General features: G+C 43.2%; 73 protein-coding genes, 2 tRNA genes and 1 pseudogene. 48 read left to right on the top strand and 28 right to left on the bottom strand.

The genetic code is table 11. The annotated features are described in order from the left end of the window. The 8 genes from AB5542_RS04985 to AB5542_RS04950 all read left to right on the top strand — a co-directional run. On the top strand, window positions 1-780 hold a 780-nt coding region (locus tag AB5542_RS04985; protein ID WP_368243006.1), incomplete at its 5' end, for a toxin C-terminal domain-containing protein. Window positions 781-784: 4 nt separating this feature from the next. Further along, entirely contained in the window at window positions 785-1,279 is a 495-nt protein-coding gene (locus AB5542_RS04980; RefSeq protein ID WP_288215303.1) for a hypothetical protein, read from the top strand. Window positions 1,280-1,427: 148 nt separating this feature from the next. Further along, complete coding sequence (locus AB5542_RS04975; RefSeq protein ID WP_340279891.1) at window positions 1,428-2,795, top strand: RHS repeat domain-containing protein; 1,368 nt, start codon at window positions 1,428-1,430, stop codon at window positions 2,793-2,795. Window positions 2,796-2,801: 6 nt separating this feature from the next. Then, complete coding sequence (locus AB5542_RS04970; RefSeq protein WP_288215305.1) at window positions 2,802-3,092, top strand: hypothetical protein; 291 nt, start codon at window positions 2,802-2,804, stop codon at window positions 3,090-3,092. An 807-nt stretch (window positions 3,093-3,899) separates the two neighbouring features. Further along, on the top strand, window positions 3,900-4,082 hold the full coding sequence (locus tag AB5542_RS04965; RefSeq protein ID WP_288215306.1) for a prepilin-type N-terminal cleavage/methylation domain-containing protein: 183 nt from the start codon (window positions 3,900-3,902) through the stop codon (window positions 4,080-4,082). A gap of 338 nt (window positions 4,083-4,420) precedes the next feature. Further along, window positions 4,421-7,321 carry a hypothetical protein gene (locus tag AB5542_RS04960; RefSeq protein ID WP_288215307.1) on the top strand — a complete coding sequence of 967 codons (2,901 nt, stop codon included), beginning with the start codon at window positions 4,421-4,423 and terminating at the stop codon, window positions 7,319-7,321. A 50-nt stretch (window positions 7,322-7,371) separates the two neighbouring features. Then, window positions 7,372-10,875 carry a DUF6443 domain-containing protein gene (locus tag AB5542_RS04955; protein ID WP_368243005.1) on the top strand — a complete coding sequence of 1,168 codons (3,504 nt, stop codon included), beginning with the start codon at window positions 7,372-7,374 and terminating at the stop codon, window positions 10,873-10,875. A gap of 39 nt (window positions 10,876-10,914) precedes the next feature. Beyond that, window positions 10,915-11,295: a hypothetical protein gene (locus AB5542_RS04950; protein WP_279039446.1), complete on the top strand. Its 381-nt coding sequence runs from the start codon at window positions 10,915-10,917 to the stop codon at window positions 11,293-11,295. Between the two features lie 382 nt (window positions 11,296-11,677). Here AB5542_RS04950 and AB5542_RS04945 read toward each other — a convergent pair whose 3' ends face one another. After that, window positions 11,678-12,652: an N-acetylmuramoyl-L-alanine amidase family protein gene (locus tag AB5542_RS04945; RefSeq protein ID WP_410518813.1), complete on the bottom strand. Its 975-nt coding sequence runs from the start codon at window positions 12,650-12,652 to the stop codon at window positions 11,678-11,680. Window positions 12,653-12,869: 217 nt separating this feature from the next. Here AB5542_RS04945 and AB5542_RS04940 point away from each other — a divergent pair, with 217 nt between their 5' ends. Continuing rightward, window positions 12,870-13,736, top strand: a complete 867-nt coding sequence (locus tag AB5542_RS04940) for a hypothetical protein (protein ID WP_279039442.1) — start codon at window positions 12,870-12,872, stop codon at window positions 13,734-13,736. A 336-nt stretch (window positions 13,737-14,072) separates the two neighbouring features. Here AB5542_RS04940 and AB5542_RS04935 read toward each other — a convergent pair. The 3 genes and pseudogenes from AB5542_RS04935 to AB5542_RS04925 all read right to left on the bottom strand — a co-directional run bounded on the left by AB5542_RS04935 (window position 14,073) and on the right by AB5542_RS04925 (window position 22,649). Beyond that, a pseudogene (locus tag AB5542_RS04935) lies at window positions 14,073-16,368 on the bottom strand (TonB-dependent receptor). Window positions 16,369-16,602: 234 nt separating this feature from the next. Continuing rightward, window positions 16,603-16,965 carry a hypothetical protein gene (locus tag AB5542_RS04930; protein ID WP_279039440.1) on the bottom strand — a complete coding sequence of 121 codons (363 nt, stop codon included), beginning with the start codon at window positions 16,963-16,965 and terminating at the stop codon, window positions 16,603-16,605. 221 nt (window positions 16,966-17,186) lie between these two features. After that, window positions 17,187-22,649: an alpha-2-macroglobulin family protein gene (locus AB5542_RS04925; protein ID WP_279039438.1), complete on the bottom strand. Its 5,463-nt coding sequence runs from the start codon at window positions 22,647-22,649 to the stop codon at window positions 17,187-17,189. 133 nt (window positions 22,650-22,782) lie between these two features. On the opposite strand from AB5542_RS04925, the gene AB5542_RS04920 reads away from it, so the two are divergent. Then, window positions 22,783-24,105: a UDP-glucose dehydrogenase family protein gene (locus tag AB5542_RS04920; protein ID WP_279039436.1), complete on the top strand. Its 1,323-nt coding sequence runs from the start codon at window positions 22,783-22,785 to the stop codon at window positions 24,103-24,105. A gap of 102 nt (window positions 24,106-24,207) precedes the next feature. Beyond that, the gene (locus tag AB5542_RS04915; protein WP_118304778.1) at window positions 24,208-25,116 is read left to right on the top strand and encodes a diacylglycerol/lipid kinase family protein; all 909 of its coding nucleotides are present in this window, start codon (window positions 24,208-24,210) and stop codon (window positions 25,114-25,116) included. A 15-nt stretch (window positions 25,117-25,131) separates the two neighbouring features. On the opposite strand, the gene AB5542_RS04910 is transcribed toward AB5542_RS04915, so the two are convergent. Together AB5542_RS04910 and AB5542_RS04905 are read right to left on the bottom strand one after the other, a co-directional pair. After that, entirely contained in the window at window positions 25,132-25,608 is a 477-nt protein-coding gene (locus AB5542_RS04910) for an Lrp/AsnC family transcriptional regulator (protein ID WP_087421230.1), read from the bottom strand. An 11-nt stretch (window positions 25,609-25,619) separates the two neighbouring features. Further along, window positions 25,620-26,243 carry a hypothetical protein gene (locus AB5542_RS04905; RefSeq protein WP_027202309.1) on the bottom strand — a complete coding sequence of 208 codons (624 nt, stop codon included), beginning with the start codon at window positions 26,241-26,243 and terminating at the stop codon, window positions 25,620-25,622. Window positions 26,244-26,404: 161 nt separating this feature from the next. Here AB5542_RS04905 and AB5542_RS04900 point away from each other — a divergent pair, with 161 nt between their 5' ends. Next, window positions 26,405-27,973: an alkaline phosphatase family protein gene (locus AB5542_RS04900; protein WP_279039434.1), complete on the top strand. Its 1,569-nt coding sequence runs from the start codon at window positions 26,405-26,407 to the stop codon at window positions 27,971-27,973. Between the two features lie 166 nt (window positions 27,974-28,139). On the opposite strand, the gene gldE is transcribed toward AB5542_RS04900, so the two are convergent. Together gldE and AB5542_RS04890 are read right to left on the bottom strand one after the other, a co-directional pair. After that, entirely contained in the window at window positions 28,140-29,477 is a 1,338-nt protein-coding gene (gene gldE / locus AB5542_RS04895) for a gliding motility-associated protein GldE (protein WP_270543181.1), read from the bottom strand. A gap of 158 nt (window positions 29,478-29,635) precedes the next feature. Further along, window positions 29,636-30,049, bottom strand: a complete 414-nt coding sequence (locus AB5542_RS04890; protein ID WP_279039433.1) for a single-stranded DNA-binding protein — start codon at window positions 30,047-30,049, stop codon at window positions 29,636-29,638. Between the two features lie 340 nt (window positions 30,050-30,389). Here AB5542_RS04890 and AB5542_RS04885 point away from each other — a divergent pair, with 340 nt between their 5' ends. The 3 genes from AB5542_RS04885 (at window position 30,390) to AB5542_RS04875 (ending at window position 34,598) form a co-directional block, all read left to right on the top strand. After that, on the top strand, window positions 30,390-30,674 hold the full coding sequence (locus tag AB5542_RS04885; RefSeq protein ID WP_027201488.1) for an HU family DNA-binding protein: 285 nt from the start codon (window positions 30,390-30,392) through the stop codon (window positions 30,672-30,674). A gap of 187 nt (window positions 30,675-30,861) precedes the next feature. Next, window positions 30,862-32,409: an Rne/Rng family ribonuclease gene (locus AB5542_RS04880; RefSeq protein ID WP_087421328.1), complete on the top strand. Its 1,548-nt coding sequence runs from the start codon at window positions 30,862-30,864 to the stop codon at window positions 32,407-32,409. Between the two features lie 161 nt (window positions 32,410-32,570). Next, window positions 32,571-34,598: a protein-disulfide reductase DsbD family protein gene (locus AB5542_RS04875; protein ID WP_087421232.1), complete on the top strand. Its 2,028-nt coding sequence runs from the start codon at window positions 32,571-32,573 to the stop codon at window positions 34,596-34,598. 63 nt (window positions 34,599-34,661) lie between these two features. Here the strand turns inward: AB5542_RS04875 and AB5542_RS04870 are convergent, their stop codons facing one another. Continuing rightward, window positions 34,662-35,897 (bottom strand): MFS transporter, encoded by a 1,236-nt coding sequence (locus AB5542_RS04870; RefSeq protein WP_279039431.1) that lies wholly within the window; start codon window positions 35,895-35,897, stop codon window positions 34,662-34,664. Window positions 35,898-36,245: 348 nt separating this feature from the next. On the opposite strand from AB5542_RS04870, the gene AB5542_RS04865 reads away from it, so the two are divergent. The 16 genes from AB5542_RS04865 (at window position 36,246) to AB5542_RS04790 (ending at window position 60,732) form a co-directional block, all read left to right on the top strand. Then, window positions 36,246-38,372, top strand: coding sequence for an HRDC domain-containing protein (locus AB5542_RS04865; protein WP_087421234.1), 2,127 nt, complete (start codon window positions 36,246-36,248; stop codon window positions 38,370-38,372). A 166-nt stretch (window positions 38,373-38,538) separates the two neighbouring features. Beyond that, window positions 38,539-39,072, top strand: a complete 534-nt coding sequence (locus AB5542_RS04860) for an RNA polymerase sigma-70 factor (protein ID WP_270543185.1) — start codon at window positions 38,539-38,541, stop codon at window positions 39,070-39,072. Between the two features lie 135 nt (window positions 39,073-39,207). After that, complete coding sequence (locus tag AB5542_RS04855) at window positions 39,208-40,383, top strand: FecR family protein (protein WP_182002197.1); 1,176 nt, start codon at window positions 39,208-39,210, stop codon at window positions 40,381-40,383. A 78-nt stretch (window positions 40,384-40,461) separates the two neighbouring features. Further along, window positions 40,462-43,815: a SusC/RagA family TonB-linked outer membrane protein gene (locus AB5542_RS04850; RefSeq protein ID WP_368243004.1), complete on the top strand. Its 3,354-nt coding sequence runs from the start codon at window positions 40,462-40,464 to the stop codon at window positions 43,813-43,815. A 13-nt stretch (window positions 43,816-43,828) separates the two neighbouring features. Continuing rightward, the gene (locus tag AB5542_RS04845) at window positions 43,829-45,424 is read left to right on the top strand and encodes a RagB/SusD family nutrient uptake outer membrane protein (RefSeq protein WP_279039428.1); all 1,596 of its coding nucleotides are present in this window, start codon (window positions 43,829-43,831) and stop codon (window positions 45,422-45,424) included. A gap of 11 nt (window positions 45,425-45,435) precedes the next feature. Beyond that, window positions 45,436-46,365, top strand: coding sequence for a DUF4843 domain-containing protein (locus AB5542_RS04840; RefSeq protein WP_279039426.1), 930 nt, complete (start codon window positions 45,436-45,438; stop codon window positions 46,363-46,365). Between the two features lie 17 nt (window positions 46,366-46,382). After that, window positions 46,383-48,029 (top strand): PKD-like family lipoprotein, encoded by a 1,647-nt coding sequence (locus AB5542_RS04835; protein ID WP_368243003.1) that lies wholly within the window; start codon window positions 46,383-46,385, stop codon window positions 48,027-48,029. A 54-nt stretch (window positions 48,030-48,083) separates the two neighbouring features. Beyond that, on the top strand, window positions 48,084-49,172 hold the full coding sequence (locus tag AB5542_RS04830) for a thioredoxin family protein (RefSeq protein WP_279039422.1): 1,089 nt from the start codon (window positions 48,084-48,086) through the stop codon (window positions 49,170-49,172). Between the two features lie 388 nt (window positions 49,173-49,560). Then, complete coding sequence (locus AB5542_RS04825) at window positions 49,561-50,124, top strand: RNA polymerase sigma factor (RefSeq protein WP_279039420.1); 564 nt, start codon at window positions 49,561-49,563, stop codon at window positions 50,122-50,124. A gap of 64 nt (window positions 50,125-50,188) precedes the next feature. Further along, window positions 50,189-51,349 carry a FecR family protein gene (locus tag AB5542_RS04820; protein ID WP_279039419.1) on the top strand — a complete coding sequence of 387 codons (1,161 nt, stop codon included), beginning with the start codon at window positions 50,189-50,191 and terminating at the stop codon, window positions 51,347-51,349. Window positions 51,350-51,486: 137 nt separating this feature from the next. After that, window positions 51,487-54,837 (top strand): SusC/RagA family TonB-linked outer membrane protein, encoded by a 3,351-nt coding sequence (locus AB5542_RS04815; protein WP_279039417.1) that lies wholly within the window; start codon window positions 51,487-51,489, stop codon window positions 54,835-54,837. A 19-nt stretch (window positions 54,838-54,856) separates the two neighbouring features. Then, window positions 54,857-56,281: a RagB/SusD family nutrient uptake outer membrane protein gene (locus AB5542_RS04810; RefSeq protein ID WP_270543192.1), complete on the top strand. Its 1,425-nt coding sequence runs from the start codon at window positions 54,857-54,859 to the stop codon at window positions 56,279-56,281. A gap of 10 nt (window positions 56,282-56,291) precedes the next feature. Then, the gene (locus AB5542_RS04805) at window positions 56,292-57,020 is read left to right on the top strand and encodes a DUF4843 domain-containing protein (protein ID WP_270543193.1); all 729 of its coding nucleotides are present in this window, start codon (window positions 56,292-56,294) and stop codon (window positions 57,018-57,020) included. A 12-nt stretch (window positions 57,021-57,032) separates the two neighbouring features. Further along, a complete protein-coding gene (locus AB5542_RS04800) occupies window positions 57,033-58,529 on the top strand; it encodes a PKD-like family lipoprotein (RefSeq protein WP_279039414.1) in 1,497 nt (498 codons plus the stop codon). Continuing rightward, window positions 58,529-59,698, top strand: a complete 1,170-nt coding sequence (locus AB5542_RS04795) for a thioredoxin family protein (RefSeq protein ID WP_118261162.1) — start codon at window positions 58,529-58,531, stop codon at window positions 59,696-59,698. Before AB5542_RS04800 ends, AB5542_RS04795 begins: the two co-directional genes overlap by 1 nt. Before the next feature lie 155 nt (window positions 59,699-59,853). After that, window positions 59,854-60,732 carry a carbohydrate kinase family protein gene (locus AB5542_RS04790; RefSeq protein ID WP_279039454.1) on the top strand — a complete coding sequence of 293 codons (879 nt, stop codon included), beginning with the start codon at window positions 59,854-59,856 and terminating at the stop codon, window positions 60,730-60,732. Window positions 60,733-60,737: 5 nt separating this feature from the next. Here AB5542_RS04790 and AB5542_RS04785 read toward each other — a convergent pair whose 3' ends face one another. Further along, window positions 60,738-61,667 carry a DUF1848 domain-containing protein gene (locus tag AB5542_RS04785; RefSeq protein ID WP_279039413.1) on the bottom strand — a complete coding sequence of 310 codons (930 nt, stop codon included), beginning with the start codon at window positions 61,665-61,667 and terminating at the stop codon, window positions 60,738-60,740. Further along, complete coding sequence (locus AB5542_RS04780) at window positions 61,664-62,269, bottom strand: GNAT family N-acetyltransferase (RefSeq protein ID WP_118304759.1); 606 nt, start codon at window positions 62,267-62,269, stop codon at window positions 61,664-61,666. The genes AB5542_RS04785 and AB5542_RS04780 overlap by 4 nt, the downstream gene beginning before the upstream one ends. 128 nt (window positions 62,270-62,397) lie before the next feature. On the opposite strand from AB5542_RS04780, the gene AB5542_RS04775 reads away from it, so the two are divergent. Beyond that, window positions 62,398-63,480, top strand: coding sequence for a tyrosine-protein phosphatase (locus tag AB5542_RS04775; RefSeq protein WP_279039411.1), 1,083 nt, complete (start codon window positions 62,398-62,400; stop codon window positions 63,478-63,480). A gap of 59 nt (window positions 63,481-63,539) precedes the next feature. Here AB5542_RS04775 and AB5542_RS04770 read toward each other — a convergent pair whose 3' ends face one another. The 5 genes from AB5542_RS04770 to AB5542_RS04750 all read right to left on the bottom strand — a co-directional run bounded on the left by AB5542_RS04770 (window position 63,540) and on the right by AB5542_RS04750 (window position 67,000). Beyond that, entirely contained in the window at window positions 63,540-64,274 is a 735-nt protein-coding gene (locus tag AB5542_RS04770) for a class I SAM-dependent methyltransferase (RefSeq protein ID WP_279039409.1), read from the bottom strand. Between the two features lie 44 nt (window positions 64,275-64,318). Continuing rightward, window positions 64,319-64,888 (bottom strand): flavodoxin family protein, encoded by a 570-nt coding sequence (locus tag AB5542_RS04765; protein WP_279039453.1) that lies wholly within the window; start codon window positions 64,886-64,888, stop codon window positions 64,319-64,321. 124 nt (window positions 64,889-65,012) lie between these two features. Next, the gene (locus AB5542_RS04760; RefSeq protein WP_279039407.1) at window positions 65,013-65,906 is read right to left on the bottom strand and encodes a DUF4261 domain-containing protein; all 894 of its coding nucleotides are present in this window, start codon (window positions 65,904-65,906) and stop codon (window positions 65,013-65,015) included. A 149-nt stretch (window positions 65,907-66,055) separates the two neighbouring features. Then, window positions 66,056-66,631 carry an RNA polymerase sigma factor gene (locus AB5542_RS04755; RefSeq protein ID WP_118261155.1) on the bottom strand — a complete coding sequence of 192 codons (576 nt, stop codon included), beginning with the start codon at window positions 66,629-66,631 and terminating at the stop codon, window positions 66,056-66,058. 9 nt (window positions 66,632-66,640) lie between these two features. After that, window positions 66,641-67,000 (bottom strand): hypothetical protein, encoded by a 360-nt coding sequence (locus AB5542_RS04750; protein WP_182002193.1) that lies wholly within the window; start codon window positions 66,998-67,000, stop codon window positions 66,641-66,643. A 740-nt stretch (window positions 67,001-67,740) separates the two neighbouring features. Between AB5542_RS04750 and AB5542_RS04745 the strand changes: the two genes are divergently transcribed. From AB5542_RS04745 to AB5542_RS04730, 4 genes are read left to right on the top strand one after another with little or no spacing between them, the layout of a single operon-like run. Continuing rightward, window positions 67,741-69,006: a uracil-xanthine permease family protein gene (locus tag AB5542_RS04745; protein WP_279039404.1), complete on the top strand. Its 1,266-nt coding sequence runs from the start codon at window positions 67,741-67,743 to the stop codon at window positions 69,004-69,006. A gap of 46 nt (window positions 69,007-69,052) precedes the next feature. Beyond that, window positions 69,053-69,775 carry an MBL fold metallo-hydrolase gene (locus AB5542_RS04740; protein ID WP_279039402.1) on the top strand — a complete coding sequence of 241 codons (723 nt, stop codon included), beginning with the start codon at window positions 69,053-69,055 and terminating at the stop codon, window positions 69,773-69,775. A gap of 47 nt (window positions 69,776-69,822) precedes the next feature. Then, the gene (locus tag AB5542_RS04735; RefSeq protein ID WP_118450773.1) at window positions 69,823-70,197 is read left to right on the top strand and encodes a VOC family protein; all 375 of its coding nucleotides are present in this window, start codon (window positions 69,823-69,825) and stop codon (window positions 70,195-70,197) included. A gap of 54 nt (window positions 70,198-70,251) precedes the next feature. Continuing rightward, on the top strand, window positions 70,252-71,445 hold the full coding sequence (locus AB5542_RS04730; RefSeq protein ID WP_279039401.1) for a DUF4272 domain-containing protein: 1,194 nt from the start codon (window positions 70,252-70,254) through the stop codon (window positions 71,443-71,445). 105 nt (window positions 71,446-71,550) lie between these two features. Here AB5542_RS04730 and AB5542_RS04725 read toward each other — a convergent pair whose 3' ends face one another. The 4 genes from AB5542_RS04725 to AB5542_RS04710 all read right to left on the bottom strand — a co-directional run bounded on the left by AB5542_RS04725 (window position 71,551) and on the right by AB5542_RS04710 (window position 79,195). Continuing rightward, the gene (locus AB5542_RS04725; protein WP_158571899.1) at window positions 71,551-72,864 is read right to left on the bottom strand and encodes a TlpA family protein disulfide reductase; all 1,314 of its coding nucleotides are present in this window, start codon (window positions 72,862-72,864) and stop codon (window positions 71,551-71,553) included. Between the two features lie 37 nt (window positions 72,865-72,901). Continuing rightward, entirely contained in the window at window positions 72,902-74,452 is a 1,551-nt protein-coding gene (locus tag AB5542_RS04720; RefSeq protein WP_118304743.1) for a RagB/SusD family nutrient uptake outer membrane protein, read from the bottom strand. Window positions 74,453-74,469: 17 nt separating this feature from the next. Next, window positions 74,470-77,871: a SusC/RagA family TonB-linked outer membrane protein gene (locus tag AB5542_RS04715; protein WP_279039399.1), complete on the bottom strand. Its 3,402-nt coding sequence runs from the start codon at window positions 77,869-77,871 to the stop codon at window positions 74,470-74,472. Between the two features lie 142 nt (window positions 77,872-78,013). Continuing rightward, window positions 78,014-79,195 carry a FecR family protein gene (locus AB5542_RS04710; protein ID WP_279039398.1) on the bottom strand — a complete coding sequence of 394 codons (1,182 nt, stop codon included), beginning with the start codon at window positions 79,193-79,195 and terminating at the stop codon, window positions 78,014-78,016. Window positions 79,196-79,572: 377 nt separating this feature from the next. Here AB5542_RS04710 and AB5542_RS04705 point away from each other — a divergent pair, with 377 nt between their 5' ends. After that, window positions 79,573-80,181, top strand: a complete 609-nt coding sequence (locus AB5542_RS04705) for an RNA polymerase sigma factor (RefSeq protein WP_279039397.1) — start codon at window positions 79,573-79,575, stop codon at window positions 80,179-80,181. Window positions 80,182-80,209: 28 nt separating this feature from the next. Here the strand turns inward: AB5542_RS04705 and AB5542_RS04700 are convergent, their stop codons facing one another. The 3 genes from AB5542_RS04700 to AB5542_RS04690 form a co-directional block, all read right to left on the bottom strand. Then, a complete protein-coding gene (locus tag AB5542_RS04700; RefSeq protein WP_279039395.1) occupies window positions 80,210-80,977 on the bottom strand; it encodes a TIGR03915 family putative DNA repair protein in 768 nt (255 codons plus the stop codon). A 64-nt stretch (window positions 80,978-81,041) separates the two neighbouring features. Further along, window positions 81,042-82,301 carry a putative DNA modification/repair radical SAM protein gene (locus AB5542_RS04695; protein WP_279039393.1) on the bottom strand — a complete coding sequence of 420 codons (1,260 nt, stop codon included), beginning with the start codon at window positions 82,299-82,301 and terminating at the stop codon, window positions 81,042-81,044. Window positions 82,302-82,614: 313 nt separating this feature from the next. Beyond that, window positions 82,615-83,673, bottom strand: a complete 1,059-nt coding sequence (locus tag AB5542_RS04690; protein WP_118261147.1) for a class I fructose-bisphosphate aldolase — start codon at window positions 83,671-83,673, stop codon at window positions 82,615-82,617. Window positions 83,674-83,775: 102 nt separating this feature from the next. Here AB5542_RS04690 and AB5542_RS04685 point away from each other — a divergent pair, with 102 nt between their 5' ends. The 4 genes from AB5542_RS04685 (at window position 83,776) to eis (ending at window position 89,080) form a co-directional block, all read left to right on the top strand. Continuing rightward, the gene (locus tag AB5542_RS04685; protein WP_368243002.1) at window positions 83,776-85,230 is read left to right on the top strand and encodes an alpha-L-fucosidase; all 1,455 of its coding nucleotides are present in this window, start codon (window positions 83,776-83,778) and stop codon (window positions 85,228-85,230) included. Window positions 85,231-85,292: 62 nt separating this feature from the next. Beyond that, window positions 85,293-87,032 carry a thiamine pyrophosphate-dependent enzyme gene (locus tag AB5542_RS04680; protein ID WP_118304738.1) on the top strand — a complete coding sequence of 580 codons (1,740 nt, stop codon included), beginning with the start codon at window positions 85,293-85,295 and terminating at the stop codon, window positions 87,030-87,032. 44 nt (window positions 87,033-87,076) lie between these two features. After that, window positions 87,077-87,973 (top strand): DUF2156 domain-containing protein, encoded by an 897-nt coding sequence (locus AB5542_RS04675; protein ID WP_087421263.1) that lies wholly within the window; start codon window positions 87,077-87,079, stop codon window positions 87,971-87,973. A gap of 48 nt (window positions 87,974-88,021) precedes the next feature. Further along, window positions 88,022-89,080, top strand: coding sequence for an enhanced intracellular survival protein Eis (eis, locus tag AB5542_RS04670; RefSeq protein WP_118304737.1), 1,059 nt, complete (start codon window positions 88,022-88,024; stop codon window positions 89,078-89,080). Here eis and AB5542_RS04665 read toward each other — a convergent pair. Next, complete coding sequence (locus AB5542_RS04665; protein WP_087421265.1) at window positions 89,077-89,853, bottom strand: hypothetical protein; 777 nt, start codon at window positions 89,851-89,853, stop codon at window positions 89,077-89,079. The genes eis and AB5542_RS04665 overlap by 4 nt on opposite strands. 215 nt (window positions 89,854-90,068) lie before the next feature. Between AB5542_RS04665 and feoB the strand changes: the two genes are divergently transcribed. Beyond that, the gene (gene feoB, locus AB5542_RS04660) at window positions 90,069-92,546 is read left to right on the top strand and encodes a ferrous iron transport protein B (protein WP_279039388.1); all 2,478 of its coding nucleotides are present in this window, start codon (window positions 90,069-90,071) and stop codon (window positions 92,544-92,546) included. Between the two features lie 49 nt (window positions 92,547-92,595). After that, window positions 92,596-92,751, top strand: a complete 156-nt coding sequence (locus AB5542_RS04655; RefSeq protein WP_087421267.1) for a FeoB-associated Cys-rich membrane protein — start codon at window positions 92,596-92,598, stop codon at window positions 92,749-92,751. Window positions 92,752-92,768: 17 nt separating this feature from the next. On the opposite strand, the gene rpmH is transcribed toward AB5542_RS04655, so the two are convergent. Continuing rightward, on the bottom strand, window positions 92,769-92,927 hold the full coding sequence (rpmH, locus tag AB5542_RS04650; protein ID WP_071595963.1) for a 50S ribosomal protein L34: 159 nt from the start codon (window positions 92,925-92,927) through the stop codon (window positions 92,769-92,771). 287 nt (window positions 92,928-93,214) lie between these two features. Here rpmH and AB5542_RS04645 point away from each other — a divergent pair, with 287 nt between their 5' ends. The 3 genes from AB5542_RS04645 (at window position 93,215) to pdxT (ending at window position 96,019) form a co-directional block, all read left to right on the top strand. Further along, a complete protein-coding gene (locus AB5542_RS04645) occupies window positions 93,215-94,084 on the top strand; it encodes an RNA polymerase sigma factor RpoD/SigA (RefSeq protein ID WP_087421268.1) in 870 nt (289 codons plus the stop codon). 406 nt (window positions 94,085-94,490) lie between these two features. Further along, on the top strand, window positions 94,491-95,360 hold the full coding sequence (pdxS, locus tag AB5542_RS04640) for a pyridoxal 5'-phosphate synthase lyase subunit PdxS (protein WP_027201445.1): 870 nt from the start codon (window positions 94,491-94,493) through the stop codon (window positions 95,358-95,360). 92 nt (window positions 95,361-95,452) lie between these two features. Next, a complete protein-coding gene (gene pdxT / locus AB5542_RS04635; protein WP_164719626.1) occupies window positions 95,453-96,019 on the top strand; it encodes a pyridoxal 5'-phosphate synthase glutaminase subunit PdxT in 567 nt (188 codons plus the stop codon). 29 nt (window positions 96,020-96,048) lie between these two features. Here pdxT and rfaE1 read toward each other — a convergent pair whose 3' ends face one another. From rfaE1 to AB5542_RS04620, 3 genes are all read right to left on the bottom strand, one after another. Continuing rightward, a complete protein-coding gene (gene rfaE1 / locus AB5542_RS04630) occupies window positions 96,049-96,990 on the bottom strand; it encodes a D-glycero-beta-D-manno-heptose-7-phosphate kinase (RefSeq protein ID WP_279039385.1) in 942 nt (313 codons plus the stop codon). A gap of 103 nt (window positions 96,991-97,093) precedes the next feature. Next, window positions 97,094-98,186 (bottom strand): peptide chain release factor 2 gene (gene prfB / locus AB5542_RS04625; protein ID WP_118304733.1). Its coding sequence is split into 2 segments (ribosomal slippage): window positions 97,094-98,122 and window positions 98,124-98,186, totalling 1,092 coding nucleotides; the frame shifts between segments, so codons are not numbered across the junction. A 68-nt stretch (window positions 98,187-98,254) separates the two neighbouring features. Continuing rightward, a complete protein-coding gene (locus AB5542_RS04620; RefSeq protein ID WP_279039382.1) occupies window positions 98,255-101,443 on the bottom strand; it encodes a DUF2723 domain-containing protein in 3,189 nt (1,062 codons plus the stop codon). Window positions 101,444-101,631: 188 nt separating this feature from the next. On the opposite strand from AB5542_RS04620, the gene AB5542_RS04615 reads away from it, so the two are divergent. Both AB5542_RS04615 and AB5542_RS04610 read left to right on the top strand, forming a co-directional pair. Then, window positions 101,632-101,702 (top strand) — tRNA-Gln (locus AB5542_RS04615). Between the two features lie 67 nt (window positions 101,703-101,769). Further along, window positions 101,770-101,853 (top strand) — tRNA-Leu (locus AB5542_RS04610). The last annotated feature ends 180 nt before the right edge of the window (window positions 101,854-102,033 follow it).

The raw sequence follows: 102,033 nt of genomic DNA, 5'->3' as shown, positions 1-102,033 counted from the left end.
TTATCAGAAAATTACTTGTCCCAAAGTCCTTATCATTTTAGCGGTAATAACGCGGTGATAAACGTGGATGTGAACGGGATGGATTACTGGAGCACGGATAATCCCAATTTGATAGCGGCTTTCCTTTTTGGTTTACGGATGGGAGAAACCACGTTTGATTTTAGTGCCTGGACTCACGCGACAGACGCGGAGTTTACAGGTAACTTGACATATAACGACCAGACACACAAGTTTTACACGTACTATAGTGCTGAAATAGAAAATGAGGAGTGGGCGGTGATCGGTTGTTCGTTTGACGCTTGTTACGTGCCTGTCGTGTACGGCCTTCCTTGTGAAGGTGCTTTTGTTCGAGAACCGTTGTCGGGATTCTGGCAAAATGTAGGCTATTACACGGGTATTGGAGGATATGATACTTACGAGGGGATGGTTGGTAATTGGAAAGTCAATAGAGAAGGACGATTAACGGGGATAAAGCCAATAGAATTAGTTGTTCCTGATATTGGACTAGGAAAAGGTAGCTTATTAAAAGCTACTAAGGGAGCGGTAAAAGGAGCAAAATCAGTAAAAAGTTTTAGTAAAAATGTAATACCTGCAGGATTTAAGGAAACTAAAAAATTTGGATATCAACATGGACAAAAAGTTTATGAATACAAGGGTAAATATTATTCAAAAGATATTGATGGTCATAACGGTGGTATATGGAAAGTGTTTGAAGCAATTGGTGGAAAGTTAAAAAGAATAGGTACAGCAGATAAAACTCTGACTATTTTTAAAAATTAATGTTATGGAAACAAGAATCATAAATTCGAGTAATTTTAATCAAAATTTCAAGAAACTGCTTAAAATTAAAAAAGGTAGAGGTATAGCTAATGGAAGATTATGTATTGAATCAATTAAACTTAAAGATAAAGCAGAATTCGTAATTCTGTTAATATCATCTTTAAAGTCGATCATTGGTATAACTTATAAAATTCTTTTTTGGGAAGAAGATGTCAAGATCGAAAAATTTTTAGAATTGAATTTCCCAAATAAAAGATATGAAAAGGTATTATCTTATAAAAATGGAAAACAAGCTGGGGCTATTTTTATAGATGATGGAATCTTAGATATATCTTTTTTAAAATCAATATTAAATAATCATTTTAATTTTGAAATGGCAAAAGAACCGTCTCAAAATTTAAGGGTTCAGATTAGTGTTAATTTGGATAATATTATAATATTATTAGATATTTATGATGATAGAGGTTTTGATATTTACTACATACCTGTATTCCCCTAAAAAAAGTTTACTCTAAAGTTACTTTAAATATTAATGTGAAATATAAAAACCATCGAGGAGGAAAAATGAAGAACCTCCTCGATTTTTATTTTGTGACGGGTCTAGTGACGGGCTTGAAGATGAACACACTGGTAACCAGTTGACGGGCTTGACGGAGAACGTAGCCTCCACGCTGGCGGGTGATGTTTATTCCCGTGGAGGTTCCGCGTCGGGAACTTACGCTTATGACAAGAACGGGAACATGGTAAATGATAGCCGTCGCGCATTGGATTTCGGTTATAATGTCTTAAATTTGTTGAGTGAAGTCAAGACGACTGGCGGGGAGTTGAAGGCAAAGTATGTTTACCTTGCCGACGGGACGAGGTTGCGGGTGAGGGATAACGGTGACGTGAACGGTTTTGACTACCTGGGTTCTTTGACATACAGGAAGAGTGGTGCCGGGTTGCAACTTGAATCGGCAAACTTCGGGGATGGTGTTATTCGTCCGGGAGATACCAATGGAAGTCAAATGGAGGTTGATTACTTCTTGACGGATCACCCGGGTAGCGTTCGTGTGATCGTTGACGGCACGGGGAAAGTGCTGGAGCGGAACGATTACTATCCTTTCGGTGCGAGACAGGTGAGAAGTGATTACCCGCAACTGGCGGTTAATCGTTACAAGTACAACGGTAAGGAGGAACAGGTGACGGGGGATCTGGGGTTCCTTGATTACGGGGCTAGGATGTACGATAGCGGGTTGGGGAGATGGTTTGGTGTTGATCCTTTTCAGGAGAGTTTCATTTCATTATCACCATATAATTATTGTTCCGGAAACCCGATGGTATTTATAGATCCCAATGGAGCTTTTATGACTCATTACGTGGACAAGAATTATAATGTTCTTCTACAAACGGATGATGGTAGTGATGACGTGGTTGTCGTTCCTGATGGGTATATTGGTGATTTTAAAAAATTTGCAAGTTTTTATTCTGACCCAGAGTTGGCTCCAGTTTACGATAGCAAAGGTTGGAATTCTTACTGGAAAAATAAATTTGGTCTTGCTTCCCGGCAATTGAGCGAGCTAGAGTTGGCTGTCAGAGATCTTTACTCGGATAAAGATGGAAAGAACAAGGCTATTGCTTATTTTTTGAGCCACCAGGGAAGTGATTTACTAGCGGCAGCTTGGAGAGAGACTTCATATCACTTGAGAAGTGTTGAATCATGGGTGGATGGATTGTTCATGGCATCAATAACAAAAGGGTTATTTAAGAACTTGTTAAAAAGTGAAACAAGGGTGTATAAACATGGATACAAGTATGCAGAACGAGTTCGAGCTCGAGCGATGCAAGATCCGACTAGTCATAATTTCCCATATAGATTTGATGATGCAATATTGTTAACCAAGCCTATCATTAAAGGTGATGGATATAGAATATACCAAATGGAGGGGACAATGAATGGCATAAAGGGAGTTTATGAAATAGGCATTACCAAAAGTGGGATAATAGATCATAGATTTTTTAGACCTTTAAAATGAAATGAAATGAAATATATCATAATAGATGCTTTATTAAATGGTACTGGAATTAGAGATAAATATAAGGGAGGATATATAGATCCTCGTAGCCTAGGATTAAGTGGTGTGACCATTGTTAGACTTAATAATTGGTTATCTGAATATTGGGAAGAACATTATAATGGATACATTGATGGTGCTATTATAGATGCGCTTGATCAAGAAGGTCGAAGAATAGCCATGAGGATAAAAAAAGAATTGCCTGAAATGAATGTGGAATATTTTTCTGATGCTCGAATGACTAGTGAGATGATATGAATGTGTCTTATACTGAAAAAAGTTTACACTAAAGTTACTTTAAGATATTAACTTGAGATGTGAAAATAATCGAGGAGGAAAATGAAGAACCTCCTCGATTTTCATTTTATGACGTGCTTAGTGACGAGTATGGTGTATTCTCCTGAAAAAAGTTTACTAAATATTTAGAAAAGCTAGTCGTCCCTTAAAAAGTATATCCCACCGAGACATGCCCCTGGGGGAGTGGTTCGGTGAATTTCTTTATGAGCCAACAAAGAATTCTTGTGGTCCTTTTGAAGTTGTACGTGACAGTCATCAACATGACGTTAATGGCAGCATTCCGGTACGTTTGTAAGAATAGATCATGTTTCACCCAAATGCTCCTAAAATAAGGAACAAATAGGCTCCAAATAATACTCCTCATTCAGAGATCCCTCGAAGATCAGACGTTGCTCATCCATGCTCATTTGGATGAGCTCTGAATAATCTTCGAGGGAGCAACGAGAAAGAGGTAGTTTCTTGAGAATATCTCTATAGTTTCTCTTATGGTTTTCTATATTCTTTTATTAGGTATTGAATAAGAGATTGTATGAAAATTGTGATAACGGTGACACGGTTCAAGTTTTGGTTGATAGATGTAGTGGATTGTATCCTCGTTTTTGTATATTTTAACAAAAAATAGGTACAAATTTGCTACAAATACTCCTAAAATTATAGTATAAATTTAAACCCTGACTTTATAACGAGAAAGTGTGGGGTGCGTTTATAAAGATCAGCCGAGGAATATATTTTTTAGAATTGTATTTTTTTTTAACTTCTGATTGCAATATGAAAACAATTCAAAAATTATTGAAACGGAAAAGGCGTGATCTGGAAAGTAAATCTTTTACTGCTTTTTCTTTGCCGGAATTACTGGTGGTGTTGGTGATTATCGGCATTCTGGTGTTAATTGCGTTACCTAACCCGCTGGTCTTTATGATCCGTTCGGGTTATGAAGAGTGGGTGAGTTGATTCCTTCACCGGGAACAGGAACATAAATTGAAACAATTGGGAAATCTGTAGGAACCCGTTCTTTTCATGGGGATAGGCGAGCTTGTTATAGATGTACTTGCCGATGTGTAGGCTTGGAGGTGTCATCGGCTAACGGTAATTAGTGTTAAACTTTAAAATGAAATGCCTATGGGGAAGGATGTCGTCAGTGTCTCGTGATATAGTAATGATGAGTGAGTTTTTGTCTCGTGAAAATCAGTAATTGGGATTCACGGGAAGAAGTAAATACTTCAAGAGGAATTCCTTTTCTAAGGAAGACGCTTCAATTATTCAAGTACTAATGACAAATTGAAAAGAATATGAAAATTACAAGTCTTTTTATTCTGTTTGTAATGTTGACTACCATGAGTTTTGGTCAATCAGAACTAACACCACCTTCGTCGCCCGAATCACAGGGATTGTTACGGAGTTTAAATATAAAAGTAAACAAGGGGACGGGGACTGCTGGGGTTAGTATTCCCTTGTACACGATAGCTGCCGCGGAAAACGTGAATATCCCGATCGTGTTGTCATATACTTGTTCCGGGATTAAAGTACAGGACTTGGCTTCTTGGGTGGGCTTAGGCTGGAATCTCTCGGTCGGGGGAAAAATTACTCGTGTTATCGTGGATAATGATGATTTGGTCAATGGTTATTGTAGGGGATCCGGGATACTGGCGAATAATTTTTCCTCGTGGTGGGGTACCACGAATTTATTGAGAGAAAGAGTGGACCATTGTACCTCCAAGTCTAGTTGTACCGGATGCGTTACTTTTGATGGCGAACCCGATTTGTATTATTACGAGATTCCCGGTAGGACGGGTATGTTTACGATAGATCAGGATGGGAAAGCTTGGACGATACCTTATACCCCGGTTAACATCGTTTTGGATAATGATCTAAATTTCACGATTACGGATGAATTGGGTGTAAAGTACATTTTTAATTTGAAAGAATCGACAGAGGTGACCCGGTATAGCGAGGTAAAACATAATTCCGTGAATAGTGTTACGAGAAGTCATATTTCAACATGGCACTTGACAAAGATAAAACCTCTTTCGGGAAATGAAGTCTCTTTTGATTATCTTCGTGGCGGTGAAATTAGTTACTCCAATTATAATTATTATCGTAAGAACAATGACCCTATAATTGATAAATCAATGCAATACAGGTCATCTCCTTATTATTTGCAGTATATTACTTGGGGAAATGGAAAACTTAGTTTCACATCGCAAGTTGGAGGGCATGAACTTCCTAATGGCCGACAATTGAATGAAATAACAATTGTTTCAAATCAGGAATATCTGAAGTCGATCAAATTTCTGTATTCTTATTTTCAAGCGACTTCTGGGCATAAGCGTCTAAAATTGGATGAGGTGGATGAATTAAATTCAACAAGTAAATTGATGTTGGGTAAATTCGAGTACAACACGTCACGAAACTTACCTGCCAGGGACAGTAAAGATTTTGACCATTGGGGATATTATAATGGGAAATCGAATACCACGTTTTTCCCAACGGAAGGAGCGGATAGATCTCCATCTTTCGCTCACACGACAGCAAATATTTTAACCAGGGTCTATAATAATCTTGGTGGGTACGTGGATTACGAGTACGAGAATAATAAACTGATCAATGGCTCTATCGTGGGCGGGGTTCGGGTTAAAAATATCAAAAGATACGATGGCGCCGGTAATTGCCTTACCACGAATTATTCCTATGCTAATGGTTCCGGGGTGATAATCTATAGTAATAATGATTATGCAGATAACTGGAATACCGGGGGGAAATTTTGTTACCTCCATGATGATAAAAATACGAGTGTTTATTACTCTACGGTTACCGAAACTTTAAGTAATGGTTCAAAGATTGTCTCTAGTTACACGGATTTGATGGATGGACCTGACGAACCCTCTATACGTCATATTAATCGAGTAGAAAGCGAAGGAATAAGTAATGACGCTCCCACGGTGTTCCCGAACTCGTCGAGGTTTTGGAGGAGAGGGTTATTAAAAGAAGAAATACAATATAGTTCCACGAGGCAGGAAGTGAAGAGGGTGCAATATAAATATGAATTCAAGAAACATATTCGGAAAGAGATTAAAGGATACTATGTTCATGAATATAATATGCCAACCGGGGCGTTGTTGTCTAATTTGATTGTTTATAGTTGGTTGTCTGAACCGATATATGTTGACTCGGTGAGAATAACAGGGATTGATATTCCCACGACAGTCACGAAATACACGTATGATCCGACTTATTATTTGCCTGTAGAGGAGAAAGTGGTTTACGATAGGGGGGATACGTATCGTGTAAAGACGAGATACCCGTTTAGCTTTCAAGCTCAAGATAATCTTTCGGGAATCGTGGAAAGTAACACGTTAGATGCGTTACTTCAAGCCGGAGTGCTGGCAAAGCCTATTGAGAGAATAAAGATCAAGAATGATAAAGTTATCGAGGGGAAATTACTCTTGTATAAATTAGTCACGAACGATAAGAATGAAAGATTGCCGGTTTTGGCAAAGGGTAAAACTCTTGCATCCGTGCCGATTGATACAACTGATTTCTCCATGTCGGGAATCAACTCTTCCAAGAATTTTTATCACGATAATCGTTATACTCTTGTGGATTATTATGATCATTACGATGGAAGATTAAACCTGACATGTTTTCATAAAGATCAAGGTTTGGCAGAATCCATGATATACGGTTATAATTTTTCTTTACCCGTGGCTATGGTGAAAAATGCGGTGTATCATCCGAGAAGTACAACCCGGGAAAATCAGGTATTTTATACCAGTTTCGAAGATGAAATAGGTGCGACAATACTTAAAACGGCTAAAACGGGAAATAAGGTTTACTCTCAAAGTTACACGATTAATCTTTCGAACTTTAAACCGGGATCGTATATTCTATCTTACTGGAAAAGGTCCGGCGAGAAGTGGGAACTCGTGGAGCAGGAACTGACGGTAGCGTCTTCCACCACGAGCCACACGATTAATAGTTCATCGTACCCGATAGATGAGGTGCGGATAATGCCCCGAAATGCCATGATGACGACATACACGTATATTCCCGGAGTCGGCTTAACCTCGGAAATGGATACGAATGGTAATACGATATATTACGAGTATGATGTGTTCGGGCGTTTGTTGCGAGTTCTTGATGATGATCGGAAAGTGGTCAAGGAGTACGAGTATTTTATTAAACCATTTTAAATAGTGGTTACTGGAAATAATTATTGTACAAGTTGTAAATGAACAAAGGTATGGAATACTATAGATATATAATAAAACTTTTAAGGTGCATTTCTCTCGCATCAATATTGTGTTTTCTGGCAACTTTCACGGAGGCTCAAATTGTCGTGCCTGTTTCTGAATTTGGGAGCAATGTTTTTGAGGTAAACGATGATGGTGGATATTGTGAAGTTGATTTTAAAACATACGGGAGAGAGAACGGCGAGTTGATGCAGGTGCTGAAAGATTTCGTAAATTACCAATTGGAAGAAAGTGAAATAACATGGATTTTAGTGCTGAATTTAGTACTTGATGATTATAATGTAGAGGGTGATTATTACTCGGGAACACTTATTTTTGGGGTTAGGCCTAATTCGACTTATGAAGCACGACAAATTATATTAGATAACGGGAGTGAAGATGGTGCATTAATTATTCAATCTAAGAAAGTCGATCCGGTTACTATCTTTAACGTTACCTCGGATTGTGAACTTTTCAGTGCATTTCCCGGACGTAAAACACAAGTAACGTTGAGCGGTTCTCAAGTAGGAGTGTCTTATTATATCGATAATGACACGATACAAGGTACTGGATTTCCCATAACATTCGAGAAAGTATTTACGGAAGGGGTTTATTACGTGAGAGCCAAGAAGAAAGGTTATGGAGAGAGAACTATGAACGGGAATATAAATATATCTTATTTCCCATTTTTAAAAGCAGGTTTATGTACGAAACAAAATGATCTGGAGGGAATTCTCCCTCCGGTAGGGCCTCTAAGACCGGGATGTGGCTTTTATATGGAGAAAGTGTCTTTTATTGATTTGATGAGTGAGGATCAAAAAAGACAATTGGACAAGATGATACAAGAAATCAACATGGGTAAGTCTACTTGTTGTCCGGGATTCAAAATTCGAAGAGTCAACAATGCAATTCACTTGATGTCTGGCCCGAATATTAAAGGAGTGGAATGGGAGAGCGAAGTGTTTCTTTCCTTGGATAATGGAACAGGAGGAAAACAATATCGCATTTGGGTTCTAACGGAGCCTACCGTTTATCCTATTGAACGTTATCAGTTGTTGAAAGGTGACATGTATGGAGATCGTTATTCGTTAAAATTAGATGGAGCCCAGCTAAGTGTAGTATATAGACTTTTTCGGGATAGTGTTTTTGTAACGGAGCGAATTGGTACTCTTGAGCCAGTGGAATTTAAGGATCTTTCAGGAGGTGGGACATATCACGTGGAAGCTCATTATTGGGATACAATCATACCGATGAACGGGAGTCTTTATGTGGATAAGAACGTGGGGGGTGCTAATTACGTGAAAGAGAGCGTGTATGTTAATGAAGAAAACCCTGTTTCGACGTATGTTTATTATGATGGTTTAGGGCGGGAAATTCAGCTTAGGCAAGAAGATAATTCTGTAGGTGGTTATGATATCATACAATCTATTGTTTATGATAGTACCGGACGTGTATCCAAGAGTTATTTGCCTTTTAGCGTGCGGGAGAATCAAGGGTATCGGAAATTTGCCCTCTCGGAACAAAATGAATACTACACGAATAAGTTCGGGGTAAATCATTACGCTTATTCTGAGACGAAGTATAGTAACCGTCCCGAAGATCAAGTCGTGGAACAAAATTCTTACGGGGAAAAGCTTAAAATGGGTAGCGGACATACCGTGAAAACCAATGTACGACAATACACAACCGGGGATAATGTAAAAAAATACGTGCTTGATGGGTCTTCTGTTAAGCTGGAGGGAAATTACTCGTACCGGGAACTTATCGTGAAACAAGTAACTGATGCGGAGAGCGTGAAGTACTTGGAATATTACGATTTTCAAGGTAATTTGATTTGTAAATCTCAGGATGAGGTAAAAACATACTATATTTACGATGATTTAAATCGTCAACGTTATGTCATATCTCCCTTGCAAGATGCCGAGTTTACCTCCGGGACAAGAACATTGGAACAGTTATCGAAGTTATGTTATTACACGGAGTACAACGAGCTAAACAAACCGTATAAATTGTATGTACCGGGAGCGGGCTGTACCATTTATCTTTACGATAAGCGAGGACGGGCGGTTTTGGTGCAGGATGCAAGAATGCGTGTTGAGGGTAAATGGTTATTTACCAAGTATGACGAGATGGATCGCCCCGTGATCACTGGAACATGTACCGGCACGGAATCCGCTCACAAGACAGCCTTGGCGACACAGGTCGTTTTCGGTGAAATGCGGGGAACCGCCCTTCACGGTTACACGAATAACACTTACCCCGTCGTGGCGGACGAGAACGCTTGCCTGACAATTAACTATTATGATGATTACTCGTGGGCCGGAGCCAGTGATATGTCATTCTCCACGTCGGAATCCCTGGGAGCGGAGAAATCCGACCGGGTGAAAGGTTTGGTCACGGGAGTTAAAAACAAGGTGCTGGGAATCACCGGTAACACGTGGTTGAAAACGGTTACTTACTTTGACAAGAAATACAACGCTATCCAGACCGTTAAACAGCTCTACCCCTCGGGAGTGGAGATCACTTCTAACCTTCATAATTTCAGTGGTGACGTGACCCGGATCAAGGTGAAGCAGACGATCGGGAGCGTTGTCAACGAGTATAACCGGTATTTGGAGTATGACAATCTTGGACGCTTGCTTCGTGTAAAACAACAAGTCACGGGCGATAACGCTAACGGGCTCGTGACGCTATCGAGTTACGAGTATGACGACCTAGGCCGGGTTTCCCGTAAAATGATTCACAACGATCTGGACACGACAACATACACGTATGACATTGCCGGGCGGCAAGTCGCTGCCCGTTCAAGAAATTTCTCATACGAGGTGGGATTCGAGCATATCGAGACCGGGTTGTCGGGTAAGGTCACCCCCCGTTATAACGGTAACGTGAGTCACGTCAAGTGGGGAAACGGTAGTGACGTCACCGACTTGTATAGTTATAATTACGATTCTTCAAGCCAGTTAACCGGGGCACATCTTTACAAGAAATCGGGTACGACCTGGAATGCCCATTCGAGTTTTGCCGAGAAAGACATCACGTACGATCTGAACGGTAACCTGACTTCGCTCACCCGCACGAGTTCGAGTGGAGTCGCCTCGTCATTGTCTTACACGTATGACGGTAACCAGGTAAGCAAGATCAATAACGGGACATCTTACGCTTACGATGCCGGGGGTAACCTGACGGTTGACGGTCTTCGAGGAGCGAGTATCAGTTATAATATCTTGAACTTGCCGGAAGAAGTGCGTGTAGGTAATGAAAAAGTTTCTTATATTTACACGTCTTCCGGCGAGAAGCTGGCGACACAAGTCGGGAGTTCTTTGACTTATTATCGCGGCCCCCTGGTGTACTCGGGCGAGACGTTGCTTTACCTGGTGCATCCCGAGGGTTTAACTCGTAAATCGACGGGCGGTTACGTTTACTATTACATGAAATTGGATCACCCTGGATGTATGCGGGTATTGTGTCATGCGAGCGGTAACACGCTGATATCCTTACTCGAAAGTTTTTGAGGGGACAAAAAAGTATTAGAATTTTTAAATAGTAATGAAATGGATGCGAAAGATATTTATTATGTACTTGTTCAGAATCTGAAATTAATTGCTTTACCAGCAGAAAAGCAAATACAAGTGTTGCCTGATTTCGTTCTGGTTCCGGATGAAATAGCTTTGGGTTTTGATGATGTTTATTTAATGGTACCTCAAATAAAACAGAACTCAATGGTATCGGTTCGAGGATTTGAATTGTTAAGAGAATTAGATCTGTTATTTGAAAAAATGTCTGGAAAACCATTATTTTGGTCTTTAACGTATTTTGAGCATGGGGAATTGTGGAAACAGATAAGACAACTGGCATGTTCAATTTTAGACGAATTAAAAGAGCCTGTCGATATACCTGATTTAGGGTTTACTCGATGGATAAAAACAGAGTAGTCGTTTTATCTTGGAAAACTTTATGTTATAAAATTACTTAACCCTCAAAATACAGCTGCAGTAATTGAGGAGGAAACAATAAATGTCTTGTAGTTTCCTAAAACTGGTTTACTCCAGTTTACAATAAACTTTTCAGGATAAAACACGGTGTTTACTCGTTGCGTATTCGATGTACTTAGGGATTAAAGACGTATTAACTTCGAATCAAAGACGTTTCAAAGACGTTCACGAACGTATTTGCATTGCAGTTAATAAGTTTTTAGCCTGTGATTATTTGATGTTTACCCTAGGTGTTCATCCTTTTTTCATTTGATAACGAGTAGTAATACTTGGGGGTATTCCGGAATTCGCATTTCACGACAAAATGGTATATAATCACCAATTATTTATTCTTGTAGTTTTTATAATCTTCGATAAGTCCCTCGCACATCCAGTTTGCTAGAGCCTGTCGGTTATCGTCCAGTAGGAAACGTTGCTGGTCCCGGCTGTTCTGGATATTGCCAAGCTCGACGAAGACAGCAACGGGCAGGGATTGCTTGATTACGAACAAGTCACGTGGGGACACGGTGCCGGAAAAACCCCGGAGAGGTTGGTGCTTGTCGTATTTCCGGTTGAAAACATTTTGTAGCGTGTTTGCCAGATGTTTGCCCTTGGCACTTCCGTCGTAATGATAGAAAAACACGTCAATTTGCTTACTCTCGCTCCGGCTGTCGAGGTGAATAAAAAGAGCCCGGCGATAGTGTTCCTTGTCTTTCTTGAATAGTTCGTTGATCTTGTCGCAACGTTGTTGCAGACGTTTGACTTGGTTCAAGGGAATGACTTGTCCCATACAGGTTTCCCTGTCGCTGACGTCAAGGAATTTGTCGTTGCGTATGCCGTCCTTCGCGTCTTGGATAATGATGTGTACTTTGGCTCCTTTTGACATGAGGTTACGGGCCAGACGGAGCATGATGTCATAGGCGTACTCGTCCTCGTGTAACGGGTGGCCTCGTAATTCTCCGATGGCCCCGGGATCCGGTCCCCCGTGTCCGCTCACGAGATAAAAGCAGGCCCCGTTTAACTCGTCGGAATCAATGGTATATTTTGCCAATTTCTCTCCGAATAGAGGTTCGTTACCCTCGTTTTGCAAAGGGGGGAGGGTGTATGTGACACCGAGTTTTAGCCCGTTATTTTTGTCCAGCTTATCCCGGTTCAGTTCGATGAAACGGTCGAAATGAAATGATTTCGTGCGATTGAAACGTTTTAAAAATTGCAGAACTCCTTCTCCCTTGTTTGCCTTGGCCGTTTCCTGTGCCGTGGAGGAAAACGTGAAAATAATCAGAAATAAGAAAGAAAATATAACGAGCGAGTATTTCATAGGCATTATTTTGTTACAAAGATATAGATTTAGTTGTATGTTGCAAGTTACAAGTTGTCGGTTTTGGCCTTGTTCTGGGGTGTTTTAATATTTGGTAACTTGTTGCTTTTGAGGGTCTGAATATTTTGAAACGAATTTTAAAAAAAGCAATAATATAGCCTGTTGACGCAACTTTCTAAAAATGTAAGCATCTATTTAATGTATTAAAAAAACAGCTATGAAAAATAAAACATGGAAATTTGCACTTATTTGTTCGTTGATCGTGATGGGTTTTACGGCTTGTGACGATGATGACGAATATTACTACGTGGGCGGAGGTAGCTCATGGCTTAGTTATGGTAACCTCGAAAAAATTGATAATGGAAGCCGTTCCAAGTTTGCCATTCGTCGGGACGATGGTAACCGGCTGATCGTGACGGAAGGGATGCCTATTAATTTTGACGGGGTGGAAGAAGATCTTCGGGTGTACGTGAATTACTCGATCGTGGGTAGCGAACGTGACGAGACCGGGTTGGAAGGTAATATGAATTATTACATTCGTCTTTACGGGTTTGATGACGTGTTGACGAAGGTGCCGGTAAAACAGTCTTTTATTAATGAAGATGAGGAAGTACGGCAAGATAGTATTGGTAATGATCCGATCAACGTGCGGGAAGCGTGGTTCGGTGGAAGATACTTGAATGTCGAGTTCCGGATTCCGGTAAAAGACGGGTCTAAAGAGAAACACTTCATTAATTTGGTACAGGATGACGTGGTGGCTCATAATGACACGGTTTACGTGACCTTGCGTCATAATGCTTACGGTGAAAGGCCTGACACGGGTAACGATCGAGGGAATTATTCCTGGGGTCGGGGACGGGTTTCTTTCGACTTGACATCTATCGTGCCTGAGGGACAGACGTCTGTACCGGTAAAACTGCTCTGGACTGAATACGGGAAAAACACTTCAGAAACGGTTAACCGGGAAGATAGTGGAACCTATACCCTGAAAAATACTGGTGAAACGGGTGAAAACAAGGGTTTGAACCAGGATAAGAGTAAGATGGTGGCGACAGAAGAAGTTAGTGAATGTGTGGTTGAATAACGGGAAAGATCAGATAACCAACATTCTATATTCAATAAAAGCCATGCCGAAAAGGTATGGCTTTTTTCATGTACTTTCGTTGGTATTTTGCCGTGATTGAATAGGTGTTGTAGGTGTGTCTCGTTAGTAAGTCAATGGAAAGTCAACGGGAAGTTAACGGGAAGTGGATGGATGGCGGTGGTGTATTTTTATTTGATTTTATCTTGAAACGTGAAGGATATATTAACGAGTCACCAGTGAAATACCGAGGCAAGTACGCTTTAATACTAAGGAGGAAGAGCCGAACCTTGCGAGTTCGGCCCTTTGTCGATAAAGTGAAATCTTGATACTGTATTTTTAGAATATTCCGAATTTCAGGCCTGCAAAATAAGTTCTTGGCAAGCCCGGACCGTAAATGTAACCGGAATCTCGGAATTCCCCCTTGTCGAAATCGTTCTGGTAACTGTCGAACACGTTTTGCATCCCGATATTGAACTGAATTGTGTAACCTCTGCCAACCTTGATGTCGTATGCCAGTTTAATCGTGGCGTCGAAGAAGGAGTCCGTTTTTTCCAACACGTCTTTCTCGATGTACCCGGCCGAGTGCCCCACGTACATGGAACCCGTGTAAGTCCCGGAGAGGGCTGCCGAGAAGTTTTTGAACGGGAGCAGGTTTAGCGTGGCGTAGCCGTATTGATCGGGTGAGCGTAACAGTTTGCGACAGGCTTCCACGTCGGGGTCTTTACTCCATGCGACGGGTTCATCGTATTTACTACTTTGCAGGGTGGCCCCGAATTGTAGTTGTACGGATTTGTGCGGGGCGATCTTGCCTTCAAGGTTGAATCCTTTCACCACGGCGTCCGACCCGTTACGGCGTTCCAGTATTTTGTTCTCGTCATCCGATTCGATCTCTTCCAGCACGAAGGGGTTGTGGAGGCTGGTGTAGAATCCTTCCAGTAGGAGGTTGATCTGTACGGGGCCCCAGGTGGTGTAGTAATCCACGGATGCACTGTAACTGCGGGAACGTTCGGTCTTCAAGTCCTTTGCCACTTGTATTAGGGTCACTTCCCCGCCGACGGCTGCCACGTGAAGGTCTTCATCGTAGGTCTGGGGAGCCCGAAATCCCTCGGAATAGCTTGCTCGCAGGCTTAAATCGGGGATCGGGTTATAACGAATGTTTAAGCGGGGACTGAATATCGGATCGTCGATTTCCGAGTTTTTATCCAGACGTCCGCCTAATAGAAAACTGAATTGTCCGGTTTTCCACTCGTTCTGAAGGTATGCGCTGTACACGGAAACTTCTTGATTGATTTCCCTGTGGTAACCTAGCATGAGGTCGTTCAGTTTATTGTAGGAGTACTCTACTCCCGCGGTGAGGGAAGAGGGCATGAACAGGAAGTTGTCGAAGTCGTAGGAATACTGGGCTCCGCCCACAACCGTGAAGTCTTTGGTCTTCCCGTAAGCGTTCGTGTCTTGTCCGGCTCCATAGTAGGATTCACGTCCTATGTTCTGGATGGAAGAGTACACGTTCAAGCGGTGTTTGTAGTCCTTTGACGAGAGTGTGTAGTTCAAGCTCCCTGTTGTGATCGGCTTGCTCTGCCACGTCGGCCTCGTGAGGTGGTCTGTCTAAATTGTTTCCTCCTCGACGGAATTCCTTGATATGATGATATTCTAGGGTGAATTTACTGAAATGGGTCGGTTTGTAGTACGTCTTGAAACCGAGTGTCGTGCTGTTTATTTTTCCCAGTTCGGAAAAACCATCATCGTCGTGGTCGTAAGCTTGGCGGTCACGAACCATTCCGAACAGGTAGATTCCGGCATCCCGTTGATCGTTGACGATGGCCCCGTTGAAGGAGGTCACGTTGTCAAAACTTTCCCCGTCAATGGCGGAAAGAGTGTGCCCAACCTGAAAAAAATTGTACAAGGGTTCTTTCGTGATGATGTTGATTGTTCCGGCGATGGCGTTTGACCCGAAGAGGGCGGAGCCTCCACCCCGTAGTACTTCTACTCGTTCTACCATATTGGCGGGAATTTGTTCTAAGCCGTACACTCCGGCAAGCGAGCTGCACATAGGGCGACTGTCAATCAATATCTGGGAATAGGGACCGTCCAGCCCGTTGATGCGCACTTGCTGGAAACCGCAGTTTTGGCAGTTGTTTTCAACCCGTAGGCCCGGCTGGAAGTTTAATCCTTGGGACAAACATACGGAGTTCGTGTTCTCGAATACTTTGGGTGATAGTACATTGACGATAACGGGGGCTTCCCTTCTATCCGTTTCATTCCGGTTAGCGGTGACCACTGCTCCATCAAGCATAACGGCATCCTCGCTGATTTCGAAGTTAACTTCTTGGGTTTTCCCTCTCACGATCACGATTTCTTTCTCTGCACTTTTATAACCAACCCCTTGTACGCGGAGTGTGTATTTTCCTTCCGGCAGGTTTTTCAAGAAAAAATGCCCGGTTTCGTCCGTGGCCGTACCGATGTTGGTTCCCTTCAACAATATGGTCATGAAGGGGAGATGTTCACCGGTTTTTTTCAGGATAATGTGTCCGGTGATATGAGCATCCGTGGTTTTCTTCACGGTGTTTTCCTCATCAGCCCAACCGTAAAGGGCTGGGAAAAGTAATATAACGAGTGTAAGTAAGTTTTTCATTTGTACGTAATTATTTTATACCTCATTCCTGTCCGGGAAAGAGGGGTATTTTTTTCTAAGAAGAAAGCACGCAATTTTGTGCTTACTAGACTGATAACAAGAGGGATGTCCTAATATTTGGCCATAATTTTCCCTTCTTGGAAAAAGTATGGCTTGGCATGAGACCTACCCGCCTGGAGACAATTATAGTCCCTTGCATTTCTTTGAGAAATGCTTTTTAGTCTGGAGAAATAATTATGCAAGAATGGGAGGGGCCCTGAGTTGGCTTAAGGTGAAAATATGTTTGTCCGGTTCATCTGCCTGATTCCGGATATGGTAATGTCTCAGGGTTATCGAGAAAGAGATCTGTACGACCAAAGCGGCACTAATCAAGGTGATGAAAGTGGTTAAGTAGGCGATTAACGTCAGCTCCTTGGGGGAGTGCGTGTGATCGGCTTTCCCGTCAGCATCGGTGTGACCGCAAAAGAAATGGGAATGGACAATCGTGACTCCGTTAACCACGTGATAATGCGAGAAAAAGGTGATACTTCCGTAATAGCTCAAAAACAGAGCTAGCAGGAACAAGTGTATCAGTTTATTTACATTTTCTCGACGCATATCTAAATCGTTTGCTTGACAAATGTAGACTATTTCTAAATAATAAGCATGAATTTTTTCTTAAAAATGTATTAAATGTTGCCGAAGTCAAGTTAGAGGTTGGTAGGTTACAAGTTGCAGGTTATTAATTTAGATTTTAGATTGAAGAAACTGAAAACTGGTACACAAGGCCTTTGTTTATTCAGAAATCATTCAATCTAAAATCTAAAATTTAAAATTAATCACTCTCTGTTTATCGTGATCGTGTTCCCCGGTAGGGTGGCGGTAATCGAGTTATCGTACATCGCCGAGCAGGTGATGGCCGGAAGTAGGTAAGTTCCGGAGTACGCTGCATTAAAGCGAAGTTTGAAAGTTTTCGATTGGCCTTGTTTCAACGAGAAATAGAGGTATACCCGGTCATCCCGGATGTCCACGTTGTCGGTTCCTTGGAACGGGTTCACGCCTGTCGTGAGACGTTCATTGAGGAACTCGAAACCGGAGGGGAACATGAAAGTTAATGCCAATTCCTCGTATAAACCGATATTGCCGGTATTCTGGATCGTGATTTCGGCCACGACGTCTTCTCCTTGTTTATAATTGAGTTCGTTGTTCCGAGTGCCGTTGCGGTAGTAATTGACCGTCATTTTCAACCCGGACATTTCGCTTTGCGTGATCACTCCCAATGGCGTGGAGCTGTTGATGGTGCGCACGTGGAGTGTTCCCGAAGAGTTGTTTTTCACGGTCACTTCCGATTTGTTGTTCTTCACGGCCAACTCTTTTTGCAACACGGTTTTTGCCGTCTTGTAGTTGTCTTTCCCGATCTGGACATCAATGCCGTTACCATCCTTGAAGTAGCGTTCCACGTAGTTGCCGATGGCACACAGGCCAAAAGCACTTTCTTGGGTACTCAACCATTCGTTAGAGGCGAATTTGCGGGCCATTTTCTGCATGAGCTTGTATGCCTCGTCTTTCATGTCCATGTTGATCATACTTTGCATGATGATCGCGTTGTCACGAAGGTCAGAGCCGTAACATCTGCCAAGCTGACGATATAGTTCAGCTTCTGCCGGAAGATTGGCGATCAACGCTTTGGCAATCTTTTCGTGTTTGCCCAAGGCGTAGGCTCCTGCCAGTTGCCAGCGGGCGATCGGGTTTTTGTAGGTATCTTCCTTCATCCGGTTCATTGCTGCCATATTGGGTTTACCGGCAAGTGCAAGCACGTAGAGGCGGTAGGATTGTTCGATTTCCGAGTAGTAATCCCCCCGTCGCCAAGCATTTGCTTGTTTTGCCAGGTAGTCAAGAGCGGAGTTTTTCATGGAAGTCGGGATTCGATAACCGACTTTCTCGGCTTGAATCAGGAAGTCCGTGATGTAGGTGGAAACCCAGTCTGAAACGTAGCTGGAGTTCGACCAGTAGCTGAACCCACCGTTGCTTACTTGGTAGTTGCGCAAGCGGGTGATAACGTCTTTCACGTGCAATTCTGCGGTAACTTTTTGAGCCTCGCTGAGGTCCATAATTCGGTCGAGCATGAGCTGCGGGAACACGGCAGAGGTGATTTGCTCTCCGCATCCGTGCGGGTAACGAATCAAGTAGCCGAGACGTTGTTCCAAATTAAGTGCCGGGATAGAGGTGATTTCGAGGAATGAGGCGGGTTCCAAACCTTCCATCGTGTTGTTGAATGTGATGGATTCACCGCTTGCCACTTCCCGTGCGTCTACCCGGGTCACCTTGGGATTCGGTATGCGGATGTCAACATCACAGCTGAAATGGGCTTTCTCCGAACCGCTTTGTGCCGTGAAGGTCAACGTGGATTTTCCGATGTTTTCCTTGATTTTTACCTTGAAGAATATGATCTGTTCTCCCGTGCCGGAGAAGTGTGCTTCTTTGCTTGCGGGTTCAATGATTTCGATCTTATCGTCGGTTTTGATGTTCACGGTAACATTCTTGATGTTCTCTTTCATGGCGAACAGGGTTACCGGAATTTCGATCACGTCTCCCGGGGTGAACAAACGAGGCATCGTGACGTTGAGCATCAACGGTTTGTTGACTTTCGTGCTTTGCGAGGCGGAACCATAGCATCCGTTGTCTTCGGCAACGACCATTGTGCGTACTTCCCCGATGTATTCCGGCATCCGGAAGGTGTGCGTTTTCTTTTCCCCGCTCTTGATGGTGAACGGGCCTTTGAAGATTACCACGGGAGTAAAACGATCGCTTTTCCGGTTTTCTTCCGGTTCCAGGGATTCGTCACCTCCCACGGCAAATGCTTTCTCCAAACGTCCCCCGAAGGCTCCGATGACATCATCGTAGAAGTCCCACGTCTTTACTCCGAGAGCCTCTCTGGCATAGAATGCCGGGAAGGGGTTCGGGGTCTTGAAGGAGGTCAGGGATAACAATCCTTCATCAACAATGGCAATGGAATAAGTCATTGGTTTTCCGTCCTTTTCGCTCACGGAAACCGTGAAATCCTGTGACGGGCGAAGTTCCTGTGCCATATCGATCTTTGGGGTCAGGCGTAAGTTAGGATCGTCAATATTGATGTTCAGTACGCCATACAGACGAATCGGCTTGTCATTGTTCCGATTCTTGTGAGGTTGAATGAGGGAGACATTGACGTAGATATTGGGACACATTTCACTGGTCGCCTCGATCTCGAAAGAGGTGGAACCGGCAGATGTAGGTACACGGAATATGTCTTTCACGGTTTTCCCGTTTTCAACGCTCACGAGCGCCACGCTACCCTCAGAAGAAGGGAAGGTGATTTTTATTTTCTCTCCGGCACGGTATGCTTTCTTATCGCTGGTTAAGGTGAGTAGGGTGGCCATACCCGGGATGTTCATGTCGTTCCGCCAAGAACTCACGTAGAAGGTAGTTCCGGAGGAATGGCCGGAGAATTTATCTCTCGCGATCACGTAGTAGCGTCCCCACTGGTTGCAGGTAACGTCAATATTGAATTTGCCATTTTGGCTTTTCACGATTTTATTGAAGACCGGTTTACGGTAGGAGCGGTTCACGTACGATCCGATGTTGTCTCTTTCGGAATCCCACCACCAGCGCCATTCCAAGGTATAGACTTCAACTTCGATTTCTCTGTCAGATACCGGCTTCCCGTCGGCCGTAAGCACGGCTCCCGCGATGGGGATCGGTTTGCCGGCAGAGTACCAGTTGTCCTCGGAATCAGGAAGTTTCACGCCGACATATTCTTCATAAGGTGAATATTTGAATCCGGTTGTCGTGATGCTGAAGTCCCCACCGGGTTCGAATACCCGTAGCGTGAGGAGTGCATTCAACATTCCCGGTGCGTTCTCCGTGCTGATTTCATCAGCCGATAGGGTAAAATTACCCTCCGCATCAGTAGTTCCTTCAAAGAAGGTCGTTGTGGTCGCGTTAAAATAACGAGATCGATCATCAAAACTATATTCTTTGTATCCCGGGAACGTGGTGTTACTCTGGGATAACTTTAATTCGGTGTTGACCTTTAGCGAGCTGGTTTTGGCTCCATGCAACCAACGGGTTTGCACGGGAATGGAATTATCCGGGATACCATTTCCCAAAATGTCATTCGACAGGTTGGTCACGATACTGAGGCGATTCGGTTTGATACTTTCGATCCGGACGGTTTTCCAGAAGGAGACTCCCCCGATACGTACAACTGCCCGCCAGTAACCCGTGACGGCTTGCTCGTCTGTTTTGAAAGTGAAACAATAGAGACCGTGTTCGTTACGTCCTTCCCGTTTCGTTTGAACCACGTTACCATTCGGGTCGTAGAGTTCGGCAATGATGGGGTGTCCCACGGGAATCACCTTCTCTTTGTCTTCCAGCATGAAAGAGAGGTGTATTTCATTTCCCGGACGCCACACGCCCCGTTCTCCATAAATGAAACCTTTTATTCCCTGTTGCACGACTTCGCCACTGATGTCAAAGTTGCTGTATGATAGAGAAGTTGCATCGCTTACTTTTAAATAGGCCTTGTCGTTTCCCTTGATGGCAAGCACGATGAACGGTTTCCCTTGTACTCGTGCGGTTGCGATTCCCGAATTGTTGGTTACGGCAGAATCAATCTTCTGGTTCTGGTAATTGAAGAAGAGTATCTTGCAACTTTCCACGGGTGCAGCCGTGAGCAGGTCGTTCACGGCTACCACGTATTTACCGTCACTTCCGGTTTTGGCGGTGAGGCCGAGTGAGGTGACAATCAAGTTTCTTCTGGGGAAACGATCGGACACGTAGTAATAAGAGTTGGAACAGGGATCGTCCCGTTCTTCCCACGAGTAGTCGGACGGGTAATTATAGTAATAATCGTCGTCATCATAATAGTCATAATCAGACTGGGAATCCCAATCGTTTTCCGTGATTCCATCCCCCTCGTTAGCGCAGGCTAGGGTTGTGTAGGATTTTTGGAATTTCAGTTGAACCCGGTAGATAACTCCTTTTTCCAGTTGTATATGGTCTGCCAGGTTTATCGTGTAGTCCTGCCATTTGTTCGCATTTATTGGGTGTCCTTCTTTTTCAAGTGGGATTTTCTTATCCAGAATGATACATCCCACCCGGCGTAGTTGGTAATCGCTACTGTAATTATAATTACCGTCTTGCAAGTAGAAGTTCATGTTTTGGTTGAATACCTTCACGACCCGCAATTGCACGGCTTTCAACGCTACCGCGGAGAAGGGGATCAGCACGTTTCCCTCGGCCGGCGTAAATGTTCCCTCGCCGATAAAGGCAACAGCAGGTTTGGCGGAGGCGAAACTGACGTTGTAGGTGGCATCCGATTTCAATTTTTCACCGAATGAGTTTTTGATACCTTTGTAGATATTTACTTGAACGACACCTTGCATCTTATCCCGTTCGTTGGAATATACTCGGATAATGTTACCCTGCACGTTGAAGTTTAGGCGATTTACCCCGTCCACGGTGATTAATCCCTGTAAATCTTGAGAGGCATCCACGTTGTCCGAGAGGGTGACGTCTATGGTCTGGGAGTTTTCATCACTCGCTTTGACTTCCAGTACGGAAAATATTTTTGAACCGGGGATCTCCACGATCAAATCGTTCCCGTTTTTCACCTTTTTATTGAAACTTAACTCCAGTGATTGTGTTTCGTTTGTCCGACTGATGTCCGGAACCGTGAAGTAGTGGATGTAGGGCGTGTGTTCCCATTCTAGTTTGTGGGACAAACCATTGATCGTCGCTTTCACGAGTAGTTCTATTTCGGCGGGGGCCACGGCATCAGAATTCGTGATGGAGGCCCGGTAGGAAAATCTGTTGTTATCCGTGGGGTCGATGTTCAAGCTGCCTTCTTGGAACGCGAATACGAGAGGGAGGACTTTCACGCTGAAACGGAAGGTTGACAAGTCGGTAGGGACTTTGCAGAGTTTGTCCAGGTAGAGACTGATGTCGTATGTTTGCCCGTTTTTTAGAGGCTTGGTGGGGGTAAACTCGATAATGTTACCGTCCCGTAGAGATACGGTTCCCTCTGCTTTCGGGGAGATCTTTAGTAATTTTTCAACTTGCACGGGAAGGCTGTCCCCGGTTTGTAGAATGTTATTTTCCAACCGAACATAGATCGGGTCGGAAGATTTTATCATTCCCTGTGTAAAGCCGGAAATGTATTTGCTATACTCTAGCTTGCTTTGTTCCTTGGTTTTATCTTTGCACGAAAAGATCGTGATCATCAAGAATAGTAAAGGAAAAAGAAGAATTCTTTTTTTCATGCTGCTAATGTTTATTTTATCGTTAAGGCAAAATTAAATAAAAAAACGGTATGGGAACTTATTGTTCATTTTAAATTTATATTTTTGCGAGAGCGAAAAATCAGACCCTAATTAGGGAGATAAAATAGATAATATGAGAATAGCTGTTGTTGGAACCGGTTATGTCGGACTTGTATCCGGAACGTGTTTAGCCGAAACGGGAGTAACTGTAACGTGTGTCGATGTTAACAATGCCAAGATCGAGTTGTTGAATAATGGGGGAATGCCTATTTATGAACCAGGGTTGGCAGAGTTGGTTACCCGGAACCGGGAAGACGGACGCCTCTTTTTCACTACGTCGTTGAAAGAGGCATTGAAGGATGCAGATGCTGTTTTTATTGCCGTGGGAACCCCACCTGATGAGGATGGGAGTGCGGACCTGCACTACGTGCTGGATGTGGCTCGTGAAGTCGGGGAACTCATAAATGATTATATTGTCGTGGTGACGAAATCAACGGTGCCCGTGGGAACGAATTACAAGGTGAAAGGAGTAATTCAAGCAGCTTTGGAAAAACGAGGTGTCGAGGTGGCATTTGACGTGGCTTCTAATCCGGAATTCTTGAAGGAAGGGGATGCGGTGAACGATTTTATCTCTCCGGATCGCGTGGTGATCGGGGTGGAGAGCGATCGTGCCCGTCGGGTCATGGAACGTTTATACCATGCTTTTATATTGAATAACACACCGATTTATTTCATGGATATATTATCGGCGGAAATGACTAAATACGCGGCGAACTCGATGCTGGCTACCCGTATTTCGTTTATGAATGACATTGCTAATTTGTGCGAGATTGTCGGGGCTGACGTGGAGGCCGTGAAGAAAGGTATCGGTAGTGATTCTCGTATCGGGAAGAAGTTCCTGAATGCCGGATGCGGTTACGGGGGATCTTGTTTCCCGAAGGACGTGAAAGCGTTGATTCGTACGGGAGATGATCATGGACATAGCTTAGAGTTACTGAAAGCGGTGGAGCGGGTGAACGAGAAACAAAAGAGCGTGTTGTTTAGAAAGATCACTTCACACTTCGGGACGGATTTGACGGGAAAACGTTTTGCCATGTGGGGTTTATCGTTTAAACCGGGTACGGATGATTTGCGGGAAGCGCCTTCATTGGTGTTGATTGATAAATTAGTGGAGGCCGGAGCCGTGGTACGAGGATTTGATCCGGTGGCCATGGAAGAGTGTAAGAGACGGATTGGTGATCGTATCGAATACGCGGATAATATGTACGATGCGCTGACCGCTGCCGATGCCTTGATCGTGGTGACGGAATGGGCCGAATTCAAGATTCCCAAATTTACTTTTATCGAAAAAGCATTAAAGCATAAAATTATATTTGACGGAAGAAATATATACAGTCCGGAACAGATGAAAGAATTCGGTTATATGTATTACGGAATCGGACGGAAAGACAATTAGCAATTGAAAATTGACAATGAATAGATTTATGATTTGCGACAAAAAAGTGTCAGGTTTGTGCGTGGAAATCTAAAATCTAAAATCAATAAATCTAAAATTGAAATGGTTCATTATCGAATATTGTTTATCGTGAATCCTATATCGGGGTTCGGTTTGGGCTGGGAGATTCCTTACCGGATAAGGCATATTGCGGCGTACAAACACATCGAGTACAATATACGTTTCACGGAATATGCCGGGCATGCGAAAGAGATCGTGGAGCAGGCCAAGCATCAGAATTACACGCATATCATCGCGGCAGGTGGAGATGGTACGGTAAATGAAATCGGTACTGCCTTGATAAATACAGGAATTGCTTTTGGCGTGATTTCTTTGGGGAGTGGTAACGGCTTTGCCCGTCATTTAGGCTTTTCCCAGATGATGAATAAAGCGTTGAAACAGATTTTGAAAAGTGAAACCACGGATATTGATGTCGTGGAGATTAATGGCCACTACTCGTTGAACGTGAGTGGTTTCGGCTTTGATGCCGAAGTGGCTCACTTTTTTAGTAGGATGAAGATCCGGGGTATATTCTCCTACATCTATTCAATCATACATATGTGGTTTCGTTACCCCGGTAAGCGTTACGTGTTTCATATAGACGGGAAAACGTGGGAGGAAGATTGTTTCGTTTTGAGTGTTGCCAATAGTTCCCAGTATGGAAATAATGCCTCGATAGCCCCCAAAGCCTCGTTACGGGACGGGCTGGTTGATATTTGCATTTTGAAGAGGCCTAAATATTATCAAATACCTCGTTTCCTCTATTGCTTTATGAATTCCAAGATCGCCCGACTTCCTTATTTTAGCGAAATCCAATGCAAGGAGGCGATTTTGGAAGGAGACTTGAATAAAGCCCATATTGATGGAGACCCGTATATTTTGGAATCCCCGGTAAAGGTAAAAGTACTTCCTGGAGTATTGAAAGTAATTGCCCCAAAACTATCCAGGAAGAAGAAAAATATGACGGTTTGATTTAACTTAAAACGACTATTTGTCCTGTGGGGATAGGGCTATCTGTTTCTCGATAAGCTGATCCAAGGAGATGAATGTTTCGGTTTTAGCGATACCGGGGATGTTCTGTAACGTGTTGATCAGAATATCCATCAAGTGCTGGTGATCGTTACATCTTAATTTAATCAAGAAGGTAAAGCCGCCCGTGATAAAGTGACATTCTGTAACTTCCGGGATGCTTTCAATCTCTTTCACGACAGTCTTGTAGGTGTGAGCGTGGTCAAGGATAACCCCGATAAAAGCGCATACTCCAAAACCAAGTGCGTCGGGTTTCACGATAAAACGGGAACCTTCGATAATACCGGAGTCTTCCATCTTTTTCACGCGTTGGTGGATGGCGGCTCCGGATATGCCACATTCCCGGGCTATTTCCAAAAAGGGAATTCTTGCATTTTTTACAAGATGAGACAAGATCTTGCGATCAATGTCATCGATTTGATATTTTGCACTCATTGTTTTCTTTTTTACCTGTTAAAACTTAATACGCTATACAGTTGTTTACGCTGTTTGTAATATTGCCATCCATCCTCGTTCGTGATGGTTTTGATTACCCCGTCAATCAAATTGTTGAAAATGGTAGCGAAATCAAAGACTTCGGGAGGGTAGATCTCTTGATTGTGAATATCATTCAGTTTAGCAATATACATGCGGGCAACCATTTCACTTGATACGTCGTTTTTATACATACCTTGTTGCATCCCCTTTTCGATGTTAATTTTAATCTTTTCGTAGATAAAATTGGAACGTTCCAGCTTGTGCTGTTCGAATAGTTCTGGGAACGCCTCGGCTAATTTGTAGCTGACGGAAGGTGACACGTTAAAAAAGCGCTGGTGGATTTCGTTTCCAACCAGTAGTAGAATGTCAATCGCGTTCCATCCGTCGAAATCGTATTCTTTGAATATCTTTTCAAAAGCAATACGCTCTTGCTCGAAGATACTCTTCGCGATGTCTTCCATGTCTGAGAAATTCTCGTTAATCTCCTCAAGAGAAGTTCCCATTTTCTTCAATTTATCGTCCGATAATTCAGTTCCGTAGCGATAAACATAGTTCCTCAGTTTTTCTGTCAACTGGCACTTTTTCTCAGTCATAATGGATATGGTTATTTTAGATTCTTGCCGTAAAGATACGAAACAATTAAGAATTGAAAGAATTATAAGTTGTAAATTATCATATTCTGATTATTTTTGTGTCTATACTGAGGATTTGAAACTTGGGATCAGAAATACGAATTTATAAAATAGAAACGATCGTGAAAAAGTTATTGTTATTAGCGAGTGTATTGGCTTGGGTGTCTGGTGTTTTTGCGGAAGAAAAACCGAAATTGATAGTGGGAGTGGTGATCAGTCATTTTTATCCGGAATGGATGGATATGTATGCTAACGAATTGTCGGATAACGGTTTGAAACGGATCATGAAACAAGGAGCCAGGGTGAATATGAATTATAACTATTTTTACACGCAAACCGGGGTGGATCATGCGTCGATTTACACGGGTATGTTACCCACGGAACATGGGATCGTGTCGAGGGCGTGGTACGATCGTTTACGCCGGAAACGTCAGTATTCTACTCAATCCGATCGTTATACGGAAATCGGTGATCAACAGGCGGATAGTATAAAAAGTTTGTCTCCCGATTATTTACAGACGATGAGCTTGGGGAGCGCCATGAAATGGAATAATCCCATGTCCCGAGTGTTCAGTATTGCCATGAATGGTGACGAAGCTGTTCTAAGTGGGGGAAGTAGTGCCGATATGGCCATCTGGTTCAGCGAGAAAACGGGTAAATGGGTGTCCTCTTCTTATTATCGTTCGGAATTACCCGAATGGTTGAGAATGTATAATACATGGGTCGAGAGCGATCATTTTGTGAATAAAGGATGGATGATGTTGTCTGACGAGGATAAGTCGGCTGCCCGTATTCGCCTGACGAATCATTTCTATTATGATATAGCCCGGGCAAAGAAGGAATATAATACTTACCGGGTTTTGAAAGCTACACCTTACGCAAATACATTGGTACGGGTGTTGGCCGAAAAATTGATTGACGAGGAAAGGTTGGGAGTGGATAATGATCCGGATTTGCTGGCCCTGAACTTTTCTTGTTTAGACTATATGTCCCGGGATTTCACGATAGATTCGAGCGAGGAGAAGGATATGTTGATCCGTTTGGATATGGATCTTGCGGCATTGGTAAGTAAGTTGGATGCCCGGGTCGGGAAAGGAAACTACACGCTGTTCGTGACCTTTTCCGAGATGCGGGAATTGATGCCGGAGGATTTGCGGAAGATTAAAGTGAATTCTGATTATTTTAGTATATTTAAATCTGTGGCCTTGTTGAAGTCTTACTTGGGTTTGGTTTACGGGCCGGGTGACTGGATTTCCGATTATGATCAGGGACAAATTTATTTGAACCGGGATCTGATCGAGCAGAAGAAGATAAATCTGAAAGAAATGCAGGATAAGGTGGCTGATTTTATGATCGAGTTCGAGGGGGTAGCCAAAGTCATGACAGCCTATTCATTAACGCACACTTCCTTCCCGGAAGGGGTAAATCGGTTGGTTCAGAATTCGTTTTCTCACAAACGTAGTGGAGATGTCTTTTTCTGTATCCATCCGACTTGGGTTTCGGAACTGAAAGAGTTGGAGGATACTTATTTCCGGCATACCAAGCGTCCGATTGTTCCCCTGTATTTATACGGTGCGGGAGTGAAGGCCGATTTGAAAGGGAACTACACGATGTCGGATTTATTACCTACCTTGTGTAAGATATTGGGAATAAATGTTCCTTACACGGCACATGGAAAGGCAATGTTTTAGTGGGAATTAAAAGTGTTCGATGAACGTCACTTTGCCCGCCTTTGGGTATCCCTTCCCCTGCCGATAGTCTAGCTCATGAACATAGCATGAACATAGCATATACATAGCATGAACACGAACCGGTGTTCATGCTATGTAAGGGGTGTATATTTGTAGAGTACTTGTCCTAGCTTATCGGCGGGGCAGTTATAGGCGAGAGAGGGACTTGTCCGGTCTTTTTGTATTGAATTTTCTTGATTCGCCTATTATCAACTTCGAGTACTTTGAATTGATGTTCTTTGTATGTAATCACCTCGTCCTTGTGAGGAAGTTCCCCCTTGATTTCAAGGATCAGTCCGGCCAAGGTATCTGCATCTCCCTCCACTTCTTGGAATGAATCCTCCTCTATGTCCGTGATTTTGTAGAAATCGTTCAGCAGTGTGGAAGCCTCGAAAATATATGCCCCATTCTTGTCCCGCGTGTAAACAATTTCCTGTTCGTCGTATTCATCGTTGATGTCGCCCACGATCTCTTCGATAATATCTTCCATCGTGACGATTCCGGAGGTTCCCCCGTATTCATCAACAACAATCGCCAAGTGTACCTTTTTCGTTTGGAACTCTTCCAGTAGGTCGTTGATCTTTTTGGTTTCCGGGACAAAATAGGCCGGACGAATTAAGGTCTGCCAGTGAAAGTCCTCTTTCTCATCCAGATGTTGTAATAAATCCTTCACGTAGAGGATTCCCGTGATGTTATCCAGATTTTCCTCGTACACGGGCATACGTGAGTAACCGTGTTCCGTGATGATCTCTTTCACTTGTTGGTAGCTTGAACTCCCGTCAATGGCGATCACGTTGATGCGGGGACGGATGATGTCAACCGCATCAATATTACCAAAACGGACAATGCCTTCCAAAATGTCTTTTTCCTCGTTGATTGCCGTGTCCTTGGTTAATTCCAAGGCTTTGGATAATTGGTCGATGGATAAATTATCCTTTTTATCCATGCGCTTGCTGATAATAGAGGTGGAACCGATCAACAGGGCGGATAGCGGACGAAACAGGTGAGACAGGAAGGTCAGTGGACCTGCCATGAAAATCACCATGTTCAACTGGGAACGATTGGCGTATAATTTAGGAATGATTTCTCCGGCCAGTAAAATCACGAACGTTACCACGATCACTTGGATAATAAAACCTAACGTGGGATAAGCCGAGAAATCAAATAATGAATTTACCAGATAGGTGGATAACACGACAATGGCCACGTTCACGAAATTGTTGGATATTAAAATCGTGGCGAGTAGTCGGTTGGGTTTCTGTTGCAGGTTGCGGGCCTTCTCGTACCCGTTGTCTTCCAAGTATTTTAATTGCGAAGGAGAAAGTGAGAAATAGGCAACCTCCGAACCGGAAATTAATGCCGAGCATAATAATAAAAGCAATAGGATAATGACGAAAATTAAATCGATGAGGGTGAATGCACCTGTAAAAATCTGCCCGGCAAGGGGAATATAATCTGTGTCCAAAATTTATATAATTGGTTAAACTTAAATATCGCCGAAAGATACATAGAAAAACTAAAAGATAAAAGATAAAAACTAAAAACTAATCGTTTAAAGCCTGATTTCCTTGTTCGAAATCGTTTACTTCAAACTTTTAGTTTTTAATTTTTAGCTTTTATCTTTCAGAACGGGAGATCGTCACTGTCGTCACCACCGTTTAAATCGGGTGCTTGTGGCATGTGCGTGTCTTGAGGTTTATCCCCGTTATCTTGTTTGCGGGATAACATCTGGAAATTATCCCCGTAAATCTCGGTCGTGTATCTTTTCACCCCGTTTTGGTCGTCCCATGAACGGGTTCTGATACGTCCCTCGATGTAAAGCATCATCCCCTTGCGAACGTATTTTTCGGCTATTTGAGCCAGATTCCGCCAGAGAACGATATTGTGCCATTCGGTTTGAGTTACACGTTCTCCGTTTTTATTATTGTACACCTCCGACGTGGCAAGGCTGAATCTTGCCACGGCAACACCTCCTTCGAGATATTTTACGTCCGGGTCAGCCCCGACATTACCGATAAGAATAACTTTGTTTACCATGTATAATATGTATGGATTAAAATTTGTCACAAATTACGGAATAATTTCGGAGAAAAAAAATAATCCCGATGCCATCTTGTTATGATTCGTGATTTATTCCCGATTGCTGGATGTGATAACTTTGTTGTAACCAGTTTAAATGAGGTGCAGGCAAGGTAAAGGCTTGTTGGAAAAAGTGGTGCAGGGATGTGTCTGATGTTGACAATTAAAGATATAGAACACAAAAAATATTGACAAAAATGCGGTAGTTTGTTTCATTGTTTGTGGAAAAGATATATATTTGCAGTCTGAAATTAAGAAGAAATGAAATATAATATTGAATACTAAATACTTAAAGAAAATGACAAAGGCGGACATCGTGAATGAAATTTCAAGAACCACTGGTATCGAGAAAGCTGCGGTACAAACTACAGTTGAAGCTTTTATGGAAGCAATAAAAGGTTCTGTGATTGATGGAAAAAATGTATATTTAAGAGGTTTTGGAAGTTTTGTAGTGAAAAAGAGAGCTGAGAAAACCGCTCGTAATATTTCTAAAAATGTAACGATCAAGATTCCTGAACACTTTATTCCTTCGTTCAAGCCTTCGAAGAGTTTCGTCAATCAGGTGAAAGATCAAGTAAAATAAGAAAGGAGTGAAATTATGCCAAGCGGAAAGAAAAGAAAGAGACATAAGATGGCCACTCACAAACGGAAAAAGAGACTGAGAAAGAACAGACACAAAAAGAAGTAGTCATCGTTTGTGAGTTAGAGATTATAAACCTAAGGGCTATGCCTTTAGGTTTATTTTGATTAATACATTAATTGATCAGGTAGTGAATACTGAGTTAGTCATAGATGTAAAAGCGGAAGAAGTAGTAATCGCCTTGTTAAAAGACAAGCGGTTGGTAGAGTTGACAACGGAGAAGACTAGCGTTAAATTTGCGGTAGGTGACATCTATTACGGGAAAGTGAAGAAAATCATGCCCGGTTTGAATGCCGCTTTCGTTAATGTCGGCTATGAAAAGGATGCCTTCCTGCATTACCTTGATCTCAGTCCCCAGTTTTATTCTTTGGATAGCTATATAAAGCAATGTATAGCCCGGAAGGGGATGCCTGTAGCCAAGTTAAAACTGGAGCCGGAAATCAGTAAAAACGGGAAGATCGGGGACGTGCTTTCTGTCGGCCAATATGTTGCCGTGCAGGTTGCGAAAGAACCTATTTCCACCAAGGGCCCGCGCTTGACCTCCGAGTTGAGTATTGCCGGGCGCCACCTAGTTCTGATGCCTTTCTCGGAAAAGGTATCCGTGTCACAAAAGATAAAATCGGTCGAAGAACGGAAGCGTTTGAAAAGACTGATTGAAAGTATACGCCCCAAGAATTTCGGGGTGATCGTGAGAACTGTCGCTGAAGGCAAGAATGCCGAGCTATTTGACAGTGAATTAACAGAACTTGTTGAACGTTTCGAGACCGCGTTCAAACATCTTCGGGATATAGAGCCTCCCAAGCTGATTTTGGGAGAGATTGACCGAACCAGCGTTATTCTCCGGGATATATTGAATCCCTCGTTCGAGAACATTTATGTGAATGATTTAGCATTGAGTAAAGAAATTAAGCGTTATATCAGCACGATAGCTCCGGAGAAAGAAGGTATCGTTAAATTTGTGTCAACCGAGGTACCGATCTTCGATCATTTTGGGGTGGACAAGCAAATCAAGTCTTCGCTGGGACGTACCGTTTCGTTTAAAAACGGGGCATACCTTATTATAGAACATACGGAAGCTTTTCACGTGATAGACGTGAATAGCGGGAATCGTGTGAAATTGGGCGATGACCAAGAATCAAATGCCTTGGAAGTAAACTTGGCTGCTGCCGACGAGGTGGCTCGTCAGTTACAATTGCGAGACATGGGAGGTATTATCGTGATCGACTTTATTGACATGCAACAAGCGGAAAACCGCCAGAAGTTGTTCGATAAGATGCGTTCGGCAATGGAACTCGATCGTGCCAAGCATACCATACTCCCTCTGAGTAAATTCGGATTAATGCAAATCACGCGCCAGCGGGTACGTCCGGAAATGACCGTGACGACCACGGAGACTTGTCCCGTGTGTCATGGAACCGGTAAAGCCGATGCAGCTGTTTTAGTGATTGATAAGATTGAAGACCAGCTTGAGTTCTTGGTCGAGGAGAAGAAAATCAAGAATCTGGTATTGAAAGTACACCCCTTTGTGGAGGCGTATCTAAAAAAAGGTTTCTGGTCTTTGCGTAGGAAGTGGGCTTTCAAGCATCATATCCATTTAAAGGTGGTCGGAGTACCCTCTTTTTATATTTACGAATATAAGTTTTTTAATCGTTTTAATAGAGAAATAGAACCTGAGTAGGTGTTTTTACTTACAGTTTCGTCATTCCATCTTAAAACGATGTTAAAATAGTACCATGAATTTGTGTGAGAACAAATTATATGGTACTTTTGCGTCCACTGTGTGATAATGCATACGATTTCGAGAAGCATGCAAATTGATGTTTTATTAAATAATTTTTTATGAAAAAGAGACTATTGACGTTGATCTTTACGTTGTTCGTGGGAACCTTTTCGGTTTTCGCTCAAATGTCTGACCCGACAAGTTGGACGTTTTCACAGAAGAAAACCGGGGATAACGAATACGCTTTAACCTTTAAAGCAACCATTCAACCCGGGTGGACGGTTTACTCCATGTCAACCCCGGCAGGTGGTCCCATGCCTACATCAATTACCATTGAGAAAGTGGGAGAGGGAATCGAATTAGTGGGTACGGCCGAGGAGAGTGAACCAAGTAAAAAGCATGATGATGTTTTCGGAGTCGATGTGTGGTATTATTCAAATAATTACACCGTAACCCAAAAGATCAAAGTTACCGATCCTTCCATTACTACCGTGAAAGGAAGCGTTGAATTTCAGGCTTGTCAGGAAGGTGCTTGTGTGCCGGGAGAGAAGGATTTCGCGATCGAGTTGGGTAACAAAGGTGCCGATAAAGCTACTGTTGCTGCTGCCGATGAAACGAAGGATGCAACCGAGGATGATTCCTTGTGGCTGTTCTTCTGGGTGGCTTTTGGTAGTGGATTACTGGCAGTTGTGATGCCTTGCGTGTTCCCGATGATCCCGATGACGGTGTCATTCTTCATGCATGGGGATAGTAATAAAGCAAAAGCAAAGGCAAAAGCTATTTTCTTCGCCTTGTCTATCGTTGGTATCTATACCGCTTTAGGATTGATCATTTCGTTCTTGTTAGGACCGGGATTCATTAACTGGTTGAGTACGAACTGGCTGCCTAATATTTGTTTCTTCATTATATTCATGATCTTCGCTGCATCCTTCTTTGGTGCGTTCGAGATCGTGTTACCGTCTTGGTTGGTAAATAAATCGGATAAACAAGCTGATAAAGGTGGTTACATCGGAGCTTTCTTCATGGCATTCACGTTGGTATTGGTATCATTCTCTTGTACCGCCCCGATCGTGGGAACCGTGTTGGTAGAGGCTGCACGCGGATCTGTATTACGCCCGATCATCGGTATGTTAGGATTCTCTATCGCCGTGGCATTGCCTTTCGGATTCTTCTCTTTCTTCCCTTCAAAATTAAGCAATCTACCGAAATCAGGAGGTTGGTTAAATGCGGTGAAAGTTGTATTAGGATTCGTGGAGGTTGCCCTTGGATTCAAGTTCTTGATGGTAGCAGACCAGACTTACCACTGGGGATTGTTAGACCGTGAGGTTTACATCGCTATCTGGGTAGCCGTGTTCACGTTACAAGCATTGTACTTGATGGGTAAAATCAAATTCGCTCACGATAGCGATTTACCATATATCGGAGTACCTCGTTTGGTGATGATTATTATTACCATGTCATTCGTGATCTATTTGATCCCGGGTATGTTCGGGGCACCGTTGAAAGCTTTGGCCGGATATTTCCCGCCACAAGAAACGATTGACTTCGATATTAACCGTATCGTGCGTGACAATGCGAAAGAGATCATGAAGAGTGGCGTGCAGGTAGGTGGAACACAAGGAGCTGCTAGTGCCGCATCCAACGAACCTGTAAAATACTCTGATTTCTTGCACTTGCCCCACGGGTTGGATGGTTATTTCGATTATGATCAGGCATTGAAAGCCGCACAAGCTCAAGATAAACCCTTGTTCATTGATTTCACCGGTCACGGTTGTGTGAACTGTCGTGAGATGGAACAAAGCGTTTGGTCTGATCCTCGTGTGCTTGAAATGTTGAAGAATGATTATATTATCGTGGCTCTTTACGTGGACGATAAGACCAAATTACCAGCAGAAGAGGTTTACGTGTCAGAGTATGACGGAAAGAAGAAAAACACGCTTGGAAAGAAGAATACAGACTTCCAGATCAAGCAATTCGAGTCGAACGCTCAACCGAACTATATTTTGTTAGATAGCCGTAAAGGTAACGAGAAAGTATTGAAACCGCATGTATTACAACCCGCTAGAGGTTATAATAAAGATCGGGATGCTTTCGTGAAATTCTTGCAAGACGGTTTGAAAGAGTATAAAGCTCGTGCCGGAAAGTAATCTATCGAATTGATCAGATATTTAAAAGCCACCTTTTTCGAGGTGGCTTTTAATTTATATACTTTAGATATTGTGGGTTTTCCCGTTAACGGTCAATTTACCCACTTGCAACAAGGACGGGAGGCAGAATGATATAACCCCGATAGCTAATATCACGAGCCCACCAATGACGAACGTGTTTGTAATCCCCACGTGATCGGCAATAAACCCGGTACTCATTAATCCGAGCATGGAGGGGAGCATACTAAGGCTCATGTATATGGAAAATACTCGTCCGAGTATTGCCGGGTTGATTTTCGTCTGGATAACGGCTGTGAACGAGGCAAAGTATAATGACCCGATCACGCCTTCAAATGCGGTAAACACGACGAACCAGACAAAGGCATTGGGAGATAGTAGGCCAGATGCCGTGAATCCGGCTCCCAAGAGGATGTATGTCAGGTTGATCAGCGTGATTTTGTTGATCTTGTATTGTTTGATACTCAAGGCTACTCCCCCAAATAGGGCTCCGACTCCCCAGATGGCTTCAATCAGACTCATTTGGAAAGCATCTCCCGAAAAGTGATTGAGGGTCATTAAAGGGAAAAGCACGCTGACTGGCATGATAAAAAATGTGGCTATGATCGAGAGGATTAACAATAATGGCATCCCCCGGTGGCTGACAACCTCCCGTTGAGCCTCTTTTAAGTCTTGAAGGACATTGTTTTCTCCCGCGTGTTCACCGGGTGGAGGGTTCGGTATTTTGACGAAAGCCAGCGAGGTACAGGCGAGTATGGCTCCGATCACGTCGAGCATAAGCACGACAGGCATGGCCAGCGTGGTAATTGCCAAGGCTCCTAAAGCTGGTCCGGCTATATTACAGGCAGAATTGATCATCTGGTTGATCCCGGCGATCCGTAATAATTGAGATTCTGGAGCGAGTAATGGGATAGATGCTTGCATTGAAGGAGTATGGAAAGCTGAACCTATCGATCGTAGTGCTAACAATAGATAGATTTGCCAAACTTCCGCTTGTTCGAAATAAAATAAAAAGGCTAGAATAAGTGTGCAGAAAGCAATGAAACTGTCAGACAGGATCATGATTTTCTTCCTGCTCCACCGGTCGATAAATACTCCGGAAAACATACCTAAGATGCCTTGCGGTAACATGGCGGCAATCGTGGCGAAAGCCAAAGTTTCTGCCGATTTAGTTTCAAAGGTTAGCCATAAAATGATGGCAAAATTAACGAGCGAACTGGTCAGTATGGAGAAAAACTGTCCTGTCCATATAATTGCGAATACCTTTTTCCAGTTATTCATGGTAATTTTATATCAATATTAAAAGTGAGAAAACAATACCTTGATACTTCCCGGTTAGGAGGAAAGTTTTAAAAAAGTCCGGAGGAATTTTTCCGGGATTAAATTAGGCACGAACCCGATACGGAATGCCCATGATGAAGTTTTGAAATCTCATAAATGGTATTGTATGTAATTTCTACAAATATATGAATCTGTAAAGAATAATCCTAAAAAATAATCGAAAATATCAAGAGGTGTACGTGATTGTGTATAATTGCCGTGATACGAATAGATTATTTTTCTACCTTTGTACGAGTTGCGTGTCTGTGAAGGCCGAATAGAATGATAATTCGTGTAAAATCTTGATTCATGGAAAGTAATCCTCAACTGGAATTGGCGTATGACTTTTTGGAATATACGGGAGTGAACGTGTTTCTTACAGGAAAAGCGGGAACGGGAAAAACTACGTTTCTGCGGGAATTGAAACGGAGATCACCCAAAAGGATGATTGTGGTTGCTCCCACGGGAGTGGCGGCAATTAATGCGGGTGGGGTGACGATCCACTCTTTCTTCCAGTTGCCATTCGGGCCATACGTGCCGGGAAGTTCGGATACGGTGGAGCGAGGTGAAAAATTGCAATACACGCACAAGTTCAATCGGGAAAAGATCAATATTATCAAGACGATTGATTTGCTGGTGATTGACGAGATCAGTATGGTACGGGCAGATTTGCTGGATGCGGTGGATGATATGTTGCGTCGTTACCGCTCCAAGAACGAGCCTTTCGGTGGGGTGCAGTTGTTGTTGATCGGTGATTTACAGCAGTTGGCTCCCGTGGTGAAAGAGGACGAGTGGGCGTTGTTGAAACAGCATTACGCATCGGCGTTCTTTTTCCATAGTAAGGCTTTGGCAGCCACCCGTTACGTGGCAATCGAGTTGAAACACGTTTATAGGCAACAGGATCGGGAATTCGTGGACCTGTTGAACAGGGTACGGGAGAACCGGGTGGATGCCGCGGTGTTGGGGATGTTGAACCGGAGGTATGTACCGGGCTTCAAGCCTTCGGATGACGAGGGGTATATCACGTTGACAACACATAACCACCAAGCACAAAGGATTAACGACGTGAAAATGGCAGAATTATCGACTAGGGCTTATTCGTTTAAGGCAGAAGTGAAGGATAATTTCCCCACTTATTCTTATCCCACGGAGGAGACGTTGGTGCTGAAACAGGGGGCACAGGTGATGTTCGTGAAAAATGATTCATCACCGGAAAAGCGTTACTACAACGGTAAAATCGGTAAAATTACGGCTATTAATGACCGTTCCATCGAGGTGGTAGGAAAAGAGGATGGTCTGAAGATTCAGGTGACCCCGGAGGAATGGACGAACACGAGATACACGTTAGACGAGGAGACTCGGGAGATCACGGAGACGGTGGAGGGAACGTTTAAGCAGTACCCGTTGAAAACGGCGTGGGCGATTACGATTCATAAAAGCCAAGGGTTGACGTTTGAACGGGCGATCGTGGATGCCAATGCAGCATTTGCTCACGGGCAGGTGTACGTGGCGTTGAGCCGTTGCAAGACGTTCGAGGGGCTTGTGTTGAGTTCCCCAGTAACCGTGCGTTCGCTGGTGAGTGATGGGGCAATAGATGAATTCGTGCGGGAGGCGGAACAGAAGGAGCCGAATAAAGAGGAATTGCAACAGGCCCGGCAGTCTTATTTCAGGGAGTTGTTGCTGGAACAATTCGATTACGAGACGATCCGGTGGAGGTTACATTATTTGTACCGGGTGCTGGATGAGCAGTTGCGTCGGTTGTATCCCGATTGGGTGGAACGTTACCGGGTGGCGGGAGCCAAGTGCGCAGAGGAATTGTTGGCGGTGGCCGAACGGTTTCAGAACCAGTTGGAACGGTTGATGCCGGAAGAAGGGAATTACGAGGCGGATCCGGTGATCGCAGACCGGGTGAAGAAGGGGGCGGAATATTTCCGGGAACATACGATGTCTATTTTTGGAAAATTCTTGGAAGAGGCTATTCCGGAGATTGATAACAAGGAGGTGAGGAAGTTGGTGGAACAAAATATGGAACGTTTTCGGGGAGAGGTGAACTTGAAACTTGAAACGTTGAAAGTGATCGGGAACGGTTTTTCTGTAAAAGATTATTTACGAGCGAAGGCGAAGGCGTTAATTGATGCCCCGAAAGTGAAGATTAAGGCGAAACGTGCCGGAGCGGAAAAAGTGGAGATTTCTCCTGATATATTACATTCGAAGTTATATGAAACTCTTCGTGCTTGGAGGAACAAGGAGGCTGAACGATTGAAATTGCCCGTGTACACAGTATTACAGCAGAAAGCTTTGCTGGGAATCAGTAACACGCTGCCCACGAATTCAAAGGAATTGCTGGCAGTTCCTGGAGTTGGGAAAAAGATCGTGGAACGTTACGGGGCAGTGTTACTGGATATGGTGGATGAGTTCCGCTTTCAACAGAAGTAGGGATTCTGGTTATCTCGTAAGTGAGTAGGCTGATGTATGAAATGGTTAGAATAAGCAAGGCTGAAAATACAATAAAGGAAATAATTAACAAATTTGTAAGTTAAGTTTAAACCTTTTTATTGAATTCTTTGTATACTTGTATCGCAAATGTGAGCTAAGAGATTCTATGAAGAATAAGCAAATAATATGCGAAGAAAATTTTTTCCATGATTTATTTATGGATTATTATCCTTCTTTGCTTTCTTTTGCGTGTTATTACGTGGAGGAGGAGGTCGTGGCGGAAGACTTGGTGCAGGATGTGTTCGTAAAGATGTGGGAGCAACGGGGGAGATGGAAGGCCGTGGAAAATTTTTCGGCTTATGTTTATCAGATGGTGCGTTTTCGGTGTTTCAATTATTTACGTGGGGAGAAGTTGAGGGAAGAGATGATGCGTTCGTATAGGGAGGAGAAGGTGGATGTGATGGAGGCTAACCGGTATATGGAAGAGGAGATTTTCAGGTTAGTGAACCAAGCGATGGAGGCGTTGCCACCGACCTACCGGCAGGTAATCACGATGTCGATGGAGGGGTATCGGGTGAAGGAGATTGCCCAGAAGTTGAATGTCGGGGAAGAGACAGTGAAAAAGCGTAAGCAGGCCGCCAAGCAGGTGTTGAAAGAAAAATTAGGAAAGTTGTATCTTTTTTTGGCTCCGTTGATTTAATATTATCTTTTTGATTCATTGTATTTTACTTGAGGTGTTAGAAGAATTGAAGTGTTAAAATGAGAAAATAATCACTTTTTTTAATACCTATTTTTGTTTTTGATGTGTCGTATGCGTGAAAATTATGAATACGATATGTTTGAGAATTATTCAGAAGTGGTGATGTTGCTGGTGAAGGTGCGGCAACAAAATTTAACGGAGGAGGAGGAAGAGAAGGTGCGGTCTTGGCGTGAGGAAAGCCCAGAGAACGAGGTGTTGTATGCGAAGGTGATGTCGGTCGAGTTTATGAAGATGAAGATGGCACAACGGGCGTGTACGGATAGCGAGCGTGCTTATGCGAAGGTAAAAAGACGTGCTCAGAGACGAGTGCGGGTACGAAGGTTTTGCTATCTCTCTTCAGCGGTTGCCTCCGTGTTTTTGTTGTTAGGGGGATGGTTTTACTTTGATCGGATGGAATTGTCGGGTTTAGAGCGTTTGAATGCCGCTTCCGAGATTATCGCAGAGGGGTCGAAGGCCGAGTTGATTTTATCGAGTGGTGAATGCGTGATGTTGGGGAAAGGGCAGTTGGATTCGGTGTGGATGCACGAGGGAATGGAGGTGCATTCGACGGAGGGCCGAGTGAGTTATACCGGGGAGAGGTTGTGTCGGGAGAAGTGTGACACGGAGGAGTTGCAATACAATATTTTGCGGGTACCGCGGGGTGGTGAGTATTCGGTTGTGTTGGGTGATGGGACTTCGGTGTGTTTGAATTCGGAATCGGAGTTGCGTTATCCGGTGCAGTTTGATCGCGGGGAGCGACGGGTGTTTTTACGTGGAGAAGGGTATTTTGAAGTGGCAAAAGATCCGGAGCATCCGTTCGTGGTGGAGGTGGAGGATGCCAAAATCGAGGTGTTGGGAACTATTTTTAACGTGAGCGGTTATGCGGAAGAAGAGCGTGTGGTGACGACGTTGGTGGAGGGGGTAGTGCGTTTATCGTCGGATAATGAGAGTGTGTTGTTGGAGCCGAACGAGCAGGGAGTGTTGGATAAGGATGGACATTTGAGCAAAGTGGAGGTAAATGTGTTCCCCTATGTGGCGTGGCAAAAGGGACTATTCGTGTTTCGGCAGCAATCTTTGGAGCGTGTAATGCAGGTGGTATCGCGGTGGTACGATGTGAAGGTCGTGTTTAAAGACGAGGAAACGAAAAGAATTTCATTCACGGGAAATATGCGGCGTTATGGTAATTTTGAACAAGTCGTGCGGATGTTGGAGATGACCGGAGGATTGAATTTTAATATAGAAGGTAGGACGATTTATATAACCGAAAAATGAAAAACAGTTATAGGGCCCAAGGCTGTGTCGTGAATCGGGGAAGAAGACCGTTCGTTAGTTTAATTTAAATTAAAAAAAATGGTGAAAATGAAACATGGAGCGCTTTTTGGTAAAAGGGGCTTGTGGGCGTTGTGTCGAAAGGTGATATGCGTTATCTTTTTGGCATCGTCGTTCTTGAGTACCTATGCTCAGGAGGAGAAGGTCTCTTTCGAGGTGCAGAACGCGAATTTGACGGAGATTATTTCCATTTTGGAGAAATCGACGGGTTTTACTTTTTTGTATCAGGACGAGCAAGTGGCGGCGGTGAAGAACTTGACATTGCGGTTTACGAACGAGCGGTTGAGTGTTGTGTTGACGAAGTGTTTGGCAGGGACCGATTTGGAGTGGTCGATAGAGGATAAGACGATCGTTTTGAAGCGGCAAGAGAAGGCTAAAGCACCGCAACAACAAGTGAAGTCTCGAAAAATTACGGGACAAGTGAAGGACGAGACGGGGCAGCCGTTGCCGGGTGTGACGGTTATGCTCGAGGGAACGAAATTGGGGACGACGACCCGCGTGGACGGGACGTACACGATAGAGTGCGGTGATTCCAAGAATCTGGCGTTGTTGTTTTCGTTCATGGGAATGAAAAGCAAGCGGGTGGTAATTGGAGACAAGAATGTGATAGACGTAAAGTTGGAGGAGGACGTGACAGAGTTGGAGGAGACTGTGATCACGGGTATTTATACGCGTAATATAGAGACTTTTACTGGTTCCGTTTCGACGTTTAAAGCGGAAGAATTGAAGCAGATTAGCCCGCAAAATGTGTTACGGAGTTTGAGTATATTGGATCCTTCGTTTATTATCACGGAGAATCGTGCACAAGGATCTAACCCGAATGCAGCCTTGGATATCAGTATCAATGGTAAGATTAACGTGACGGATTTGTCTCAGGAGTATAGTACAGATCCGAACCAGCCGTTGTTTATCTTGGATGGTTTCGAGACGACGCTGGAGACGATTCAGGATTTGAATATGGACCGCGTGGAGAGTATTTCTATTTTGAAGGATGCTTCGGCCACGGCGATTTACGGCTCGAAGGCTGCAAACGGTGTGGTTGTTGTTGAAACTATAAAGCCGAAACAAGGGCAGTTGCGTTTTTCTTATACCGGTAATTTTGCCGTGGGTTGGGCGGATTTGAGTGATTTTAATTTGATGAATGCCGCGGAGAAGTTGGAGTACGAGAAGTTGGCCGGGGTGTACCGGGAAACTTCTGGAGGTAATCTGGATGAGAACGGGGAGATTATCAACGAGTCGAACCGGGCACGTTATTATGCCCGTTTGAAGTTGGTGCAGGAGGGGTATGACACGTACTGGTTGAACGAGCCGTTACGCACGGCATTCACGCAAGGACATAATGTTTTCATTGACGGGGGGGACCAGACGTTCTTGTATGGCGTGGGTGTTTCTTATAATAACACGCAGGGTGTGATGAAAAAGTCTAGCCGTGATATTTTGAACGGTAATATACGTCTTTCTTACCGGGTGAAAGATTTGTCGTTTTCCAATCAAACGATGATCGGGAAGACGAAGGCGATAAATAACCCGGTGGATTTTTCTTCATATTCGCAGATGAATCCGTTTTACGCAAAGCGTACGGTTGACGGAGAGGTGCCCAAGTACGTGTACCGGGAGAGTCTTGCTGGAGCGAATAATTACGATTATATTTGGAACCCGTTGTGGGATTACCAGCAAGCGAGCACGAACGAGACGGACACGTGGAATATCACGAATAATTTCCAGATCGAGTATCGTTTCCTGACCTATTTCCGAGTTCGCGGTAATTTGCAATACCAGATGTCTAAGTCGGAAGCAGAGCGTTTCCGTTCACCGAACGAAACGGTTTTCTCGAAGACCGACGCAGATAAGAAGGGGACTTACACGAAGAGTTCGACCACGAGTAATTCGGTTACGGGACGCGTGAACTTGACGGTGGGGCGTTCTTTCGGGGAGCACACGTTGAATGGGGTTGCCGGTATGCAGTTCTCGGACAAGACGCAGGAGTCATACGGTTTCGGAGCGCAAGGATATACCACCGACCAGTTTTCGAGTCCGAATTTTTCATCTAGTTACGCGACGGGGAAACCGAGTGCCTCGGACAGTAAGAATCGTAGCGTGAGTTATTATTTCAATGCGAATTACGCTTATCATATGCGTTATCTGCTCGATTTCAACCTGACGACGAACGGGGCTTCGCAGTTCGGTATCAACGACCCGTTTACGACGACTTGGGCTGTGGGTGTCGGTTGGAACGTGCATCAAGAGAATTTCTTGGCGAACAGTAAGGTGATTAATTATTTGAAGTTGCGTTATTCTTTGGGTAATCCTGGCAACCAGAATTACGATGCGAAGTTGTCGTCCAGCATTTACATGTACAATACGGCTTATTCGAATCCTTTCGGGCTGGCAGCCTCGGTGGAGACGTGGGGTAACAACAATTTGAAGTGGCAACGCACGGTGACGCATAATTTCGGGGTGGATGTTCAGTTCCTTGATAGCCGTTTGAATTTGAATTTCGATTATCAAATGCGTAATACGGATCCGTTGTTGGTGCGTATCGATATGCCGACTTCTACCGGAGCATCGACTGCCCCGATGAACGTGGGAGCTACGGATAACCGTTCGATTTCGGTGCGTATGACCTACTATTTTTTCAAACAACGGGATTTTAACTGGTATGTTAGCGGTAATTTGAATCATAACACGACGAAATATAAGAAAATCGGTAATTTGTTGGAGGAGTACAACGAGCGCGGGCAGGCAAGTACCTCTTTGTTGCGTTATTATGATAATGCAAGCACGACCGGGGTGTACGCCGTGCGTTCGGCAGGTATCGACCCTGCCACGGGTAACGAGATTTTTATTAAGAAGGACGGTTCGTACACGTATGAATGGAAGCAGAGTGACGAGGTGTTGATCGGTGACAGTAACCCGAAGGTACAGGGGGCTTTCCAGACTTCGTTGGTGTATAAAGGTTTTTCTTTCGGGGCTTCTTTCTCCTATCGGGTGGGCGGTATGATTTCGTTATCCACGTTGTTTAACAAGGTGGAGAATATCAGTTCGTCGCAGTTGAAGTATAACCAGGATAAGCGTGCGTTGTACGATCGTTGGCAGAAGCCGGGAGATAAGGCTCGCTTCAAACGTATCGACGATACGAAATCGACGAATATGAGTAGCCGTTTTATCGAGGAGGAGAACACGTTCTCTTGTAATTCAATCAATATCGGTTACCGTACCTCTACGGCCGAGTGGTTGAAGTATATCGGGGCGTCGGCATTTAATTTCACGGCTTATATGAATGATATTTTCCGGATTTCTTCGATCAAGGAGGAGCGGGGAACCAGTTATCCGTTCGAGCGTTCGGTGTCATTCTCGATAGGGCTTAATTTTTAATTAACTTGTAATTATGAAGATAAAAAGGATATTTAAGGTGTTGGCGATGGCCGGTGTTTTGGCGGTGCCGACGACTTCTTGTTCCGATTGGTTGGACGTGAAGATGAGCGACAAGATCATGGAGAATGCTCTCTTCTCGACGAACAACGGGTTTATGACTGCCTTGAACGGGGTGTATATGGGGATGATTGACGTGTACGGGGATGATTTGAGCGTGGGGATTATTGATGTGATGGCACAGTATTATGATATGGTGAACGGTAACCACACTTACAAGGTGTTTGCCAATTACCAGTACGAGGATGAAGCTTTCAAGACGAAATCCAATAACATCTGGACGAAGATGTATGCGTTGCTTGCTAATGTTAACAATTTGCTCGAGCATTGCGACGAGGAGGGGTCCGCTTTGCGTTCGGAGTATTATCCGATCGTGAAGGGGGAGGCGTTGGCGTTGCGTGCGATGATGCATTTCGATTTGTTGCGTCTTTACGGACCTTCTTATAACGAGAATACGAAGTCGACGACTGCGATTCCTTACCAAGAGGATGCGAAACGCGAGATCTCTCCGTTGCGTTCGGCGGAATATATTGTGGATCGGGTGATTGAGGATTTGAAGGCTGCTAGCGAGTTGTTGAAAGACAACGACCCCGTTTTTACCACTGGCGTGGGAAATGCCGTGACTTCGGATGACGGATTGGAACGGGCGGATTTTACTTATCGTCAGTTGCGTTTGAATTATTTTGCGGTGCAGACGCTTTTGGCTCGGGCGTATTTGTGGAAAGGGGATAAGTCGACCGCTTACCGTATTGCCACGGAGGAGGTGATCAAACGGAATCAAGTGGATGAGGAGAAGATGATTTTTCCGTGGACGACGAAGGAACAAGTGGAGGCTGACAATAAAAACGACTTGCTGTTCTCTTCCGAGGTGTTTTTCGCCATATACCATTCTAAGCGTTCGCAATTGGATTCGCGTTATTTCACGGGGGCTTTGCCGAAGACATCCCGATTGGCTTTTTGGGGAACCAACCCTACTAATTCACAGCTTTCGGTTTTATTTGATGACCCGAATAACGATTGGCGTTCGACATTGATGTGGGCGGTACAAACCTCGTCCGAGGATGAGGGTGGTGATGGAGAAGAAGGGGGCGATGGAGAAGAAGGAAATGAAGAGGAAGGCGGCTCGAGTGGAAGCGGTTCGCTCTATCTGTTGAAATACGCAGATGCCGGGCGTGAGGCGGAATTGGATGGGACGGAGACTTACCTGTACATGATTCCTTTGATTCGATTGAGTGAGGCTTATTTGATTGCTGCCGAGTGTGCGGCTACGCCCGAAGAGGCTTTGGAGTATTTGGTGGCTATTCGGGAGCATCGAAATTGCCACATGGCGCTGGAGGCTACTTCCATGGATGGGGTGAAGGAGTTGGTGACGAAAGAGTTTGCCCGCGAGGTGTTGGGAGAAGGACAGTTGTTTTTCTATTACAAACGCCTGAATATGGATAAGTTTTTGGACGGTTCGAAGCTTGGCAGTATGTATGAGATGTTGACGGACAATTATCAATGGCCATTACCGGACGTGGAGATTAACAAGCGTGGTTCGACTAACAATTAAAAGAGATGATTATGAAAATGTATAATTGTAGTTTAATGATATTCCTGCTTGCAATAGGAGGGCTTTTGTTGGCAAGTTGCGAGAAGAAAGAGGTAATGGAATACGAGGGGCTAGACGGGATCTATTTTGATGTGCAATACGGGGCGGCTCACGGGGACGAGAGCGTGTGGGCTCGACAAAATTACACGTACGTTTCTTTCGGTACGATAGAGGCGGAGGAGGCGGATATCACGATGAAGGTGGGGATTGCCGGTTCCGTGAAGGATTATGATCGTCCGTTCCGGGTGGAGATCGTGGCAGACCGTACGACAGCCATTCCGGAAGAGGAGTATGCGGATTTCTCCGAGGAACAGGTAATCAAAGCGGGCGAAAATCACACGTACGTGACGTTGAAGGTTTTCAAAACGGCCCGCTTGACAAGGGACACGGCCCGGATTCAATTTCGTATAGACCCGGGAGAATATTTTACGTTGCCTTTTTCGGAGGTGGGAAATATTCCGGGACGTTGGAATGATACGAAAACGCAGTTTGCCACGAGCGGAAATCCGGCACTGCATGACATATTTTTCAATAATATTTTGCAAAGACCTGCCGGTTGGGGAGCTAACGAGTATTCCTCCTATTTCGGGACTTTTTCCCCAGATAAGTATCAGTACTTGATGGATGTAACCGGATATACGAAAGCTCATTTCGAGCAGTTGTCGGCAATGACTCAGGGAGGACGCGGAACGAAAATCAGAAGTATTGCCATGAAAGATTTGCAAGCTCGATTCAACAAAGGATACTACAGGCTTCAAGCGGGAGATGCCGATGGTTGGGAAGAGTGGATGTTGGAAGGAAATGGCAAGATGATGTGGGTGCCCGGTATAAGTTGGTGGAATGAAAATACGTTGCCGGAAGAGTTGGTGAAACAATATTATAAACCTCAAGCGAAAGAATAGATATGAGAGGGAAAGATATGAAATATAGATTATTTTTACTGTTATCCTTGTTTGTATGGCAGGCTTGTGACGTGAAGGATAAGGGAAATTATGATTACACACCTTTGAACGGGGTAACGATTACTTTTGCCAATGAAGAGGCTAACCAAACATTGGAAAAAGGTATAGACACGTTGAGAATTCACCCGACCGTGAAGGGAGATATATATGGCGAGAACGAGGAAAATTATGAGTACAAGTGGTTTTTCTGTTCCGGCAAAGAGCATGAACACACGGTGGTAGGAACGAGCAAGGATTTGGAATGGCCGGTTTCTTTTCACCCGGGAAGTTACTCGCTTTATTTCCAAGTGATAGACAAAAGTACCGGATTGGAGTGGATTACGAGTACGGGGGTTACCGTGTTCAGTGAGTTGACACAGGGATGGTTAGTGTTGGGAGAGTTGCCCGATAAGGAGGTACGAATGGATATGGTGGTGAGTAAACCAAGGCAGGGGAAAGGCGATACGCTTGTGTTTATTGAGAATATATTCGATAATTCGGAATTGCATTTGAAAGGGGCAAGAGGCTTGATTTTTACGGGATATAGAGGTATTAAGGTTCCTGCAGTTCAGCTTTATTTGATGACTGATGATCGGGATTTTAGATTGACGTGGGGAAATAATTTCTGGCCTGTAGCAGAGTTCCATGAATTTTCGGCAGTAGAGGAACAGGAAGTGTCGAGAGAGACGCCGAGAATCCGCGATATGTTCCCGCGTCAGGCTAATGTGAATTATTCGTTAGGAAATACGATGCGGAGTTATACTAGTCGAGGTGTCGTGACGGATTGCGCTATTTATATGACAACGATCGGGTATGATAATAGTGAAACTTATGTCAATGCGATGAATCATTACGGGGATAAGAAGTTTTTCAAACCGTATCCCATGGCATTCGTGCAATTAGGGACAAGACCTACCGGTAACATTTATCCTCTTTTTTATGATATGGATGGAGAGTGTTTCGTGAAGCCAAATGCGGTTTACGGTAGTAATGCAACTCAATGTCAGAAATTGGCAGATAAACAAGGAGAGCCGTTCCCTTGGAATCAATATGGACGGACTATTGTGTATGGGGAGAATCTGCGGAATTCGACAATGGATAATTATTGCAATTGCGTGGCATTGATGAAAGATAAGGAGGGTGAGGATATTAATTATTATGTTTATGAATTCCGACCGGGATCGAAAAGTGTTTTCGGAACCATGCTTTATGATCCGGTTAAAAGTGCTGGTTTCACGATCGATAAAACGGTGGCTGTTGATTTTGATAAAGCGACGCACTATACTTTTATTTCCAGTGGAAAAGTTGTTTTGTATTCGGTAGGGGCAACCTTGTATGCTTATAATTATGCTTACAAGACGGTGACTTCGATGGATATGGGGGCTGATATTTGCTGTATTGATGCTGATATTATGAAAGGGATGAATGTTTTTTGGCTTGCAACATACGATGAGGGAAGTCAAAAGGGTGAGTTGAAGTATATGGGTGTTGGCGGTACACAAACTCCGATATTGGCAGTGGATGATGAGGTAGGATTTCCGGTGACGATGAAGATAAAGGACGTGGAATGGAAGTACGGGGAGGATCCGGCGGAGGAAGAACCGGAAGTGGGAGAGAATAAATAGAGTCTGAATATCCCCGGGCAGGAAGGTCCGGGGTGTTTAAATTAATTTGATGAGATGAAAAGATTAATGTTGTTGATGATGATTTTAGTCGTGGGGATGACGACTTTTGCTCAGACTAAATTCAGGGCTCTTTCGTGGAAAGAGGCGATCGAAACGGCGAAGCGGGAAGGTAAATTGGTGTTTGTTGATTTCTATACGGATTGGTGTGGACCTTGTAAAGTGATGGCTCGTGATGTATTCCCGCAGAAACAGGTAGGGGATTTTTTCAACGCTAAGTTTGTTTGTTTAAAGTTGAATGCAGAGAAGGAGGGACGAGAGTTGGCTAAACGTTTTTGTGTTTCAGCTTATCCGACTTTTATCGTGGTGGACACGGATGAAAAGGTGCGGGTGGAGTTGAAGGGATCGATGAATGCGGATAAGTTTATCGCCCGTATGGAGGATGCGTTGACTCCCGGGTGTGCCCCGGATCAGTTGGCCGCACGGTATGCCGCCGGTGAGCGTACGCCGGACTTGGTGAATCGTTATGCCTTGTATTTGATGGAGCAAAAGAAGGAGCCGGAGGGTTTTAAAGTGGTGAATGATTATTATGCGTCTTTAACGAAAACACAACGGTTGGAGCCTCAGAATTCTTTTTTGTTTACTCGTTACACGTTGGATTTGTCGGATGAGAAGTCCGGTTTCATGGTGGATCACCGGGATGAATTTGATGTTTCAGTTCGGGAGTTGATTCATGAGAAGGTTGAGAAATTGTATCATTCGGAGCTTGGACGTTATTTTTCTGGGTATATTTTTCGGGAAGGAGCGTACAAGGAGGAAAATTACCAGGCCTTGAAGCGGAAGATTCAGGAGTTGGGATTGGTGGAAAAGAATAAGTACGAGCCGATGTTTCGTTTAATCGAGGGGCGTGTGAAGGAGGGAGATGCTGCCTTTTTGAAGTTGTGTCGAGAGAATATGGGAGCGTTGAGTGATGTGGGACGCAATTTGTTGATTATGAATATTACGCGATTGGTTCAAACGGAAGATCAAGAGATTTTACAGCAGATGGCCGAGTTTGTCCGGGCGAATTTGAGCATATTGCCTCCAGCGATTATTTCTTTTGCCGGACGGATGTTGGACGGGATCGAGGAGAGAATAAAAAAGTAGAAAGACAACGTGTAAGGTTGTAATTTAAACTGTGTCGGCAAAGTTCGTAGTGTCTCTTTGCTGACACGGTTTTTATATGGAGCAAGCATTTGACTTTGAAAGAATCGAAAACAAGATACTGGTGTAACTTAATTCAGGTAAGTCCTTGTAGAGCAAAGATAGTGTGCCCCGTTGGTGGAAAGCATATTAAACACGGTCATCGATAGCGAAATGGAATGGCCCCAATAGTTGTACTAATTTTTCAGTTAAACCTTATCTTTGTATGGTTTATATAACTATCTAATATTCAGTTATTCGTTATCATTCCTCTAATTTTTTTCGATAATTCCATCCTTTTTGCGTAAGTTTGTAACGGACATGGTAAGTTGTGTTCCAAATTCTTTTAGGAATGGACCAAAAAATTCAAGATTTTATCAAAGGTGTCAACATGAAGGATGCCAGGGCATGGGAGAGAATTTACATGGATTATTACTCGCCTCTTTGTCATTATGCCATGAAAATCTTGAATGACCAGGAACAGGCGGCGGATTTGGTGCAGGGAGCGATTATCAAGTTGTGGGAAACTCCACTTCATTTTGATGATATATCTGCATTCAATGTCTATCTCTACCGGATGGTGAACAATAATTGCTTGAAAGAGATTCGGGATAAGGGACGGGAAGATCAACGCTTGAAAGAGTGGGCTTTTTTCACGGAAGAAATGGAATCCGAATCTTTGTCTGCGGTTGTTTTCGAGGAAGTTATACGTAAGTTACGACACGTGATCGACGAAATGCCCCCGAAACGCAAGGAAGTGATACTGTTGAGTATGAAGAAGATGAAGAACGAGGAGATCAGTGAGGAATTGAATATTTCGTTGAACACGGTCAAGAAACATAAAAAGGAGGCTTACGCTGTTATCAAGAAGGCAATACAATCGGACTTTTTTTTATTTGCTATCTTTTTTTGTTAAAAATGTATTTTTGAGGTACCCGTTTTTGTTTTTTGGGATTTATAGATAAAATAAGTTTCAAAAGATGATGAACGATTTGAATATATACGGGAGAATATCCGATTTATTCTATAAAGATATGCTTGGATTAGCTGACGAGGAGGAAAAACGGGAGCTGGATTCTTTGTTGGTTACTTATAGATTGAAAGGTTTGGATCGAGAGAATATTATTGCCCGGTTACAGGAACAGGAGGTATTTGACGGGAAGGAGGCTTATCGGGAATTCAGAGTACTGAAACAGTTGGGAGGAAGAAATCGTCGCTTGATCTGGTGGACATCGATTGCGGCCTCTATTGTCGTGTTGGTTGTTGCCGGTTGGTGGTTCGGGCGGGAGCCGGAACCAAAGAGTGGGAACGTGCAGATCATGGCAGAGGCGATCCAGCCAGGACAAAGTCGGGCTGTGGTAACGTTGGCGGATGGGCAACAAGTTGTTTTGGAACAGGCTAATCGTAAAATAGAGGAGAGCGATGGAACGGTGTTACATTCCGATTCCGGGGCACTTGTTTATATGGCAAATGCTGAGAAGACAACGGCTAAAGTGATGTATAATACGGTGTCAATTCCAAGGGGGGGGGAGTACAGGTTGGAGTTGGCCGATGGGACAAAGGTGTGGTTGAATGCGGCGACGGAATTGAGATTTCCTGTTAATTTCACGGGTGATATGCGAGAGGTTTATCTGAAGGGAGAGGCGTATTTTCAGGTAAAGCGGGATGAAAAGCATCCTTTTATCGTACACACGTCCATGGGGGCGGTAGAGGTGTTGGGAACGAGTTTTAATGTTCGGGACTACGAGGATGAACGGGAAGTGGTGACCACGCTGGAGACCGGGAAGGTGATGTATGTTTCGGGGAACACGAGGGAGAAAGTGACTTTGAACCCGGGCTATCAAGTATTGGAAAAAGAGTCGTCTCCGGTGGAGGTGAGAAAAGTTGATCCGTTGCAATATACCGGGTGGAGAGAGGGAAAATATGTATTTGAAGATGTTGCTTTGGAAGATATTATGCGGACGTTGTGCCGATGGTATGATATAGATGTGGTTTACGCGAATCCTGCCGTGAAGAAGTTTCATTTCACGGGTGACTTGGAACGTTACGAGAGTATAAGTATATTTTTGAGTTTTATTGAAACGGGTGGGGATGTAAAATTTAAGACAGAAGGAAAAACGATTATAATCGATAAAAAATAAATACGGGTGTTTGTTGGCACTGGACCCGTATTTATCAGGTGAACATTAATAAATTAATGAAACATTACAAAGGTATGAAAAAAAATTGTTTCTATGGGCGAGCTGTGCCCTTTCATTTGAAAAAATGCTTGGTAGTGATGAAGCTATGTTTGTTTTTTATGTTTGTTTTGCATTTCGGGGTGTCTGCAACGGGATATGCCCAGCAAAAAGTTTCCCTGTCGATGGAGGATGTTACTCTTGAGCAGGTATTGAAGGAGTTAAAGCGACAAACAGGCCTTCGCTTTTTCTACAGCGTGGAGAAAGTAAGGAATGAGCAGAAAAAAGTGGTAAATATTAAAAATGATGTTCTTGAAGATGCTTTGAAGAATGTGTTGAAAGGTACCGGGTTGACATTCTCGATTATGAATGACGTGGTGGTGATCAAGGATGAAGTTATGGTAGCTCGGGATAGCGTAAAGGGGAAGCAACAGGTGATTAAGGGAATCGTGAATGACCGGGAAGGAATTCCCTTGCCGGGAGTTACAATTTTAATTGAAGGAACGACGATCGGGTGTGCCACGGATATGGATGGAAAATATTCTCTTTCTTTACCTGCGGAGATGAAAAATGTTGTTCTTGTTTTTCGTTTTGTCGGGATGGAGACCCAAATGGTAAAGATCGGGGATATTAAAGACAAGGAAGTTCTGCAAGGCCAAAAAGATTTAGTGGTTGTTTTAAAAGAACAGACGGAGAATTTGGAGGATGTGGTTGTGACGGGTATCTTTCGCCGGAATAAAGAGTTAGCGACGGGGGCATCCACGACGATCACGAGCAAGGAGTTGAAACAGATCGGTAACCAGAACGTGTTGCAGAGTTTGCGAACACTGGACCCTTCTTTTAAGCTTGTAGAGAGTAAATTGAACGGTTCGAACCCGAATGTTCTGCCGGAAGTTGAATTGCGCGGGGCAAACGGGATCACGGACTTGGATGCGAACTATAAAGGGAATCCGAATCAGCCGTTGTTTATTCTGGATGGTTTCGAGACAACGTTGCAAAGGGTGATCGATATGGACCCGAACCGGGTGGAGTCAATAACGATTTTGAAGGATGCGTCGGCTGCAGCCTTGTATGGTTCCCGTTCGGCAAATGGTGTTATTGTTATTGAGACGAAAGCTCCGGAGATGGGACGGTTGCAAGTGACATACACAGGGGATTACGCTGTTGTTATTCCCGATTTGTCTGATTATGATTTGTTGAATGCCAGAGAAAAGTTACAATTACAGTTGGAGGCAGGACATTTTGAGGCGACGGATAGCGAGACTTACAAAACGTTGCAGGATTATTATTATCGTTTGTTGAAGAACGTGGAAGAAGGTGTCGACACGTATTGGTTGTCAAAACCTGTGCGGACAGGATTCGAACACCGCCATAATATCCGTGTTGAAGGAGGCGATAAAACGTTGCGTTATAGTATGAACCTGACGGCTCGTTTTGCTCCGGGAGTGATGAAAGAATCGGGAAGAACAAGTTATGAGGGAGGAATGTTTCTTTCTTATCGTTTGAGTAATCTTATTTTTAAGAACGATTTGCAATTGACTTATAATTTGGCAAAAAATTCTCCTTACGGTGAGTTTTACCAGTACACGCAGATGAACCCTTACCAGAGGCCGTATGACGAAAATGGAAAATTAGTTAAGACTTTCGACCAGCAGGTACATTACTCTTTTAAGGAGTATAATCGTAATCCATTGTATGATGCGCAATTGAATATAACGGATGAGGAGGATTATCTTAATTTTGTGAATAATTTTTCTATCGAGTGGAATATTTCGGAGTTGTTTACTTTGATGGGACGTTTCAGTATTACCCGTCAGACCGGGGAATCGAATTATTTCCTTCCGGCTCAACATTCAAAATTCGTGGATATGGGTGATCCGGTTTCTGATCCGGAAGAATATATGCGGCGGGGTGAGTTCAAGTGGGGAACGGACAAGAGTTTTAGCGTGTTGGGAGATATAAATCTGAGATACGGTCAGTCGATCGGGAAACATAGTATTTACGCTGTGGCCGGGTTTAATATTTCCCAAACGACGGCTGACGGACGAGAGATTAAGGCCGAAGGTTTTCCGAGCCAGAATATGAATGACATCGGTTTTGCGAAACAATATTACAAGGATTCCCGTCCGACATCAACGTATAATATCAGCCGTTTGGCCGGTATATTAGTCACGGCAAACTATGCCTACGACAATAAATACCTGTTCGATGCGTCGTTGAAATATGATGGTTCATCAAATTTCGGTTCAAATCAACGGTATGCCCCGGTATGGTCAATCGGGTTGGGATGGAATATTCACCGGGAGAAGTTCATGGAAAATGTGCAAACTATCACGCAGTTTAAGTTGCGGGCCTCGTATGGAGTAACGGCCTCTCAAAACTTTTCTCCTTATCAGGCGATGCGGAAATACCAGTATGACATCGAGCGTCAGTATGCTGGGATTATTCCCGCCACGATGAAAGGATTGGGAAATGATGGTTTGAAATGGCAACAGACGAAGGTAACCAATTTAGGGGTGGATTTCAGTGCATTTCAAGATCGTTTGAGTATGAGCGTGGACGTGTACAAGCGTAACACGACGAATCTGTTGGCCGATGTGACGATAGCTCCCTCGTTAGGATTTTCGTCTTATACCGAGAACGTGGGAGAGACTGAGAATAAAGGTGCGGAAGTTTCCATGCGTTACATGATTTTGCGGGACGTGAATAAGAATGTTTTCTGGAGTGTGAATTTGTCGGGAGCCCATAATTCCAACAAGATCACGAAGATCAGTAATGCGATGCAGAAGAGAAATGATGACGTGAAACAGAAAGCGTACGAAGAGAACACGACTACACCTTTGTTACTTTATGAGGAAGGAAATTCCGTAACCAGTATTTATGCGGTTCGCTCTTTGGGAATAGATCCGTCAAATGGACGGGAGATGTTTTTGACGAAAGCGGGCGTGAAGACATATACTTGGAATACAAATGATCAGGTTAAAGTGGGGGATACCCGTCCGGATCTGGAAGGTGTGCTGGGAACGTCGGTTACTTGGAAGAATTTTTATTTCAGTGCAAACTTCAGATATTTGTTCGGGGGGCAGACTTATAACTCAACTCTGGTAGATCGGGTGGAGAATGCGAATCTTTATCAAAACGTGGATCGGAGAGTGTATGAAAACAGGTGGAGAGAACCCGGGGACGAAACTTTCTTTAAGGATATAAAGAATACGGACATGACGAAACAATCCAGTCGGTTCGTGCAGGATGAGAATGTTTTGAGTTGTGAATCCATCAGTATCGGGTATGATATAACGGCTCCGAAGATCTTGAATGCGATCGGGGCGGACCGTATTAAGATTACCGGTTATCTGAATGATGCGTTCCGTTTTTCATCCGTGAAACAGGAACGGGGTTTGAATTATCCCTTTGCCAGAAGGTTTGCCTTTTCGTTGAACATTTCATTTTAATTCATAAATACGAGTAATGATGAAAAAAGTAATAATATACACGCTGTTGATGTTCGGTTGCTTGTCGATATTGACATCTTGTGAGGATTGGTTTGATGTCAGTCCTAAGGTTGAAATCAAGGAAGACGATTTATTTAAGGACGAAGATGGTTATTTCGATGCTTTGGTCGGAGTCTATTCTATTATGGCTTCGGAGAATTTGTATGGTAAGAATATGACCATGGGTTTTATGGATGCCTTGGTGCAGAATTATTATATCACGAGTGCCGCCCATCCTTTTTATTACGCATCCAAATATGATTATACGCATAATGCTAGTCAGACGATTATTGATAAGTTCTGGGAAAAGATGTACGAGGCGGTCGTGAATACCAATAATGTTTTGACACGACTGGAGAAAGCGAGTAAATCTATGTTTTCTGATGATAATTATAATCTGATTAAAGGCGAGGCTTTGGCTTTGCGGGCTTATCTTCATTTTGATCTGTTACGTATGTTCGGGCCTTCATTCAAAATGGATAAGGATCGGAAATGTATTCCGTACGTGAAAACGGTTTCCAAGGAGAACACGCCGTACAGTAGTCCCGTGGAGGTTGTTAATGCCTGTGTGGCGGATTTGGAGAAGGCGTTGACTTGTCTGGTGAATGATCCTGTGAAGAATAGTGTTCAAGAGACGGATAATATCTATTTGATGAACCGGAAGACCCGGCTGAATGTTTATGCCGTGCAGGGACTACTGGCAAGAGTTTATATGTATGGCGACAATAAGGGAAAAGCGTTGGAATATGCGTTGAAACTCGTTGATAATGATTCGTTACCTTTAACGACAAATATCTCTGGAGTTCGGAATGATCGGGTGTTTTCGCAAGAGTTGCTATTCGGACTTTTCGTGGATAAAATTTCCACCTGGGCGGATGACTTCTTTAAATCCAGTTCGATGGGATATGATTTGCAACAGTTGGAGTATTATTTGGATTTGATGTATGACAAAACTGCTGGATTGGGAAATGACGTCCGGTATAGTGAGCTTTTTGATATTGCGGATTATTACGGAAAACAGAAGAAGTATTTGCAACTTTCAACGGATAATTATAATGCAAAGTATCGGGTACCGATGTTACGTCTTTCTGAAATATATTACATTGCGGCGGAATGTACGACGGACTTGGGAGAGGCTGCTCGTTGGCTGAATCTTGTACGTAAGGCTAGAAATTTGGAAGAGAAAAAATTCAACAGTTTTAGTGAGGTTCAGGCTTATTTGACGGCGGAGTACAGGAGGGAATTTTATAGTGAAGGCCAATTATTTTATCGTTATAAATGGTTGAATGCGTCAGCTATTGATTATTGTACTATAAATATTGCCGATAAGCTTGAACAGGTTTATATTCTTCCCTTACCGGATCAGGAAAAAGAGTTTGGGGGAGTAGCGAATGGAGATAATTAAGAAGGAGGTTATGATGAAAACAACAAATATATTTATACTGGGATTGTTGATGCTCGTTGCTGTTATCGGGTGTTCAGAACAAGATGATTTTGACTACACGGGGGGAGCACAGGTGTATTTCAAGCGAGTTGCCGGATCGGGAACTGCGGATAGTGTCACGTACTCTTTTGCTGTCCGGGATAATGATTTGGAAATGGATGTTATCGAGATCCCCCTTGTTGTTACCGGTAAGGGCGTGGATTATGACCGGGAGGTGAATCTTGTCGTGGTGGACGAAAAGACCACTGCGGTAAAGGATGTTGACTACGTGATGGAAAAAGTGGTGTTTACAGCCGGGGCGGTAGAAACTGTTTTAAAGGTCCGGGTAAATCGCACGGAAGGGTTGAAACAGGAGGAACGTGCCATATTTTTGCAAATTCTACCAACAGAAGGGTTAGGCGTGGATGTCGATACGACGTGGGTGGATTACAAGATAAAGATAAATGATATTCTGACTAAACCGGCACGTTGGATTTATGAGTGTCAGCCTTATTTCGGAACGTATAGTAAGGTGAAATATCGTTATATTATTGATGTTTTGGGAATATGGGATTTCCCGGATAGTGGGGATAATGCGATACCCAAGGGACAAATGCTGTTTTATAAAGACAAGATGAAGAGTGAGTTGGCGAAGTGGGAGAAGGAGAATAACAAACAGATGTTGGATGAAAATAATGTACACGTGGATTTTGACCGGTAAAATGAGCATATTATGAAAAAATGGATGAAATTATATAGTATAGTGTTGTGTTCTCTATTTGTGTGGAGCTGTTACGATGATAAGGGAAACTATGATTATTCGGACTTGGGAGAAGTGGTGTTGGAAATTGAGAACGAAGAAACTGTTATGTACGGGGAGGCTTTGGAGATGACTCCGAAAGTAACTTTGAAAAGAACGACTGAGGATCAGTATGCCTGGGCTTGGGAAGTAGCTTTGAAAACAAGTAGTTCGGTGCCGGAGTTTAAGCGAATAGCGGAAACGAAGGTGTTGAATATCGATGATTTTAGGGAAGAAGTCGGTTCGTATGATTTACGCTTTTGTGCGATTCATAAGGCCTCGAAGGTGGAGACCTACGCCTATTGTAAACTGACGGTTGATAACGGATTGTCAAAGGTATATTTACTATTGTCGCAACAAGCGAATGGGCAGTATGATATTGATGCGGTTACGCATCCCGGAGGTATTGTGCGCTTGAATCAGTATTCCCTCATTAATAACGAGTATATTCCGAATGCGGAGAAATTGTTTTATGTGAATAGTGCCCAGACACGTGACGAACTGTTGTACTTGACACAGACGGAAGGCGGAAAGACGATAAGTCCTATTGATCTGGCTTACCAGGGGGAGGCCGATGGATGGTTCTTCGATGCACCGGAACACCTGCGAGTATCTCATTTGGTGACCGATTATTCGGCCAGAGATCAGTTTATGGTTTGCGACGGGGGAATTCATTACATGAATAACGTGCAGGTCCCGTTGAAAGCCTCTGTTCGTTGTCGTTTGGATGATTTAGATTACAATATTACTGGGGTCGGTACTATGCACAATTCCAGTGGTTTGGGAAGGTATGCTTTTTATGATGATAAGAACGGGCGTTTCTTGGAATGGAAGTTTGCTTATGGGCAGAATTATCTGGGAGAATTGACGGCTGATGCCACGGTGCCTTTTGACCCGTTGAAGATAAATAAACGGTTCATACAGGATATTAGCGGTAAAGAAGATCGTTGCTGGTTCCTGTTTGATGACGGGACGGATATGTATCTTTACACGTTTAAAGATGGTGCTGGGGTGTATTATAACGTGACGCTTGTGCCTTACGAGGCTCCGGTGAAACTGGATGCCGTTCTGCGTGAGACCTTTTCAAAAGCGACTGCTTTCTGTGCGTTGAAAACGGCGGATAAGTTTTATTATGCCGTGGATAACGTGATCTGGATATATAATGCCTCTACACACAAGACAGAACCTGAGCCATTTTATACCGATCCGGATGCTAATATGCGATTCGTGAAGATATATTACCGAGATAAGGATGAGGCAGAAGTCGTGTTTGCCGGGAATAGTGGTGACGAGGGACATTTCTATCAGATAAAGGTGGATTACACGGGACGTCTGGCAGAGCCGACGGAAAAGGAGCCGGAACCGTTTAAATCGTATCGTGGTTTCGGGAAGATAAAGGATTTTGTTTATAAGTATAAGGCTGTATCTTAATGAGAGTGTTATTGTTTTTTATGCTGGGGGCTTTTCTGATCGGGGAGGCCTCGGCTCAAAATCGTTCTATTGAATTTCGTAAGGACGAGTGGAAAAAAATATTGGAGATTGCGAAATCGGAAAATAAGATGATTTTCGTGGATTGTTACACATCATGGTGTGGACCATGTAAAATGTTGTCGAATACCGTGTTTACGAATGATTCTGTGGCGGATTTCTATAATCAACATTTTATAAATGTGAAGGTGGACATGGAGAACGGGGAAGGGCCCGAATTGGCCAAACGATACGAGGTGAAAGCTTTTCCGACACTTTTGTATATTGATAAAACAGGAGAACTGGTTCATTGTGTCGTGGGATTTCAGTCCGTGCAAAAGTTGATAGAGGAAGGAGGTATTGCGATGGATGGAGGAATGAGTTTTCGGGCTTTGAAGAAACGTTATGATGCGGGAGAGCGAAACCCGGAGTTCGTGAGGACGTATATTGCTCAATTAAGCGAGTCGTATCGACCTAAATTGCAGGAAGAGGTAGCAACCGAATATATAAACACGCTGGACGAGGATCAGTTTTATTCTCGTGATTGCTGGAATATCATAATTTATAATTTGTCGGACCCGTTGTCCCCTTTGTTGAAAAAGTTAGTGAAGAATCGTGAGCGTTTTTACCGGATTATTGCGAAAGATACCGTGGATCTATTTATTGATTACACTTTTAGAAGTAAGGCCGGGGGATTTACATGGTGGGAGGCCGGGAAGCATGGAGTTTTTAACCAGAAAGTGTACGATGAATATGTAGCTTATTTGTTGACACTGAATTTACCGGAAGTACCAAGGTATCTGGCGACACTTTATGCGGCTCGTGAGGTGGCAGACGGTGATTACCGGGGAATGCTGGATGAGATGCACAAGGCTCTGAGTTACGGTTTCTTTTATGGAGATAATAAATTGAGTTATATCCAAAGTTATATTATCCGGTTGGAAAAATGTGATGATGTTTCTTTGAAACAAGAGGCGATCGGGTGGATGGAAACGTTGATGGATGAGTATCCGGTAGGGTATTACAAGTCTGAGTACATGAGATTGAAAGCCCGGTTATTACGGGCTTTGGGAAAAGAGAAGGAAGCTACCGATTTGGAGACTGAGGCTCGAAAAGTTAGAATGATGCACTGATTTGTGTGAAAGGTTTATTACAACAAAACGGGAGAGCTTTTACCTCTCCCGCTTTGTTGTAATGAGTTTGTTAAAACTTATCCGTAGTTCTGTTTGTTTTTTCATATCAATTGCCTTCTTTTGTATATGCATTTTATGACTAAATACACGTGATGATGAATGATATTATCGTGGGAATCGGAGAGGTTCTTTGGGATGTGTTTCCGGAAGGAAAAAGGATTGGCGGGGCTCCTGCTAATTTTGCTTATCATATGTCGCAATTCGGTTTTGATAGCCGGGTGGTGAGTGCTGTGGGGGAAGATGTGTTGGGAGATGAGATTCTGGAAAATTTTAACGGGAAGGGGCTACGCTATTGGGTGGAGCGGGTGCCTTTCCCGACGGGTATCGTTGAAGTTACGCTGGATGGAGAGGGGATTCCTTGTTACGAAATAAAACAGGGCGTGGCGTGGGATAACGTACCGTACACCCCGGAACTTGATCGATTGGCTTGTCAGGTTCGTTGTGTTTGTTTTGGGTCTCTGGCTCAACGGAATGTGGTAACTCGTACAACGTTGAACCGATTCTTGGAGGCCATGTCCGGGGAGTCATATAAAGTTTTTGATATAAATCTTCGTCAGCATTTTTACACGGTAGAGGTTTTGAAAGATTCTTTGGCCCGGTGTAATATATTGAAGTTGAATGATGAAGAATTGGTTATTTTATCCGATTTATTAGAATTGTCGGAAGAATCGGTAGAAAAGAGGTGTAGGGAGATGATGGATCGGTTTGATCTGGAGGTGTTGATACTTACGTGTGGGGTGCAGGGAAGTTACGTGTTTGCGGGTGATATACGGTCATTTCTGGATACCCCTCATGTGAAGGTGGCAGACACGGTGGGAGCAGGGGATTCTTTCACGGCAGCATTTTGTGCTGCGGTTTTGAAAGGGAGATCAATGGTTGAGGCTCATCGTTTTGCCGTGGAGGTTTCCGCTTTTGTTTGTAGTCAGACGGGGGCAATGCCAATGTTGCCTGATGAGTTGAAAGGGTGGCTTTAATTCTGTCAGAATAACGTGGGATCACGTCTGAGGCTATACATGGCTCGATCTTTTATGATGTCGTCATCGTTTACCTGTCCAATGAGTTTCGGGGAGGCGGGATCATGCTTTTGTAGGTTACGGAGCGGTTTGTGTTCGGCCGTGTTAGCGTAACAATAGAGGCAGCCATTGAAACAGGTGTCATAGGTGCCGATGTCTATACTTTCAATACAGCGACAAACGTCTCGTTGGTTTTTATCTTTCTGTGTGGAAATCGGATAGCCTGTGAGTCTTTCTATTAATTCCCGGTCAATACACATTCCGGCAGGAATTCCCATGGCGGAAAGGTCTACTTTCCGGGTACAGGTGTTTAGTTGAATTGGGGTCGAGGAGATGGACTGCCGGAAAGAATATGCCATTTCCCGGATCTCTTCCAGTGTAAGCGGGTGTATATTCTGGGAAGAGAGGGACGGACGGATATGTTTGTAATAGTCAATAAAGCTAATCATACATTTTTCGGTGTGATCTTTGAGCTGAGTGGCAATTTTGAAGAAAGTAGTTTTGTGAAAATCCGTGTTATAGGTTTTGTTTGTCAAGATCGGATCATAACGCCAGATAACCCTCTCTTTACCAATGAGGTCTGAGAGGCGTTTGAAGGTGTCTATTCTTTGTCCGAAAGAGGGTAGATTGGTTTCAATTTCTTTCCCGTAGGCGTTAAGTGTGAATTGAAAGTAATATTTGAAATCTTTTAGATGGTTAAGTTTATCGAGCATAGGAGCCGGATTTTTGGTCCAGAATACAATACAGTCCACCACATCCGGTGTTAGTTTGACCCGGCTGATTTGTTTCGGGTTGAAAGGGTTTGGGACAAGAATGTATTTTTCCCGGATACGGTTCAGAAACCATGTCGAGTAGAATGAGGGGATGTCTGTTCTTCTGCTTGCACTGATGATCATATAGAATAGTTTAACTTTTTATCTTCAATCACCTCGATAAAATGGACCGGATATTTATCCCAGTATTTTTTATAAACTCTATCCTCTTGTCCATCGAAATTTAATTGGTACATTCTGAACGTGACTAGGATGTTTTTGGGCTGCCATAATTCCTCGTAAGAGTATTGGTAGTGCATACCAATATTTTGCATCACTTTTCCACTTCTTGGATTTTTAACATCATGTGTTGCCGTGATGTAAGGAATACCTGATTGTTTTACCACATTTATGATAGTCTGGCAAGCTTCTGTACAAATTCCTTTATGCCAGAACTCTTTTCTAAGCCCGTAGCCTAAATCATGACTATCATCACTGGATACGTGAATATAACCGATCGGTAGATTATTTTCTTTCAAACAGATAGCATAGTGGAAACCTCTGTTTTGAATGTGGTTCGAGATGTATTTGTTTTGAATGTACGCCTTTGTTTCTTCTATGTTTTTTAAAGGGAACATGGGTAAAAATGTATTTACTTCTTTGTCACTTAAAACGAGAAATAAGGCATCTGCATCTTTTTCTGTAAATTGTCGTAAAATTAGCCGTTCTGTTTCTATATAATTCATTGTTCCGTATTTGTATTCTGTGCAAAGATACGAAAAGAGCCAAAGTAATTGTTCCTTCACAAGAATGTAATCGTTCGGTAATATTACAAGCTTTTCTTTGTGGCGTCAAATGAAAAGAAAAAAAGATTATGAAAGAGTATTTATTAAGAATGAGTAAGTGGTGTTTTGTTTCTGCCATGTTGATTGGAGTGGTAGCCTGTTCGGATGATGATTCAATCGATACGAGTTTGTATTCGGGGACGGATATAAGTTCTTATGCGACAATAAAAGCCGATAAAGAGTCTAAAAAGACCAGTATAGAGATATTGAAAGAGGGGGAGTGGAAAGTGTATGGCGGGGAAAATAGTAATTCTATTCTTTTTGATGAACCTTTGTTACAAGGAAATACGAAGGGAACGACGGAATTGAACACGGGAAAATATCAGCTCTATTGCTTGGAATGGGCCGGTGGAGCTAGAACGGCCTTGGGATTAAGACAATTGCCGATGGTGGGACAGTCTAATTTCCGGGATCTGGGAGGTTATAAAACGAAGGATGGACGCCGGGTGAAGTGGGGATTGGTGTTCCGTTCAGGAAAATGTAACAGTCTCTCGGAAGATGATTTAGCGTATTTGGCAACGATTCCCTTAAAGACTGTGATCGATTTCCGTTCAAGTAGCGAACAAGAGGCAGAACCGGATAAGGTTCCCACGACAACAGTGAATTGTATTAATTATCCGATCGAACCCGGAAATTTGTCTTCCATTGATGTTTCGGATGTTATCAGAAGAGGGGATGTGGAGGGGGCTAAACAATATCTGGTAGACGGGAATCGGGAGTTTGTTATCAGCTTTCAGGCAGAATATAAATCTTTTTTCGAAACGTTGATGGAGACGGACAAGACCCCGTTGATGTTCCATTGCACGGCTGGAAAGGATCGGGCCGGATTTGCGGCAGCCTTGTTTTTGGCAGCTTTGGGTGTTGAGCGGGAAACGATAATTGAAGACTATATGCTGACAAACGAGTTGACAGGTGTGACCATGGAGGCGATGAAAGCTCTTTACGGGGATAATAAGATGGCAGAATGTATGTATTATATTAGTTCCGTGCAGAAAGAGTATATCGAAATGGCATTAACCACGATAGACGAGAATTATGGCGGAATGGATAAGTTTTTAGTGCAGCAGTTGGGGGTGGACGTGGAGAAACTTCGTAAGTTGTATCTGTATTAGAATTAGGGGTTTTGTGTTGAGGCTATTCCCGGAAAAGGGAATAGCTTTGTTGTTATGTTTTATTTCTTGACCGCAGAGATGATTAACATCATGGGACGTCGTAGCTCGTCACGCATACCCGGAATGGAATCCAGAAGAGTTTTATCCGGTTCCGATTCCACGAGTCCGGTGATTTCGAAACCGTTTTGGATAAGCCCATTTACATAGGTAGTTAGTGTTTTGTGGAATTTGGTCACCTTTTCGCCCAAGAAAATGGCCTCTCGTTTTCCTTCCGAGAAATAGCGGTCCACCGGCCAGTGGAGTATGTTTCTTTGTTTGTCATAGAACCAGTCTTGACTACCGTAAGCTGTAAACACGGGATGCTCGACAGAGAAAACAAAGGCTCCCCCGGGAGTGAGGCATCGGTGTACCTTCTTGCAAATATCCGGAAATGATTCCAAATAATGAAAGGTAAGAGAGCTGATGACAATGTCATAACTCTCTGGTGTGTAATCAAAGTCTTCGATCGCCATACATTTGTATTCGATGCGAGGAGAGTTGTTTCGTTTGGTGGCCTCTTCCAACATTTTGTGTGAAAGATCAATTCCCAAGGCGTGGACTGCGCCATGTTCAATAGCATATTGACAATGCCACCCGAAACCACAGCCTAAATCCAGTACTCGTTTTCCTTGGAAGTCCGGGAGCATTTTTTGTAATACGTGCCATTCCCCGGCTCCTTTAAGGCCATCTACGGAACGGGACATTTGACTATATTGATGGAAGAATTTCTCGTCGTCGTATTTATTTTCTTTCATGATAAAGTATAATTTCTCTGCGAAAGAGATTGGTGTGTTTACATTTACCGGATAAAGTTTGTCATTATTTTGGTTTCAGTTTCCGGGGCTGCAAGTGTATCTTTTGTTTGCTCTCTCATTTTCAGTAGCCATGCCATGTTTTTCCCAAGTATTCGCATGATTTGGTTTCCTTCTGCATCTTGAATGGCCTCTCCGGCTTTCAACCCGTGGATGATGTTCCAGTAATTAGATGAGGGAATAAGCATTTCAGAATACGTGAGATAATGATACAGCCCGTCGAGTGTATGGGAACCTCCTGAACGACGAACAGCAACAATTGCTGTACCGACCTTGTGACGGAACCAGTTGCCATTAGCCCCGGAAACGTAGAATGCCCGGTCGAGAAAGCATTTCATGGTTCCGGCAATACCGGAAAAATGAACGGGTGAACCTAGGATAATGCCGTCAACGTCTTTGATCTTTTGTAGTAGTTCGTTGAATGAGTCGTTTGTGATTACGCATTTCTCGTTTTTGTTCCGGAAACACATATTGCATCCCATGCACCCGTGAATATTCTGGCTCCCGACTTGGAGTATTTCAAACTCTATGTTTTCTTTTTTTAATTCCTCACCAATGTTTTTTTAAGCATGGAAGGTGTTCCCCTGTGGATGGGGACTTCCGTTGATTGCTATTACTTTCATGTGTTTTTTGTTTTTGATTGTTGTTCTCTTTTACGAGTATTTTTGATAGATGTTCGGATTATTCCCTTTCACCTGCCGCATATTCTCCGGGACAGATGTCCATGACTTCCCGGTCGGGTTGGATGAGGGATCGTTCGTATTGGCATTTCCATTGTATGCTGCGGTCAATGCCTTGTTCCGAGATCCCGTCGATGGTTTCCCCGTCCTTGATGGAAGCGTCTGTGTCGAAAATGTATGCTGCGGCGTTGTAGGCATGGTTAACCACGGCATTGGGATCCAGATCGTGGAAATGGTACTGGATGTCAGGTAAACCGATAGCGTATAGTCCGAGCGTGTCCACCATCATGTCGTTCGTGTTTTGTATGTTGAAAAAACGAATGTTCATCCCGAAATGAAGGAATCGTGCGGGAGCGGCCCACGGGTTGTTTAAAACCTGTTCACGGGTTAGCAGTTTGCCGCTTGAGGGAGTCCACACGGCAACACAGTCCGGAAATAGTTCGAGGGTAGTTTTCAGCCATTCCGTTAACATGGCACAACGTTCTTTATAAGGGAGACCGGAAGCCATGAAGTCGGAAAGCATGATTTTATATTTGCAATTGGCGAGAATCTCGTCTTTTTCCGGGCAATCCCATAACTGACTGCGTTGCATCAAGTCGATATTGTTTCCATCGAAGTTTTCGAAGTCGGACATCAATACTTGTGCGGGCAGTCGTTGATTATCCTTGTATTCCACGATGTATTTCCAGATAGCAAAAGTTGAGAGAGAATCCTTCACGTTGGCTACTATATCTACCTTTTCGAATTTGGATAATAATGTTTTCTGAATATCCTTCCCGTCAGGGCGTGAACCTTTGTGGGTAAATAGCAGGTATATTTGGAATAGAGTTTGGAAATTTCCTTTCTCGTTCAGATTTTGGCGAAATACTTCCTGATCTTTTTGCTGATCGTCCATGTGTCGTGTTGTTTAAATGGTTAAAACTTTACTCGCAAACATACGGATTTTTTGTAGAAATACTTGCGCCTCATGTCTTGAAAATGTTAAGGGAATAGGGCTTTTGATGGTGAGTGGTGATCGCTTGACGGTTTCGGATGCAGAAGTACTTATTCGCCAAGTAGTTCTTCGTATATATTGTAAAGTCTTTCCCGGAGATATAGAACGGCATATCGTTTCCGGGAAATAAGGGTGTTGACTGGAATACCGGAACTTTCTGATATTTCTTTGAATGAAAAGTTCTGTAATTCATTCAACTCGAATACAATTCGTTGCTCGTCGGGAAGTTCTGCCAAGGCCTTGTCAAGTTCTTCCCAGACCAATGAGCGCATGTATTCTTTTTCCGGAGAATTGTCCGCATCAAAGAGACATTCGGATACTTCTTTCAGGATAAACGTTTCTCCCTCTTCTGTTCGGGCTTGCGGTATTTCTTTTTCCCGGTGTTTTCTTTTCCGGTCAATGATAAGATTGCGGGTAACTGTGTAGAGCCAAGCCGAAATTTGTTGCACGGGAGGAGCCACCGGGTCCGTTTTAAGTAACTGGTAAAAGACATCTTGTAGGATGTCTTCCCGGTCTTCTTTGGCGGTAACCCGTTTGGCAATGAAACTTTTTAGTTGCCCCTGATATTTCTTGAAAACCTCTGATATGTTTATCTTACGGGGAGGCTGGTCTTGTTGCTTATCCATTGTCGAGGGTTATTCTTTTGGCTTTTCTTCTCCGAAAATGTCATCGTTGAATACTTGTTGGCGTTCTTCAAATCGTTGACGGATATAGTTCCGTCGTTCTTCCGGAGACATATTTTTGACTTTCCCCCATAAATGGTGTAAATGTTCGGGTTTTCCGGGAGGTCTCATGAATCCGTGACCATGGAAACCACCGAATAATAAGCGGGTGAGGACGAAAAGTCCAAGAGCTTGCCAGTAATTGATAGTTGTCCAACCGATGATGGAGGGAATCAAGTAATTCCATAAAAGCATGATGGCGGCAACAATGGCAGCCAGACCGATAAGCATGAATAGGGAGAATACTCCTCTGTTTTGTCTAAAATTTCTCATGACGTTTATTTTAGCATGTCGTGTAAATTTGATATATCTTCGTGAAATCTTGCAACAAATATACGGATATTGCAAGTAATACTAGAACTCCCAAAAGAAGAATGTAAGGAAGTAATATTTCGAAGTCTTTGAGCAGTGTTTCTTGATAGCGTTTCATGGCTTTGTTTGTTTTAAATTTATATTTATTGACTAGCCTTTCTATTATTGTAGACGAATGAGAAATAATAATATTTTAAAAACCTGTTTAAATTTTGCGTTGATAAGATAAAAATATTGGGGCCAGTTGTTCAAGAGACAGGTTATTCCAAGGTTTAAGATTACCACGTCATTAAATGACCATGAATAAGATTTATCTAACAACCTTGCAGGAAGAGGAATTTTTGAGTCTATATATCTTTTTTTAGATCAACTATCTTGATATAAGATAGTTATCTGCCAATAAGTGCTTCACTACTCATCTAATACGCTGTTACTCTATTGTTTGGCTAGGTCTTCTCCGTGCTTTCTCCGTGCTTTCTCCGTGTCTCTTGCGAGTGATCGCCGGAGGAAATACATTTAAACGCGGCATGAATCAAGACGGAGACATATAGGAACACCGAAGGAACATTGGCATGACCTAGAGGTAATCAAGCAACGATAAAAGTTTGTTCAACAAAATTTAAACAGGCTTTAAATGTTCTCGTTTTTTTTTGAATAGGAATCTATAAAGTGCTATTTTTACATACTAAAATTCGAAGAATATGAAATACGAGTTGAATGATAAGCCGGGGATTTTACCCATGTTGATGTACGGGTTGCAGTGGTGGATTGTCTCCCTTCCTTGTGTGGTGATCATGGGAATTATCGTGTCGCAACTTCATTACACGGATGTGGCAGAACAGACATTTTATTTGCAAAAATTGTTCGGGATCATGGGGATAGCGATGATTGTACAAGTGTTGTGGGGACATCGGTTGCCGCTGATTATCGGACCGGCATCGGTGTTGTTGATTGGGATTCTATCCACCGTGTCGTCGGGGATTCCGGCTGTTTACACGGGGATTATGGTGGGCGGTCTCGTGTTGACCGTGCTGGCATATAGCGGGTTATTGGGAAAGTTGCAATTCGTGTTTACACCCCGTATTGTGACGGTGATCTTGATTTTGATCGCTTTCACGCTGACGCCGGTGATCTTAAAACTGGTGTTGGGAGATGCGGTACATGCCTTGTTTAATCTGTTTTTCACGCTGGTGATGGTGCTGGCTTTGGTAATCGGGAATAAATTGTTGCGGGGAATATGGAAGTCAACCACGGTGTTATGGGGAATTGTGGGGGGCGTGTTGGTGTATTACGGGGTGTTTGGTTTTCCGATGTTGCCTTCAACGGAAGCCGGGATAATACCGGAACAAGCAACTGTTTTTAATTTCCCATTGGACTTCGAGGCGGGGACGATTCTGGCCTTTTTATTTTGTTATATAGCTTTGATTGTGAACGAGCTTGGTTCGATACAAGCCGTAGGACATATGTTACAGGCTGATCGAATGGATCAGCGTACAACTCGGGGTGTCGGGATCGTGGGAGTGACGAACGTCCTGTCCGGTTTGTTCGGCGTGATAGGTCCGGTGGATTATTCCATGAGTCCGGGGGTGATTTCTGCCACGGGGTGCGCTTCTCGTTATACCTTGTTACCTGCCGGGGCCGGGTTGATTTTGTGTGCTTTTTTCCCTTCTGTTGTGGGGATGCTGGTGACGATTCCGGGCGTGGTGATGGGTGCGATTTTGCTCTACTTGATGGCGACGCAATTGGCCGCCGGGTTACAGATGTTGGTGAGGGAGAAGGCGATCGCAGATTTCGATAGCGGGGTCGTTGTGGGGTTACCGTTGATGGTTGCCCTGTTGTTATCGTTTGCCCCGGAGGAGGTGTTGAATTTGATACCTTCTTTGTTCAAGCCGATTGTGGGGAATGGTTTCGTGATGGGGGTGATTACCGTGTTAATCATGGAACACTTGATTTTTAAGAAGAAATAACTTGTGACAGGAGTGTTTCGTATATAATAGAAAGATAGAAAATAGGATGAAATTAATTTATATATACCATAGTTGTTTTGCCTTAGTGGGAGAGAGTTTTACGGTAATCATTGATTATTATAAAGACTCGGCATCGCAACCGTTGACGGGAGTTGTACACGATGAGTTGATCAAACGACCCGGAAAATTGTACGTGTTGTCCTCTCATTCTCATGCTGATCACTTTAACCCGGAGGTGTTGAAGTGGAAGAAGATGCATCCGGACATTCAATATGTTTTTTCAAAAGATATTCTTGAAAATGGGTTGGCTCGATTGAATGATGCTTGTTATTTATCAAAAGGCGAGATCTGGTCGGATGGGGTGTTGGAGGTAGAGGCCTTTGGATCAACGGATTTAGGTATTTCTTTTCTTTTAGGGCTGGATGGGAAATTGATTTTTCATGCCGGGGATTTGAATAACTGGCATTGGAAGGAAGAATCGACAGAAGAGGAAGTTCGTGAGGCGGAAAACGCTTACTTGGCTGAATTGGAGATTCTTGTCCGGAGAACAGACCGGATGGATCTTGTGATGTTTCCCGTTGATCCCCGGTTAGGACGGGAATATATGTTGGGAGCCAAGCAATTCGTGGATCGTTTTCGTGTGAGGATGTTTGTCCCGATGCATTTCGATGAGAAGTATGCCCATACCCATGCTTTTCGAGAATATGCGGAAAGCCGGGGCGTGCGTTTCGTGGAATTGACTTACAGGGGAGAAGAGGTTAAAATTTAGAATGGGTAAATTTCTTCAATCTAAAATTATAAATTAAAAATTAATATATGGAAGTAAAGGGTAGATTTGATCATTTCAATTTTAATGTACTTGATCTGGATAGGAGTATTCGCTTTTACGAGAAAGCGTTGGGATTAAAGGAAGTACGTCGGATGGAAGCTCCGGATGGTTCTTTTATTTTAGTGTATATGGGAGAAGAGAAGACGGGTTTTCTATTGGAATTAACTTGGTTGAGGGATCGCAAGGAACCCTATGATCTAGGGGAAGGGGAGTTTCATCTCTGTATGCGTGTCCCTGGGGACTATGATGCCGTCCGGGCCTATCACAAACAGATGGATTGTGTGTGCTACGAGAACACGGATATGGGACTTTATTTTATCAATGATCCGGATGGTTATTGGATAGAGATTTTACCGGAGTAATCGTGAAAGAAAGAGTTCATTATCTTATCTTTGCTCTAAATTAAAAAGGAATATATGGAAAAAGCAAATTTAACTCTTTACACGGTAATCGGGGATTTCAGTCGTGTTGCCGAATCTATGCGTGTGCGTTTTCAGGACGTGACGAAGATGTTTACTCCCGAAGATGATCGCTGGATGATCTTGTTGCAGGATGATACGATGATCCGTTGCTCTATGATGGAGTCGGGAAGTCAGGCAGATCAAGTAGCTGAACACACGGAAGGTATGGCAAATTATTTTGCACGGGTAGACTCTCCCTTGACTGCCATTAAAGAGGAGGTGATTCGTCAGATACAGTGTTTTAATTGTATCGTGGGGATCGAGTTCGAACTGGATGATAACCAAGACCGGACGAGTTACATCATTAACACGTTTTATGACGTGGCGGGAGATGTGAATGGCTTTTTGCTTTATCCGAGTATGAGTCTTTTTGATAGCAAAGGAAAGTTGCTTTTTTCTGTCAAGGGCGAGAGTGAATACGAGACTTTCCGGCCGGTGGCGAATTCTGACTTGTTAGAGGTGGGACGTCCGGAGGCAGGAGACGTGGATCAAGCCCGTCGGGAACGTTCTTTCGTACGATTGAAAGAGGCGGGAGTGCCTTATATGGAACATTTACCTTGCGAGGTATTGGATTGTGAGGCGATGATAAGAAAGCCGGAAGAAATAGCTCGTCGTGCAGAAGCCTTGTTTGCCGTGGCCTTGTATTCAGAGGTGATGTTATCGGAAAACCCGGATCGGGAAGAGGCTTTAGGGTTTGTGGCCCGGGTTGACGAGGGGTATCATATCATGGATGAATTTACTCCGTTAGAAAGGGCTTATCTGGAAAATCCTTCTCCTGAACAATACGATTGTATCCAGTTTTTGTGGCGTTACGAGTGCTGTGCCGTGTTATTGTGGGCGTTGGGAATTGTCGAGTTACCTTATCCTTCGGCGATCTGTGACGTTCCGTATATCGCACGTTTATTTTTTGATCACAAGGAGAACGGGACGGTGTTGGGGTTGGGTGAAATTCGGGATCGGCAGGAGATTTTGGATGAGGCTGATCTGACGTTGCGTTATGATTGGGCTTGCGTGGATGCCCGTGTAAAAGGCGAGGAGGCTCCGGCGTCCTTGGATGGTGGTGTTGTGATGGAACGGCATTATGCTTTTAATTGGTTGATTGGGGCAAGTGATTGGGCAGAATGGGATGAGATTCAGCCGACAACATGAATTAATATGTGAAATATATTTGAATTATTATCTATTTAAAAGGAACTTTGGCGATACCTCAAGAGTGTCGCCAAAGTTTTCTAATATCAGAGTTCGGATTATAAATTATAAGGAAATAAGGGAATCCAGTAACTCCGTTGTTCGAGGATCCGTAGGACGACTCATATCTGCTTCAATAATTTTCCCCTCCCGATCCAATAATATAAAGCGAGGGATACTGCGTACGACAAAAGATTCTATAAAAGAATTTCCCCTTCCTCCATATAATTGTATTCCTTGCAGTTGTTCTGTTTTCACGAGTTTTTCCCAAGCTTTTTTGTCTCGGTCTGTCGAGATACTGACGAAGGCAATATCTTTTCCTTCATATCTTTGTATAAGTTGTTCCAGATAGGGTTGTTCGGCACGGCATGGACGACACCAAGTTGCCCAAATGTCGATATAAACGTACTTCCCAGCTAGATCGGTTAAGTTGACCTCTTTTCCTTCAATATCCAAACAGTTAAATGTCGGAGAGGGTTGTCCTTTTACCAATTTTAGCCATTTCTGGCATAAATCGTCGAATTTCAGCTTTTTTCCCGATGCTTTAACATTATCGTGATAAAAATGAACAATCTCTTCCAAATGGTCAGTTCCATTTTTTTCCACATAACGAGTTGTTATTTTATCCATCAAGAAGTCCTTGATTATTTGATTTTTGACCTGTTTGTCTATATATTCCATTTGTTTTTTCAAGAATCTCCATTCATTCTGTTCTCGTAAGCCCTTTAAGCCGAAGGCTTGCACTAAATTTTGAAGAGCAGTTTGGTATTCGGGCATATCTATCAACTCTTCTTCTTCCGGAATCTGTTGGGATATATAGGTGTAAAATGCATCCGAGGCTTCATATTCCTGTTTTTGAAGTTGATATTTCTGATAAGAAGGATAACGAGGTAGATAAGCATATATCAGGTAATGAATTCTTTTCTTCTCTATAGCTGTGAAGGCAGAGTCGAAATGCATACTATCTAACATCTCCGATAATTTTGTTTCCCATGTTTTCAAACTTTGTATGATCCCAGCCTCATCCGTTTTATAATCGGGATAAAATTCACGTAAAGTTTTATTATTCAGGTATTCATTCTTGGGAGCTCCGCTTCCTGCGAATTTGACCTCCATTTCCCAGTTTTCAATTTTTAGAAAAATCTCAAGATTCTTGTTCGGTTCGATGTAAATAGGAACAGAAACCCCGTGATAACGGAAAATGGCATAATCAGCCTTTTGTTTAGGATCCAATGTTAAAGCGGCACCACAAGTTTTATCAAGATAGGCTGTATAAACAGAATCCCGGGTTATAACAGAAACTGCAGAATCATTTTCCATCAATCCTTTCACGTGCATACGTACATCGGTTACAGGTGCTTGATAGCACGCTGTAACCATTGTGAGTAATATGACATAAATATACCACTTGCTCATATCAATACGTATTCTGTTCTAATTCGGGGTTCAATTTCAGTTCTTCTGACGGAATAAGGAAAACAATCCGACGGGAAGAGAGAGGATCAATTTCATTGTACTGATGACCGATATAATCCGGATAAACAGTTGTTACCTCCTCCCGTGACAGCTTTATTCCATTACGCGTGTAGTCATAGAATACTTGCGCTTCAAATGCTAATTCTCGACGTCTTTCCATAAAAATGGAATCTTTCAGTTGTTGCCCTCCAATTCCACTTAATGTGGTTAAGCCCGAGCGTTCTCGAATCTGGTTGAGGTCTATCAAGGCTTTTCCATCTTCTCCTAATTTAGCATAAGCCTCGGCTCGGTTCAAAATGACTTCTCCTGTACGAATGAAAATTGTCGGACATTCAAAGTCCACGAATCCAGGAAATAATTCAAATTCCCCTCCATCATATTTTGTTGTGGTATATCTTCCTTGATGTCGGATAGAAGGGGTGGTAAAGTATTTCCATCGGAGATCTTTCTCTTTATCCATAATTTTCTCGTAATCTTTGGAGATAACTGCCGGACAGGGAAATTCCTCTTTAGAGTCGGTAAATCCTGACCATGAATAATAGGAATGAAGATAGCTGGGACTATCTGAGGGAAAGTTTGCAGGATTGAATGCAAAAAGTACTTCCGGGTTAGTTTTCGGATCTTTCAAGTATAAATCCTTATATTCCTCTCCCTTGAGAATGTCTATTACGTCATTCTGAATTTCAAATACTTTATCTGCGTAAGTAATAGCCAGCTTGTTATACTCTTCATTCGGAGTGTTGGGCAGGCCTCCCATGTAAAGGTATACCCGGGAAAGCATTCCATAAGCGGCAGCTCGGTTTGCAAATGATCGATCTATTTTTTCATCTGGTAAGTATGATGCAGCTTCTTTGAAATCTTGAATAATACGTTCATAACAATCTTTTACACTACTTCTGGGTAACAATCGGCCGCTTCCAGTCGTGTCCAAAGGTATGCCCGGATTTTTTTCAGGCTCGTTCCAATATGGTAGTCCGAAAGCATTGACCGCATGGAAAAAGAGCAGACCACGAATAAAGTAATTTTCACCTTTTAATTGTTTCAGTTCATCTAGGCGGGACTGTTCGGTCGGTTCGGTTTCTAACAATTTTATGGCTTCGATATTTTTAGATGCTCCTATAACAATCTGGTTCATTTTAATCCACATTGGCCAGGCAAAAGACTGTTCTTTTTGATCGCTGTATAAATAAAAATGTGCATCCGGAGCTCCCAAGGAAATATCCGAAGTACCTTCAAACGGTTCTGCGAAGACGACATTGTTTCCTCTAAATTCTCCTAGGGTATGATAAACGACTTCATAAATATAGTCGAAATTAAAGCCTCCGACTTTCCCATAAAATAAGGCATACAAACCGGATGTTGCATTTACTACATTCTCAAATTTTTTCAGATAGGTAGAGGCATCCGACATATTGTGAGGTCGCATTTCATCTAGACGGGCATCACAACCTAAGAAAATCAGAATCCAAATGAAGCTAATATATCTTTTCATAATCAGTTATTTAACCATTAAAAAGTAAAATTCAAACCAAAGGCATAACGACGGGGAGCTGGCCAGTCTCCCAGGTTCTCCGGATCAGCTCCGATAAAATTGCGAGAAGTGATCACGCCGACATTATCACAGGTAAAACTTAATGACAAGTGCTGAATCCGTATTTGGCGTAACCATTTCTCAGGAAAATTGTAAGACAAGCGGATCTTAGAAAATCGAACGTGTCCGGAATTGATATATCCAAAAGAAGTTGTGCCATAAAGATTTTGTGTATACGAAGGATCGCTATTGACCATAGGAATATCTGCATCATCTCCAGGTTTTTGCCATATTTTTAATCCCGATGGTATTTTGTACATATTGTTATACAGCCAAGCAGTTCCGTCCGTGTAACTTGTTTTGAGAGAACTATATGCCTTATAACCAAAACTATAAGTCATGTGTAGGTAAAGTTCAAAGTTTTTGTATTGGAACGTGTTGGTAAATCCTCCGTAGTAGGGAGCCCGTTTTAATCCAATGTTCTGATAACTTAGTTCTCCGTTTCCAGAAGTTGCGTTGGTCAAGGTGTTTACGTACTCGATTGTACCATCCTCGTTTACCCGTTCGTAAATTGGTTTCCCGGTTTCTTTATCCACGCCGTTCACCTTCACTTTTTTCAACATATCGATATTGTCGCCTTCATAAAAAGTACGGCCTTCTCCGTCTACAAAATATCCATCATATAATTTTGTCAATTCATTCTTGTTGTGACTGAAGGTGAAAGTGGTATACCAGTTGAAAGTAGGTGATTTTAGAGTATGAGTGTTTAAAGTCAGTTCCACACCTTGATTTAACATTTCTCCTACATTTTTGTATTGGGCTCCTACTCCGATTGCAGCAGCGGTTGCAACACTCATGATTAAGTCACTATTGCGGCGTCTGTAGTAATCAGCATTTAAACGAATTCGGTCATTTAAAAATCCCATATCCACTCCTAGGTTAAAAGTATAGGCGGTTTCCCAGGTTAATTGGTCGTTCCCCAACTGATTGATCACGGCAGGATAAGAAGAGGGGTATAAGGGATGTTCACGGTAATAATCTTCGTAATCTTTCCCGATAGCATATAGAGTGTAGTTCAAGTAATCTATACCGGCTTCTTTACCTGAAGTTCCGTAACTTAAGCGTAATTTAAGGAAAGATAAAGCCTTTTGTTTTTGCATAAATTTCTCCGAGGATACTAGCCAAGCACCACTTATAGAATAGAACTTCCCGTAACGGTTATCCTTTCCGAAATTGGTAGAGGCATCTGTACGGAAAGATACCGAAGCCATATATTTGCCTTTATAGTTATAATTGGCCTCAGCAAAGAGAGAAAAACTTCCCGATTCACTCTCACTTCCGTCCGGCACGTAAGAGGATTGAATCTTTTTTCCAACTTTTGAGAATCCTCCTACATTTCTTTCACCAACAACACTTTGGTCATACATGGATAGATTTGAACTACGGGAGTGGCGTTCGTAATACTCTTGTCCTAAAAGTCCCGATATGTTATGGTCATTAAAACGATATTCCATCCGGAGAATGTTAGAAGTTAGGAAACTATCGTCTCGGGCATCACTGATATCCAAAATTCCGTTACTGAAGTTATTGTTGCTGTAATTTCCGGAATAGGTTCTACTATCCTGATAATTATTGGTATTGGAATAAATCCGTGTATAGGTATTTACGGAAGTGAAACTCATCCAACTAAAAGGATGTAACGTTCCGCTAAAAGAGCCCATTAGGTTGTCATTGTGGCTGATACTGCTGTTATATTGATTATCCATTAGGGGATTCACGAGGTCAACATTATACATGGCAAACCTTCTCCATTGTGGGATGCTCTTTTTTAGCTTGCCATCTTCGTCGTAAGGAGAAAGCCAGGGATGGTAGTCTTCAAAAGAACCGCTATTAGGACTTTCATACTTGGAGAATGTTCCGCTCAGATTGATTCCTAGGGTTAAGAATGGAGTAACATCATAATCCATACGTAATTTTAAAAAATTGCGAGTCAGGTAATTATCGATTTTTGTTCCTTTTTCATCAAAATAATTATAGGATAAATAGTAACTAGCTCGTTCGCTTCCCCCAGAAATATTGACACCTATACTTTTGGTAATCCCGTGTTGATATTGTAGATCTCGCCAATCGGTTGTATGGGAAAGATCAAAATTCTGGGATAAAGAGCTTAGCGTGTCTCGGATAAATCCATCTCGATCGGGATATTTAGCTTGTAAACTATTATTCCCATTCCACCAGTTCGTTAGGCTCATTTTACCGTAATCAAGTAGCTCCTCTGAAGTCATATATCGTAATCCTCCGAAGTTCTGAACGCTGAGACCAAATTTCATATCTACAGAAGTTGTTTGTCTACTTTTCTGACCTTTTTTCGTGGTAATCACGATTACACCCATGGCAGCGCGTGATCCGTAAATTGCAGAAGATGCTGCGTCTTTTAATACCGTTATTTCTTCTATGTCATTGGCTGCTACGACCCCGTTGATGTTGGTAAAATCAGTAACGATCCCATCAATCACGATCAAAGGATACTGTTTACTATCATATAACGTACCGACACCTCTTAATAGTAAAGAGTTGTTTCGTGCCGGGTTCCCGTCACTACCTGAAATTTGTAAGCCCGTCGTGTGTCCTTTCAAGGCTGACAAGATATCTCCATTAACCATGTTTTGGGCAACTTCTTTTCCATGAAACTGTTGTGCGGCCCCGGTCAATTCATTTACTTTTCGGACAGAATAACCGGTTACAACTACTTCATCCATTTCTGTGATATCTTCTTCCATTGTCACGTTAATTTCAATTTGCCCCTTATAAGGGATTTCTTGAGTTTTCATTCCGACAAGTGAAAATACTAAGGTTTGGTTACCTTGTGGAATTTGGAGGCTATACGAACCATTCACATCAGTTGCAACCCCTAACGTGGTTCCTTTGAGTAAAACGGTAGTTCCGGGTAGAGGAGTGCCCGACTGATCTAGCACAACCCCCTTTACTGTTCTATCTTTCTTTGCCTCTGTTTGGGGAATAGATTTTAATACAATCAATATCCGCTGATCTTTGTACTCAAAATCATAATTACTGTTCTTGAAAAGAATCCGTAATGCTTCCTCTACCGGGACCCCTGAAACATCCAAAGAAAATTTCTGATTTTTATCAATCACTCCCTCTTGATAACCGAAGGAAATATTTGTTTGTTTATTCATTAACAACAGGATTTCATCTAAAGATACATCCCGGACATGAATAGTTACCACTTTATTTTCAATAGAGAGGCTTAAGATCGGCTGAGCCGGATCGATTGCAGCCGTTGTCTGAATCGGCAGTAAAATTACCGCCAAAAGGAAATAAATACACCAAGCATTTTTTGCTACATACTTTTTTTTCATAATTTTGTATAGCATTTGGTAATACAAATTAAGTTCAACTTATTCACACATTACTGAATCACTGCTTTCCGACAGATACTGACGCCAATCTGATTCTGCGGGAAAGTCTGAAAAGGGCATCCCTGGGATGCTCTTTTATTTACTACTCTGTTTTATATTCCATATCTCCGGTTTTAGTTATTTTTATGTTTGTAATTTTTGTGATAAATTTGAGGATGTCCTCTAATGAATTATCCTTGTTCGTAATTAAAGTCAGTTTCATATCTTTTACGTCTACTTGGATGTCTATCTGTACTCCGTACCATATTGACACTTCTGATAAAATCCGTTCTAGAGTTTGCCCTTTAAAAACAAACATATTTTCCATCCACATGATGTAATCCTTGGGATTAATCTCTTTCACTTGAGTCTTTCCGGTCTTTGGCTGACAAACGACTATTTGTGAAGGCTTAATTCTGATTTCTTCTTGGTTTTCTGCTTTAAATCCGATACTTCCTTTGACTAATACGATTTCAAGGTCACTGTTAGCTCTGGAACGTATATTAAATTGAGTTCCGTAGACGGTTACATTATTCTTTCCCAGTCGTACTAAAAAAGGTTTATCTGATTTTGCCACTTTAAAAAATGCTTCTCCAATTAGTTCAACCTCCCGTTTATCTCCTGTAAAACTTACTGGATATCGGAGTATACTCCCCGCATTTAGTATAACCTCTGATTGGTCACTAAGTTTTAGTGTGTAGGTATATTGTTTAGGAACAATTAGTTTGTTGTAGCGAAGAGTTCCGGATTGGCTCGTTACTGTATATTTTAGGGAATTTCCTTGCGATTTTTTAATTTCATAATCTTGGCTAACGATTGCTTGGGCATCATCTGCTAAAATCAAGGAACTGTCGTTCTCTAAAATCAAAGTTGGTTGGGTATATTGTTCTGTTATCGTCTGGCTATACCAATCATCATATTTTTCCACTTGTCGTTCAGATTGCGTCCAAAAGATAATGGCTATAATGGCAGCTACTGAAGCTGCGATATGATACCATATTCTGAATCTTTTTTGTTTCGGTTTTTCTTTTCTCATTTGTGCTAATAATAAAGCCAGATTTTCTTCTTTATTTTCTTGAGCCAAACGATTATAGTATTCCCGGTGAATTTCAGAGGAAGTCAAACGATCAATTAATTCTCCAGAAAGATGATTCTCCTTTAAAAAAGTGTCGACCTCCTTATTTTCTTCCAAACTCAGATTATTATTATAGGTTGATAATAACTCATTCGTGAGATGATGAGCCCGATGATAATAATCTTCAAATTCCTTATCTTCCAATTTCATAGAATGTTCATTTTTTACCGATTTAATTTCCCTTCTCCGGGAGGTTCAAATACTCGAAGAACTGTGAACTTGTTACTTCGGGATATTTATAAAGGAAACGCGTGACACGAAAAAATTTACTTCAAAATCGGATATTTTTTTTCTGAAAAAGAAAATATAGCTGATTTTTAGTTATTTGTGATGTGCAAATTCTTTTGTTTTTTTCTATAATACATTCGTTTTTTCAATGCTAATAGGGATAAATAAGATAAAGAAACTATAACAACTTCTTTTTGTATTTGCAAGTTTCTGATTTTATGAATTAATTTGCTCTTTAAAACAAGGTTCCCGTACTAATGAGGTGAGTATTTTTATCGGCAATATATTTAACAAGGATGATGATACCGGAAAAAGAGGAAACTATTTTGCTAAAAAATTTTAACCGTAGGATAGAGAAAGATTTCGGAAAAGTCTATTCTCTGTTCTATAATGATTTGTTTTATTTTACAGCAAAATTATATCAGCATACAGAAGTGGAACCCCGTGATGCCATTCACGATGTTTTTTTAAATTTGTGGCAATCGCCTTCGCTAAAATTCGAACGTTTAACCGATATAAAGGCTTATCTATATGTTTCTTTACGGAACCATTTTAAAAGTTATATCAGACATCATCAATGTGTCGAAAAGTATAAAGCTGGTCAGTTGTTGGATAAAGATTCATTTGAAGTAGATATTATTGAAAGTGAAACTCTTTCGACTTTTCATTATATCTTGGGATTATTGCCTGAAGAGAGTGCTGAGATTCTAAAACTATTTTTCGATGGTTGGAAAGTGGAGGAAATTGCTCAAAAATTAGGTAAAAATAAACAGACAATCTATAATAAAAAGTCGGAGGCTATCGCTTATCTTAAAAATAAACTTTCTAAAGATTCATTACTCCTTTTATTTATCTTGGTCAATTCCGAGCGGTTACAAAGGGAAAAATGGGGACAGAAAGATCTCTAATTGGGAGATTCTTGCTTTAGAAAATGAGTTATCCCTTTTTCTCCGTTAGGTATTTCCAAAAGCGGGCAGGGAGATTTTGACGATGTAGTTTAGGATTCAGGCGTTCTTTTATAGTAATTGCCTTGAAATAGGTCTGCCAGAGTTTTTGAAAAAGTTTTTCGTCTTGATCCATGATGCTTTCGTCGAGGAATCCGCTTTGAAGATGTCCTTCTTTTTGTTCAAAGTGTACTTCGGTGATGGTTGACAGATCGTGATAATAACCGTATTCCCGTTTGAGGTCATAGAGTAGCCATTTTTGATCGGCAAAACGATCTTGGAGATAGGGAATCACGAGCGAGATTACGTTATATAGCGGTTTCAATGCGGCAAAATAGGTGCCGTCGGCAGCTTTCTGAAAGCGCAGGAATTGCATGACCCGTAACCGTTCGTTGTTTACCTTTTTCCAGACTTTGGAAAGTTCCAGCACATCGGGATCCCCGAAATTGAGTTCGATGGAACGGGGTGCGTCGATGGCTTTGTGAATGTAACGGAATAGTACGAGGTCAATCTCCGGGAGTTCGGATAGCCAGCAGGTTGTAAGACTGGTAAGGGCCGAGGCGGATAGTTTCTTTTGAAGTCCTTTCCATACCCGGTTACTTCTTTCCTCATCCGTAACGACTGTGATGATTTCATCATAAAATAAAGGAGACGTTTCTTCTGCTGCTAGCAAAACATCGGGAAATCTTTTGATGCTATAAGCGTCAAAAATCGCTGTTAACAGTCCTTCAAAGGTTTTGTCGTACCGGAATATGAGCATATTAATTTTAGATTTATGATTTTAGATTTACGATTTCAAGTGCCATGAAGTCGAATTAATTCAATTAATAAATGAACGGGATGATCAATTGTCCATCGTCAATGCGGGTAACTTTTCTTTGTGTTAGAATACGCCTTACGTTTTCGGGTTTTATTTCGTTAATGGTTCGGGTCGGTAGTTCATTACACGTGATAAAATACTGGGCTTTTTTGAGAACGACACCGATTTGTTTCAAATGTGATGTCCCCAAGCGGGAATAGCGGCGGGCCGTGAGAATCATCTTGGCAGACTTCACCCCAAGTCCGGGGACACGTAATAACATTTCGTAATCCGCCCGGTTGATGTCCACGGGGAATGCCTCCGGGTGACGAAGAGCCCAAGCCAGTTTCGGGTCGATCTCTAGGTCTAGATCAGGATAGGAGTCATCCACGATTTCATCTACTTTGAAATTGTAAAATCGGAGTAACCAATCGGCTTGATACAATCGGTTTTCTCTTACAAGAGGTGGTTGTTTCAAGGCCGGCAGACGGTTGTCGTACCCGTTGACGGGGACGAATCCCGAATAATATACTCTTTTCATGCTTGGACGTTTGTAGAGTGCAGAGGTTAGGTGTAGAATGTCCTTATCCGAATCGGAAGTTGCTCCCACGATCATCTGTGTGCTTTGTCCCGCGGGGACAAAGCGGGGGGCATGGCGGTATTTCTTTCGTTCCTCGGCGCTTTGTAACATACCTTGTTGGATATAACGCATGGGGGTGAATACACTTTGAAAATCTTTTTCCGGGGCAAGAAGTTGCAGGCTTTGTTCGTTGGGGATTTCGATGTTTACACTCATACGATCCGCATATAAACCAGCCTCGTTTACCAGTTCTTGGCTGGCCCCGGGAATACTTTTCAAATGGATGTATCCGTTAAAGCGGTACACTTGCCGCAAGTCCTTTACCACTTTCACCAAACGTTCCATCGTGTAGTCTGGATTGCGTACTACTCCTGAACTGAGGAAGAGTCCCTCGATGTAATTCCGGCGATAGAATTCTATCGTTAGGTTCACGAGTTCCGAGACGGAGAACGTGGCTCTCGGTAAGTCATTGCTCCTGCGATTGATGCAATAGGCACAATCGTAGATACAGTTGTTCGTGAGCATAATTTTCAGTAGAGAGATACAGCGTCCGTCTTCCGCAAAACTATGACATATACCCCATCCTTCAGCGCTTCCGATTTGCCCTTTTTTGTGAGAACGAGAGGTCCCGCTAGATGCACAGGATACATCATATTTCGCTGATTCAGCGAGTATTTTTAGTTTATCGAGTACTCTTTCATCCATTGTGAACCGGGGTTATGTCTTCTTCACAAAGATAAGAATAAAAAACAGAAGGTAGTGTGTTTTACTCCTATATCGAAAGGGATTTTCAAGGGGAATTCCGGTATGTCTCGTAGGTAGGTCAACGATAGGTTAACGAAAGGTTAACGAAAGGTCAACGATGTGGCGGGTTGATCTGCTTTTGATTTTTTCTTGAAATTTAGTTTATGTACTAGTGAGAGTACGACGAGACACCGTGGAGAATAATACGAGATACTATAGATTCAATGAGGGGGCTCAAAAGTTTTTGACACTCCCTCATTGGTTGCTATTTTTGTTAGGCTAACGTGATATTTTTATCCAGGTAAACGTCCTGGATAGCATTTAGTAATTCTACACCTTGGTTTATCGGTTTCTGGAAGGCTTTCCGTCCGCTGATAAGTCCCATTCCGCCGGCTCGTTTGTTGATTACGGCTGTTATGACAGCTTCTTTTAAATCGGACGCTCCTTTAGATTCACCCCCGGAGTTGATCAGGCCAATGCGTCCCATGTAGCTGTTGGCCACTTGGTAGCGGCAGAGGTCTATCGGGTGGGAGGACGTAAGTTCGGTATAAACTTTTTCATTCGTTTTTCCGAATTTAAGTTCGGTAAATCCCCCGTTAACCGTCGGGAGCTTTTGTTTTACGATGTCAGCTTGGATCGTTGCCCCTAGGTGATTGGCCTGTCCTGTCAAATCTGCTGCCGAGTGGTAATCTACTCCGTCTTTTTTGAAACTTCCGTTACGAAGGTAACACCAGAGGATGGTTGCCATACCTAGTTCATGTGCATGGGAAAATGCCTCTGATACTTCTAGTATTTGTCTGCGACTTTCCGGTGAGCCGAAGTAAATTGTGGCACCTACCGCGGCGGCTCCCATATTCCATGCCTCTTCCACCGTACCGTATAGTGTTTGGTCGTATTGAGTCGGGTAGGTTAGTAGTTCATTATGATTGATTTTCACTATGAACGGGATTTTGTGAGCGTATTTACGAGCCACGGCTCCGAGTACTCCGAATGTTGATGCCACGGCGTTACACCCGCCCTCGATAGCAAGTTTTATGATGTTTTCCGGATCAAAATAGAGAGGATTTGGGGCGAAAGACGCTCCTGCCGTGTGTTCAACTCCTTGATCCACGGGGAGAATGGACACGTAGCCGGTATTTGCTAAACGGCCGTGACTCAGGATGCTTTGCAGACTGTTCAGAGTACGGGTATTTCTATCGGATGACATCCAAATTTCATCAATGGTATTGGGTGACGGGATGTGAAGTAACGATTTATCAATGGTTTTACAGGTGTGGTTCAATAGGAAATCACTTTGATCTCCTAGGATTTCGATTATTTTGTTTGTACTCATATTAATTGATATTATATTATTTAGTTTCATACGTGAATAATTAGATTTTTGTTGTCTAAATGAGAAAAATTGTTTATTTTTACATTTATTATAACAACAATTGTGACTGCAGTGAGAATATGCTATATAATTTGGTGTTTTTTATGCGTGATTTCTTTGTCGGCCGAGGCTCAAAAGGGGAAATATTTTGAAAAAAATGTTCGTTTTCCGGAGAAGGTTACACTGGAGGAGAAAGTGGAGATGGCAGCAAGACTGGTCCCGACAAAGCAGCAATTAGCCTGGCAGCAGTTGGAATTGACAGCTTTCATCCATTTTGGAATAAACACGTTTACCGGGAAAGAACAAGGTGACGGCAAGGAGTTTCCGGTGATGTTCAATCCGGTAGCGCTGGATGCGGAGCAGTGGGTGAAGGCGTTAAAGGCGGGAGGCCTCAAGTCCGTCGTGCTGACCGCCAAACATCATGATGGTTTTTGTTTGTGGCCGACAAAAACGACTCGTCATGCTATCACGGCCTCTCCGTGGAAAAACGGGAAAGGCGATGTAGTTCGGGAATTGAAAAAAGCGTGTGACCGGAACGGGATGAGATTCGGAATTTATTTATCCCTTTTGGATCGGAACATTTCTTATTACGGGGACTCTCCCCGGTACAACGAGTTTTTCGTGAAACAACTGACGGAATTATTGACCGAGTACGGGAAAATAGATGAAATTTGGTTGGATGGGACTAGTGAGATAGGCATTGACGGGAAAAGACAGGAATATGACTGGGAATTGATATTGAAAACGATTCATAAGTTACAGCCTAACGCGGTTACGGCTTTTTATGGTGATGATATTCGTTGGATCGGGAATGAAAGTGCGAGAGGGCGTGGGGCCGAATGGAGTTCCGTTGCGTTGGTCCCGGGGTGTTATCCGGATGCGAAAAAGCGTAATGAAGAGATGCGTTTAAGCGTGTTTTCCCGGGATCTTGGGGGAAAAGAGATTATTGATCGTGCGACGGAATTGTTCTGGTATCCTTCGGAGGTGTCGGTCTCTATTCGTCCTAGCTGGTTTTATCACGAGAGGGAAGATTTGAAAGTGAAATCTTTGTCGGAATTGGTGAGGGTTTATTTCCAGTCCGTGGGATGTAATTCTTCTTTATTGCTGAATGTGTCACCAGATAAGCGGGGTGTGCTTTGCGAGACCGATGTCACTCGGTTAAAAGAATTCGGAGAGTATCTGGAAAAGATGTACGCGAAAGATTTTGTTTCCCGGTGGGCTCGGGCGTGGACAGCCCGGCAGGGGGAAAGTAAAGAATATACCTTGGGGAAGGGATGTACGATAAACACGATCTTGTTGCAGGAAGATATTAGCCGGGGACAGCGGGTGGAGTCGTTTACCGTGGAAGGGTTGGTGAATGGTACTTGGCAGGTGTTGGGAAAAGGGGGTACGATTGGTTATAAACGTTTGTTGCATATCCCGGATGTTGCCGTGGAGACTATTCGTGTCACGATTAATGACTGTCGTAAAGAGGCAAACATATCACGGGTGGGAGCGTTTCTGGCTCCTAAAATATAAACTTTTCTTTTTATTTTTCGTTTTAGCCATAGAGACTAAAAACAATATAAAATACAGGATCTATGGCTAAAAAAGTTGCAGAACAGTTGGTTGATATGCTGGTTGAGGCCGGTGTGAAAAGAATTTATGCCGTCACGGGCGATAGTTTGAATGAGATAAATGATGCCGTAAGGAAAAATGGTAAGATTCAGTGGGTTCACGTGCGCCACGAGGAAGTCGGAGCCTATGCGGCTGGGGCGGAGGCTCAATTACACGGGCAATTGGCTTGTTGTGCCGGAAGTAGTGGTCCGGGACACGTTCATTTGATTAACGGGCTATATGATGCGCATCGTTCGGGTGTCCCGGTGTTAGCGATTGCCTCCACGATGGCCACGAGTGAATTCGGGACTCGTTATTTTCAGGAAACGGACACGATGAAGTTGTTCGAAGATTGTAGTTATTATAACCAGGTGGCGACCACGCCCTGCCAGATGCCTCGTATGTTGCAGGCTGCCATGCAAGCGGCAATTTCCGGTTCGGGAGTAGCCGTGATCGGGGTTCCCGGGGACGTGACTGCTCGTGGGGCAGAGGAGATATTTTCTGCCGTTAAGACATTTCCGACACATCCTTCCATACGTCCCTCGGATGAAGAATTGGATGCGTTGGCTGATTTATTGAATGGGAAGGAGAAGATAACTTTGTTTTGTGGGATCGGGGCCAAGGATGCCCACGCCGAAGTGGTGGAATTGTCCGGGTTGCTGAATTCTCCCGTGGCATATTCTTTTAAGAGTAAGATGGAGATACAATATGATAATCCTAACGAGGTGGGAATGACCGGTTTGCTAGGGATGCCTTCCGGGTATGACAGTATGCACGAGGCGGAAGTGCTGGTGATGTTGGGAACAGATTTCCCGTATGCAGCCTTTATGCCGGAAAACAATACGATCGTGCAGGTGGATATTAAGCCGGAACGTTTAGGACGACGGGCCAAGGTGGCTATGGGGCTATGTGGGGACGTGAAGAGTACGTTACAGGCACTGTTGCCTCGTATCAAGCAAAAACAGACAGATGATTTTTTGCAGAAACAATTGAAAGGGTATGAACGGGTGAAGGAGAACTTGAATGCTTACGTGGAGGAGAAAGGACAAACAGATAAAATTCATCCAGAGTACGTGATGTCCGTCGTGGATCAATTGGCGTCGAAGGATGCGATTTTCACGGTTGATACGGGGATGACGTGTGTATGGGGAGCGCGCTATCTGCACGGGACGGGAGAGAGAAAAATGTTAGGCTCTTTTAATCATGGTTCAATGGCAAATGCTGTTCCGCAAGCGATCGGGGCCTCGCTGGCCTTTCCGGAGCGGCAAGTTTGGGCTTTGTGTGGGGATGGGGGAATCTCTATGCTACTGGGGGATCTTTCGACAATCGTGCAGTATAAATTACCCGTAAAAATTGTCGTGTTCAATAATCGTTCTTTGGGAATGGTGAAGTTGGAAATGGAGGTTGCCGGGTTACCGGATTGGCAGACGGATATGGACAATCCAGACTTTGCGCTTGTGGCAAAAGCGATGGGAATGGAGGGATTCACGGTGAACGATCCGGAGAAGGTACAAGCCGTGCTGGAACAGGCGATGAATATTGACGGGCCGGTACTTGTAAACGTGATGACAGATCCGAACGCTTTGGCCATGCCGCCTAAAGTGGAGTGGAGCCAGATGATGGGGTTTGCCCAATCCATGTATAAATTGATGATAAACGGACGGACGCGGGAGATACTGGATACGATCAGTTCTAATTTTAGACATATGAAGGAGGTTTTATAAATAAGAAAGATCGTATCTTTGTGACGGAAATTAAAAGTAATTATATGATAGATTTTAAACCGATCAGAATAGAGGATAAAGAGTTGATAACGACCTATTTTTTGGCATGTGGGAACCGGGATTGCAATCTTTCGTTTGTGAACTTGTACACGTGGCAGTTCTTGACCAATAGTCATTACGCTGTGGTTGATGACTGTCTCGTGGTGCGTTTTACATTGGATGAGGAAAGTGTCGTGTACACGATGCCCGTGGGAACCGGGGATGTGAAGAATGTGATCGAGTTGTTGAAACAGCAAGCCAAGACCGAAGGACACGTTTTACGTGTACATGGAGTTTTTCCGGAGTTGGAGGAATGGTTCAACCGGGAGTTCCCGGGAAGTTTTGATTATCGGTTGGATCGGGATTATTTTGATTATATTTATTCCCGTCAAGAGCTGGCTGAATTGAAAGGTAAAAATTTTCAGCCTAAACGGAATCACGTGAATAAGTTCAAACGCACCTATAATTACAAGTACACGCCATTAACAGTAGATTTGATCCCGCATTGTTTGGAACTAGAGGAAAAATGGTGTGAAGAGCATGATTGTGAGGAAGAGGAGAGTTTGATAAACGAGCGAAAAGCATTGAATATTGCGTTGCGAAATTTTGATGCTCTTGGTTTGGTTGGAGGAGCGCTCTGGGTGGATGATGAAATCGTCGGGTTCACGTATGGCGCCCCGGTAAATCATGATACCTTTGCCGTTCATATCGAGAAGGCTGATAGTCATATTGACGGTTCGTATAATATTTTGAATCAGGAGTTCGCACGGCATATCCCGGAACAATATGTTTATCTGAATCGGGAGGAAGATTTGGGAATTCCGGGATTGAGAAAGGCGAAACTATCTTATCGTCCGGTGATATTATTGGAGAAAGGGTATGCCGAATTAATTGAAAGTTGAAAATGAGAAAATCTCTCATTTCAAAGGTTGTTTAATTTAAATACGTGTATGATGAAACGGGAAGTCATGGAGTTATGGAGGGTGTGTTTTGATGATACGGAAGAGTTCATTCAATTCTATTTTGACAAAAAATACAAGGAGGAGAATGCTCTGGTGTATTGGGATGAACAAGGTGCGGCTATTGCTGCTTTACAAACTCCTCTTTACCCTATGACTTTTGGCGTGACACAAATTGTAACAGGGTATATTTCGGGGGCTTGTACTCATCCGTTGGCTCGGGCCCGGGGCGTGATGACGAAGTTACTGCGGGAGGCTTTCTACGTGATGAGAGGAAGAAAGATTCCCGTGAGTACCCTGATTCCGGCCAGTGAATGGTTGTATGATTATTACGGAAAGATGGGGTATGCGACTGTTTTTGATTATACTCTGGAACATTACACGATTTTGGATAAACCGGTTGCGGATCATTTTCGGGTGGAAGCTATTCGGGAGGTGGGGTTGTTAACGGATGACTTGTTTAATTATTTTCAGTCAATGATGCGTTTACGTCCTTGTTGCGTGCAGCATGAACGGGAAGATTTTGAGGTGATCGTGGAAAGTTTGCGAATGGATGGAGGGGCGTTGATTGTCGTGTATAGCGATAAAAATATTGTTGGGATGGCTTTTGCCGAACCGAGAGGAAATCATGCTTTGGTACTGGATGGAATGTATGACTCCGAGGATGTCAAACGGGTGGCTTTGTGGGGAGTGATGAAATATTTGGATGCGGCGGAGATATATTGCCGTGTACTTCCTGCCGGAAAAGCGGATGAGCACCGGGGAATGGCACGTGTGTTGGACGTGGAACAAATGCTCCGTTTGTATGCCGTGAATAATCCGGAGCAGGATCTCGTGCTGAAAGTAACGGATGACTGGATTCCGGAAAACACGGGAATATACGTAATCGGGAAAGGAGATTGTGTTTGTGATAATGCAAAGCAGGTGGAGGCGGAGTTGTCCGTGCAGGAACTGACGCAATTGCTTTTAGGCTACCACCCGGAACATTTTCCCGAGTTGGAGCCTTATTTCAAAAAATGTAGTCCTTTCATAAGCTTGATGCTGGACTAGAATGGTCTTGATTTGTGCTTTGGAGGGGATTTAGTTTCCAAGAAATCTTCAATCTCTTTGGTGGAAAGTTTTTTCACGTTCGTGATGATGATGTTTTCGCTTAAAAAGTTCCCGTAAGTGTTACACTCGTCTATAATCGAATTGAAAATCTCTTTTAGGTTAGCCTCGATTGGTAACAGAAGGGTGAACGTGATGTATTTCTCGAATTGTTCGATTTGTTCGATCTCTCCTTGGCTTTTGCTAATGACCAATTCTGTCTCTTTTTGGGCAATATCCCACTGGAAAGGTTGTAGTGTAACCCCCTCGTTGGCAACATAAACACAAAAATAACGTAACAGCGTGTCGTGACCGCCTAGGCCGGTGGATACGAACACGGTCGATTCGTCCAGCAGGTTGGATTGAATCAGCATCCGGGATTGTTGCAAGGCTATGGTTGCCCACGGTTTGATCGGGGTATCTTGTTTTTGGAACGATTCAATGCTTCGGTATATAGAAATGTCATCGACCATGGACAATAGGATTAACAAAGTTTTTTTCTTTTCGGCATCAACGGCCTCGTCAAATAGATCTTGGACGTGTACTATCGCGTCTTCTCTCAACGCTTTGAAGTCACCACCTTTGATGAGATGCTCCAAAAGATCCATATACTGATGTTGTACTTCTACATCAATTTCTTCTTCTAGGATATTTAAGCGCGAACCCGCCCGTGATAGCAATTGATTCACGCTTTTCCATTTTTGCTCGTCCTGGTTTTCTATATCTTCTGTTTTCATGTTACAAAAGTAAACTATTTGTTGGTTATACGGAGTAAAAAAGAAAAGATTCGTTGTTTTTCTCTATAAATTTCGGAAGACACTTAGGCTGGAAAGTCTTTTATTAATAAATTTTATAATTATTAATGATGAAATTCTCGTTATTATTCTGTGTTTATTTAGAAAAAATAAAAATAAAGTTTTTACATTCGCGATACTAATTACAAGATGTTTATATGTTACTGTCAGAACTGAAAACCGGAGAAAGTGCCGTTATTACCAAGGTGAAAGGATATGGGGCCTTTCGGAAACGATTAAACGAGATGGGATTCGTGAGGGGAAAAGTGGTGAAGGCCGTGAAGAACGCCCCTTTGAATGATCCGATTGAATATGCAATTATGGGTTATGAAATCTCTTTAAGGAGGCAAGAAGCAGCGTTTATTGAAATCGTATCTCTTGAGGAGGCTACTAATATTGCCGGGGTGTCAGGGAGCGCCCGTGATGCGGAAGAAGCTTTCGCCAAGCACTGGGAAGGTCGAGATAAACATATACATGTTGCTTTTGTCGGTAACCCCAATGCGGGGAAAACAACACTGTTCAACTACATGAGTGGTTCTCAGGAACACGTGGGAAATTACGGTGGGGTTACGGTGGATGCGAAGAGTGCCACGTTTCGATTTGAAGGTTACGAGTTTAACGTGGTCGATTTACCGGGAACGTATTCTATTTCTGCTTACTCGAATGAAGAAAAGTATGTGCGGGAATATATTATGAATAACGCACCCGATGTGGTGATTAACGTGGTAGATGCGTCTAACTTGGAACGTAATCTCTATTTGTCCACGCAGTTGATTGACATGGACGTGAAGGGCGTGATCGCTTTGAATATGTATGATGAGCTGGAACGTTCCGGGGCAACTTTCAATTATCGGGAGATGGGACAGATGATCGGGATGCCGATGATGCCTACTGTCGGGTCAAAGGGGAAAGGAATTAAGGAGTTGTTACGGGAAGTTATCGAGGTGTACGAGGGAAGAAGTGAAACGGTACGCCATATTCATATAAACTACGGGAAAGAGATTGAGGACAGCATCGTGGCCATTCGAGCCGAGTTGAAAGATGAAAAAGATTTGATCTGTAATATGTCTCCCCGTTTCCTGTCTCTGATGTTATTGGAAGGGGATAAGGACGTGTTGGAATTCGTACAACGGGATCATTCACGGGAGAAATTATTGAAGGTCGTAAAAGAGGGAGTTGAACGGATTGAAACAACCTATGGAGAGAAAGTCGAGTCGGTTGTTACCGATACGAAGTACGGTTTTATTTCCGGGGCGTTAAAAGAAACGTACAAGGAAAGTCCCGTGAATCGAAGACGTAAAACGGAGTATATTGATGCTATTGTCACGCATAAATTGTTCGGATTCCCGATCTTCTTGTTATTCCTGTTCGTGACATTTTTTGCCACGTTTAGTTTGGGAAGTTATCCGATGGAATGGATTGAGACCGGAGTCGGGGCTTTAGGTGAATTTGTCGATAACCAGATGAGTGCGGGACCTTTAAAGGATTTATTAGTGGATGGTATCATTGGTGGAGTGGGGAGCGTGATCGTGTTTTTACCGAATATATTGATATTGTTCCTGTTTATTTCTTTCATGGAAGACACGGGGTACATGGCTCGTGCGGCATTTATCATGGATAAGTTGATGCATAAACTTGGCTTGCACGGGAAAAGTTTTATTCCGATGATCATGGGATTCGGGTGTAACGTGCCGGCGATCATGTCAACGCGTATGCTGGAGAACCGGAGTGACCGGATATTAACCATACTGATCAATCCTTTCATGTCTTGCAGTGCCCGCCTTCCGGTATACATCCTGTTGGTCGGGGCATTTTTCAAAGATTATGCGGCGTTAGTTCTTTTTGGAATATACTTGTTTGGAATTCTAGCTGCTATCGTGATGGCTAAGTTGTTTAAACGGGTACTTTTCCATAAACAGGAAGTGCCGTTCGTGATGGAGTTGCCCCCGTATCGAATGCCAACCTTGAGAACGACCGTACGGCATATGTGGAGTAAAGGCGAGCAATACCTGAAAAAAATGGGAGGTATTATTATGTTTGCCTCCATATTGATTTGGGCGTTGGGCTATTTTCCCGTGGACAAAGAGCTGGAGGCTCAGTATGATGAAAAGAAGGCCGAGGTAACAAGGGCTTACGAGGCAACGATCGCTTCCGGGATCGGAAACGTGGATATGTTGAAGGAAGAACAGGAAGCGAAATTAGAGAACTTGCATCGACAAGAGGTAAGTGAACGTCAGGAAAATTCTTATATCAGTCGATTAGGGCGAACGATGGAGCCTATTTGGACACCGCTTGGTTTTGACTGGAAAGCTGGCGTTAGCTTGTTGACCGGGGTTGCGGCAAAAGAAGTCGTGGTTAGCACGATGGCCGTTCTGTACCAGGGGGAAGAGGTTATGGAGGAAGATGACGGGTCGAATGCGACGTTGGAAATGCGTTTGCGGGAACATGGGTTTACTCCGGTTACTGCCATTATATTTGTGATCTTCGTGTTACTTTATTCCCCTTGTTTTGCGGCTTTGATTGCTATCGGTAAAGAGATTGGAATGAAGTGGGCGTTTTTCGTGATGGGATACACGACGGTACTGGCTTGGGGCGTATGTTTCGTGATAAAACAGGTATTGGACTTGATTATTTAGGACGAGTCCCCGGTATCATGAATTATTAATCTAAAATTAGAGAATAGAAATGCAACTAATATTGACGTATATAATTGTGGCGATAGCACTTGTTTTTGCGGGAAGAGGTGCTTATCGTTTGTTTCGGAATGCAAAGAAGGGGAAAGGATGCAGTTGTAATTGCGGTTGCGGGGGAAAAGGAACGAATAAAAAAAGCTGCTTGTAAAAGCAGCTTTTTTTATATTAATGCTTGTGTCTGCGCTCGTCAGAAACAGTCAATTTTTTTCTTCCTTTAGCTCTTCTTCTAGCTAGAACTGCTCTACCGTTAGCGGTAGACATTCTTTCTCTGAAACCATGTTTGTTTCTTCTCTTTCTGTTGGATGGTTGAAATGTACGTTTCATTGCAATATTTCTTATGTTATTATTTTCTCACTTCGGACTGCAAAAGTAGGTATTTTTTTTATTGTGCCAAAGATTTTTGCAAAATTATCTCGATTCAAATGGTGTTTTATTCTAATTATTCGAATGATTTCTAAATTAATGGCGTATGTTTTAATTAAATGGTGTTTTCAGACAACAAAGTTAATATATCCCCGTATATTTCTTCAAGTAGATACGAAAAAAAGAGCTCTAATATTTGTTTTACTGAAATAGATGATTAACTTTAAGCCAATTATACGAAGAGACCTATGAGACAGTTAAAAATTAGCAAACAAATCACTGGCAGGGATTCGTTCTCGATAGAGAAATACTTGCAGGAGATTGGGAAAATCGACGTGTTGACGCCGGATGAGGAGGTTGCTTTAGCCAAGAAAATCCGATCGGGAGACCGAGCGGCACGGGAGTTATTGGTGAAGAGTAACCTACGTTTCGTGGTTTCCGTGGCCAAGCAATACCAGAATAACGGTTTGAGTTTGGGGGATTTGATCAACGAGGGCAATCTGGGATTAATAAAAGCTGCTGAGTGCTTTGACGAAACGAAAGGATTCAAGTTTATTTCTTATGCCGTATGGTGGATTCGGCAATCGATTTTACAGGCAATCGCAGAAAATTCGCGTTTAGTTCGGTTACCATTGAACAAAATTAGTAGTATTAACAAAGTGAATAAGTTCTTTTTCCGCTTGGAACAAGAGTTTCAACGGGAACCCACGGCAGAAGAAATCGCCTTGAAAATGGATGTTCCCGCGAAGGAGGTTAAAGATAGCTTGCGGATTGCCAATCGTCCGTTATCCATGGATGCGCCTTTGTCGGCAGACGAGGATTCCTCCAACTTGTATGACGTGATGATTACCGGGGATAATGCCATATCGGATGCCGAACGGGAGATGAATGCCGATTCATTGCGGACGGAAATTGATCGTTATTTGACGATTCTGGATGAACGCGATGCCTTAATCTTACGGATGTATTACGGCTTGGGTGGTTATACAGCCATGTCGTTGGAAGAAATTGGCGATCGGGTAGGTCTGACAAGCGAACGAGTACGCCAAATTAAATCCAAGGCTATCAAGAGACTGAAAAACTCGTGCCGTAGTAAACGGTTGAAGACGTATTTATAAGAGGTAGGTAAATTTTCCTTTTTTAGAAAGTTCTTTACTCCACAAATTTCATGTTTAATTTATGGAGGGATAGGGGGTGTTTGAGAAATTTAGACTTTCTATCTTTTCTTCTGATGATACATTTCATGTAAAATTTTTTGTGTTAGAGGGAATTGTGAGATGGGTAGTATTCTTTTAGATTGTTTGTATCTGTATTTTATGTACTTACAGTCTGCAACTAAAATATGCTTATAAAGTTAGTTTTTTCAACTAAATTGCTATATTTGTTCCCCGTTTTAGCGGGGGTGTTTTGAGTGATCGGAAACGTTTGAGGAACGGGTCTTTTCAGTCATAAATATTTGGCTCCCAGGAGCGTTAGAAGGAGAGGGGAATTATTATTATGAACACATTAATAAACGAGAACCTTATGGGGAACTATGAATTAAACAAAAATCTGGCACAAATGCTAAAAGGTGGGGTTATTATGGATGTAACCAATGTTGAACAGGCAAAGATCGCTGAAGCTGCCGGGGCATGTGCTGTAATGGCATTGGAAAGAGTGCCGTCTGATATTCGTAAAGATGGTGGCGTGGCTAGAATGTCTGATCCTCAGATGATCAAGGCTATAAAGAATGCCGTGTCTATTCCTGTAATGGCAAAAGTGAGAATTGGTCACTTCGTGGAAGCACAAATTTTGGAGGCCATTGGCATTGATTATATTGACGAAAGTGAAGTTTTAACGCCGGCAGATGATTTGTATCATGTTGACAAGACTGCGTTTAAAGTACCGTTCGTTTGCGGATGCCGTAATTTGGGTGAGGCTTTAAGACGTATTGGTGAAGGTGCTTCTATGATTCGTACGAAAGGAGAAGCCGGAACCGGAAACGTGGTAGAGGCTGTAAGACATATGCGTCAGTTGAACAATGATATTCATCAGGTACAAGTGGCTCCGGTAGAGGCTTTGATGACGATTGCCAAAGAGATGGGAGCCCCTTATGATTTAGTAAAATTCGTGCATGAGAATGGTAAATTGCCGGTAGTAAACTTTGCAGCCGGTGGTATTGCTACTCCGGCTGATGCAGCTTTAATGATGCAGTTGGGTTGCGAGGGAGTATTTGTGGGCTCTGGAATCTTCAAGTCAGGTGATCCTGCCAAGAGAGCGAGAGCTATTGTTTTAGCTACGACTTATTATAACGATCCGGTTAAATTGGCTGAATTGTCAGAGAACTTGGGAGAGGCTATGTCCGGATTGGAAATTAGCAAATTGGAAAACAAATACGCTGAAAGAGGCTGGTAAGAATAGTTTATAAAGTTCATAAGGTTTGTAAGGTTCATAAGGTAACTTGCTTTATAGATTTTATGAACTTTATGAACCTTATATTTTTTGTCATGAAGAAGATTGGAATTTTAGGTTTTCAAGGGGCGATTATTGAACATGAACGCCAGATTAAGGCTATTGGTCATGAACCCGTGATCGTGAAATACCCGGAGCAGTTGGAAGAGATTGATGGAATCATTCTACCAGGAGGGGAGAGTACCACTATGGGAAAGATTCTTAATCGGACCGGACTTATGGAGCCTTTACGCGGGAAAATCCAGAGTGGACTGCCGGTATGGGGAACTTGTGCGGGAATGATCTTGCTGGCCAAAGAACTCGTGAACGATTCAGTGACTCATTTGGGCGTGATGGATATTGCCGTTCGGCGTAATGCTTACGGGAGCCAGATCGACAGTTTTGCCACGAAAAAAGTGATCCCGGCGGTAGATTCGAAAGAAATTGAGTTGGTGTTTATTCGAGCCCCTTATATCACGAGCGTGAAGGATGGGGTAAAAATTCTGTGTGAGCTTGATGGGCATATCGTTGCAGCGGAAGAAAAGAATATGTTGGTAACATCTTTCCATCCGGAACTTACAGATAATACGGCATTCTTGAAATACTTTGTATCTAAGATTTAAAAAGGCTGTTTTTAAAACAGCCTTTTTTCTTATAGATTTGCGTTTAATTCTTCTACGCTGAGAGTTGCTGTCCCGATTTTCTGAACAACAATTCCGGCTGCCACGTTTGCGATGCGCATGGCTTCCGTGATTTCCTGACCTTGGGTTAAGGCTAGTGAAAGGGCCGCCACAACCGTGTCTCCGGCTCCACTTACATCAAATACTTCTTGAGAATGTGTGGGGAGATGCAAAATATTTTGATCGGAAATCAAGCTCATCCCTTGTTCGCTCCGGGTGACAAGTAATGCTGATAAACCGTAGTGATGAACGATTTCCAAGGCTGCCACGGCAATATCCTGGTCGTTATTTTTCACCGGGTGGCCAATGATGTCACCTAATTCTTTTACATTAGGAGTAATCAAGTCAGCCCCTGCATATTTCTTCCAGTTTTGCCCTTTCGGGTCCACGATAACACGGGTTCCATGTGATTTTGCCGTTTTTATCAAAAACGAACATAATTCTTCCGAGATCATGCCTTTTCCATAATCAGAAATAACAAGGGTCGGAAACTCTTGGAAGAGTGAGGCAAGATGGGTTTGAAAATCTTCTCTTGCTTTTTCAGAAAGTTCCAAATGTTGCTCGTAATCTATACGGACAATCTGTTGTCTTCCACCGATGATGCGCGCTTTCGTGATCGTGGGTTGCTCGGTTTTGACAAAATCGGTTTTGATCCCTTTCCGGTGAGCCATACGTTCAATCTCTTTCCCGAAAAAGTCATAGCCGATAGCCCCGCATAACGTGGCCTGCCCACCAAGACTTGTGATGTTGTTGGCCACGTTCGAGGCCCCACCTAAACGGGATTCCTCGGTTACGATGTTTACTATCGGAACTGGAGCTTCCGGGGAAATACGTTCCACCTTTCCGAAATAGTATTTGTCAAGCATCACGTCCCCGACGATCAATATCTTGCAACTATTAAAGTTTAAATCCATCTATTCATTTTAGATTTTAGATTTATGATTTTAGATTCCCTCCAACAAAACTACGCTTTTTCTTTTCGTAAATCGTAATTCATAAATCATAAATTGCTTGCTTTTATTCTTCTCCGCCACCGAACATCATCAAGTAGGCTTTGATGAACTCGTTGATCTCTCCGTCCATAACAGCCTGCACGTTTGATGTCTGGTAGTTGGTACGATGATCTTTCACCCGGCGGTCGTCGAATACATAACTGCGGATTTGTGACCCCCACTCGATCTTTTTTTTCGTTCCTTCCACTTTATCCCGTTCTTCCTGACGCTTTTGTAATTCCAGTTCGTACAATTGGGCTTTCAATAAACGCATGGCATTTTCACGGTTTTGCAACTGTGAACGTGATTCCGTGTTCTCGATCATGATTCCGGTAGGAGCGTGGCGTAACCGGACTCCGGTTTCCACCTTGTTCACGTTCTGACCACCCGCACCACCACTTCGGAAGGTGTCCCAACTGATGTCTGCAGGATTGATCGTGATCTCGATCGTGTCATCCACGGCGGGATAAACGAACACGGATGCAAAAGATGTCATTCGTTTATTGGCCGCGTTATATGGCGATAAACGAACCAATCGGTGAACACCGTTTTCTGATTTCAGATACCCGTAAGCGTAGTCTCCCTCGAATTCGAGAGTAGCTGATTTGATACCGGCTTCTTCACCTTCCTGGTAATCCACGTGTTTTACCTTGTAACCGTTTAATTCTCCCCAGCGGATGTACATCCGGTACAGCATACTGGCCCAGTCCATACTTTCCGTACCTCCGGCTCCGGAATTGATTTTCATGATGGCCCCGAAGTGATCTTCTTCCCGGCGCAGCATGTTACGCATCTCGATGTCTTCCAGCACTCGTATGGTCTCCTGGTATTGGGCGTCCACTTCTTCCTCGGTTGCTTCTCCCTCTTTGGCGAAATCGAAAAGTACCTGTAAATCTCCCACGGCTGAGGTTACCTGTTCGTACCCCTCGATCCAAGATTTCAATTCCCGGACTTTCTTCATCAAGGCCTCCGCTTCCTTGGGATTATCCCATAGGGACGGGTTTTGTGTTCTTAACTCTTCTTCAGCGAGTTGTATCTTCTTGCCATCGATGTCAAAGATACCTCCTCAATGCTTCACCTCGCTCTGCCAATTCTTTGATATGGTCTATTGTGATCATTGTGTATTAAGTTTATAAATAAAATTCGTCCCTCCATACGAAGGGACGAATGATTCGTATATGTTATCTCACTTGTCTTGATTAGCCATCGGGAAATTTTTGTTTACCCGCTTGCTGGTTACAGGGCGTCCGCTTAACGTGCTTTCCACCATGTCCTGAATTTCTTGGGCAAAGGCATTTTCCCCGTTTCTTCTGGCCATGTCGACGAGCATTTGTAACGCCTGCATACTTCTTCTCTCGTCATTTTCCAATGCTTTTCTGCGATTCTGAGAAAGTGATCCGATATATCTCAACATTTGAGCGTTGTCAAGAGCCAGTGCCCATGCCAGATCGTTCCCCTTCTCTTTTTCGCCGGCAGCATAGTAGATCGAGATGTAATTTAACAAGAAGAAGTCAGCCGGAACTTGATATAACGGAATTTCTTCCAGAGATTTATCCAGCACTCTGACAGCCTCTTGAATTTTGCTTGAATCTGTGATTTCATTGATAATCGTGTCCCCGATAACCCGTGTTTCCGTGGCGGCCTCTTGCATTAATTGTTCTGCCAAACGCAAGAAGGTGTTCCGGTATTTCATCACGGCGATGGTGTTATCATGGAAATGATCGATATTTACTTTCGGGTCCTTGATGTTGCCCCAGACAAATTTATTCATCAGGTTGTCATACAGGATCTCCGTGTTGATACGTCCGAAATCATAATAAGCCTCGTTGTTTTCCGACTTAATAGGTACAACCCGGTAAGCAGCTCCTTCTAGTTGGAAATACTTATCGAAGCCCATGTAACTGTCTTGTCCCATACCTACTCCGAAGTATACCGGACGTTCCCAGTTGTTGGTAGCTAATATATCCAGTACCATTAATTGTGATTTATTCAAAGAGCTACCTTTTAATTGAATTTCTACTCTGTCTACAATTAATGCGGAATCTTTAGGTTGTACGGTTCCATTTGCCAAAACCTTTTCCTTATCCACCGGTATGTACAAGCTGCGTGTCGGGATGAAGTCCACGGCGCCTCCTTGGTAACGGTTGGATTTGGTTTCCGGTCTGTCGCTGGCAACAAATTCCATGACTTCTTTCATGCTGAAAGGTTGTTGCACTCGTTCTTCAATCGTGACAAAGTCCCGTACTCCGGCATGGTATTGGTCTTTCGTGAACGAAATGGGCACCCCGTCACTTTCGTAGGCTTTCCGTTTCATCTGGTCAATGTACCAGTCTCCGGCAAGCAAACTTAGGTTCACGATACGTACATCTCGGCGGAAACCTTCCACTTCCTGTGCGTACCATAGAGGGAACGTATCATTATCCCCGTAAGTGAACAGGATGGCGTTCGGGGCACACGTGCTTAGGTAGTTCTTGGCATGAGCAATGGTCGCATAACGTCCGCTACGATCATGATCATCCCAGTTTTGTGCTGCCATATTTACCGGAACGGCGAACAGGCAAACAGCGGTGACAATAATAGCTGCGTTGCGGGAATCCATCTTCTTCTGAAGTAAATCCCACAGATAGAGAACCCCGAAACCGATCCAAATGGCAAAGGCATAGAACGATCCGGCATAGGCATAGTCACGTTCCCGCGGTTGATACGGATATTGGTTCAGGTAAAGCACGATGGCAATACCCGTGAAGAAGAAGAGTAGCATAACCACCCAGAAATCTTTTTTCCCTTGTTTTCCCCGTTGATATTGATAGAACATACCCAGCAGCCCGAGGATAAAGGGAAGCATGTAATATTTATTGTTTGCCTTGTCATGTTTCAACGTGTCCGGCATCACGCTCTGATCACCGACCAGAATATTATCTATAAAAGGAATACCCGAGATCCAGTTACCATAACGGAAATCTCCATGTCCTTGAATATCATTCTGACGCCCGGAGAAGTTCCACATGAAATACCTGAAATACATGTGCCCGAGTTGGTAACGGAACATGAAACTTAGGTTTTGTCCGAAACTTGGTTTCTGAACAGGTTGTCCGTCTACCATGTACACGGGGCCTTTGGGTTGTCCCACCCACTCATAATATACCTGTGGTTCACGAGCTTGGCTATACATACGCGGGAGGATTGTGCAGAAACGAGGATCATATTTTACTTCTTTTTTATGATCCACAATATCATATTTACCCGTTTTTTCGTTTTGGTAATAAATAGGTCCGGCATCCTCTACGCCAATAACCGGGGCATTGAAGTAAGGGCCGTAAACCAATGGTTCTTGGCCGTATTGATCACGACTGATATAAGAAAGCAGAGCGAACACGTTGTCCGGGCTATTTTCGTCAATCGGGGGATTACTTACGGAACGGATAACGACCATCGCGTAGCAGGAGTACCCGATAAGCATGACCACGAAACAGGTTAAGATCGTGTTCACTACCGTATGGTTGTGTTTTAACGTGTACCGGATTCCGAAAGTCAGTCCGGCGATTAAGAGTAACGCGTAGATGACAACACCCGTGTTGAAAGGCATTCCAAAACCATTCACGAACAGCAATTCAAACCAGCCTGCAACGATAATCACACCCGGGATAATACCCCACATGATCACGCCCAGTATGACGATAGAAAGGGTCGCTGATTTGATAATACCCCACTTGGTGGTTTCGTATTTTTTGAAATAATATATGAATACAATGGCAGGAATTACGAGCAAGTTCAACAAGTGAACGCCGATGGACAGTCCGACCATGTAGGCGATAAAGATTAACCAACGATTGGCATAAGGTTGAAAAGCAACATTTTCCCATTTCAAAATTGCCCAGAACACGACGGCCGTGAACAAAGATGACATGGCATACACTTCACCCTCGACGGCTGAAAACCAAAACGTGTCTGTAAACGTGTAGGTTAATGCCCCGATAAGTCCGGCTCCCATGATTCCACACAGTTGCCCCATGGAACATTCTTCCCCTTCTTTTACCACGACTTTTTTAGCCAGATGCGTGATCGTCCAGAACAGGAACAAGATCGTGAACCCGGAACATAGAGCAGACATGATGTTGATCATGTAGGATTGTGTTTCGGGACTTGGAGCGAATATGGCGAATAGTCGGGAGATAATCATGAATAGAGGCGCTCCGGGAGGGTGTCCTACTTGCAGTCCGACTGAAGTTGTAATAAACTCACCACAGTCCCAAAGGCTGGCTGTTGGTTCGACCGTAAGAATGTAAGTAATACTGGCCACCACGAACGCCACCCATCCGGTGACATTATTGATCAACCTGTAGCTTAATGTTGGGTGATTTTTAATGTTGCACATGCTTCTCCTTAGTTTGAATTTATATTTCTTATTAATATTCAAGGCTATAACAAAAATGTCATTTTTCGACAGCACGAAAATAGCAATTTTCTTTTAATTTTTCTGCATTTTCTTTTGGTGAAATAAAAAAATGCTCTACATTTGCAGCGTCAAAATAACAACAGCGGTTGTTGAAGCGACATGAAGATTGTCCCATTGTGTAATGGTAGCACAGCAGATTTTGGTTCTGTCAGTCAAGGTTCGAATCCTTGTGGGACAACAAACATGAAGAGGGGCCTTGCAGCAGGGAAGTTGCAAGGTTTTTTCTTCTCGATCTTTGAAATCATGCCCAGGTGGTGGAATCGGTAGACACGCTAGTTTCAGGGACTAGTGGCCGTACGGCTGTGCAGGTTCGAGTCCTGTTCTGGGTACAAATACCCCTCTTAATCGTATGATTTCGAGGGGTATTTTTTTTGTTGTACATTTTTAGGGAACAATTGTGGTAAACCTAAACCATGTAAATTGGCATGATTTGATAGTGTTTCAAAAAGTGTGTAAATTCCGAATTGATTATTTTTGTAATGCAATTTTCAAAAATGAATTATTATGGA

This window comes from Butyricimonas sp. RTP31003st1_G1_RTP31003_210430, from assembly GCF_040920905.1.
Classification (GTDB): Bacteria; Bacteroidota; Bacteroidia; order Bacteroidales; family Marinifilaceae; genus Butyricimonas; species Butyricimonas paravirosa.
This window is presented reverse-complemented; position numbering and strand designations above follow the sequence as displayed.

What these genes read in the sequence shown, in the direction of transcription:
- AB5542_RS04725 (WP_158571899.1), bottom strand. Translation starts at nt 72,864, where the DNA reads ATGGTTACAGCGTGCTATCAAGCACCTGTAACCGATGTACGTATGCAC.
- AB5542_RS04720 (WP_118304743.1), bottom strand. Translation starts at nt 74,452, where the DNA reads ATGAAAAGATATATTAGCTTCATTTGGATTCTGATTTTCTTAGGTTGT.
- AB5542_RS04960 (WP_288215307.1), top strand. Translation starts at nt 4,421, where the DNA reads ATGAAAATTACAAGTCTTTTTATTCTGTTTGTAATGTTGACTACCATG.
- AB5542_RS04965 (WP_288215306.1), top strand. Translation starts at nt 3,900, where the DNA reads ATGAAAACAATTCAAAAATTATTGAAACGGAAAAGGCGTGATCTGGAA.
- AB5542_RS04620 (WP_279039382.1), bottom strand. Translation starts at nt 101,443, where the DNA reads ATGTGCAACATTAAAAATCACCCAACATTAAGCTACAGGTTGATCAAT.
- AB5542_RS04845 (WP_279039428.1), top strand. Translation starts at nt 43,829, where the DNA reads ATGAAGATAAAAAGGATATTTAAGGTGTTGGCGATGGCCGGTGTTTTG.
- AB5542_RS04690 (WP_118261147.1), bottom strand. Translation starts at nt 83,673, where the DNA reads ATGAGTACAAACAAAATAATCGAAATCCTAGGAGATCAAAGTGATTTC.
- AB5542_RS04950 (WP_279039446.1), top strand. Translation starts at nt 10,915, where the DNA reads ATGGATGCGAAAGATATTTATTATGTACTTGTTCAGAATCTGAAATTA.
- AB5542_RS04850 (WP_368243004.1), top strand. Translation starts at nt 40,462, where the DNA reads ATGGTGAAAATGAAACATGGAGCGCTTTTTGGTAAAAGGGGCTTGTGG.
- AB5542_RS04800 (WP_279039414.1), top strand. Translation starts at nt 57,033, where the DNA reads ATGAAAAAATGGATGAAATTATATAGTATAGTGTTGTGTTCTCTATTT.
- AB5542_RS04755 (WP_118261155.1), bottom strand. Translation starts at nt 66,631, where the DNA reads ATGGATAAGCAACAAGACCAGCCTCCCCGTAAGATAAACATATCAGAG.
- AB5542_RS04805 (WP_270543193.1), top strand. Translation starts at nt 56,292, where the DNA reads ATGATGAAAACAACAAATATATTTATACTGGGATTGTTGATGCTCGTT.
- AB5542_RS04750 (WP_182002193.1), bottom strand. Translation starts at nt 67,000, where the DNA reads ATGAGAAATTTTAGACAAAACAGAGGAGTATTCTCCCTATTCATGCTT.
- AB5542_RS04980 (WP_288215303.1), top strand. Translation starts at nt 785, where the DNA reads ATGGAAACAAGAATCATAAATTCGAGTAATTTTAATCAAAATTTCAAG.
- AB5542_RS04705 (WP_279039397.1), top strand. Translation starts at nt 79,573, where the DNA reads ATGATACCGGAAAAAGAGGAAACTATTTTGCTAAAAAATTTTAACCGT.
- AB5542_RS04825 (WP_279039420.1), top strand. Translation starts at nt 49,561, where the DNA reads ATGGACCAAAAAATTCAAGATTTTATCAAAGGTGTCAACATGAAGGAT.
- AB5542_RS04815 (WP_279039417.1), top strand. Translation starts at nt 51,487, where the DNA reads ATGAAGCTATGTTTGTTTTTTATGTTTGTTTTGCATTTCGGGGTGTCT.
- AB5542_RS04735 (WP_118450773.1), top strand. Translation starts at nt 69,823, where the DNA reads ATGGAAGTAAAGGGTAGATTTGATCATTTCAATTTTAATGTACTTGAT.
- AB5542_RS04760 (WP_279039407.1), bottom strand. Translation starts at nt 65,906, where the DNA reads ATGGACGATCAGCAAAAAGATCAGGAAGTATTTCGCCAAAATCTGAAC.
- AB5542_RS04930 (WP_279039440.1), bottom strand. Translation starts at nt 16,965, where the DNA reads ATGCGTCGAGAAAATGTAAATAAACTGATACACTTGTTCCTGCTAGCT.
- AB5542_RS04945 (WP_410518813.1), bottom strand. Translation starts at nt 12,652, where the DNA reads ATGAAATACTCGCTCGTTATATTTTCTTTCTTATTTCTGATTATTTTC.
- AB5542_RS04680 (WP_118304738.1), top strand. Translation starts at nt 85,293, where the DNA reads ATGGCTAAAAAAGTTGCAGAACAGTTGGTTGATATGCTGGTTGAGGCC.
- AB5542_RS04920 (WP_279039436.1), top strand. Translation starts at nt 22,783, where the DNA reads ATGAGAATAGCTGTTGTTGGAACCGGTTATGTCGGACTTGTATCCGGA.
- AB5542_RS04940 (WP_279039442.1), top strand. Translation starts at nt 12,870, where the DNA reads ATGAAAAATAAAACATGGAAATTTGCACTTATTTGTTCGTTGATCGTG.
- AB5542_RS04915 (WP_118304778.1), top strand. Translation starts at nt 24,208, where the DNA reads ATGGTTCATTATCGAATATTGTTTATCGTGAATCCTATATCGGGGTTC.
- AB5542_RS04655 (WP_087421267.1), top strand. Translation starts at nt 92,596, where the DNA reads ATGCAACTAATATTGACGTATATAATTGTGGCGATAGCACTTGTTTTT.
- feoB (WP_279039388.1), top strand. Translation starts at nt 90,069, where the DNA reads ATGTTACTGTCAGAACTGAAAACCGGAGAAAGTGCCGTTATTACCAAG.
- eis (WP_118304737.1), top strand. Translation starts at nt 88,022, where the DNA reads ATGATGAAACGGGAAGTCATGGAGTTATGGAGGGTGTGTTTTGATGAT.
- AB5542_RS04860 (WP_270543185.1), top strand. Translation starts at nt 38,539, where the DNA reads ATGAAGAATAAGCAAATAATATGCGAAGAAAATTTTTTCCATGATTTA.
- AB5542_RS04795 (WP_118261162.1), top strand. Translation starts at nt 58,529, where the DNA reads ATGAGAGTGTTATTGTTTTTTATGCTGGGGGCTTTTCTGATCGGGGAG.
- AB5542_RS04645 (WP_087421268.1), top strand. Translation starts at nt 93,215, where the DNA reads ATGAGACAGTTAAAAATTAGCAAACAAATCACTGGCAGGGATTCGTTC.
- AB5542_RS04835 (WP_368243003.1), top strand. Translation starts at nt 46,383, where the DNA reads ATGAAATATAGATTATTTTTACTGTTATCCTTGTTTGTATGGCAGGCT.
- AB5542_RS04810 (WP_270543192.1), top strand. Translation starts at nt 54,857, where the DNA reads ATGAAAAAAGTAATAATATACACGCTGTTGATGTTCGGTTGCTTGTCG.
- AB5542_RS04870 (WP_279039431.1), bottom strand. Translation starts at nt 35,897, where the DNA reads ATGAATAACTGGAAAAAGGTATTCGCAATTATATGGACAGGACAGTTT.
- AB5542_RS04905 (WP_027202309.1), bottom strand. Translation starts at nt 26,243, where the DNA reads ATGACTGAGAAAAAGTGCCAGTTGACAGAAAAACTGAGGAACTATGTT.
- AB5542_RS04875 (WP_087421232.1), top strand. Translation starts at nt 32,571, where the DNA reads ATGAAAAAGAGACTATTGACGTTGATCTTTACGTTGTTCGTGGGAACC.
- rfaE1 (WP_279039385.1), bottom strand. Translation starts at nt 96,990, where the DNA reads ATGGATTTAAACTTTAATAGTTGCAAGATATTGATCGTCGGGGACGTG.
- AB5542_RS04775 (WP_279039411.1), top strand. Translation starts at nt 62,398, where the DNA reads ATGAAAGAGTATTTATTAAGAATGAGTAAGTGGTGTTTTGTTTCTGCC.
- AB5542_RS04710 (WP_279039398.1), bottom strand. Translation starts at nt 79,195, where the DNA reads ATGAAATTGGAAGATAAGGAATTTGAAGATTATTATCATCGGGCTCAT.
- AB5542_RS04695 (WP_279039393.1), bottom strand. Translation starts at nt 82,301, where the DNA reads ATGGATGAAAGAGTACTCGATAAACTAAAAATACTCGCTGAATCAGCG.
- pdxT (WP_164719626.1), top strand. Translation starts at nt 95,453, where the DNA reads ATGAAGAAGATTGGAATTTTAGGTTTTCAAGGGGCGATTATTGAACAT.
- AB5542_RS04840 (WP_279039426.1), top strand. Translation starts at nt 45,436, where the DNA reads ATGAAAATGTATAATTGTAGTTTAATGATATTCCTGCTTGCAATAGGA.
- AB5542_RS04770 (WP_279039409.1), bottom strand. Translation starts at nt 64,274, where the DNA reads ATGAAAGAAAATAAATACGACGACGAGAAATTCTTCCATCAATATAGT.
- AB5542_RS04885 (WP_027201488.1), top strand. Translation starts at nt 30,390, where the DNA reads ATGACAAAGGCGGACATCGTGAATGAAATTTCAAGAACCACTGGTATC.
- pdxS (WP_027201445.1), top strand. Translation starts at nt 94,491, where the DNA reads ATGGGGAACTATGAATTAAACAAAAATCTGGCACAAATGCTAAAAGGT.
- AB5542_RS04855 (WP_182002197.1), top strand. Translation starts at nt 39,208, where the DNA reads ATGTTTGAGAATTATTCAGAAGTGGTGATGTTGCTGGTGAAGGTGCGG.
- rpmH (WP_071595963.1), bottom strand. Translation starts at nt 92,927, where the DNA reads ATGAAACGTACATTTCAACCATCCAACAGAAAGAGAAGAAACAAACAT.
- AB5542_RS04730 (WP_279039401.1), top strand. Translation starts at nt 70,252, where the DNA reads ATGGAAAAAGCAAATTTAACTCTTTACACGGTAATCGGGGATTTCAGT.
- AB5542_RS04890 (WP_279039433.1), bottom strand. Translation starts at nt 30,049, where the DNA reads ATGGTAAACAAAGTTATTCTTATCGGTAATGTCGGGGCTGACCCGGAC.
- AB5542_RS04955 (WP_368243005.1), top strand. Translation starts at nt 7,372, where the DNA reads ATGGAATACTATAGATATATAATAAAACTTTTAAGGTGCATTTCTCTC.
- AB5542_RS04715 (WP_279039399.1), bottom strand. Translation starts at nt 77,871, where the DNA reads ATGAAAAAAAAGTATGTAGCAAAAAATGCTTGGTGTATTTATTTCCTT.
- AB5542_RS04910 (WP_087421230.1), bottom strand. Translation starts at nt 25,608, where the DNA reads ATGAGTGCAAAATATCAAATCGATGACATTGATCGCAAGATCTTGTCT.
- AB5542_RS04675 (WP_087421263.1), top strand. Translation starts at nt 87,077, where the DNA reads ATGATAGATTTTAAACCGATCAGAATAGAGGATAAAGAGTTGATAACG.
- AB5542_RS04865 (WP_087421234.1), top strand. Translation starts at nt 36,246, where the DNA reads ATGGAAAGTAATCCTCAACTGGAATTGGCGTATGACTTTTTGGAATAT.
- AB5542_RS04700 (WP_279039395.1), bottom strand. Translation starts at nt 80,977, where the DNA reads ATGCTCATATTCCGGTACGACAAAACCTTTGAAGGACTGTTAACAGCG.
- AB5542_RS04830 (WP_279039422.1), top strand. Translation starts at nt 48,084, where the DNA reads ATGAAAAGATTAATGTTGTTGATGATGATTTTAGTCGTGGGGATGACG.
- AB5542_RS04820 (WP_279039419.1), top strand. Translation starts at nt 50,189, where the DNA reads ATGATGAACGATTTGAATATATACGGGAGAATATCCGATTTATTCTAT.
- AB5542_RS04780 (WP_118304759.1), bottom strand. Translation starts at nt 62,269, where the DNA reads ATGAATTATATAGAAACAGAACGGCTAATTTTACGACAATTTACAGAA.
- AB5542_RS04790 (WP_279039454.1), top strand. Translation starts at nt 59,854, where the DNA reads ATGAATGATATTATCGTGGGAATCGGAGAGGTTCTTTGGGATGTGTTT.
- AB5542_RS04665 (WP_087421265.1), bottom strand. Translation starts at nt 89,853, where the DNA reads ATGAAAACAGAAGATATAGAAAACCAGGACGAGCAAAAATGGAAAAGC.
- AB5542_RS04970 (WP_288215305.1), top strand. Translation starts at nt 2,802, where the DNA reads ATGAAATATATCATAATAGATGCTTTATTAAATGGTACTGGAATTAGA.
- AB5542_RS04785 (WP_279039413.1), bottom strand. Translation starts at nt 61,667, where the DNA reads ATGATCATCAGTGCAAGCAGAAGAACAGACATCCCCTCATTCTACTCG.
- AB5542_RS04925 (WP_279039438.1), bottom strand. Translation starts at nt 22,649, where the DNA reads ATGAAAAAAAGAATTCTTCTTTTTCCTTTACTATTCTTGATGATCACG.
- AB5542_RS04745 (WP_279039404.1), top strand. Translation starts at nt 67,741, where the DNA reads ATGAAATACGAGTTGAATGATAAGCCGGGGATTTTACCCATGTTGATG.
- AB5542_RS04740 (WP_279039402.1), top strand. Translation starts at nt 69,053, where the DNA reads ATGAAATTAATTTATATATACCATAGTTGTTTTGCCTTAGTGGGAGAG.